Genomic DNA, 112,183 nt, shown 5'->3' with positions numbered 1-112,183 from the left:
TCCGTCGTTGTCGCTGTCCAAAGGATCGGTCAAGGGATCGTCGTCACCATCAAGGTTCGGGTCCTCGGTACTATCCAATAGGCCGTCGTTGTCGTCATCAAGATCGGTAACATCGGGCACACCGTCACCATCGGTATCGGTAGGGTCTAAGTAGTCGGGAGTACCGTCACCGTCGGTATCATCATTGGTCGGGTCTCCATCGTTATCGGCATCCTCGTTCGGGGTATCGATACCGTCGCCGTCATCGTCCAAATCACGATAGTTCACATCTTCTGTACCATCGGTATCGGGTAAATCCGTGGCCGGAACGTTAATCTCGTCGTTAACATCGAAACCGTCGTTAACATCACCACCCTCATATCCATTATCAAGTCCGTCGCCATCGGTATCCGTTCCAGTATAGGCTTGATTGGGTAATCCATCAAAATTGAAATCATTGCCTTCATTGTTGTCAGGTACAAGGTCATTGTCGCTATCTGCATCAACAAAATCAGGTTCATCGGTTCCATCCGTATTGACTACAGTCAATCCATCGTTACCGCCACCCTCATAAGCGTTGTCCAATCCATCACCATCATCATCTGCTTCGGCGGGCGGAATGTAACCCGCAGTAGTTTGAGCCTCCACATTATCGGGTATTCCGTCGTTATCAGAATCAATATCCCTAAAATCAGGTTTTGTATCGCTATCGCTATTTGTTGGTTCGATACCGGTATCTCCATAAATATTATCCAAACCATCACGATCGGGATCATTACCTGTAGGGGCTACATATCCATCAAAAGGCTGACTCTCTATATTATCAAGAATACCATCGTTATCGGTATCAATATCTCTGTAATCAGGCAGTTTATCCCCATCTGTATCAATAGGAGTCAGACCATTTTCATAGGAATCATCAATATCGTTATCATTCTTATCTCCGCTGGGTGGAATAAAGCTTTCTGAGGTCTGTGCTTCTACCTTATCCTTTATACCATCACCGTCTGAATCAAAATCACGAAAATCAGGATATGCATCACTATCGGAATTTATGGGATTGATACCAAAACCATAGGAACCTTCATAGGCATCATCTAAACCATTATTATTATCATCAATGCCTGAAGGTGGAATAAACCCAATAAAAGATTGGGCCTCAATATTATCTCTTATACCATCGATATCAGAATCTATATCTAAATAATCAGGAATGGAACCGTAGTCAGAGTTTATAGGGGTTATGCCAAAGCCGAATGAACCTTCATAAGCATCATCCAGACCGTTATTATTAGCATCATTACCTGAAGGAGCAACATATCTACTAGTTCGCTGACTTTCATAATTGTCTAAAATACCATCGTTATCGGAATCTATATCTTGATAATTAGGTATACCATCACCATCTGAATCCGTTGGATTTGTAGTATGGTCATTATCTCCATCTAAGTTCGAATCTTCGACCTTATCTAATATGCCATCATCGTCATCGTCAATATCTACATTGGCTAAAACTTCAACGTCATCATCGACCAATACATTCTTTTCCGAAAAAGCGTTATTAGCCCTTGTCCAAGGGATCACTAAGAAAACCAATGCAATAAATAAAAGGGCTCTAAACGAGAAATAAAGAACTCTTTTTTTTGGTAAAATTTGAGACGTAATAATTTCCATAAGCGATAGTAATTTTAATTTACCACACCATGGCTGTAGGAATTTTATTCAGTAAGATTGGGAGCAATCACATACAAAGCGCAATATATATTTAAAAATTCAATCATCAAATTGTAATAAACCTGAAATTGTTCATTATCCACCAAACACCTTATTATTCGTTAAAGCGTGGGAATTTTACATTGCACACCATCTAAATACGCACAAATCTTGCTAAAAGTTTATAACGTTATCTAAAAATCGAGTAAATCGGTATTTAATCGAAAATGAACTCTTCGAATGTCACCTTTCATAAATTGATATGTAAGAAAAAATCAAGCTTGTTCGTTGTGCTTCGAATGGCCAAATATGACGGTAATCCACATATTTTAGATTACTTTTGCCCAAAATTTCTTCATGAGTTTCAAAGACCAAATTCAAAGACGCCGGACTTTCGGTATAATCTCCCACCCCGATGCGGGAAAAACGACACTTACCGAGAAATTACTTTTGTTCGGAGGAGCGATACAAGAGGCGGGTGCCGTCAAGAATAATAAAATAAAAAAAACAGCCACCAGTGATTTTATGGAAATAGAGCGACAACGCGGTATTTCTGTTGCCACATCAGTTTTGGCCTTTTTATATAAGGATAAAAAAATAAATATTCTAGATACCCCGGGTCACAAAGACTTTGCTGAGGATACTTTTAGAACACTCACCGCAGTGGATAGCGTTATTGTCGTAATTGATGTCGCCAAGGGTGTAGAAGAGCAAACCGAGAAACTTGTACAAGTCTGTAGAATGCGAAATATTCCCATTATTGTTTTCATAAACAAACTCGACCGGGAAGGTAAGGATGCTTTTGACCTTTTGGATGAAGTTGAACAGAAGCTGGGGCTCGCAGTAACACCCTTGAGTTTCCCCATAGGAATGGGTTATGACTTTAAAGGCATATATAATATTTACGAAAAAAATATCAACCTATTCAGTGGAGACAATAAAAAAAATATAGAGGATACCATTGCCTTCGATGACCTGAACAATGCCGAACTAGAAAATATAATAGGTAACAAGGCTGCGGAAGAATTACGGGAAAATTTAGAACTGGTGCAGGGCGTATACCCTGCGTTTGATAAAGAAAGTTATTTAAAGGGAACCCAACAACCCGTATTTTTCGGATCGGCCCTTAACAATTTTGGGGTTAGGGAACTATTGGATTGCTTTATAGAAATTGCCCCTGCTCCCAGACCTAAAAAATCGGAAGAACGATTAGTGGTGGCCGATGAAGAAGAAATGACCGGTTTTGTTTTTAAAATACATGCGAATATGGACCCTAAGCACCGTGATCGACTGGCATTCGTCAAAATTGTATCGGGTACTTTTGAACGTAACAAACCCTATTTACATGTTCGGCAAAACAAAAAACTGAAGTTTTCGAGTCCTAATGCGTTTTTTGCCGAGAAAAAGGAAATTGTAGACATTTCGTATCCCGGGGATATTGTAGGCTTACACGATACAGGCAATTTTAAAATAGGTGACACGCTAACTGAAGGAGAAATATTACATTATAAAGGTATTCCAAGTTTTTCGCCCGAACACTTCAGATATATCAACAATGCAGACCCCATGAAGTCTAAGCAACTCTTTAAGGGAATTGATCAATTGATGGACGAAGGTGTGGCTCAATTGTTCACTCTGGAAATCAACGGAAGAAAGGTGATCGGTACTGTAGGAGCACTACAATTCGAAGTTATCCAATACCGTCTAGAACATGAATACGGTGCCAAATGTACTTATGAAAACTTTCCGGTACACAAAGCCTGTTGGGTAGAACCTGAAGACCCTAAAAATGAGGAATTCAAAGAATTCAAAAGAGTAAAGCAAAAGTTTTTGGCTAAAGATAAAAGGGGACAATTGGTATTTTTAGCAGATTCCCAGTTTTCTTTACAAATGACACAACAGAAATACCCTTCTGTAAAATTGCATTTCGTTTCTGAATTTGACTAAAAAAAAGACCTGTCAGGTTTTATAGAACCTGACAGGTCTTTTTAGCTTTTATCGGGCTACTGTTACTACTTTACTAGGCGCTTGGTGTTTTTCAAGCTTCGCCAGTAGGTCCGAAATTAATAGGTATGGGCGTTTGTTCATAATCTTTGATTACCCCATGTGCCTTTTCAAAACGATTAACATTATCGTTTAGTGCCTTGAGAAATTTCTTGGCATGCTGCGGCGTAAGCACGATTCTGCTCTTCACCTTGGCTTTTGGCGCCCCTGGCATCATACTGATAAAATCGACAACAAATTCTGAAACCGAGTGGTTGATTATAGCCAAGTTGGAATATATTCCTTCAGCTGTTTTCTCATCCAATTCGATGTTGATTTGCTTTTGTTCTTGTTTGTGATCGCTCATATTAAAAAAAATAACCCCCGACACTTTTATGAGTCGAGGGTTTTGGTTTTAAAATTTCAAGGCTTCCTTGCGGGCCATTATTTCATCATATTCCTCTTTCGAGCCTACAATGATATTCTCGTAATCTCGCATTCCGGTACCAGCGGGTATTTTGTGCCCGACGATAACGTTCTCCTTCAAGCCTTCCAATGTATCTATTTTTCCGCTTACGGCGGCCTCGTTCAACACTTTGGTAGTTTCTTGGAAAGAAGCTGCAGAAATAAATGATTTGGTCTGCAACGACGCTCGCGTTATTCCTTGAAGTATCGGAGTTGCTGTAGCTGCAATTGCATCTTTAGCCTCTACCAATGCCTTATCGGAACGCTTCAAAATAGAGTTTTCATCTCGAAGCTCTCGCGCCGTAATTATCTGACCTGCTTTAAGGTTTTCAGAATCTCCTTTTTCAACAACCACTTTCTTACCGTAGATTCCATCATTTTCTGAAATGAAGTCATCTTTATGTACCAATTGGTTCTCTAGGAAAATAGTGTCGCCTGGATCTTGAATACGTACTTTACGCATCATCTGCCTAACAACTACCTCAAAATGTTTGTCATTAATCTTAACACCCTGAAGGCGATATACTTCTTGCACTTCGTTTACCAAATATTGCTGAACTGCAGACGGACCTTTGATAGCCAAAATATCTTCAGGAGTTATTGAACCATCGGACAACGGCATACCGGCACGAACATAATCATTCTCTTGAACAAGTATTTGGTTAGAGAGTTTTACAAGATATTTCTTGATCTCACCTAATTTCGATTCGATAATAATCTCGCGATTACCTCTTTTTATCTTCCCAAAAGAAACAACACCATCAATCTCAGAAACTACTGCTGGGTTAGACGGATTTCTTGCCTCGAATAATTCGGTAACTCTTGGAAGACCACCGGTAATATCACCCGCCTTGGCAGACTTACGCGGTATCTTAACCAAAATCTTACCTTCTTCGATTTTCTCACCGTCATCGACCATAATGTGAGAACCTACAGGAAGGTTATAAGAACGCAAGACATCATTCTTACTGTTCTTAATCAATAAAGTAGGAATTAATTTCTTGTTCCTAGATTCTGAGATTACTTTCTCTTGGAAACCAGTTTGCTCATCAATCTCTACCTGATAGGTTATACCTTGCTCAATATTCTCATAGGCAATTTTTCCAGGAAATTCCGAAACGATAACACCGTTATATGGATCCCATGAACAAATAATATCGCCTTTAGCAATCTTATCGCCGTTTTTAACCGACAATTTAGATCCGTATGGAATGTTATTATTACTCAGCGTTATACCTGTTTTGCCATCGACAATCTTAATTTCAGAGGTTCTGGAAATTACAATCTCAGCATCATTACCTTCGCTATCTTTACCATTTACAGTTCTCAAGTCTTCAATCTCGGCTACACCATTGAACTTAGCCTCGAGTTTGTTATCTTCAGAGATGTTTCCGGCAATACCTCCCACGTGGAACGTACGCAATGTCAACTGTGTACCGGGCTCCCCAATAGATTGAGCAGCAACAACACCTACAGCCTCACCTCGCTGAACCATTTTATTTGTAGATAGGTTTCTACCGTAACATTTAGCGCAAATACCCTTTGGTGCTTCACAAGTCAATGCAGAACGTACTTCAACCTTTTCGACAGGAGAATTCTCGATTTTCTTGATATCCGATTCCATAATCTGTTGCCCTGCGGTCAACAAAAGTTCTTCGGTCAAAGGATTGTATACATCATGTAACGAAACCCTACCAAGAATTCGCTCGCCCAAGGTTTCTACAACCTCTTCGTTTTTCTTCAAAGGTTGAACTTCGATACCCCTAAGAGTTTCACAATCTTCGATATTAATAATAACGTCTTGGGAAACATCGACCAAACGTCGTGTAAGGTAACCAGCATCCGCAGTTTTCAAAGCGGTATCTGCAAGTCCTTTACGTGCACCGTGAGTAGAAATAAAGTATTCCAAAATCGATAAACCTTCCTTAAAGTTCGAAAGAATTGGGTTTTCAATAATTTCACCACCACCAGCGGTCGATTTTTTAGGCTTCGCCATCAAACCACGCATACCGGTAAGCTGACGAATCTGTTCTTTAGATCCCCTAGCCCCAGAATCCAACATCATATACACCGAGTTGAACCCTTGTTGATCCTCACGAATACGTTTCATGGCCAGTTCGGTCAACTGGGCATTTGTAGACGTCCATACATCAATGACCTGATTGTAACGTTCGTTGTTCGTAATAAGACCCATATTATAGTTGGCCATAATACCATCAACCTGACCATTGGCCTCGGCAATCATCTCATGCTTTTCCTGCGGAATAATAATATCACCCAAACTAAAGGATAGACCACCCTTAAAGGCAAATTCATATCCCATCGTTTTTATCTTGTCCAAGAAATCAGCGGTTGTTGGCACATCGGTAACGGCCAAAATTCCACCAATAATATCTCGCAAAGATTTTTTGTTCAAGACATCATTAATATATCCTGCAGCTTCGGGAACCTCCATATTAAATAATACTCTACCAACTGTAGTAGGTATGATTTGATTGACCAGTTCTCCTTCTTCATTGAAATCTTTTGCTCTTACCTTGATACCAGCGTTCAAGTTGACCATACCTTCATTAAAGGCAATTTCAACCTCTTCGTAAGAATAGAAAGTCAAACCTTCACCTTTAATAGGTACTTCAGGAGTAGATTTTCTTTCCTTCGTCATATAATACAGTCCCAAGACCATATCCTGCGATGGTACCGTAATAGGTGAACCGTTCGCCGGGTTCAAAATGTTATGGGAAGCCAACATTAATAATTGGCATTCAAGAATAGCCTCTGGTCCCAATGGTAAATGAACTGCCATCTGGTCACCATCAAAATCCGCATTAAATGCAGTACATACCAAGGGGTGTAACCGAATGGCTTTCCCTTCAATAAGTTTTGGCTGAAAAGCTTGGATACCCAATCTGTGCAATGTAGGGGCCCTGTTCAACATTACAGGGTGTCCTTTTAATACATTCTCAAGAATATCCCAAACAACAGGCTCTTTTTTATCTATAATCTTTTTGGCCGACTTAACTGTCTTGACAATACCTCTTTCAATCAATTTACGGATGACAAAAGGCTTGTATAGTTCGGCCGCCATATCTTTAGGAAGACCACATTCGAACAATCTCATCTCGGGTCCAACAACGATAACCGAACGTGCGGAATAATCAACACGTTTACCTAAAAGGTTTTGACGGAAACGACCTTGTTTACCTTTCAAAGAATCTGAAAGAGATTTTAATGGTCTGTTAGATTCCGTTTTAACGGCAGATGATTTTCGTGTATTATCAAACAATGAATCTACCGCTTCCTGAAGCATACGTTTCTCATTTCTAAGAATTACTTCGGGCGCTTTTATTTCAACCAATCGTTTTAAACGGTTATTTCTAATAATTACCCTTCGGTACAAATCATTAAGGTCAGAAGTAGCAAAACGACCACCATCCAAAGGCACCAATGGACGTAGTTCTGGCGGAATTACCGGCACAACTTTCATAATCATCCATTCGGGTCTGTTATCGCGATTATCTTGCGATTCCCTTAAAGCCTCAACAACTTGAAGACGCTTAAGAGCTTCCGTTTTTCTCTGTTTTGAAGTTTCCGTATTGGCCTTATGCCTCAATTCGTAAGAGAGTTCTTTAAGGTCGATACGTGCCAAAAGGTCAATCAGACATTCGGCACCCATTTTAGCAATAAACTTGTTGGGATCGGAATCTTCCAAGTATTGATTTTCCTGAGGAATCGACTCCAAAATATTCAAGTATTCTTCCTCTGTCAAGAAATCCATCTTCTGAACCTCTTCACCCTCTGGACCCTTCGCAACACCTGCCTGTATTACCACGTAACGTTCGTAGTATATAATCATATCCAATTTCTTGGATGGCAAACCTAAGAGGTATCCTATTTTGTTCGGCAAGGAACGGAAATACCAAATATGTGCTACAGGAACGACCAAGTTGATATGCCCTACCCTATCTCTACGTACTTTCTTTTCGGTTACTTCAACACCACATCGGTCGCAGACAATGCCACGGTACCGAATTCGCTTGTATTTTCCACAAGCACACTCATAATCTTTAACAGGTCCAAAAATACGCTCACAGAACAGCCCATCACGCTCAGGTTTGTGGGTTCTGTAATTAATGGTTTCGGGCTTTAAAACTTCTCCCCTTGATTCCGCCAAAATTGCTTCCGGGGAAGATAATCCAATGGAAATCTTATCAAATCTTTTTGCTGGGGTATTATCCTTTATTCTAGCCATAATATAATGGTGATACTAAATTAAATGTGTGTATTTTAATTATTCTTCCAACCTGATATCCAAACCTAATCCCTTAAGTTCGTGCATCAATACATTGAAAGATTCTGGCAAGCCAGGTTCTGGCATGGTCTCTCCCTTAACGATCGATTCGTAGGTCTTGGCCCTACCGATTACATCATCAGACTTGACCGTCAATATTTCACGTAGCGTGGCAGAAGCACCATATGCTTCCAATGCCCACACTTCCATCTCTCCGAAACGTTGACCACCAAACTGGGCTTTACCACCAAGTGGTTGTTGTGTAATCAAAGAGTATGGTCCGATTGAACGGGCGTGCATCTTATCATCTACCATATGGCCCAATTTCAACATGTAAATCACACCTACCGTAGCAGGTTGATCAAATCGCTGTCCAGTTCCACCGTCAAACAGGTAGGTATGTCCAAATCTTGGGATACCAGCTTCATCGGTATAGGCATTTATTTGGTCTAAAGTGGCGCCATCAAAAATCGGCGTACCGAATTTCTTGCCCAATTTAAGACCTGCCCAACCTAGAACGGTTTCATAAATCTGTCCGATGTTCATACGTGATGGTACACCCAACGGGTTCAATACAATATCGACCGGAGTTCCATCTTCTAAGAAAGGCATATCTTCTTGACGTACGATTCGTGAAACAATACCTTTGTTTCCGTGTCGCCCTGCCATTTTATCGCCTACTTTCAACTTACGTTTCTTAGCGACATAAACCTTTGCCAATTTCATGATCCCGGCTGGCAATTCATCACCGACAGATATCGTAAACTTATCTCTTCTCAAGTTCCCTTGAAGGTCGTTCAGTTTAATCTTATAATTATGAAGCAAATCGGCTACAGCAGTATTGGTTTCCTTATCCGTTGTCCAGCTTCCACCGATTAAATGGGCAAAATCATCAACTGAATTCAACATTTTCAAGGTATACTTTTTACCTTTCGGTAATACCTCTTCACCAAGATCGTTCAATACGCCTTGCGATGTTTTACCACTGATCAACGTAAACAACTTATCGATCAATACATCTTTCAGTTGTTCAAATTTAACTTCGTATTCCAATTCTAAATTCGAAATGGCCTCTTTATCCTCAGATCTTTTACGCTTGTCCTTAATTGAACGGGAGAACAATTTCTTGTCGATTACAACACCTCGTAAAGAAGGAGAAGCTTTTAAAGAAGCATCTTTCACATCACCGGCCTTGTCACCAAAAATAGCACGAAGCAACTTTTCTTCAGGAGTTGGGTCTGATTCACCTTTTGGTGTAATCTTACCAATCAGAATATCACCAGGTTTTACTTCAGCTCCGATACGGATCATTCCGTTTTCGTCCAAGTCTTTGGTAGCCTCTTCGGAAACGTTCGGAATATCATGCGTCAATTCTTCAGCACCCAATTTGGTATCTCTAACCTCCAACGAATATTCATCAACATGGATAGAGGTAAAGATATCTTCACGAACAACTTTTTCAGAAATCACAATAGCATCTTCAAAGTTATACCCTTTCCAAGGCATAAAGGCTACTGTTAAGTTTCTACCCAAAGCAAGTTCACCTTTCTCGGTTGCATACCCTTCACAAAGCACTTGACCTTTTTTAACCTTATCGCCCTTTTTAACAATAGGCTTAAGGTTGATATTTGTTCCTTGGTTTGTCTTTCTGAATTTCACCAACTCATATGTTTTGAAATCTTCTTCAAAACTTATTAGCCTTTCGGCTTCGGTTCTATCATATTTAATGGTAATCTTCTTAGCATCGACATATTCTATCGTACCATCACCTTCAGCATTTATCAATACCCTAGAGTCAGAAGCGACTTGACGCTCAAGGCCGGTACCCACAATCGGAGATTGTGGTCTTAACAACGGTACAGCTTGACGCATCATGTTAGATCCCATCAAAGCACGGTTCGCATCATCATGCTCCAAGAACGGAATAAGCGATGCAGATATAGATGCAATCTGATTAGGTGCAACGTCTGTATAGTTAATTTCACCTGGATCAACAACCGGGAAATCTCCTTCTTCACGCGCAATTACTTTTTCACTATCAATGGTACCATCTTCCTTCAAAGGAATGTTGGCTTGAGCGATTTTCATTCCCTCTTCTTCCTCTGCACTCAAGTAAACGAATTCTTTCGTATTTACCTTGGCATCGGTTACCTTACGATACGGAGTTTCCAAGAAGCCCATAGGGTTAACCTTAGAAAATACAGCAAGTGAAGAAATAAGTCCAATATTCGGTCCTTCAGGAGTTTCTATGGGACAAAGTCTACCGTAGTGCGTATAATGTACATCACGAACCTCGAACCCGGCTCTTTCACGTGAAAGTCCACCTGGCCCTAGTGCCGACAATCTTCTCTTGTGCGTAATCTCGGCCAATGGATTGGTTTGATCCATAAATTGAGACAACTGGTTCGTACCGAAAAACGAGTTGATCACAGAAGACAGAGTCTTCGCATTAATCAAATCGATAGGAGTAAACACCTCATTGTCACGAACGTTCATACGCTCACGAATAGTACGTGCCATACGTGCCAAACCAACACCGAACTGAGATGACAACTGCTCACCAACTGTTCTTACACGACGGTTAGAAAGGTGATCAATATCATCAATCTCTGCTTTTGAGTTGATTAGCTCGATTAGATACTTGATAATGGTTATGATATCTTCTTTGGTCAAGACTTGCTTGTCCATTCCGATATTCAAACCTAATTTTTTATTCATTCTATAACGCCCTACTTCACCGAGATTATATCGTTGATCGGAAAAGAAAAGCTTATCAATAATACCGCGCGCAGTTTCCTCATCGGGCGGCTCGGCATTACGTAATTGACGATAAATATGTTCAACGGCCTCTTTTTCAGAGTTCGTTGGATCCTTTTGTAATGTGTTATGGATAATCGCATAATCAGACTGGGCATTGTTCTCTTTATGCAATAGGATAGTCTTCACATCGGCTTCCAAAATTTCGGTAATGTGATCTTTCTCCAAAACCGTATCACGATCCAAGATAATTTCATTACGCTCGATGGAAACAACCTCACCAGTATCTTCATCCACAAAATCCTCATGCCAGGTGTTCAATACCCTAGCGGCCAATTTGCGACCTAAAACTTTTTTTAGACCGGCATTAGAAACTTTAATTTCCTCGGAAAGATCAAAGATTTCCAAAATATCCTTATCACGCTCAAAACCAATAGCCCTGAACAAGGTAGTAACCGGTAATTTTTTCTTTCTATCGATATAGGCGTACATAACCCCATTAATATCGGTAGCAAATTCTATCCAAGAACCTTTAAAAGGAATTACCCTGGCAGAATATAATTTTGTTCCGTTAGCATGGAAAGACTGGCCGAAGAAAACACCAGGTGAACGGTGCAACTGCGATACTACAACTCTTTCCGCCCCGTTGATAACGAAGGTACCGCTTGGTGTCATGTAGGGTATGGTACCTAAATAGACATCTTGTACGATAGTTTCAAAATCTTCGTGCTCTGGATCGGTACAATATAACTTTAACCTAGCTTTCAATGGCACACTGTAGGTAAGGCCACGCTCAATACATTCTTGAATCGAATACCTCGGAGGGTCTATGAAATAATCTAAAAATTCCAAAACGAACTGATTTCTCGTGTCCGTAATTGGAAAGTTTTCCATAAATGTATTGTATAATCCTTCATCTCCCCTTTCATCAGATTTTGTTTCAAGTTGAAAGAAATCTTGAAATGATTTTATCTGAATATCTAAAAAATCCGGATAGGCCGGTGTATTCTTAGCGGATGCGAAATTTATTCTCTCAGTCTGTTGTGTGAACATCTATAGGACAGTATTTTATCGTGAGTACTAATAGGGTCGTATATACCTTTATATACTATAGTGTCTATAAAAAGGCTTAGGTCTAGCCGCAAAAAGCGAAAAGACCTAAACCAAAAGTAGTATGGTTGCAGCTACTATTTAAGCTCAACTTCTGCTCCAGCTTCTTCCAATGATTTTTTGATTCCTTCAGCTTCGTCTTTAGAAACACCTTCTTTAATAGCTTTAGGTGCGCTGTCAACGATGTCTTTAGCATCTTTCAATCCAAGTCCGGTCAATTCCTTAACCAATTTAACAACTGCCAATTTTGAAGCGCCAGCGGCGGTCAAAACTACATCGAATTCTGTTTTTTCTTCAACAGCTTCACCTTCACCTGCACCTGCACCACCAGCGGCAACAGCTACAGCAGCGGCTGCGGGCTCGATACCATATTCTTCTTTCAATATATCAGCCAACTCGTTTACCTCTTTAACGGTCAAGTTAACCAACTGTTCTGCGAATTCTTTTAAATCTGCCATTTTCCTATCGTTTAATAAAATTTTAAAATATAATTGTTTTTAGTGCGTACTGATTATCTTTCGGATAATGTCTTAAGGATACCTGCGAGTTTTCCACCCCCAGATTTAAGTCCGGAAATAACATTCTTAGCAGGAGATTGCAATAATCCAATAACCTCACCAATCATTTCTTCTTTAGACTTAATGCTAACCAAAGCATCCAATTTGTCATCACCTACATAAATAGCTTCTTCGATAAAAGCACCTTTTAATAAAGGTTTCTTAGACTTTTTCCTAAAGTTTTTGATAACCTTTGCCGGTCCATTACCAGCTTCCGAGAACATCAAGGACGTGTTGCCTTTCAATACTTCGGGAAGTTCTCCAAACTCTTTTTCTGAAGCTTCCATTGCCTTTTCAAGCAAGGTATTCTTAACTACTGCTAATTTAATGTTCGCTTTGAAACACGCTCTTCGTAAAGCGGAAGTTTCTGTAGCGTTCAAACCTGATATATCCGCCAAATAAATGATAGGATTATCAGCTAGCTGCTTAGTCAGATCCTGTATAACGATTGCTTTTTCTTCTCTTGTCATAATAAAAATTTTGAACTACAGATCAACTAACGGTTTTCGGATCCAATTGAACGCTAGGGCTCATCGTACTAGACATAAATACGCTTTTTACGTAAATGCCCTTAGCCGCTGCGGGTTTTAATTTCATCAAAGTATCCAGTAGTTCGTTGGCATTATCGGCAATTTTATCAGCCGAAAAAGAAGCTTTTCCTATTGCAGCGTGAACAATACCAGTTTTATCTACCTTAAAATCTATCTTACCTGCCTTCACTTCAGAAACTGCTTTTGCAACATCCATTGTTACGGTTCCAGTCTTAGGATTAGGCATTAGACCACGAGGACCTAAAACACGACCCAAAGGACCTAATTTACCCATAACACTTGGCATGGTAATAATGACATCGACATCTGTCCAGCCACTTTTAATTTTATCCAAATACTCATCCAACCCAACATAATCAGCTCCAGCCTCAGTGGCCTCTGCTTCTTTGTCTGGTGTTACCAAGGCCAAAACCTTAACATCTTTACCGGTACCGTGTGGAAGTGTTACCACCCCCCGTACCATTTGATTTGCTTTTCTTGGATCAACACCCAAACGAACAGCAAGATCTATAGATGCATCGAATTTTGCACTGGTTATCTCTTTTATCAAAGCTGAAGCTTCATTTACAGAATAGAGTTTATCTTTCTCTATTTTGGCATGGGCTTCTTTTTGCTTCTTCGTTAACTTTGCCATTTAAATTGCTTTTAAGATTTTAAAAAGGTCTTTTACCTGCTACTTTAAGACCCATAGACCTTGCTGTACCGGCGACCATACTCATTGCTGATTCGACGGTAAAGGCATTAAGATCTACCATTTTATCTTCGGCTATAGCCTTGATTTGGTCCCAAGTAATGTTACCTGATTTTACTCTGTTAGGTTCGCCAGATCCTTTTTTAATCTTAGCTGCTTCCAAAAGCTGAACTGCCGCTGGTGGCGTCTTAACGACAAAGTCAAAAGACTTGTCTTTATAAACGGTGATAACAACTGGCAATACTTTGCCCGGTTTGTCCTGTGTACGCGCATTGAACTGCTTACAGAACTCCATGATGTTAACTCCGGCAGCACCTAAGGCGGGTCCGACCGGTGGCGATGGATTCGCTGCACCTCCCCTAACTTGTAGTTTAACTACTTTACCTATTTCTTTTGCCATTCTTTTAAATTAAATTGAAAGTGTGTTCACGGGAAGCAACACAACTCTATAAATATGTAACAATTATTTTATACTTTTTCTACTTGCATATAGCTAAGCTCCAATGGTGTTTTTCTTCCGAAAATCTTCACCATTACCTCTAGCTTGCGCTTCTCTTCATTTATCTTCTCGACCGTACCGTTGAAACCATTAAAAGGTCCGTCAATAACCTTAACTGTTTCCCCATGAATAAACGGTATTGCAACACTATCTGTGTTGACCGCCAATTCATCGACTTTACCAAGCATACGATTCACCTCGGATTTACGCAATGGCACCGGGTCACCTCCTTTGGTCTCACCTAAAAAACCAATAACATTGGTAATAGAGCGAATAATATGAATCATTTCACCCCCTAAATTCGCCTTGATCATAATATATCCAGGAAAATAAACTCTTTCTTTGTTTATTTTCTTGCCTTTACGAATCTGGACGACCTTTTCGGTAGGCACCAAGACATCTTCCAAATAATCTGAAAAACCATGCCGCTCTACCTCACTCTCAATGTAACCTTTGATTTTGTTTTCTTGGCCACTGACCGCTCGCACCACATACCATTTCTTTTCCAATACTTCTGCCATAGCGCCGAACTTAGTTTAAAACGTTATTGAAATATAACTGTATCAATTTACTGAAGACCGTATCTATTCCCCAAGTAGCCAAAGCGAACACTATCGAAAATACAGCCACAATGACCATAAGATTTGAAGATTCGGACCTTGGAGGCAAGGTGACGTTATTTCTTAGTTCTTCAACCGATTCCTTTATATATGTTAACATTTTTGTCGTTTTCTTGGATTCAAAAAAAATATCCGCAAGTGGTTTAAACCATCTATTCCGTATAACTTTTCACTGAAAAGAAAGGTTTTAAACCGCTAGGAAATCTAGAAAGCCGCGAATTTGTTTCCAATATAAATCGCTGTAAACCCCACTTCATAAGCACGGGAGGAGAGACTCGAACTCCCGACACCTGGTTTTGGAGACCAGTGCTCTACCAACTGAGCTACACCCGTTTCTATTTACATCGAAAGGTATCCGCCTACTGGCGGACACCCTTTAATGCAATATCAATATATTCTTAATCTATAATTTTGGTAACCTGACCAGCACCTACGGTTCTACCACCTTCACGGATAGCGAAACGAAGACCTACACTTAATGCAATAGGCTGAATAAGCTCTACTGTAATAGTAAGGTTATCACCGGGCATTACCATTTCAACACCTGAAGGTAGAGAAATGTTACCAGTTACGTCAGTAGTTCTAACATAGAACTGAGGACGATAGTTATTATGGAATGGTGTGTGACGACCACCTTCTTCTTTTTTAAGGACATAAACCTCAGCTTCGAATTTGGCGTGAGGCTTAACAGAACCTGGCTTACAGATTACCATACCTCTACTGATCTGTGCTTTTTCAATACCTCTCAAAAGGATACCTACGTTATCACCAGCTTCACCTCTATCCAAAATCTTACGGAACATCTCAACACCAGTAATGGTAGAATTCAATTTCTCAGCACCCATACCGATAATCTCAACAGCATCACCTGTATTTGCAACACCAGTTTCGATTCGACCAGTAGCAACTGTTCCACGACCAGTAATGGTAAATACATCTTCAACAGGCATCAAGAAATCTTTTTCGATATCTCTCTTTGGCAATTCGATCCACTCATCAACCGCATTCATCAACTCCATAACCGTATCAACCCACTTTTGCTCACCATTAAGTGCACCCAAAGCAGAACCAGCGATTACAGGTCCGTTATCACCATCATATTCATAGAAAGAAAGCAATTCGCGAACTTCCATCTCAACAAGCTCTAAAAGCTCTTCATCATCGACCATGTCGACTTTGTTCATAAAGACAACCATTCTTGGAATACCTACCTGACGACCTAAAAGGATGTGCTCACGAGTCTGTGGCATAGGACCATCAGTAGCAGCAACAACCAAAATCGCACCATCCATCTGAGCAGCACCAGTAACCATGTTCTTAACATAATCGGCGTGACCAGGACAATCTACGTGCGCATAGTGACGATTCGCAGTTTGATACTCAACATGCGATGTGTTGATCGTGATACCTCTTTCCTTTTCTTCAGGAGCGTTATCGATAGAATCGAAACTTCTCTTTTCAGAAAGTCCTGCGTTTGATAACACTTCGGTTATAGCAGCAGTCAATGTAGTTTTACCGTGATCTACGTGTCCAATAGTACCAATATTTAAGTGCGGTTTGGAACGATCAAAAGTTTCCTTTGCCATGTTTAATGAATTTTAATCTTAAGTTTATATTAGTGTGTACAAATTATATTTTCTTTGAGCCAACGATGAGATTTGAACTCATGACCTCTTCCTTACCAAGGAAACGCTCTACCCCTGAGCTACGCCGGCATATTTCGGTTTCAGGTTCAAAGTTTTCAGTTTCAAGTCAAAAACCACAAACGCCAACTCAGTCTTGGTCAGGCGACCGATAGCTATCCGGCCCTGTTTCGACAAGGGATTTGCATCCCAAATTCCCTAATGCCAGAACCAACCTTTAGACCAATTACATGACACCAAGAAAACTTTTAGAGCGGGAGACCGGGTTCGAACCGGCGACATTCAGCTTGGAAGGCTGACGCTCTACCAACTGAGCTACTCCCGCAAATTTTCAAGAAATTCCTTAAAAAGGAAATTCTAAATCCAACATATCAAAAAACTTATCTTCCAACCCCAATCAATAAAAACCGAATCCTTGAAAATTCGATATTTGAAAATTTAGGGTTTTCAAATTGTGGGGAGAGCAGGATTCGAACCTGCGAAGACGTAGTCAGCAGATTTACAGTCTGCCCTCGTTGGCCGCTTGAGTATCTCCCCGACCTATATTTTAAAGACCTTTTTGAGCCGATAGAGGGACTCGAACCCACGACCTGCTGATTACAAATCAGCTGCTCTAGCCAGCTGAGCTACATCGGCTTTTTAAGTGCTTTTTGGTATAAAAAAAGCCCGCTATTTCTAACGGACTGCAAATGTATACGTTTTTTTGTTTATTCAAAACAAAATTCGAAAAATTTTAATCATACTTGGATACGTAATTTCTCTTTTCTTTTAATCAGCTTTCTTTCTAAAGAGCTACAAGCAGAATCAATAGCCTCTTCAAAAGATTTACATTGCTTTTTTACAATAAATTTATCCCTAGGTATATTTAGCTTGATTTCAACTATCTTATTCTCCTTGGCGCTGGTTTTCTGCACCTTTAAATATACGTCTGAACTTATCACCTTGTCGTAAAATGTTTCCAATTTATCCATTCGATGCTGCACAAAGTTGATGAGCTCTACATCCGCATTGAAATTTACTGATTGAGAGTTTACTTTCATAGGTTGAAGATTTAAAAAAAATTAAAAATAAAAACCGACTCGTTATTTCTTGCTTCTTGGATGGGAAGTGGCATGTATTTTCTTAAGTTCAGCTATACTGTTATGTGTATATACCTGCGTAGATGCCAAACTTGAATGCCCCAACAACTCTTTTACCGAGTTTAAATCCGCTCCTTTATTGAGCAAGTGGGTCGCAAAAGTATGTCGTATGATGTGTGGACTCTTTTTTACTTTTGACGATACCCTACTAAAATAATTATTTATTAACCTATAAACAAGGGTTTCATATATTTTATTGCCCGATTTCAATAAAAACACATACTCTTTGTCATTGATTATTTCAAGTGAATTTCGTTCTTTGAAATATTTTGAAAATAGATTTTGCGTTGCAGCCAACAGCGGCACTATGCGCTCTTTATTTCTTTTCCCTAATACTCGAACCGTTTGATTGGCAAAATCAACGTCGGTCATTTTCATATGTATCAATTCAGCCCTTCTGATACCGGTAGTATAAAGTAAATCAATAATCAACTTATCACGCGCGCCTTCGAAGTCTTCTTCAAACGGAATTTCCAGTAGCACAGCCTCCATTTCTTGTGGGGAAAAAGGAATCTCTATTTTTTTTGAAGTCTTAAGTGCTTTGTGCTTTGCCAAAGGGTTTGCTTCTATAGCGCCGATACGTTGCAAGAATTTATAATATGCCTTTAGAGATGCTATTTTTCGGTTGATCGAACGATTGGAAAGGCGTTGATCTACCAAACTTACAATCCAGCTGCGCACCAGACCATACGCAACACTATCAATTTCTGTTATGCCATATTCTTGCGAACAAAATAGACAAAAGCTATGAATATCGCTACCGTAAGCCTGTACCGTGTGTTCGGAATAGTTTTTTTCCAAAGACAAATACGAGAGAAAAGATGGTACGCTCATAAGGTAAAGTTACTAAAGAATATTCTTCAATGATGGAAAACAAAAAAATCCCGCCAATAGGCGGGATTTTTATATCTTGATTATGATACAAGTGGATTAAATCTCCTCTTGATCTCTTAAACCCTGAATGTACTGGGCTTTTTGAATCAACTGTCTACGTTCAACGGAGGGTTTAGTAAATTGCTGACGTTTACGCAACTGTCGCATTGTACCTGTTTTATCGAACTTTCGCTTGAAGCGTTTTAAAGCTCTATCTATGTTTTCTCCTTCTTTAATTGGTATTATTAACATGGGCTACAACCTCCTTTCTTTAGTGATTAGGGCTGCAAAGTTAAAAATTAATTTACAACTCACAACCAAATGATGATAAATTAAAAATTTACTTTTATTTTGATACGCGGTACTCCTTTTTGTCAATAATAATCTTGGCAATAATTTCCCTGAGAATCTCTGATGTGCCTCCTCCAATAGGTCCCAATCGGCTGTCGCGTAATAGACGTGCCATTGGATAATCTTCAATATAACCATAGCCGCCTAAAAACTGTAGACATTCATAAACAACCTTATCTGCCATTGCAGTGGACTTTAATTTGGCTATAGAAGCCTCACGAACCACATATTCACCTTTATCCATTTTGTAAACTACGGAATAATTGTATTGCTTGCACATATCCATGTCTGCATGCAAGTCGACAAATCTGTGTCGTAATGCTTGGTACTGGTTAATTGTCTTGCCAAAGGTTTCGCGTTCTGACATATACTGCAACGCATATTCTAGGGCATATTCTGCCCTTGCATGGGCATTAACTCCCATTATTAAACGCTCCATGGCAAAGGCTTCCATTATAAAACCAAATCCTTTACCTTCACTACCCATCAAATTTACGGCTGGTACAATAACATTATCGAATGCAAGCTCTGCTGTATCCGATGCTCTCCAACCTAACTTGTTGAGTTTACTTGAAGAAACTCCTTGACTATTGAGATCCACAATAAATATACTGATCCCCTTATTTCCCGCTGATGGGTCTGTCTTTGCAGCTAAAATTATATAGTCACCATAGACCCCATTGGTTATAAAAGTTTTTGATCCATTGATGATATAGGTATCTCCTTTTTTAATAGCGGTGGTACGCATACCTGCCACGTCGCTTCCACCAAAAGGCTCCGTAACACCTAAGCATCCAATTTTTTCGCCTTTAACACTTGGTGTCAAATAGGCTTTCCTTTGGAAGTCATTACCATTTTTACTCAAGTGGGTCATCGCTAAATAGACATGCGCCCAAATGGCCGCAGCGAACCCTCCGGAATTAATTTTTTGTAGCTCTTCCAACAAAATAGCGGTATAGAAAAGATCTAGCCCCATACCTCCGTCAGTTTCGGCTGTCGCCAGACCAAAATAGCCCATCTCGCCAAATTTCTCCCAAATGAAACGTTCAATGGTGCCAGAAGCTTCCCATTTTTCAATATGGGGAACAACTTCTTTCTGTAAAAAATTTCTGAAGCTTTCCCTAAATAGATGATGTTCTTCAGTGAAGTACATACTTTGCATTGCTAATTTTTTAGAGCGCCAAATATAGCTTAATTCTATCAATCTTATCCGCAGGAAAATCAACAATATCCTTTAACTCGTCAAATGAGGTAATACTACCGTTGATTTCTCGGTAAGCTACAATTTCTTTTGCAACACTATATTTAATATACGTTAATTTCGAAATTTCTGCAATTGAAGCTTTGTTGATGTTTATTTTCTCAATCTTAGGCTTACTGAGCACCTTATACTTCTTTAAGACCTTTTCTGCTACTTCTCGATCAAGGTAATACACCTCGTATAATTGCTCGTCGATTAAAAAGCCATTTAACAACTCCCTGTATTTCACAATCCTCGCCGATAATTTTTCCCCGATACCACTTATAGATTGTAGGTCTTCGGCCGTGGCACTGTTTAAATCAAGAACATTTGATCGGACGACGTTTGTAGCGAGGTTTTCGTTATTTCTATTTGGATATAATTTAGCCTTGAACGGCTTTTTATTTTCTGTTTTAGTCCATTCGGGGAATTTAAAATAAGGAGAGATGACCGATAACAAACTATCGGATATCATCGTTACCTTTTGAAATTCTTCCGCCGAGTTCGCAAACTTATTCTGTTTACGGAAGGCATGTAGCCTATCGATTTCTTCCGCCGACATACCTAGCGTATAACCTTTGTAGTCTGTAATAAAATTGGGATTGAAGGGATAAATTCGAACAACGGAGTCGTTCGTTACAACCTCCTTTTTTAAAATATCGATTTGCGATTGGGTTGCCTCATCCACTAAAAAAAGACCTGCCGAACTATTCATCGGGCTTGATTTGACTACAAAAAAAGCAACTTGCATTACGAATATGATAAGCAACCAAAAGAAAATCCCGCTTCGTTCCTGTTTACTGAACTTGAAGTGGGATTTAAACTTTCTCATTGTATTGGGCCTATAAAAGGCATTTTTTATTCTATCTGCTTCTGCTTTCTAAAAAGCTGGTTCGCTTTTAACTTTTTCCAATAATCATCTAAATCAGCTTTCACTTCCCCTGACATAATATAAAGGCCAATGATATTAGGAAATGACATGGCCAAAATCATCATATCGGAAAAGTCGAGTACCGCACCCAAACTTACCGAGGCTCCTATTACAACGAAAATTAAGAAGAACATCTTATAAACCATTTCCGATTTTTTACTTTTTCCAAAGAGGTATGTCCATGCACGCATACCATAATATGACCAAGAAATCATTGTGGAGAAGGCAAATAAGAACACTGCCAATGCCAACACATAAGGAAACCAAGATATTTGACTTGCAAAAGCATCGGAGGTCAATTGGGCCCCTGCCATTCCTTCCACTTCGTGCATACCTGTAAAAATAAGCACCAAGGCAGTTAAAGTACAAACCACTACGGTGTCGATAAAAGGCTCGAGCAAAGCAACAAAACCTTCGGAAGGCGGGTGATTGGTTTTAGCCGTACTATGGGCAATAGCTGCGGAGCCCACACCTGCCTCGTTCGAAAATGCAGCACGTTGAAAGCCGACTATAAGCACACCTATTATACCCCCTTTAAGTGCACTGGGATTAAAGGCTCCTTCAAAAATGGCCGAAAAAGCCGGACCAATATTTTGAATATTCATAATGATAATAGCCAACGCGGCAACAATATAAATAGATGCCATAATAGGCACCACTTTACCTGTTACCTTAGCGATACTACTTATACCCCCAATGATAACGACCCCTACAAGAATCGCGGTTACGATACCAAACCAGAATCCGTTACCTACCAAAGCAGGGAATTGCCCCGACAATTGTTCAAAAGACTGATTGGCCTGAAACATGTTTCCTCCACCAAAAGAAGCACCGATGGCAAGCACGGCAAAGAATCCGGCAAGCACTTTTCCGATTCCCTTCATATTTCTTTTTTCGAGTCCGTAACGCAAGTAGTTCATCGGACCACCGAAAACCCTTCCATCAGGAAGTATATCGCGATATTTTACCCCAAGGGTACATTCTACAAATTTGGAAGACATGCCCAACAGTCCACAAACGATCATCCAAAAAGTGGCACCGGCACCACCTAAGGAAACAGCGACCGCTACACCGGCGATATTACCCAAACCAACCGTGCCAGATACCGCAGTAGCCAATGCCTGAAAATGAGTAACTTGACCAGGGGCGTTGGGGTCATCATATTTACCTTTGGCCAAATCAATAGAGTGCCGAAAACCTTTAATATTAATAAAGCCCATTCGAATGGTAAAGAAAAGGGCTCCAACAACCAACCAGATTACTATAAAAGGAATTCCTTTGGTTATAGGGTCGCCATTGGGGTGTACCATCACCACAGGTTCATCATATTTTATTTCGGCCAGATTATGAGCTCCGGCTTCGATGATATGCTCTTGGTTTTCGGAATTGTATATAACGTTTCCTTCCGCTACTAAATATTTTAGCTCTCCACTAGCCGGGGCAACAATAGTCTCATCAACACCATTATCTTTGGAGATAATTGCTAATTGTTCTCCTTTTTTAACCTTGGCCCCATTTTCTTTGAACCATTTTTTTAATACAAATTTATCTTGAACCTCGGGTGTCCACCCAGGAGTACCTACCAACTTAATATCTGCATAGGCTACAGGATCATAGATGCCGAGTGCGTCAAAGGGGTCCCAAAAAAGAACAGCGGCCAAGGCACTTACCGCCGGGGTCATCGTTCCGTTGAACACCTCGGTTATCGCTTTGGTCTTCACCTTGAATACTTTTGTTTCGGAAAGGCCATTGGCATCGATTACCGTAACCGTGTATGAAATACCCTCTACCAATCCCGTGGCCATTTTAGAGTGAAGCGACGTACTCTGATTACTCCATTTATAAGTATAGGGGGGAGTTCCTCCTTCAACTTCCAATTCGATAGCTCCGTCATTGATATTATCGGACGGGTTTATGGTTTTGCCCTTGACTACAAGTTCTTGTGCAAAAGATGCAAAGCCATATAGCATAAAAAGGAAAAAAAGGAATCTCTTCATAATAAAAATTTAGTTTTGGTATGTTTGATATCTATTAAATATGATGGACAATATCCTAAAAATAAGCATCACAATCAAATATTCTCGTTGAAAGATGTTTGCTCGATCTGGAACATTTCGTTTAATTTTTGAATCTGTTCAGGCCTCCCCAGTACAATTACCTTACTTTTTGGCTGAAGTTGTAAATCAGCCTCAGGGTTTATTATGTATTCGCCATTGGGCGCTATATATCCGATTATGGTACAACCCGTTTTTCTTCTTAAGTCAAGGTCGCGAAGCGAGTTATTCTCTGAATTAAGCAGAAAATCTTCTATGGCCACCTCTTCTAGATTCGTGGTATGTTGTCCTTCAGTCGATAATTTATTTATAAAAGTAATCAGATTGGGCATAACCACCAACGAGGCCATATGATCACCCCCAATTTTATCGGGCATAATAACCTTATCGGCCCCAGCTAATTCCAATTTTTTCTGGGAAGTTACCAAAGAAGCCCTGCTAACAATAAACAAATTGGGGTTCAACTGTCTTGCGGATAGTACCACAAATAGATTTGTAGCATCATCGGGCATGGCTACGATCAGGTACTTTGCCTTTGCTATTCCTGCCTGCACCAACATTTCGTCATCATTGGTATCACCTTCGACAAACAGCACCTCGTCTTCATATTTTTCTATAACTTCCCGATTTCTTTCGATGACAACAAAGGGCTTTTTATACGATTTTAATCGTTCGGCAGCTTGCATACCATTTCGCCCGTAACCACATACGATAACATGGTCAGATAAATTATTAATCAATTTCTTCACTTTTTTCTTCTTTAAAAGTTGCAGCGCGTTTCTACTTAAAATATATTCCGTGATTACCGATATGGCATACGCAAATATGAAAACACTGGCAATAATTAAAAATACGGTAAAAATCTTTGCCTCGGGATCTAAGGGCCGTACTTCCGAAAAGCCGACGGTTGATACGGTTATGACCGTCATATAAAAGGCTTCAAGCCAAGAAAAATCGGCAATATAACGGTAACCTAGCACTCCAATGACCAAAACCGCTACAATCAAGAGCTCTGCCAAGTAAATTTTTGATCGAAAGAATTTTATCATATTCAGAGGTCAAAAACCGATGTTCGTTTGGTATAGAGTAAATCTTTAATTTTTAACCAAAATGCCAAAAACAAGTATAGTGCAAATCCAAAGCCCAAGGTCACGAATGTAAGATAAATGAATGATGTGCGCACTACCCTTGCCCGTATTCCCATACGTTCAGCGATACGGCGACAGACTTCAAAACCGCGTTTCTGAAAATAATAAAGTAACTGGTAGAACAAATTCATCGCTTAAAATTAGCTATTTTGACTCAATAAACCAGTACCAATCGTACATTGTAGGCATTTGTTTTTTGTACAGTACTCATTATATAACTGTAAAGCACCTTGGCTTTCCAGGGCGTTTTCGACATTTACCCCCTTCGAAGCAAAATTTGAGATAATACTATTTTCTTCTTTATTAATGACGGAGGCAATGCTCGTTATTGTTTCGTCTACCACTCCATTCAAACGACGGGAATAGCAAAATTTTATAGGCAATATTGTATTGATGATTAATAAATCAATAAATTTTTTGGTCACTTTCTTTACTCCCTTACGGGATGATTTGCCAAAAGTAAAATGGGTATCCCAATAGTGGCTCGCAGAAACATCAAAGATGGTATAGATTTCCTCTAAAGTTTTGGCGGCCATGACCCTACCAAACAAATTCTGGTGCTTGTGATACAAATTTGCCAGTTGAGATAACCTGATGGTTGGAAAATTAGGCGGACGTAGTTTAAAAAATTCCGGCTTCTGTACCCGTTCTTCCTCTAAAGAAAACTTATGCCGCAAATACCGATATTCCTTTTTTAATAGTACATGGTATTCATCGGCAATGGTATTATCATCCAATAGGTGCGACATTCCATATAAAACACTCTCCAATTGCGGCAGGTCGTGCTGAAGTTTGCGTACTACCGAAAATTCAATGGCCCTGGCCAAACTCAGAAAGGCATCGCCATTAATTTTAAGACCGAAATTTTTTAAGAGTAGTACGAAAAAGACATTTTCCCAATCGTTTTTGGAATCTTCAAGTAGCCCAAAAACAAAACTAGATTTTCGTTCGAGCCGCTCAAAAAAAAGTCGTTCAAGCCAATTTTGGAGAATGAATGGCGCTATTCGCCCAATATCTTTTTCACAGTTGATAAAGCGAATATCTTTTTTATCGAACAATTCTTGATAGGCCCTTAATAGGCTTTCTGAAATATAGTCTTTGAGTTCAAGGGTAGGAATTTCTGAATTATCTTTTCGGAAAACCTCGACATCCTCTTCCCAAACTACATGTAGAATTACATTGTCATAGTTGCGGTCTTTTTCATGATTGTGTGCGTACCAATCTGAAGACTTGACATGTATTTCAACATTTCCGGCCCACAATTGTTCATTGATATTCACTTGAGCATTAAAGAAATCGGGGCCAGCAAGATGATTATGCATGCCCACGTCAACAATAACTAAAGACTCTTTATTGGAAGTGACCAAATCTTCTAGCGGAAGCTTTTTATATTTCCATATAAAATGAAGTAAGTCTTCGCGCATAGGTGTAGTTTAATTGTTTTTGATTAAAACAAATACACACATCTCCCCTAGAGCGGATGATATTTAAAGAGCAAAGACAGATAGTTAGGTTACTCGGTAACCTCTCCCTCCCAATTCATGAAACCGCCTTTCAAATTATAAGCTTTTTCAAAACCTAAGCTATTCATAATGGCACATGCCTGCCCACTTCGGGCACCAGATCGGCAATAGACATAATAAGACTTTGATTTGTCCAATTTTTCAATCTCATCTATAAAACCTTGGCCTAAATGTATGTCTATATTGGTTGCATTGGGAATATAACCTTCCTCCAACTCTTCCGGCGTTCGCACATCCAATATGAATGCGTTCTCGTCATTTTCCAGTTGTTCTTCCCACTCTTCTTGTGATAAATCTGCCATAATTCAAAAATTAAAATGTAAAAATACGGTTTTTAGCGGAAATCCTTTCCAATTAATGTTTAACAAAAATTTGGCATGGCAACATTCTCTATCATTAAAAATTGACATACATTTGTATATACAATTATTGTATTGACATGAATGTAGAGGAAGTAATAAAAACCGAAAAAAAAATTCCGTTGGAAAGCAGGACGCTCATTCATTACAGTCTTGTGGCCAATAGAATTCACGAGACGATGACCAACGCCCTTAAACCTTTCGAAGTATCGTTACAGCAATTCAATGTGCTACGTATTTTAAGAGGTCAAAAGGGCAAACCGGCCAATCTTTCTACATTAAATGAAAGAATGGTAACTAAAATGAGCAATACCACCCGATTGGTAGACAAGTTGATCCGTAAAGAATATGTGAATAGAATTACGTGCCCGAGTAACCGTCGTAAGGTTGAAATCAATATTACATCAAAGGGCCAGAAAGTGCTGGTAGAAATGGACAGTGCAATGAAAAAGGCTGAAAATGACATTTTAAAAAACCTGACCCAAGAAGACCTAAAAGTTTTGAATCAGTTATTGGATAAATTTTGAATTAGTAAAAATAAAAACATAAATTCATGAGCAGATATATTGATAATCTAAATTGGCGATACGCCACTAAAAAATTTGATAGTAGTAAAAAAATATCAGAAAAAGATTTGGAAGTTTTACTGGAAGCTACAGCTTTAAGCGCTTCGTCTTATGGGTTGCAACCCTATGAAATATTGGTCATACAAGATCCAGAGTTGAGATCTAAGTTACAACCGGAAGCTTGGGGACAATCACAGATAACTCAGGCGTCGCATTTGATTGTTCTTGCCAACAAAGAATCTTTTGGCGAAGAGTTGGTTGATGACTATTTGAAAAATGTCAGCGAAACGAGGGGTATTGCCGCCGAAGATTTAACAGGTTATGCAGATTTCATGAAATCTAAATTAATGACATTGACAGAGGAAGAGAAGACCATATGGACAGCGAGACAGGCATATATCGCACTAGGAAATCTACTCTCCGCTGCCGCGGATATGAAAATAGACACCTGCCCCATGGAAGGTTTTGATAGCGAACGGTTCAATGAGATTCTCGGTTTAAACGAGAAAGGATTAAATGCCGCTGTTTTAGTGGCCGTCGGTTATCGCTCTGAAGAAGACGAAACGCAACACTACAAAAAAGTGCGAAAATCAAAAGAGAATTTAATTACCCATATATAACAACGTAAACAAGAACAATTAAAAATGAGAATTATGAAGAAAAATGTATTGAGTTTAGTATTCGCCGTAGTAATAGGCGCTGTAGGTACAGCAGCTGATCCGATCGATGGTGAAAAGAAAGAAGTAAAAGTCAGTGAAAGTACGGTAACCTGGAAAGGGTATAAAGTTACCGGCTCACACCACGGTACAATCGACCTTAAAGAAGGTGCATTGGAGTTTGATGGTGATAAACTGGTCGGTGGTGAATTTGTGGTCGACATGAGTACTTTGGTCTCTAACGATTTAGAGGGAGAGTATAAAGGAAAGTTGGAAGGCCATTTGAAATCAGACGACTTCTTCGGTGTTGCGAACCATCCGACTTCAAAATTGGTCTTCACTAAAGTAGAGGCTGTCGGGAAAAATTCATACAAGGTAACCGGAGATTTAACCATAAAGCAGACAACAAAACCAGTTACTTTTGATGTTTCTGTCTATGGTAGCAAGGCTACGGCAACAATGAAAATTGATCGTGCCGAATATGATGTTAAATACGGTTCTGGTAGCTTTTTTGACAATTTGGGTGACAAAACCATTTACGACGAATTCGATCTTGTCGTTGATTTGGTATTCTAAACAAACCTCAATTCAAAACTAAAAACCTGCTTTTCACACTTGAAAAGCAGGTTTTGTTATTTTTAAGCGTAGTATATTGTCGGTTTTAAAAATGATTTCTATATTTGAGGCAATGAATACATGTAGAACAAATACTTGGTGGTGGAACAACTTACGACAACCTTCGTGAGCTAAGCACCATTGTAGTTAATCCATACAAGGCTTGTCATCACGACAAGCCTTACTTATTTTATGTAATTAGATATGTCATACCAACTCCATTCACATCAGAAGAAAATATTAGCCGACACCATTACGCCTGTAAGTGTGTACTTGAAAATACGAGACCGTTTTCCGAATAGTATATTATTAGAAAGTAGTGATTACCATGCCAACGACAATAGCTTTTCTTATATCTGCTGTAATCCGATTGCATCGATAAAAATTGAAAATGAAGTCGTCACACAACAGTTTCCTGACGGCACCATCAACGAGACCCCTATTGATGAGACCACAGATGTGGTCAACATTATTCATGAATTCGGACAGAATTTCGAGGTGCAGGATAACGATTTCAAGTTTATCAATAATGGCCTTTTCGGATATATGGCCTATGACGCCGTTCGCTATTATGAGGATGTCAAGATTTCAAAAAAGGAAAATTCGGTTGCGATTCCCGATGTCTACTATGCTATTTATAAAAATGTAATTGCCATCGATCATTTTAAGAACGAGGCTTATATTTTCTCTCACTGTTATCAATGCGAAGAGAATACCGCCGAAATCGAACATATACTGAGTGTTCGCAATTTTGCTTCCTATAATTTTCAGATGGAGGGCGATGTCGTCTCAAATTTGGAAGATGAAGAATTTAAAGAACATGTGCGTTTGGCAAAAAAACACTGTCAACGGGGCGATGTTTTTCAACTGGTACTGTCGCGACGGTTTTCACAAGCTTTTAAAGGTGATGAGTTTAATGTATACAGAGCCTTGAGATCCGTAAACCCCTCCCCCTATTTGTTTTACTTTGATTTTGGCGATTTTAAAATATTCGGAAGTTCTCCCGAAGCCCAGCTTATCGTAAAAGACGGAAAGGCGGAAATACACCCCATTGCCGGAACGTTCAAACGAACCGGAGACGATGAACAAGATGCCATTCTCGCCAAAGAACTCACCGAAGACGACAAAGAAAACAGCGAACATGTTATGCTGGTCGACCTTGCCCGAAACGACCTTAGCCGAAATGGCAATATGGTCAAAGTAGACAAATATAGAGAGGTACAGTTCTTTTCACACGTTATTCATCTAGTATCTAGAGTAATAGGTCAAAAAAAGGACAATATTACGACCATGAAAGTAGTGGCCGACACCTTTCCGGCTGGTACATTGAGCGGGGCGCCCAAGCACATGGCAATGCAATTGATCGAAAAATACGAAAAGACAAGTAGGGGCTATTATGGTGGGGCAATCGGGTTTATGGATTTTAACGGAAATTTCAACCATGCCATTATGATCCGAACCTTCCTCAGCAAAAATCACCAGTTGCACTATCAGGCCGGCGCTGGTTTGGTAGCCGCATCCGACCCTGAAGATGAATTACAAGAAACCTATAATAAATTGGGCGCATTGACAAAAGCACTCGAAATAGCCCAAACGATATGAAAATGCAGAAAATCTTAGTTATAGACAATTACGATAGTTTCACCTACAACCTGGTTCACTATCTTGAAGACCTTGATTGCGAAGTTGTCGTAAAGCGTAACGATCAATTGACACTTGAAGAAGTCGATGCTTTCGACAAAATTGTACTGTCGCCCGGCCCAGGGATTCCCGATGAAGCCGGACTTTTAAAAGATATTATCAAAATGTATGCCCCGACAAAACAAATTTTTGGAGTTTGTTTGGGCCAACAGGCCATTGCCGAAGTTTTTGGAGGGTCTTTGATTAATTTAGACAAGGTATATCACGGTACTGCTACTAAAATTCAAATCACAAAAGATGATGTGATTTTTAAGGGAATACCTCGAGAGATTGAAGTCGGCCGGTATCATTCATGGGTCGTAGACCCAAATCTACCCGAAGTTTTAGAGGCGACATCGTTCGATGAAAACGGACAGGTCATGTCGCTAAGGCATCGCGATTATGACGTATGTGCCGTACAGTTTCATCCAGAATCGGTGCTGACTCCAGAAGGTAAAAAAATATTAAAAAACTGGTTGAACGGATAACTACTTGTTGCTAAAATCTAAAAAAACATGAAAGAGACACTCAACAAATTGATCAACCACGATATGCTTACCAAAGCAGATGCGAAACAGGTATTGGTCAATATTGCCAAAGGTGAGTACAACACAAGCCAGATTGCGGCCTTTTTGACCGTTTACATGATGCGGAGTATAACCATTGAAGAATTGGAAGGTTTTCGTGATGCCCTCTTGGAACTTTGTTTAGCGGTAGACCTTTCCGACTATAACCCTATCGATTTATGCGGTACGGGCGGTGACGGAAAAGACACTTTCAACATCTCTACCTTGGCCTCTTTTGTGACTGCCGGAGCCGATGTAAAAGTCACCAAACATGGCAACTATGGGGTTTCCTCGAAATGTGGAAGCAGTAATGTGATGGAATTTCTAGGTATCAAATTCAGTAATAAGGCCGATTTTTTAACGAAATCGATTGAAGAAGCTGGCATTTGTGTATTGCACGCACCCTTGTTCCATCCTGCCATGAAAAATGTAGCACCCATTCGAAGGGAACTCGGGGTCAAGACCTTTTTTAATATGTTAGGACCAATGGTGAATCCGGCATTTCCAAAGAATCAGATGGTGGGGGTCTTTAATTTGGAGTTGGCCCGAATGTACGGCTACCTCTACCAAAACACCGACAAAAAATTTACGATTCTGCATGCCCTTGACGGATATGATGAAATATCATTGACGGGAAATACAAAAACTATTTCCAATAATTCCGAAGGCATGTTAAAACCTGAAGATTTTGGAGTAAGAACCGTAAAACAGAGTGAAATAGTGGGCGGGGAAAGCATCGAGGCTTCAGCCCAAATTTTCCTTGATGTCTTAAACGGCCGTGGTACTGAAGCACAGAACAATGTCGTTTGCGCCAATGCCGGTATTGCAATAGCTACAGTAAAATCGATTACACCGAAAGAAGGTTTTGAACAGGCCAAAGAATCACTCCTTAGTGGAAAAGGATTGCGAGCATTGAAAAAATTACAGGAACTAAGTAAAAATTGAAAACGTCGTTACGAGCGAAGCGAAGTAAGCTGTCTAAAATGTGACGTATGGCTTCTAGCCCGCAATGACAACTATACGAAATGAACATTCTAGATAAAATAGTTGCTGACAAACGCAAAGAGGTCGACTTAAGAAAATCGATTATACCGGTTTCACAATTGGAAAACTCCGTACTTTTTGAGCGAGAGAGTCCTTCCCTAGCTACTGCACTTCGCAAAAGTACAACGGGCATTATTGCCGAACACAAACGCAGATCACCCTCAAAATCGGTAATCAACCAAAGTTTGAACGTACAAGACGTAGCCAAAGGTTATGAAGATGCCGGAGTTTGTGGCATGTCGGTTTTGACCGATGGAAAATATTTTGGCGGGTCTTTAGATGACCTGCTCTTGGCACGGGCATCGGTACAAATGCCGCTGCTTCGTAAAGAATTTATAATTGACGAATACCAGCTTGTGGAAGCAAAAGCATACGGTGCCGATGTCATTTTGTTGATTGCGGCCATTCTGACGCGGGAAGAAATAAAAGCCCTTTCCGAAACCGCAAAAGGGTTGGGTCTCGATGTGCTTTTAGAAGTTCATAATGAAGAAGAATTACACAAATCGATTATGCCCAGTCTAGATATGCTGGGTGTAAACAATAGGAATCTAAAAACCTTCAAAGTTAGCTTAGATACTAGCAGGTCGTTGTCGGAATTGATTCCCGACGAATTTGTCAAAGTCTCCGAAAGTGGTATTAGTTCGGTTGCCGCTATTACGGCCTTAAAACCGTATGGTTATCAGGGATTTCTAATCGGAGAAAATTTTATGAAAACGGATAATCCCGGAGAAAGTGCCACGGCATTTATCAATGAGTTAAAACAATAGCGCCATTCCGAGGCACGAAGGAATGATCAACGGATTCCTTCGTTCCTCGGAATGACCAAAGAAAATCAAACGATTTGTAAATGAAAAGCGATCCTAAACATACGAGAATTCAAACTCCCTTACCTCTGGAGAGGGATGGGGTGGGGATTAAGGTCTGCGGAATGAAACTAAATACTTCGGAAGTGGCCGCACTGCAACCCGATTATTTGGGTTTTATTTTTTATAAAAAATCTTCTCGTTTTTTCGAAGGGGAAATGCCTTTGCTACCACATGGAATTAAAAAGGTAGGAGTTTTTGTTAATGCTTCCATTGAAGAAGTGGTGGAAAAGATAACCCATTACAATTTACAGGCCGTGCAATTGCATGGCAGTGAAAGTCCAGAATATTGTAGTACGCTGAAAGAAAAATACGCCTCGACTGCGCCCCGAGTGCAAATCATCAAAGTATTCTCCATCAAAAATGATTTTGATTTTGAGGAATTACAACCCTACGAAGCAGTTTGTGATTTTTATTTGTTCGATACCAAGGGCAAACTACCGGGTGGCAATGGGTATACTTTTGATTGGAGCGTCTTAAAAAACTACCCATCGATCAAACCTTATTTTTTAAGTGGCGGTATTGGTCTCGCTGAAATCGAAGCGATCAAAACCTTTATGCAACAACCGGAATCAAAATACTGCCATGTCATCGATGTAAACAGTAAGTTCGAATCGAAACCGGGGGTAAAGAAAGTGGCGCAGCTAAAAGAATTTAAAAAACGATTGGATATAAAAGTAGGATAGTGTCCTTGATGCTATTCAATTATAGGCAGTGATTAAAACCAACATTCTAAATTCAAGGGTATGAGATATTTACCAATGCTATTTTTTGTTTTAGTATCCTGTAAAGATTCACCGGATAAAAAATCTGAACCCAAAACTTTTGAAGAAATTCATAACCAAGCCATATTCGTTGATTCGCATAATGATATTCTCACCCTGACAATAGAAAAGGGTTATATTATTGATGATGATTTAAAAGGCAAAACTCATAGTGATTTAAAAAGAATGAAAGATGGTGGTTTAGATGTGCAATTTTTCTCCGTTTGGAGTGATGGCAAACAAGTAAACCCATATAATTTCGCCAATAGACAAATAGATAGTTTAGATGCCGTACTCAAAAGAAATCCAGATAAAATTGTCAAAGTTGCCAACATCGCAGCGCTTCTTACAGTCGAAAAACAGCATAAAATAGCGGCCCTCATCGGAATAGAAGGCGGGCACCAAATTGAAGATGACTTAACAAAGTTAGATGCACTCTACAATCGTGGAGCACGGTATATGACATTAACTTGGAACAATTCTACCGCTTGGGCAACCAGCGCATTCGATGAAACACAAGACAAGGATTTAGAGCAAAAAGGACTTACTGATTTCGGCAAAAAGGTAATAGAAAGAATGAACACCCTGGGAATGATGATTGATATTTCCCACGTTGGAGAACAAACCTTTTGGGATGTAATTGATAACACCACAAAACCCATTATTGCATCACATAGTTCAGTTTACAATATATGCCCTCATTTTCGAAACTTAAAAGATGAGCAAATAAAGGCGATGGCCAAAAATGGCGGCGTTATTCAGATTAATTTCAATTCTGGATTTATTGATCCAACTGTCGGGAAAAAGGAAAATGAATTTCTTGAAAAACATAAGACTGAAATAGATTCACTCAAGCAATCTGGTATGCACCCATATCTCGCTGAAGAATCGATATATTCCAAATATCATCTCGAAGCAGAAGAATTAAAAGCTCCGTTCAATCTCGTAATTGACCATATTGAATACATCATTAAATTAGTTGGAGTTGACTATGTAGGTATAGGTTCTGATTTTGATGGAATCGTTTTACCACCAAAGCAATTGGATGATGTTACGGCATACCCTTTAATCACAAAAGCATTACTGGAAAAAGGATATACCGAAGAAGATATTGACAAAATTCTAGGCGGAAATATATTGAGGGTTTTAAAAGCAAATGAGCTAAAGAAATAGCTGTGGCCAATCTTGAATATGGCAAATAGGAAAGTAAGTGACTAATTTGAAGGCTTGAATGTATTTGCTAAGTCCGATATCTCGAAAACTATTGGGATAGGATTTAGCTTTAAAAAGAAATAATTATTACCAATTAAAAAATGATAAAAAGGCTACATCAATACATACTGCTATTATTCGTACTGACCCTATTTTCGTGTAATCATGCCGAACCTGAGAAGTCACTGGATCCATCACTGATGCTATGGTACGATAAACCCGCAGCAAACTGGACCGAAGCACTACCTATCGGAAATGGCCGCTTGGGCGCCATGGTTTACGGAGGTGTTGAAAACGAGGTCATCCAATTTAACGAAGAGTCCCTTTGGACCGGGCAACCCCATGATTACGCCCATAAGGGGGCTTATGAAGTTCTCGATGAACTTCGCCAGCTACTTTGGGATGGTCAACAAATAGAAGCCCAAAACTTGGCGAATGAGCGTTTTATGTCACAACCTTTCGGCCAATTTTGCTACCAACCCTTCGGCAATATCTTATTAGATTTTCCCGATCATACAGAGGTTGACAATTATCAAAGGCGACTCGATTTAGAAGATGCGCTGTCATCGGTAGCTTATGAAATAAAGGGTGTAAAATTCAAAAGAGAGGTTTTTATCTCGGAACCAGAGCAAGCACTTGTCACCCATCTCGAGAGCTCAAAAAAGGGTGAATTAACTTTTAACATCGGTCTAGATTCACCGCATTCCGAATATGAGGTTTCCGTTGAGGGCGATGAAGTGGTTCTAAAAGGGAAAGCCAATAATTACCCCAAAGAATTGGATTTCCAAAACAAGCCCTATCCCAAAAGCAAACTGACCTTTGAGGCACGCTTGAAAGTGGTTTATGAAGGAGGCGAACTGGTAAAAGAGGGTAATGGTATCAAAGTCAGTAACGCCAACAGTGCCACCTTATATTTAGTAGCTGCTACGAGCTTTGTCGACTATCAAGATATCAGCGGAAACCCCACGGAACTATGTAAAAAGTACCTCAGCAATCTAAGCGGCAAATCATACCAAACCCTAAAGAATGATCATTCCAAAGATTTTCGAGAACTATTCAATCGGGTAGCGATCGATCTGGGAAAATCGGAGATTTCAAATCGCCCGACCAACGAACGGTTGATTTCTTTTCAAGAAGATGAAGATCCAAATTTGGTTTCCTTGCTCTATCAGTATGGCCGGTATTTGTTGATTTCGTCATCAAGAGCGGGTACACAGCCCGCCAATTTACAAGGTATCTGGAACGACCAGCTAGCGCCACCTTGGGATAGCAAGTACACCATCAACATCAATACTGAAATGAACTATTGGTTGGCCGAAATGACCAATCTTTCAGAATTATCGGAGCCCTTACGGCAGATGGTAGAAGATTTGTCGGTTACCGGAAAAAATATAGCAAAAGAACATTACAATCTTGAGGGATGGGTCGCACATCATAACACCGATATTTGGCGCGGTGCCGCCCCGATCAATAATGCAAATCACGGACTTTGGCCTACCGGTGGGGCGTGGTTAAGCCAACATTTGTGGTGGCATTATCAATATACCAATGATAAAGACTATTTAAAAAATAAAGCATATCCCATTCTAAAGGAAGCTTCCCGGTTTTTTGTCGGGTACCTGGTTCCCGATCCGAACCACCCCGATTGGCTAGTAAGCGGACCAAGTACCAGCCCTGAGAATGGCGGGTTGGTCATGGCGCCGACTATGGATCATCAAATTATAAGAAACCTTTTTTCCAATACCATTGAAGCGGCCGAAATTCTCGGAGTCGATGCGAATTTTATAAAAATAGTGAAAGAGAAACGTGCTAAAATAGCGACCAATTTAATTGGCAAACACGGGCAATTGCAAGAGTGGCTTATCGATCAAGATGATCCTGAAAACAAACACCGTCACGTTTCCCATTTGTGGGGGTTGCATCCGGGCAATGAAATTCACCCTTCAACAACGCCCGACTTGGCCGAAGCGACAAAAGTTACGTTGGCACACCGCGGAGATGGTGGCACAGGCTGGTCGAGGGCATGGAAAATAAATTTCTGGGCACGACTTTTAGATGGTGATCATTCCTTTCTATTGCTCAAGAATTTAATGGTGCCTTCAATCGAGCAAGGCGTTGAAATGAATGACAAAGGTGGACTGTATCTTAACTTGTTCGATTCACATCCGCCTTTTCAAATCGACGGAAATTTTGGTGCCACTTCCGGGGTGACCGAAATGTTGCTGCAATCGCATTTGCGGGATGAAAATGGCGATTATTTTCAAGATATTCTTCCAGCATTACCCTCGGCACTTTCCACGGGAAAGATTTCAGGAATAAAAGGTAGGGGCGCTTTTGAACTTTCCATTGAATGGAAAAATGGTGAACTGGTTATGGTGGAGGTCAAATCCCTCACAGGAAGCAAGCTGAATTTAAGATATAAAGGAAAATTGGTTTCGCAAGAAACAACCGAAGGAGAGACATTGACCTTTATTCCAGCTGATTTTAAATAGATAAAATGATACGACACAAGTTAGTTATTGTAAGTCTTTTGAGTTTGATTGCATTGGCAAGTTGTTCAACCGATAAGCAACAAAATATCCAACCGAACATCATACTTATCATGTCCGATGACATGGGCTATTCCGATATCGGATGCTATGGCGGAGTCATAAATACGCCTGTTCTCGATGGACTTGCAGAAAATGGCCTGCGTTTCACCCAATTCTACAATACGTCACGCTGTTGCCCTACAAGAGCATCACTTATAACAGGACTCTATCAACACCAGGCAGGTATAGGTCACATGATGAACGACAGGGGCAGTGACGCTTACCGTGGCGATTTGAGCAAAAATGCAGTCACCATTGCCGAAGTTTTGAAACAAGCAGGTTATGCAACCTATATGTCGGGAAAATGGCATGTTACTCCTTATAAACCTTCAGAAGCGAATCAATCGAAACACAATTGGCCTTTACAAAGAGGATTCGATAAATTCTTTGGCACTATTAACGGAGCAGGTAGTTTTTATGATCCAAATTCACTTGCCCGCGGCAATGAGTTTATCGCTCCTTCGGAAGATTTTTATTATACCGATGCGATTTCCGATAATGCCGTGAAATTTATAGAAGAACATAATACCGACAAGCCCTTCTTCATGTACCTGCCATATACCGCCGCCCACTGGCCCATGCATGCCAAGCCGGAAGACATTGCAAAATACAAAGGCAAATTCGATGAGGGCTGGGGTGCACTACGTCAAACGAAATATGAACAGATGGTTGCCATGGGACTGATTAAACCGGAATGGAAATTATCGGAAAAAGACGGCATTCCCGATTGGGAAGATGCCGAACGGAAAAGTTGGTACAGTTCACTAATGGAGGTGTATGCGGCCATGGTCGATTGCATGGATCAAGGCATAGGAAAAGTAATGACCTCGCTAGACAAGAAAGGAATAAAAGAAAAGACACTCATTTTCTTTTTACAGGATAATGGCGGATGTGCCGAAGAATACGGTTTTGTCGATACGATTGCCCCCCATTATAACGATATAAACCCCGACGAGAAAAAACCTATGGAGAAGGGTGAGTTTCAAACCGATATGGTACCGAGATACACGCGTGACGGAAGGCCTGTACTTGTTGGCAAAGGCTTAACGCCCGGAACCGACGACACGTATCTCGGTTACGGAAAACCTTGGGCAAATGCCAGCAATACCCCATTTAGGACGTATAAACACTGGGTGCATGAGGGCGGCATAGCAACTCCATTAATAGTGCACTGGCCTTCGGGGATATCGGCAAAAAACGAATTCCGACACCAACCGGGGCATTTAATAGATATTATGGCAACTTGTATCGATGTTGCCGGTGGTGATTACCCTAAGACATTCAACGGCAATACCATTACCCCGTTGGAGGGAATTAGCCTTACACCTGCATTTGAGAATCAAGACCTAGAAGACAGGGCCATTTTCTGGGAACACGAAGGCAACAAGGCAGTACGACTCGGAAAATATAAGCTCGTCTCGAAATGGAAAAAAGATTCGGAATACAATTGGGAATTGTACGATCTTGAATCGGACAGAAGTGAAATCAACGACCTCATCCAGAAAATGCCTGAGAAAGCAACAGAACTTGAGACTTTATGGAAAGGTTGGGCGAAAAAAGCAGGCGTTTTAACTTGGAGCGAAAAACAACCAATAGGGTAACCGTTGCGAGTTAGTAGAAAATTAAAACTATAAATCAAACAGATTTCCGGGTGCACGGAAATAAAAATAATATAATGACATATCAAGCAGACGAAAAAGGATATTACGGAGAATTCGGCGGAGCGTTCATTCCGGAAATGCTATACCCGAATACCGAAGAATTAAGACAGAATTACATTCGTATCATGAACGAACCCTCGTTCAAAAAGGAGTTTGACCAACTATTAAAGGATTATGTAGGCCGACCTACACCCTTATACTTTGCGAATCGACTTTCTGAAAAATACAATACCAAAATTTACCTGAAACGCGAAGACCTTTGCCATACGGGTGCGCACAAGGTCAACAATACTATCGGGCAAATATTAATGGCCAAAAAGCTGGGTAAAACCCGCATCATTGCAGAAACCGGCGCGGGACAACATGGCGTGGCCACAGCCACGGTATGTGCACTTATGGGTATTCAATGTGTGGTATACATGGGCGAAATCGATATTGCCCGTCAATCACCGAATGTGGCACGCATGAAAATGTTGGGTGCTGAAGTACGGCCCGCTCTTTCCGGTAGCCGTACCTTAAAAGATGCTACGAACGAAGCCATTCGTGACTGGATCAACAACCCCGTCGATACACATTATATTATAGGTTCCGTAGTGGGTCCACACCCCTACCCTGATATGGTGGCACGGTTTCAGTCGGTCATTTCCGCCGAAATAAAAACGCAGCTACAAGAAAAGGAAGGTCGTGAAAACCCGGATTACGTGGTGGCCTGTGTTGGTGGCGGCAGTAATGCTGCTGGGGCCTATTATCATTATCTCGACCAACCCGAGGTGGGCATCATCGCCGTAGAGGCCGCTGGAAAAGGCATCGATTCGGGGGAGAGTGCCGCAACTTCGGCACTCGGAAAAGTTGGTATAATTCACGGAAGCAAGACGTTGTTGATGCAAACCCCTGATGGACAAATTACCGAGCCGTACTCTATTTCCGCAGGATTGGATTACCCCGGTGTGGGCCCCATGCATGCACATTTGTTCAAATCGGGGCGCGGTGAGTTTATTTCCATCACTGATGACGACGCTATGCAAGCCGGACTCTTACTATCAAAATTGGAGGGTATCATTCCCGCGATAGAATCATCGCATGCCTTTGCGATTTTAGAATACCGCAAATTCAAACCCGAAGATGTGGTGGTCATCAACTTATCAGGTCGTGGCGACAAAGATCTTAACACCTATATTGACTATTTTAATTTATAACCCTAGACTTGACAAGACCTAAAACGTGATGGTTATGTTCTATGTGACAATTGGTACCGGACTTCTTTTTATAGGTATTGGCTATCTCATTACAGAGAAAAACGCCAAATACCTACTCTCGGGGTATAACACCATGTCGAAAGATGAGAAGGAAAAAGTAGAACTAAAACCATATCTGCATTATTTTAGGAAATTCCATATTTTTTTGGGTCTATCGTTTATGGCCATTGGCCTTTTCTTAAACTATATAAGCCCAAATATTGGAGGAATTTTCTTGGGCGTCTACCCAATTCTAGCTTATGGTTATTTTATGTGGACCAGCCGCGGTTATTTTGAAAAGGTCAAATCAAATAAAAGTCAACTCAAAGTAGGCATCATCATAATTGCGGCAAGTTTAGTATTTGTTGCTGCTATATTTTATCTGGGCTATCAAGAAGACAAAATTCTTCTTGAAAAAGACCAGATTACGCTTGAGGGTTTTTATGGGGAAGAAATCGACCCTTCGCAAATACAGTCCGTGGAACTGGTTGAACGATTACCGGAAATAAAAAAACGAACCAATGGATTTTCTTCCGGCTCGGTCCACAAAGGATATTTTAAACAAGAAGGTGGAAAAAGCGTTAAGTTGATACTCAATGGCGAAGCCAAACCCTATGTATTGATTACTAAGAAAAATGGAGAACGTATTTATTATTCTTCCAGAAGTACGCCGAACCAAAAAATTTATGACCAATTGAAAAATTCATTTCCTGAAGTGGAATAATGAGCATCCTCCCTTTGGAGAAATAAAACTAAAAGAAAGAGATTCTCGCCTTTGCGGGAACAAAATTTACAAATAATGAATAGAATCAATCAAAAGATACAAGAGGATAAAAAAATATTGTCCATCTATTTTACGGCAGGTTACCCTGCATTGAACGATACCGCAAAAATCATTCAAGACCTCGAAAAAAACGGAGTTGACCTTATTGAAATTGGCCTTCCCTTTAGTGACCCTTTGGCAGATGGACCAACCATACAAAGGAGTTCAACAGAAGCGCTAAAAAATGGTATGACAACTGAAATTCTTTTTGACCAATTGAAAGATATTCGTCAATCGGTGTCTATACCCTTAATTATCATGGGTTATTTTAATCCCATGCTTCAATATGGTGTAGAAACGTTCTGTAAAAAATGTAAAGAAATCGGTATTGATGGCTTGATTATCCCTGATTTGCCTGTCGATGTCTACCACGAAGAATATCAAGCCATTTTTGAAAAATACGGCTTGATCAATGTTTTCTTAATAACACCACAGACCTCGGAGGAGCGTATTCGGTTCATCGATAGTGTTTCCAAAGGATTTATTTATATGGTCAGTTCGGCCAGTGTTACCGGAGCCAAATCAGGTTTCGGACAAGAACAGCAAGACTACTTTGAACGTATTGCCTCATTATCGCTGGCAAATCAGCAAATTGTAGGTTTTGGTATTAGCAACTCGGAAACGTTTCAAGCGGCTACCAAGTCGGCAAAAGGTGCTATAATCGGGTCGGCCTTTATCAAACATCTGACCGAGCATGGGGTGGATTCAATTGCCAACTTTATTAAAAAAATTAGATAGTGAAAGATTTAGTCAATAATTGGAAAATCGTCATTCTACTCTGTTTGACATTGGGCCTTGCTCCATTTTTCCCAGAACCTCATATTTGGGGCAAAATTAAATGGATTAGGGGTGGAGCTGTCGGCATGCAGTTCAAAGATTGGTTCGACGTCATTTTTCACGGGTTGCCTTTTTTACTTTTGATACGGTTGGTCGTTTTGAAATTAATGAATATCAAACCTTCTTAACACTTGCTAACAAAGCTTTACCAGTGCTTTAACGGCCATTTGGAGCCGAGACCCTTATATTATCTATGAACCTTTAAAACAAAGAATTATGGGAATGATAGATGATAAAAGAAAATTCAAGCGCAAAGTTGAACAAAGCAACCCGACGAACCCAACAGGGAACACCAATGTGGATACCAACAAATTTGATATCGACAAGAAAACCATCAAAGGTCAGCAAAACAAAAAGTAGAATTAACAACAATAACACATTTAAGACCCCGAAGTAGAATCTACTTCGGGGTCTTTTTTTGATGGCTTCCTAAATTGCAGCACGATACATAAAACATTTTGTACTTCTAAATTTCCTAAATTGTAACTTGGAATAAAGTGCCTTCAATAGTATTCACAACAGATTTTTACCAATGAAACAGCCATACCACTTCAAGTTTTTTCCCTTTCTCGGGGTACTCATTTTAATTTTGGCATCCTGCGGTCATCAAGCCAAAAAAAAGACGGTTACGAACACTTCGGGAATATTACAGATCAAACAAGACACGACTGCTGGAACATTATCAGTCTTTCGACAAGGAGATGACAAGGTACTGGCAACCCAAAATGCACGACCTGATTTCCGTCCTTTTCTGCATCCCATTATGGCGCCCGATGGTACCGGTCCGCTCACCGAATATAGCCCTGGTCATCATAAACATCAAACCGGGCTTTATTGGGGATTCACCCGCGTGAATGGTAAAGGTGCCCCAACCGATACCATCAAAAAATATTTTTATAAAAAGGATGACATGCCCGAAATGCAAAAGAAAATAGGGCGTGACTTCTTTCACCATCCCGATGGTAATCACTGGAAAAGGGTGTCTTTTGATATTTTACAAAAAGAAGGTTCCGAAGTCTCTTGGCAAACGGTTTACAATATGTTGGATACAGATGGTACCGCCATGTTACAAGAAACCCAAATATGGACAATGACTGAAAAGGAAGGTAAGACCATATTAAATCTTGAATGGCAGGGAAAAGCCGTTAAAGACATTACCATTGGCGAATTCGATTACGGAGGACTGTTCTTGCGTATGCCATGGAAAGAAGGCATAAAAGGAGAAGCTGTTAATGCAGCACGACAGCGCAATGAAAAAGCGGAAGGGCAACGTGCCATGTGGATGGATGTCGGCATGCAACTGGAAGGACATGAAGATATAGCACATATGACCATTTACGACCACCCCCAGAATGCTGGCTTTCCCCAACCATGGCGCGTAGATGGCCAATTGGGCGTAGGGCCAGTTCGCGTGCGCATGGGTGATTGGCATATTAAAAAAGGGGAGACCGAAATCATAAAGCATCGCATCGTAGCCTATACCGGGGAACATGATGATTTGGCACTCACAGCGCTTTATAACGATTTTATAGGAAGCAATTCGATGTACTCCACTGCCTCTTTATGGAATATCGCCCAAGAGGAAGGTAGAAATGCCAAGTTTTTAAAGCCGGAAGAGGCTGCTGCAGAAATGACCATGCTAGCGGGATTTGAAGCCAACGCTTGGGCCGGAGAACCCATGATTACACAACCCATCGCATTTTGTTGGGACGACAGGGGCCGTTTATGGGTAGCCGAAAATCGCGATTACGAATCACGGGTCGATGGTTTCTCAAATTCAGGTGACAGCAGGATTATTATTTTAGAAGATACCAATAACGACGGCACAGCGGATAGCCGAAAAGTATTTCTCGAAGGTATTCCGTTTCCTTCAGCAATTGCAGTGGGTTTTGACGGCCTCTTTTTGGGTGCACCCCCAAATTTGCTCTTCGTACCCGATAAGAACAGGGACGACGTTGCTGACGCTAGGGATATTGAAGTACTCTTGACCGGTTGGGGAATACGCGACCGACATGAAACGATAAACAGTCTTCATTGGGGGCCCGATGGTTGGCTCTACGGGCTAGAGGGCTTCGCCACACCTTCCAAGATTCGAAAACCCAAAGGGAAGGGGAAAATCTATAAGCATAAGGAAGCCTTTCCCGAAAATCTTTTGGAAGCCGATGGGGTCGATATTAACGGTGGAGTTTGGCGTTACCACCCCACCAAAAAGAGATTTGAGGCCGTAGCACATGGGTTCAGCAATCCTTGGGGTATCGATTACGATAGTAAGGGACAATTATTTATCAGTGCCTGCGTCATTCCCCATTTATTTCATGTGATCCCAGGGGGCATCTATCATCGGCAGGGCGGACAACATTTCAACCCTTATGTGTATAGCGACATTCAGACCATCGTCGATCATCGGCACCGCTCGGCGCACGGAGGGGCACGTATCTACCAATCGGATGCATTCCCTGAAATTCATCAAGACCGCCTCTTTATGGCAAATATTCACGAGCATGCGGTACTTAGCGACATTTTAGAACCTCAGGGCTCAGGCTTCGTCGCACATCACGGAGACGATTTTTTATTGGCCAACAATGCGCAATGGATCGGATTCAGCATGGAAATAGGTCCATCTGGAGATATATATGTTTTAGATTGGCATGATGCGGATATCTGTGGAAAAGAAGTGCTCAACAAAGAGACCGGCAGGATCTTTCGCATAAGTCCTAAAAATTCATTGGCGGAAGACTGGGAGGGAAGATATGAAGATTTAAGGAAGCTAAACGACGAACAATTAGTACGGTTACAGACAAGCAAAAGTGATTGGCATGCCCGGCGAGCTAGGGTAATTTTACAGTATCGGGCCACGAAAGGAGCGCTGGATGAAATGGCCTTGGTACAGTTGAAGAAGTTGTTCAATACAGGTGAAAATCCGGACCATAGATTGCGCGCCATGTGGACCCTTCATAATACCCAAAGTTTTAGTTCGGAAGCATTGGAAAAAGCCCTTACGGATTCCGATGAATATGTTCGGGCTTGGGCGATTCAAATGCGCTGCGAAGATAAAGATGCATCTACTGAGTCTTTGGAAACCTTGATAAAAATGAGTGCCACGGATCCATCGGCAGTAGTGCGCCTCTATTTAGCGGCGGCCTTGCAACGAATCGATGAAGGCGCGAAATGGAAAATTGTACAACAATTGATTTCCAAGAATACCGATAGTGAAGATCATAATATTCCAAAAATGATCTGGTATGGTATGGAGGACTTGGTAACAAAAGAGCCAGCCAAGGCACTTGACCTGTTGGTTTCTTGCCAACTTCCCCAAATTGCAGAATTTATTAGCCGACGGCTGGTAGATGCCGACCAATTAGATTTGGTGGTAGGTGCCACAACGAAATACCTCGGCCAATCACAATCAATATTAAAAGGTATACTTTCTGGGCTTGAAGGTCGTTCGGATATTATCGCACCCAAAAATTGGGGAACAGTCTATGCTAAGTTGAAAACCAAAGAAGAAAGTGCTCCGCTTGCCTTAAAAGTGGCACAGCTTTTTGGGGATACCGAAGCGGCTAAGCAATTTTTAGCCACGCTGAACGATACAGATTCACCAATACAATCGCGAATCGATGCCCTCCAAGGCTTGGCTTCGAAGCAACGAAAAGAGCTTGTAGCCATCTTACCTTTCTTGTTAAACGAACCAGAACTGAGACTACAAGTTATCAGAGCCATGGCTGCCTTTGACCATGAACCCTTTGGCCGCCTTTTGATCGACCAATTTGAAAAATTTAATACCAAGGAACAGGGCGAAGCTCTTCAGACCTTGGCATCTCGGGGAACTTATGGGCGATTGCTCACCCAGGCGATTAAAGATGAGGCCATTCAAAAGAATGCTGTACCGGCCTATGTAGCCCGTCAATTGCGTCGTGTCGTTGGCAACGGTTTTGTTGAAGTATGGGGACCGATAGACCAACTATCCAATGATAAGTCGTTGGCCTATCGGCGCTACGAAAAATTACTGACCCAAGACGTATTGGCCTCCCCAGATCTGAATAATGGAAAGGCGATGTTCGAACGCACTTGTAGCGCCTGCCATAAACTTTTCGATAATGGGGCCTCTATAGGACCCGATCTTACCGGCTCCAACAGAACTGATATCGACTATTTGCTAAATAATTTAATAGAACCCAGCAGTGATATTCAAGATGACTATAGAATGGTCGTTATCACCAGCCGGGACGGGCGCACCTTTAGTGGCAATATCATTGCTGAAAACGAACGACAGCTAACCCTGCGCGTTATTGGCCAAGATCAATTGGTACTCAACAAGTCGGATATTCAATCGCAGGAGGTTTCAGCCGTATCTATGATGCCCGAAGGCTTGTTAGAAACCATGTCTGACAAGGAAATCATTGATTTACTGGCCTATTTACAAAAAAGCGAACCATCGGAATTGTAGGGATAGATAAAAATATCGAATGCATTACTTCGCTATCGTTTATAAAAAAAAGATCAACGATTATTAAACCCATTCTTTGGTATTAATAATCGTTGACCGAAATAGTAAAAGGTTTAGCCTTTTTGCTAAGCTGAATTTCTACTTGCGTTAATATTGCCGTACAACGACCTGGTAACGATTTTTTCGTATTCTTTTTTATAAGTAGTCTTCTGCCCTATTTTCTGTAAGGCATATTGTTGTATTGCCAATAACGGGAGTACGATACTTTCACGAATTTTAATGGATTCTCGAGAAACAGCTTCATTTTCCATTAATACTTTGCTTCCGGAAATTAAAAGCAACATCTCTTTTGAAAGCATATATTCTTCATGTAGAATGTTCCAGAACGCACCGTATTCCTTATCCTGTTGCATATAACTTGTCAATTCAAAATAGCATTTTGATAATGACATCATACTATTGAGCATCAAAGCCTTGAAAAAGGGCACCTCTTTGTACAGTTTTTTAAGTTCACGAATTCTGCCCGCATCCTTAAATGTTTTTATAGCCGTACCAATACCGAAGTATCCGGGAACGTTTTGTTTTAACTGGCTCCATGAGCCTACAAAAGATATGGCCCTAAGGTCGGTAAGTTCCAATTTCTTTTTATTTCCACGTTTACCTGGTCGACTACCGATATTCGCTTTTTGGTAATATTTCAGGGTGCTCCTGTTTTCGAGATAGGAAATAAACTTTTCATGATTTTTCAGCGCATCGTATTTCTCAAAACTTAAATCGGAAAGTTCTTCGATAAGTTTGCGATCTTGTTTGGAGATAACGTTCTCCTTCCCAAAGAGATTATTCGAAAGTCCAGCCGTCAATAATTGCTCACTGTTGTGAATGAATTGCTCTTTCGTACCGTAGGTACTGGTAATAGTCTGCCCCTGTATCGTTAGTTGTATCTCATTATTGGAAATATTCTTGGTCTGTGCCGCGTAAAAACGATGTGTTTTTCCACCACCACGAGCCGGTGGACCACCACGGCCATCGAAGAAAATCGCCTTGATACCATTTTTGTCACTAACTTTCGATAAGGTTTCCTTAGTTTTAAGAATAGACCAATTGGCTTTGAGATAGCCACCATCTTTGGTACCGTCAGAAAAGCCGAGCATAATGGTCTGGTTATTATTCCGGCTTTCAAGATGTTGCCTATATTCCGGTAAATCAAACAGGGTCTGCATGGTCTCTTCTGCCGCTTCCATACCCTTCATTGTTTCAAAAAGTGGAACGATGTCAAAAGAAATTTCTTTACCGGCCCAACCACACCATCTAAATAGTCCATAAACAAAAAGTATGGCAAAGATATCTTCAGAATTGCTAATGATATAACGGTTGCAGCCTTCTTCACCATTGGTTTCTTGAATACGCTTAAGTTGCGAAATGTTCTTTATCGTATCTTTTACAATATCTTCTTCATAATCCTTGGGATCCAATTCGATATTTTTATGAATAAGAATATCCATCAATTCCTTTTCAGAAAGCTCTTCTATAGCCTCGGTTATGTAGTCATTCTTCTTTAAGACAGCTTCGACCACCTTTTTGTGCATACTATTATCTTGTCTTATATCTAAAGTGGCGAAATGCGTTTTAAATATTTTCACCTTGTCGATAAAATAATCCAACTCTTTTAGATACAGGCTATGATATTTTTCCATAAGTAGGGTTCTAATCTCTAAAAGCGGTTCAATAATGGAATTAAAAGTGACCGTTTTCTTAGTGTCGAACATTGCCGTATACAAATTCCCACGCAGCTTTTTAAGCGGTTCTTGAACATCTTTAAATGTTAGTTTTCTCTGAAGCTGTTTTAGGTCATTGTAGTAACATTTCATCAAGTTTACGCGGAGTTCATCGGCCACATCTTTAGTAATGTCAGCAGTCACGAACGGGTTACCATCACGATCACCCCCAGGCCAAAAACCAAGTTTGACGATATTGTAATTTTCAAAATTTTCCTTGTGAATATTTTCCTTGATATAGGCATACAGATCGCCGACCGCATCATAATATACATGGCGTAAAATATAAATGATATTTTTGGCCTCATCTAAAGGTGTCGGCTTTTTAGCATTGATTAGCGAAGTCAGCCCCAATTGCTGAAGTGTGATATCGATATCATCAATTCGGTCTTCAAGAATAAGCGATCTCAAATCGGATATGATATCTAAAACAGCAGGGGTATAGAATTGAGTGGGATGGGCAGTAAGTACGATACGTGCGCTGAAAGTAGAAAGTTTTTTAGAAACCTTGTCCCAACTTTTATTCTTGTCTACCAATTCAAAATAATCTTTTATCGATAACGACCTTCTATGTTGTTGCAATTTGGGAAAAGCAGCATCTTCGACACTATCGTACAATACTACTTGGCGCTCGACATACTGAATTATTCGAAACATGAAATCGATACGTTCTTCCTCAGATTCGATATTGGCATAATTCTGAAAAAAAGCTTCCAAAATCTCTTGCGGATTCTGACCCGAACGAAACCCCTGTTTGCATTGGTCCAACAGCAAGGGAATCAACATTCCGACATTTTCGATATTCCGATACGGAAGATTTAAAAACAAACTGTTGTAAACATTGAACTTATTGTTAACCGATTTCTTAAACTCGCTTAATCTTTCTAACTGCTGCATATAATATTATAAGACGGATTGAAAAACATACGTTCGAACGTACATCAACTAACCTTCGATTGAATGTTTAAATATCGGTATAAATACCCTGTTGCTCGAAGATTTTTAACGCAAATAACAAATTTATCTTGCTACATGACAAAAACAACACGATACACAACAAAAATTTCAATTTACTCTATTGAAATTATACTTTTAACTTGTTAAATAAAACGAAGTAATTTTTTCATTTTCATATAGTGTTCTCGTGAAGGAGCCTTATCATAAAAGATAAGGCTCTTTTTAGTTTGGCCTGTTTTTCACAATAAATCAATTGAACTAAACTAATTTATGGGCTTTCGCTTAATTCAAAAGAGAGTTTGTTGTTCTTTTGAAACGTACTAAAAGAAATCTTGATACTGTAAGACTCTGAAATCTAAAGTATTAAACTCAGGATTCTTGATTTTCATTTGTTTATACATTTCTAGACTACCTACTGCCCTATTGGCCGCCCCCGATGGAGCGGTCAGGGAAACGGTTTTGACTATTCGGGCAGGTTTTATCTTTGATATCTCATCATTACCTGAAGGAAGCATAAACTCATGAATTCGCGGAACTACATCTGAAACAACCTCAAGCCTTAATCCAGATTCTTTTAAATGTTTCCTAAAGAAATATTCTGGACCATTTTTACTATTCCCACCTGTAAACAAAAGTGTATCGACATTGGGGTAATCTTGTAGAAAACCCAATATATTGCGCAATTTGATATTTTGCATTCCCAAATCGGAAGCATCTATTTTATCCCTTTGCGCACTGGAAACAATATCACAAATACCGATTTTACGCTGCATTAAGAATGCCTTTCGCTGCGCTACAGCAAAGTCTGAAGCCTCATACTTTAAATTTAAATCAAAAATTTTATCCAAAATAGGCCATAACTGACCATCGCGGCTTCCGTAACAAAAATCAACATCACCGTCTTTTAAGTCTCCTGTAGTAAAACGTGGCGGGGGCAAGGTGCCTACAATCAGCTTCGTGGCAGATTCAAAAAGGAAAGGGGCATACGGATGGGTATGTAAAAACATTTTTTTCGTTACGAATTAAAGCGCCAATTATTGCAATTTTACCTGCGACTCAGCCCCGACCCTTATTTCAAAAAGCACAGCATTCATTTAACCTTTCGATGGTTTGTCACACAAACAAAAAAAGAATTCTGTATTATTTGAGCACCAACACCAAATCGTCGCTATTGACCAACGATCCACCATTTAATTGAATTCTGTCGACCACACCTTCTTCCGTTGCCGTTACCGAAGTCTCCATTTTCATGGCCTCGATGACGAATAATGGTTGATTTCGCTTTACCTCTTCTCCTTTTTTCACCAATACGTTGGATAGCAAGCCTTGTAAGGGCGCACCAATCTGTTTTGGATCCGACGCATCGGCCTTGACATTTTCTACTTTGTCCACCTTAACCGCAGTGTCTTTTACGATTACATTACGCAACTGCCCATTCACCTTGAAAAAGATGCTAACGTTGCCAGCCTCATCGGGCTCACCCCTCAGCATTAATGAAATCAAAACATTCTTGCCCCGATCTAATTCTACCATAATTTCCTCTCCTATTTCCATACCATAGAAGAAATTTTTAGTCGGTATGTTCATCACATTGCCATACTTCACATGATTGTTGTAGGCATCGGTAAACACTTTCGGATAGAGTTTATAAGACAAAAAGTCGGTCATCTCTAGTTCTCGGCCCATACCTTTATTGAACTTTCGTTTAAATGCCTTGAATTCCTTATCGAAATCGATGGGTTCCATTTGGGCATTTGGCCTGCTGGTATATGGTTTTTCATCTTTAAGAATAATCTTCTGCAATTTCTTTGGAAAACCTCCAACAGGTTGCCCTAAATCACCTCTAAAAAAGCTCTTGACAGATTCTGGAAAAGAAATATCGTCACCTTTCTCCTCAACATCCTTTACACTGAGATTGTTGCTGATCATATATTGCGCCATGTCACCGACGACCTTTGAACTCGGGGTCACTTTTACAATATCACCGAACAACTTATTTACCTCACCGTACATTTTGGTTACCTCAGGGAATTTATCCTCCAAGCCCAAGGCAATGGCCTGACCCTTCAAATTGGAATATTGGCCACCCGGTATTTCATGATTATACACTTCGCCAGTACCCGATTTGAGTCCGGACTCGAAAGTATAATAGTAGTTACGAACCGTTTCCCAATAGTTTGAATATTCGGCTAGCTTTTGGGTATTGATCGGATTTTCTCTTTCATGAAACCGCAACATTTCTACTACGGAATTAAAGTTGGGCTGCGAAGTGAGCCCAGACAGGCCTCCCAAAGCGACATCGATGACATCGACACCCGCCTCTACCGCTTTTAAATACGTAGCAGATTGAATTGAAGATGTATCGTGGGTATGCAAATGAATAGGAATGTTGATTTCCGATTTCAGTGCTGTAATCAACTCATAAGCTGCATTGGGCTTCAAAAGCCCGGCCATATCCTTTACCCCTAAAATATGGGCTCCGGCATTCTCGATATCCTTGGCAAGTTGCAGGTAGTACTTGAGATTGTATTTGGTTTTCGAGGCATCTAAGATATCTCCCGTGTAACATATGGAACCTTCGGCCAAGCCACCTGTTTTTGTACGTACATATTCGATACATGGCGCTATGGATTCCATCCAATTCAATGAATCGAATATTCGAAAAACATCGACCCCGGTTTCCCAGGCCTGTTCCACAAATTTTTCGATAAGATTATCAGGATACGCGGTATACCCTACCCCATTTGAACCACGAATCAACATTTGCAACAGTACATTGGGCATAGCCCTGCGTAGCAATGCCAAACGCTCCCAAGGGTTTTCCTGTAAAAACCGTAGACAAACATCAAAGGTAGCGCCGCCCCAGACCTCCATACTGAAAATTTCAGGATGGTTCTTGGCATAGCCTTCCGCCACCTTCATCATATCGGCCGTACGCATTCGTGTTGCCAAAAGGCTTTGGTGCGCATCGCGCATCGTAGTATCGGTATATTGTATTTTGTTCTCATTTTTAAGCCACTGCGAAAATCCTTCCGGACCTAGTTCAGTAAGCAAATCTTTAGTTCCTTTTGGATACTCTTCCGTCTTCGGAAAAGTAGGGACTAAAGGTTTTGAAAAAACGTGGTTCCGGTCGTATTTCTTTACATCGGGATTTCCATTTACAATGGTCTCCCCCAAATATTGCACTAATTTATTGGCACGGTTGCGTGGCTCGGTAATTTTGAAAAGATCTGGTTCGTTCTTTATAAAGTTCACCGTTACTTTTCCTTCCCTAAAGGTCGGATGCTTCAAGATATTATCTAAAAAGGCCATATTGGTGTTCACACCCCGTATGCGGAACTCCGCCAAAGCCCGGCGCATTTTCCGGCAAGACCCGTCCAAAGTTCGACTGATTGCCGAAACCTTTACCAGCATCGAATCAAAAAATGGCGAAATACTTACCCCTTGATAGATACTACCGGCATCTAATCTAATTCCCAGACCCGAAGCACTTCTATAGGTCGTAACTACCCCGTAATCTGGTTTAAAATCGTTCCCCGGATCTTCCGTAGTGATTCGGCATTGCAGGGCATAACCCGTAACATGAATCGCATCTTGATCTTGTATTTTTATTTGTTGATCGGATAGCTTATATCCCCCGGCAATAAAAATCTGTGCTTTTACCAAATCGATATTGGTAATCATCTCGGTAACAGTATGCTCTACCTGAATTCGAGGGTTAACCTCGATAAAATAGATACTGCCGTCATCATCGACCAAAAACTCTACCGTACCTATGTTATTATAATTAACGGCCTTACAGATATCAATAGCGTACTTATACAGACTGTCTTTTGTCTCTTGCGGAAGCCCTACCGATGGCGCAAACTCAATTACCTTTTGATAGCGTCGTTGTACCGAGCAATCGCGTTCATATAAGTGAACAATGTTGCCATGGTTATCGGCAACAATCTGTATTTCGATATGTTTAGGGTTCTCAACGAATTTTTCAAGGAATACCGTATCGTCGCCAAACGCATTCAATGATTCACGACGTGCCTCAGGAAAAGATTTTCGCAATTCGTCTTTGGTACGAATTACCCGCATCCCACGACCTCCACCGCCTGAAGCAGCCTTTAACATTATAGGATAACCGATTTTTTCGGCTTCGGACAAGGCGATATCAATAGTGTCAAGGTCTTTATCGCTACTGAGAATAATCGGTACCTTATTGGCAACCGCTACTTGCTTAGCCGTAATCTTATCCCCTAGTGCTTTTAATACGGAAACCTTCGGGCCGATAAAAATTATGCCGTTATCAGCGCATTTTTGGGCAAAAGTTGCATTTTCGGAAAGAAACCCGTAACCGGGATGAATCGCATCAACATCATTGTCTTTGGCCACTTTAATGATAGTGTCCATATCCAAATACGGACGCAATGGCTCAGTATCTTCACCAATCTGATATGATTCGTCGGCCTTGTAGCGATGCAATGAATAGCGATCTTCATAGGTGTAGACACCCACCGTTTTTATACCTATTTCGACACATGCCCTAAAGATACGAATGGCAATTTCTCCCCTATTCGCTACTAAAACCTTTTTAATTTCCATAAAGTTCTTCTAATTAATGAACTACCGCGCCGATAACAGGCCAGTGTGCAATGTCACAAAACTACTGTTTTTGACCAAGTATAACAATACGAGAACTTTATAAAGTTGAGAGAATTTGTTACAATACAGCAGAAAAATAACGGTACAAAAATATTGAAGCCGCTAATTTGATTATTACAATAAAAATTGCTACATTTTGAATAACTAATAAAGCAATTTCACATTGGGAAAAGGAGATAAAAAATCGAGAAGGGGTAAAATAGCGAATAAGTCGTATGGTGCCAGAAGACCGGGAAAAATTAAGAAAAGACCAACTGTCGAGGAAAAAATAAGTATTGCAAAGAAGAAATAGAGAATTAATCCTCTAAAATGCGGAATTTCAGTCCCGCTTCACTCGAAACGGTATCTATTTGAAAGGTATATAACCGTAGCATTACCGAATCGATCTCAAAATTACCGACGGCTTCTTCAAACTCTAAAGAATCGGCTTTCACACGGAGAAATTCAGGTAAATCGCTACTATCATACTTTTGATAGGGAGTTGCCTCTTTTTGAGCTACCTCGCCGTATTCTATCTCATCAATAAAAATTTCACTTAAGTCGATAGCGCTGTTATTGCGCACCCTTATTTGGGTTCCGGAAAGATTGTCATCATAATCGGTACAACCGACAACTACGATACAACTAATAAAGGCAAGCACTAAAAACTTTTTCATAGCAATTTTTAGATAGCAATTCATCTATCTAATAAACGCTGTCTTTTGCATTATATTTTATCGAACGAAAACTGGTTGGTTTTCTTTTAAGGTATGTGCTTGACTAAACCCATATCCATCAGCATTGAAACCTCTAATATCGTCCAGCGTTTTTGCATTGGAATCAAGTATATATCGCACCATGGATCCCCTGGCTTTTTTAGCAAAAAAACTAATAACTTTTAGTTTGTCATTTTTCCAATCCTTAAATATAGGCGTAATCACGGGCACTTTGAGTTGTTTTTCATCGACCGCACCAAAATATTCATTACTCGCCAGGTTCACGAAGAGTTCACCATCTTGCAATTCTGCGTTCAGATGCGCCGTAAGTTCTTTTTTCCAAAATTCGTAAAGGTTCTTTTTTCGCCCAATTTTTAATTGGGTACCCATTTCCAAACGGTAGGGCTGTATAAGATCAAGCGGCTTTAGTACACCGTACAATCCAGATAATATGCGCAGGGTATCTTGTAGCTGACCCAGTTTTTCTTTAGAAATAGTATAAGCGTCAAGACCTTGATAGACATCACCATTAAAGGCATAGACAGCGGGCCGTGCATTGTCGGGCGTAAATGGCACAGAAAAATTTTGATTGCGCTCCCAATTCAATTCAGCAAGGTTATCGGAGATACCCATCAATTTAGACAATGCCTTGGGCTTTTTCTTCTCAAGAATTTTGTTCAACTTTTCAGCTTGGTCCAAAAAAGCGGGTTCGGTATATTTGGCAGTAGGCAATTTGCTCTCAAAATCAAGCGATTTTGCTGGGGATATTACAATCTTCATCTTCTAAATTTTGCTTAAAAATAGGAAAGAATTTTAAGTTGAACCCTAGAACCAAAAAGAGATTCGCAATGCCCTTATCGAAAAAATTTATAGAATGGCTGCACCCCTATTTTTTGAACACAAAAATTGAAGCTGAACAGAGTTTAAGTATCTGTGCTAGTTATATTACTTGATGTTCATCGGCTGGTAAGCCATTAACTCGAACGTTTTATTGTTAACGGAAGCAATAACATCGCTATCTGTCTCTATCGTTATAATTTTATCGTTTTCAAGTTGCGCCACAAATCCACATTCCTTTTTTAAAACCAATTCCGACGTTCCATCTTGATCTATATCTAACGATTGACCATAGCCACCAGCCGTTTTTTTCCCAACGTATAGTGTTCCTTCAACTTCTCCCAACAGCGATGAAAACCCATTTTCAGTCAACAGAAAACTCTTTTTAACTTCAACTGCATTAGGAGCGTCCATTGATTTTGGATATACAAAGACTATCGTTTGTTCGTCATTTGATCGGAATTTTACGGGTAACAAAGAACCGTAAGTACTCTCTATGGCATCTCCATCTTGACTAACATCCATACTTTTGTTCAGTCCGATAAAATTTTGTGTATCGCCACTTTGAGTATATCCAGTGCTGGCAATTTCGCTGTTTATTTGAGTTTGTAAAGGTCGCCCATCATTAGTCAATAAAGGTACGGTCAAACCAAACGGCGTATTTTGGGTGGTAGAGAGATAGGTCATTACTCCATCGGGTGTGACGACAAACCTTTGTTCAAATTGAGGCCCTCCGCGGCCTGTAATGCTTGCATATGTAATTTTAAATTTCACCAATAAAGGGTGTACAAATTCAGTTGTCACCGTACCTTGATAGTGCGTTGCCATATCGGCAATTCGAACCCATTTGCCGTCTTGCTCCCATGTGGGGCCAAATGTCAAACCTGTTTGTGGAAATATCGCATCGGCCGGATTACCAAGACCCTTACTATTGAGAACAGGGTCATCCGAAACATTAATTCTTTTTCCATCTGAAGGACCGAGGCGATCGTCCCATCCCATTTTTGAAAAACGTACTCCTCCCAAAGGTGTCCAAAACTCATCATATTTAGGCACGGAAGCCCCACGTAGATTTATAAAGACCTGCATTCCCCCCGCATTGGCAGTAAAAGTTGAAAATCGATTTCCCGTCTGTATGGCGTAGCCCCCGATTTCAGTTGGTGCAGGTACTTCTTTGATTTCGGAGTCATGGGTCAAAAAAGCCTCGGCAAGGTGAAACATCATGGCCCCACTATAATTGCCCCATTGGCTTGCGGGCTGATAACCCGTTCGTTTTTTTAAATCAAAATGGTTTTTGGCGATTGAATATGATCCACTCCAAGGCGAATTAAAACGTTTCCACCGACCAATACTTTGGAATGCCAGTAAGGCCGATCTTCGGTACTGTCCGGCTAGTTCTGTCTGATTTAATCTTAGGGCATCTTCGGCCAGCACTTCAAAAATAAGTTGATAGAGAATGTCATTGAATACGTGATTATCGGTTCTTCCGTTAGGTGGGCATTGGCCTGCCGGACTCATTAATAGCATCGATGTCGCCCCTCCCCTGCGAACAATCTTCTTTAGATGCTCAGCAGAAGGGCCATCATACGCCAATGCCATGGAAGTTAAATTGCCCCGCCCGACGGCTTCAACAGCCAATGATTGGGGGTCACTGCTCCAATCTTCGTATAAATTCCATTTGGTAACTCCGATACGCTGGTACTGCCCATAATTCTTCCAATTATCCTCTATAAAACCCACGGTCTTCTGCTTGTCAATAAAACCATGTTTAGCGCGTACCCACTCCCCTTTCATTGCATAGGTCCGCCAGTTGTTCAAATGGCTGCTCATGCCATCCCAAATACTATCTAATGGTGTAGCTATCATTTCTACCCATTGCTGGTATTTCTTTTTTGGGATATGGTCTTTATACAGCTCCATAGCTTCGGCCAGGGCCGCAATATAAAATTCTCCATGTCGATCTGGGATGCTATCATTGCCATTGAAAAAGTCGGTTAAGGCCTTTTCCATGGCAAGAACCCCCGATGACAACATTTCAGGAGCATAACCGGAATCTACAAGCGCTGCTACAGCAAACGCATAATAGGGTGTGGAATATTGGTGTTCACGATGCAAAAAGGGATCAATAATAGCACCACTCCCTTCCTGAAACCGATAGGCCACATCGACCATTCCCTTTACTGCCTCCAAATAAGCTTCTTTGGGAGTTTCTAACGGTTTCCAATCAGGAGAGGTCAAATGATATTTTATTTCAGGAAGACTTTCCGGTAAGTCTTGGGCCCAAGTAACGTTGCACCAAAAAATAATTAAAATACCACCCCTGAATACCCAAAAAATAAATTTCGCCATTGACTTGACAGCTTTAGAATTGATTTCAATTATTATATCCCTACTGCAACAAAAATATCGATTTCTGCACTCGTCGGGTCTTTTGATTTTTCGCCATAAACTTCAAAATCGGCTGAATATATTCGATGCAAAGGTGAATTCCATATTTCGGTCCAAGTATTATAAACCGCTCCTTTTGTGAAATCACCCTTGGAAACAAATCTCATATAGGCTCCGCCACCGAAACTTTCACCGACCATACCATCGGGAACAACATTCAAAGTGCTCACCCTACAACCCAAAATCGTGTCATAAATCCCTTGGTGATCGCTTTCGTAGTGTGTATAGATTGACAAGATACTATTATCAATTTTATTGGGGATTTTTTCTGAGATTTTCTCCGCTATAAAATGCCCCCAAAGCTTTGCGATATCTTGAGTCTTCTGAACCCGTTCATTGGAGGTTGTCATCGAAATTCCGATAACCTTGAACGGTTCGATATTAATTTTTTCCATAATCTATATTTTTAAAACTGACCTAAAAATACGAGGGCAATATGACAACAGTATGTCAACCTATAATATTCAATCTTGAAGTATTATAAGTTTACACCATGAAACCATTTCATATAAAATATGGAAATTGTTTTTTAAGGCACAAACAGTGGCAGTAAAAGATGCTACCATTTTACGTGTTTAGCAAGTAGAAAGGTTGATAAGAATAAAAATTACTTAAGGAATTTACTTACGAATGACTTAATCTTTTTTGGTAGTCAATTACTCTTTGTGCTTGGCATAATGACGCCATTTATCAATACAGTCTACCATATCTTTTGGGATTTCAGAATCGAAACGCATAGCCTTCCCCGATACGGGATGAACAAAGCCCAATGTCTTGGCATGCAGGGCCTGTCGTGGCAAGACCTTAAAGGCATTATCGACAAATTGCTTGTATTTGGTAAAGCTAGTTCCCTTTAGGATTCTATCACCTCCATAGCGCTCATCATTAAAAAGGGTATGGCCAATGTGCTTCATATGTACCCTTATTTGATGTGTTCTACCTGTTTCAAGTTTACAGGAAACCATCGTAATATAGCCCAAACGCTCCAACACCTTATAGTGGGTCACCGCTTCTTTTCCCTGTTCCCCATCTTCGAAAACGTACATTTGTAATCGATTCTTAGGATTGCGGCCAATATGCCCTTCTACCGTTCCCTCTTCTTCCTCCATATTACCCCATACCAGCGCCACATATTCACGTTCCGAAGTCTTATCAAAAAATTGTTTGGCCAAATGTGTCATTGCCGCCTCAGTTTTAGCGACTACTAGAAGACCAGAAGTATCTTTATCTATACGATGAACAAGTCCTGGGCGTTCATTGCTATTCACGGGTAAGTTGTCGAAGTGATAAATCAAGGCATTAATCAACGTACCCGAATAATTACCATGGCCCGGATGCACTACCATACCAGCAGGTTTGTTCACCACCAAAAGAACATCATCTTCATAGACAATATTCAAGGGAATATTTTCAGGGACCAGTAAATTCTCATGTGGTGGGTGCTCAAAAAGCACTTTTACCTCATCTCCCGCCTTTACCTTATAATTCTGTTTTACTATGGTATCGTTTACCCAAATATGGCCGTTTTTCGCAGCTTGCTGAATTTTGTTACGTGTAGCATTTTCGATAAAGTTCATCAGAAACTTATCCACACGAAGTGGGTCTTGTCCTTTTGAAGCTACAAATCTATGATGCTCGAACAGCTCATCTTCCCTTAGTTCAGGGTCTTCTTGTGGCCCCATAACTTAGTTTGATTCTGCATTGATACGTGCCTGCTCAGTAATATTTCCGTTTCCACAGACAAGCTCGATCTTCGAAGTTTTTGGTAATTTATCACCGGGTTTGATCTGTTTCCCTTTATATTTTATGAAGTATACCATATCTTTTCCTAATTCATCCCTATACGATACCTTTTCAACATCTAGGCCCACGGCCCTTAGCATTGAGGCCGCATTACGTTGTGTAACCTGAATAATCTGGGGAACGGTTACCTTTTTATAACCGGAAGGATTGACCGTAAAGTAAATCATTCTATTCTCCTTGACCTTTTCACCAGCTTTAGGGTTTTGCTCAATTATCGAAAATCGAGGATAATCAGGATTATAGTTTGCCGAATCGAGTACCTCATAACGTAAATTACTTTCTTCAACAGACTTTCGCATATCCATTACCGACATTTTTGAAAAATCGGGCACCTCGACGAACTCGCCATGATTGGTTGTATTATTCAACCAACGTAGTACTAAAAAAACTAAAACTATCAATACCAACAAGGCTAGGCCGAGTTGTATCAAAAAAGTCTTGCTCCTTAAAAAGTTTAAAAATTTTCTCATTGATTACTTTTGACCTGACAAATATAACAAACCGATTGCTTTTTTCTGTACTTTGGGCCTCCCATAATATTTATGTAGGCTACATAATATAACGACCGTATGAAAACTAATATTGCCATTATCATGGGTGGACATTCAAGTGAATACCTAATTTCGCTAAAAAGTGGAAATGTGGTGTACAACTACCTTGATAAAAAAAAGTTCAACCTATATAGAATACATATTTTTAAGGAGAAATGGGTTTATGTAGATGAAAATAACGAAGAACATAACGTAAATAGACATGATTTTTCGATAAAAATGGATAGTAAAACCATTTTATTTGACTGTGTTTTCAATGCCATTCATGGTTCGCCAGGCGAAGATGGTCTGCTACAGGCTTATTTTCAATTGCTAGGTATACCTCAGACTTCCTGTGATTATTACCAAGCCGCACTGACCTTTAACAAGCGTGATCTTTTAAGCGTTTTAAAACCTTATGGCATTAAATCGGCATCATCATATTTCCTTAACCTCGGCGATGAAATAGATGTGGATGCCATTGTTGAAAAAGTAGGGCTTCCCTGTTTTGTTAAGGCCAATAAAGCGGGAAGTAGTTTCGGCATCTCAAAAGTCTACGAGAAGGGTAAGTTGGAAGAGGGAATTGAAAAGGCATTTAAAGAAGATGAAGAGATATTGATCGAAAGCTTTCTCGACGGGGTTGAAGTGTCCGTTGGTGTCATTACATATAAAGGGGAGACCAAAGTTCTTCCCATTACCGAAATTGTTTCAGAAAATGACTTTTTTGATTATGAGGCCAAATATGAAGGAAAATCACAAGAAATCACGCCAGCAAGGATAACACCTCTTCAAGAACGAAGAGTAACGGAAACTGCCGCTCGAATATATAATATCTTAAAAATGAAGGGCTTTTCTAGAAGTGAATTCATTTTTATAGACGACGAGCCCTACATGCTCGAAGTAAATACGACACCAGGCCTGACGATAGAAAGCATATTGCCACAACAAGCACATGTGGCCGGTATTAGTCTTTCAGAATTGTTTGAAAGCGCCATCGAAGAAGCTTTAGCCTAAATTAGGTAACTTAGACCAACAAAAAAAATCACTATGCGCCGTGCCGTTTTTCCAGGTTCTTTCGACCCTATTACTTTAGGTCATTTTGACATAATACAACGAGGCATCACCCTCTTTGATGAGCTCATTATTGCTATAGGTATCAATGCCGATAAGAAATATATGTTCACCTTAGAAGAACGAATGGGTTTTATTGAAAAGGCGTTTGAAGGAGAACCTAAAATAACGGTCAAAACCTACAAAGGACTTACCATCGATTTTTGTAGGCAAACAAATTCCAATTTTATTCTTAGAGGACTACGCAACCCTGGTGATTTCGAATTTGAAAAAGCTATAGCTCATACCAATCGAAAGTTATCGGAAATAGAAACCGTTTTTCTTTTAACTTCGTCAGGGAAATCTTACATAAGTTCTTCCATTGTGCGTGATGTTATACGCAACGGAGGCGATTACACCGAATTGGTACCCGATTCTGTTAAAGTTTAGTAATAAAAGAACCCGATTCAAAATATATCTATAACATTCGGTATTCGATAGTTAGGGTCAAGATTATTTTGTTTTTCAAAATTTGTCCACGCACTTTTCATCCCTTAAGACAAAGAAAATAATAGGAGATAGCATTTTTATTAAGGTTAATATTCCTTACAAATTTATCAATATTCTTTTATAAATGTCCAATATACACAATTCACAACGTGTAGGGCTTGATTCACAACAAACCTTCAGCTTTGTTAAAAAATCATTTTATATTCGTAGGAAATTACATCTTTAATGTTAAAGGGATCTCAAATATCGACTATTAGCTACCTTATAAAACAGTTGCCGAAAGCAACTGTCTTTGTAAATATGAGGTCAGAGATTGTCTATGTTTCTGATAAATGGTTGGAAGAGTTTAATTTTTCAGACCAAATTTTATCTGGAAAAAAAATATTCACACTTCTGAGCAGAACAAGCAAAGAGGGTAGACAAGCGTTGAAGGCCTGCCTTCAAGGTGAGAAGCAGAAATCTATAATTGAACGTAGCCTTTTTCTAGCCTCTGAGAAACAATACGAGTGGACTTACTCAACTTGGTATGATGATGATGAAAATATTATTGGGGCCATTATTCAATCAGAAGACATTACGCATTTAAAACAAACTGAACTTCAACTTGAAAAACGAGAGCTACTTCTCGATGAAATTTCAGAGAATGGAAATATCGGCTGTTGGGAATATGACGCCGTTCAAGACAAAATTAATTGGTGCGAACGTACGAGGGCCATACATGAGGCCGCCCCTGACTTTGAGCCCAACATTGAAAATGGAATAAATTTTTATAAAATAGGATATAGTAGAAATACGATATCAATGGCAGTTGATAGGGCCATGAGAGACGGCACCCCATGGAAAGAAAAATTACAGATAACAACAGCAAAAGGTAACGATAAGTGGGTAATCGCTGCAGGGAGGCCCTTGTTCAACAATAACAAGTTCATTGGCCTTATCGGCACGTTTCAAAATATTAATGAACATGTCGTTTCTGAGATTAAGACAAAAGAAAGCCAACAATTATTAAGGACCTTGATAGACAACCTTCCTTTGAATGTTTTTATGAAGGATATTCAATCTAGAAAAGTTTTGGTCAACAAACACGAACTTAAATTCTGCGGTGTAGAACATGAGAAAGATATTATAGGGAAAGATGACTTCGACTTTATGGATGAAAATTCGGCCCTACGCAGCCAAGAAGAAGATCGTTATGTAATGACCACCTTAAAACCTATTCTTGACCAAGAGAAAGTAGTGACCCGAAAGGATGGCAAATCTATTACTTTTCTTACTTCAAAAATTCCGTTAATGAACGACGTTGATGAAGTTATAGGAATTATTGGTTTTAGCCTCGATATCTCCAATATAAAACAAAAGGAGGAAGAACTAAAAAACCTGATCAATGTAACCTCGCTTCAGAACAAAAAGTTAATAAATTTTGCCCATATCGTTTCCCATAACCTAAGGTCTCATACCGCCAACTTTTCAATGCTCTTAGACTTTTTGGTCGAAGAAAATGATGAAAGCGAAAAGGAGACGATTATCGGAATGCTCACACATGCTTCCGACAATTTATTGGAAACATTGGAAAATCTAAATGAAGTGGTTGCCATAAGTAGCAATGTCAATCTTGAAAAGGAACCGGTAAATATCAATAATAAGCTCACTGCTATCGAGCAGAACTTATCTGTATTCCTTAAAAATTACGATGCCAAAATTATCAATTCCATTTCTGACGATGTGTCAATTCAAGCTATTCCGGCATATATTGAAAGCATATTCATGAACTTTATAACCAATGCAGTAAAGTATAGTTCACCTGAAAGAAAGCCCATCATAAAATTATCTTCAACAAGTAAAAATGGCTACACAATCGTAAGTATCGAAGACAATGGTTTAGGAATCGATTTGAAGAAGTACGGCAGTAAACTTTTTGGAATGTATAAAACCTTTCATACTAATAAAGATGCTAAAGGTATGGGTCTTTACATTGCCAAGAATCAAATCGAAGCAATGGGAGGAAAAGTTATGGTCTGTAGTGAAGTCGGAAAAGGAACTATTTTTAATATCTATTTTAATGAAAAAAATTAATCTCATCTGTATTATAGATGACGACCCAATAACAGTTTTTGGAATAAAAAAAATGTTAAAATCGGTTTCAGATTGTGATTCTATCGATACGTATAGCAACGGAAAACTAGCCCTGGACGGTATAAAAAATAAATTGGAAACAACTCAACAGGTTCCAGAGGTTATTTTCTTGGATATCAATATGCCCATTATAGATGGTTGGCAATTTTTAGACGAATTCATTACCCTACCAGCATCCAACAGGGCCAGAATAAATATTATAACATCATCAATCGACCCGGCAGACCGGGCCAAATGGGAATATTACAAACTTAAAACCACCCATAACATTACCTTCAATTACAAACCTCTTCAAAAACAAGATCTCTTCGAAATAACCAAAATTGCTTAAGTTCTGAAGATCATTTTTCTTAGTTTTACGATAGAAAAAGGGAGTAACAAAAAAATAGAAGCGACTAAAGCTTAATAAAGCCTAAGGGATGAAGACCTTTTTAGGCTTACTATTTTTATGCCGCTCTACGGTTCAGTCTATCAAAAATGAAAATAAGGATATTCGCATTTACCATATTCATTTTATCGATAATTTCATGCGAAAGCAAGAAAACCCACACAACAGCTGGTTTCCCAACTCCTTTTGAGCAATCTGACAGTACAGAAACCACAACTTATCTTCAAGCTATCGATTTCTATATAAAATTGGCCAAAGAATTCTCTGCCATTAACATTCAAACTATAGGAGAAACAGACAGCGGCTATCCACTACACATGGTAACCTATAATCCCGATGGCAATTTCAATTTTCAAAAATTGAAAAAAAATAAAACCATTGTTTTTATTAATAACGGCATACATCCTGGAGAAAGCGATGGCATAGATGCCACCATGCTACTATATCGAGATTTCGCCCTTGGAAAACTCAATCCGCCCAAAAACACCACCATTGTCACCATTCCTATTTACAATGTAGGAGGAGCCCTAAACAGGAACAGCACGAGCCGTGTCAACCAAAATGGCCCAAAATCTTATGGCTTTAGGGGCAATGCGACAAATTATGACCTCAATAGGGACTTCATAAAAAACGACACAAAAAACAGTCGCACATTTACGGAAATTTTTCACATGGTAGATCCTGATGTTTTTATTGATAATCATGTGAGCAACGGCGCCGACTATCAGTATACCTTGACCCATCTTTTTACGCAACATAATAAATTGGGTGGTGAGTTGGGAGCCTATATACATAAAGAAATGATGCCCGCCCTTGAAAACACACTGCAAAAAGACGGTTGGCCGATTACCCCTTATGTCAATGTGTTCAATAAAGTTCCAGAAGGGGGCTTCTCACAATTTATTGACCATCCTCGATATTCCACCGGTTATGCCGCACTTTGGAACACTTTTGGCATGATGGTCGAGACCCATATGTTGAAACCCTATAATAAAAGAGTGCGCGGGACTTACGCGCTTCTAAACAAAATAATCGACATAGCAGAGAAAGACGGTACCAGAATAAAGGCTTTACGAACCAAGGCAAAAACAAGACATAAGAATTGGACATATTATCCAACCAAATGGGGTATAGATTCTTCAAAAACGACCATTCTAAATTTTAAAGGTTTCGAAGCTGACACGATAATTAGTAAGGTAACCGGCTTGAACAGATTAAAATATAATCGTAAAAGGCCTTTTACAAAACCAGTACCCTATCAAAATTATTTTAAGCCCTTAGATTCGGTAAAAATTCCAAAGGCATATATTATCAAGAAAGGTTGGGAGCAGGTAATTTCACGACTACAGTTAAATCATATCAAATATTCGGTCATCAAGCAAGATACTTCACTAATGGTTGAATCGTACAAAATTCTCGATTACAAAACCTCTCAACATCCTTATGAAGGCCATTATTTACATGACAATACCAAAGTCGTTGGTAGTTTAAAGAAAATTACATTTTCAAAAGGTGCTATTGTAGTTCCAACTGACCAAAGTGGTATACGCTATTTACTGGAAACTATGGAGCCGGCAACCAAGGACTCTTTTTTCAATTGGAATTTTTTTGATGCAATTTTACAGCAAAAGGAAGGTTTTTCCCCTTATGTGTTTGAAGATTTGGCCGCCGAAATCTTGGAAAACAATTCCTTCTTAAAAGACTCCTTCGAAGAAAAAAAAGCCTTGGAGCCTGCCTTCAATAATGATTGGTTCGCCCAATTAAACTGGATATACCTTCATTCTAAATATTACGAACCGGCCCACTTACAGTATCCGGTCTATAGAATTTTGAAATAACACAATGATATCACTCTCCAAACAATGTCTTAATATTTGTATATGAATTCTCAAGGGCTTTTTTGATTTTTTTAGGCCCTTTCCATTTCACTTTTTCGATTCCTTCACTTTTTTGCCCCTTTAATTTACCATCGTAGGAAGTCTTCATGGCATACCAATGCACCTGTTTCAGTTTGTATTTACCATTTCTTTTAAAGATATGGTACGTGGTACTCAGAAAATTTTCGATTTTTAATCCCTTCACACCCGTCTCTTCCTCGACCTCTCGCACGGCACACTCTTCAATGGTTTCACCTTTGTCAAGTTTACCCTTCGGAAGATCCCATTTATCATTTCTATAAATAAAAAGAACTTTCCCCTCTTTGTTAGTGACCACACCACCTGCGGCAACCTCAATAGGAATTTTTTTGCTAAATTTCTTAAGAATTTCCTCGTGGTTCGGGTGGTAAATATAAGCTTCGGTCAGCTTGTTCTTCGCCAGAGCATCAATAGCTTCTTTCATAGCATCTCCATTTAGCGGGAAGTATTTGCTATTTGCTATTTCTGATAATTCATTTGTTAAAATGAGGGGTGATTCTTTAACAAAAACTTTATACATTTGCGTAATGATTTTAGACAAAAACAGCGCCGAAAAAACAGCAGAGCTTCTGTTGCAAATTAATGCAATTAAGTTGAAACCCGAAAATCCTTTTACTTGGGCTTCAGGTTGGAAATCTCCTATCTATTGTGACAACCGAATAATACTTTCCTATCCGGCCATTCGCAACTATGTACGTGGAGAGTTGGCAAAGCAGGTTGAAGCGTTGTATGGCAAACCAGATATAATCGCAGGTGTGGCCACTGGTGCTATTGGCATAGGAATGTTGGTAGCCGATTATTTGGGACTTCCTTTTATCTATGTACGACCCGAGGCCAAATCACATGGAAGGCAAAATCAAATCGAAGGACAATTAGAAGCAAATCAAACCGTAGTCGTCATTGAAGATTTAATAAGCACCGGAAAAAGTAGCTTAAACGCTGTGGATGCCCTTAATGAGGCCGGAGCAAAAATCAAGGGCATGTTGGCCATATTTACGTATGGCTTTGACGTGGCTTCAGAGAATTTTGAAAAAAAAGAGATCGAACTACATACGCTGAGTGATTATAACCACCTCGTACAGCAGGCCTGTTCGACCGGCTATATCAAGAATGATCAACTGAATACATTATTAGAGTGGAGAAAAAATCCTTCACAATGGCACCCATAATATTATGTTTATAGAAACCCAAAAAAAAGTAATTGCCAAAAGCGACAAAGAGGTCTTTGATTTTCTTACAAATCTAGAAAACTTTGAAAAGTTGATGCCCAAGACTATCGATAAGTTCGAAGTCTTAAACAAAGATCGATTTCTATTCGCCTTAAAAGGAATGCCTGAAATCGTACTTGAGCGTAAGAAAGAAACCCCTAATAGTCAATTGATTCTTGGTGCAGCAAGTGAAAAACTACCTTTCACCCTGACCGCTGATATCAAAACCTTAAGCGAAAATTCATGTGAGGTTGCCCTAAGTTTCGATGGACAATTCAATGCCATGATGGCCATGATGATAAAAAACCCTATTACAAATTTCATGGGCACATTATCTGAAAATCTTGAAAATGTATAATTAGTTCTGAAGTTTTACTAATCAGTATAAAAGTTTAACCTCTTTTAAATTGAATTCTTTTAGAACATCGTCTTCGAGAGTCACCAAGAGTTTTCCCATTTCCGAAACCCCTGTTATAAAACCCATAAAGTAATCTCCTGCTCCATTTTGAAAAGTAGATGGCTTATTTTTTCGAAATAGCACATTTTCATACGCCGTCCATAACGTATTGTTACCCCCTTTTTCCAAGGAAATAAAAATCTTTTCGAGATTCGTTAAAACCATGTTCAATAATTCATCCAAATCAAAACTTCGCCCTAACAACAATTTTATAGAAGTTGCGTTAGGAAGGTTAGTAAAGTTGGTTTGATTAACATTCAGTCCGATACCGATTACCGATGCCTGAATTTGATTTCCTGCAAGTGTGTTTTCAATAAGAATACCACAAACTTTGGAGCTACCTGACAGAATGTCGTTCGGCCATTTTATACTTAAATCGGGAATGTGGATGGCTTTTAAAGTATTAAAAACAGCTAAAGAAACACAAATGTTTAATAGAAATTGATGGTCTACGGCGAAACCATTCATTTTTTTTAAAATGCTAAAAGTTAGGTTTTTACCAGCTTCAGAAGTCCAATTAGTACCAATTTGCCCCCTTCCATTGGTTTGTTCGGAAGCAACTACGACGGTAAAATCATCGAGGGTTTGGCCGACCAACATTTTTTTTAAGTGGGCATTGGTCGAGTCCGTGGCATTAAGTTTGATTATTTGCATCGTAGCCCAGAAGTGTGAATCTTTAATCAATTGTCAAAAACTAGGGTAAAAGAACAAAAAAATAATAACTTTGTACAAACTAAAATTATTGAATGCAAAAAAGGAAAGCTAGTGCAGACGAGTTAATTGCATTAATTTTACAAGGAATAGAGGAAGTAAAAGGAATCGACATTAATTTACTTGACCTTAGGGAAATAGAGAATACCGTTTGTGACTACTTTATCATTTGTAATGGTACCTCCAACACGCATGTAAATGCTATAGTTTCATCTATCCAAAAAACAGTTAGCAAAGCTATCAAGGACAAACCTTGGCATATCGAAGGAGAAGATAATGCCGAATGGATTCTTATGGACTATGTCAACGTGGTAGTTCACGTCTTTCAGAAACATATTAGGGAATTCTATGACATAGAAGGTCTTTGGGGCGATGCTAAGGTCATCGAAGTGGAAAATAGCATTAATCAGTAAAAAAAAATAATGGCAAAAGATAACAATACAAATCCTAAAAAACCCAAGTTCAGTTCGTGGTGGATCTACGGACTTATTCTGGTTTTAGTAATCGCTTTTCAACTTTTTGGCAGCGGTAATCTATCCAACACAAAAAAAACGACTACCTCCGAGCTTCAAGAGTACTTGAGAAATGGTGATATCAGTAAAATATTGATTATCACCAATACGCGGCAGGCCAAGGTTTTTCTAACAGACGAGGCACTTCAAAAAGGTGTACATAAAGATGTTTCAGAAAAGCCGTTCCTCCCATCTTCAGGTATAGTTCCTCAATATATTTTGGATTATGGAGATCTCCAGAATTTTGAAAATGAAATCAAGAAAATAAAGCAAGAAAATAATCTAGACACCATTGTCGATTACGATACGGAATCTAATTATTTGGGCGACTTTTTATTGGGTATCCTTCCTTTTATCTTGATTATAGGTATCTGGATCTATTTGATGCGTCGCATGTCTGGCGGCGGTGGCGGTGGTGCTGGTGGACAAATTTTCAATATTGGCAAATCAAAAGCGAAACTTTTTGATGAGAAGACCGATACCCGTACTTCTTTTAAAGATGTTGCAGGCCTTGAAGGAGCCAAAGAAGAAGTTGAGGAAATTGTAGACTTTTTAAGAAACCCTGATAAATATACCTCTTTAGGAGGTAAAATTCCCAAAGGAGCCCTTTTGGTAGGGCCTCCAGGAACGGGAAAAACCTTATTAGCCAAAGCGGTTGCCGGTGAAGCCAAGGTTCCCTTTTTCTCTTTATCAGGTTCTGATTTTGTAGAAATGTTCGTAGGGGTCGGAGCCTCTAGAGTGCGTGATCTTTTTAAACAAGCGAAAGACAAGTCGCCTGCCATCATATTCATTGACGAAATTGATGCCATCGGAAGGGCCAGGGGCAAAAATAATTTTACAGGCTCTAATGATGAGCGTGAAAATACATTGAACCAATTGCTGACCGAAATGGACGGATTTGGCACCAACACCAATGTTATTGTCTTGGCAGCTACCAACCGTGCCGATGTACTTGACAAAGCCCTAATGCGCGCTGGTAGGTTTGACAGACAAATTTATGTCGACCTTCCTGATATTCGCGAGCGTAAAGAGATTTTTGAAGTCCATTTACGCCCCATTAAGACGGCTGAGACTTTAGACCTTGACTTTTTGGCAAGACAAACGCCTGGGTTCTCCGGTGCAGATATTGCCAACGTTTGTAATGAAGCTGCGTTAATTGCTGCTCGTAAAGAGAAAAAAGCAGTAACTAAGCAAGATTTCTTAGATGCCGTAGATAGAATTGTAGGCGGTTTAGAGAAAAAGAATAAGATCATTACGCCAGGGGAGAAAAAAACGATTGCGTATCACGAGGCCGGGCACGCCACCGTAAGTTGGATGCTCGAACACGCATCACCGCTCGTAAAAGTTACTATCGTGCCAAGGGGGCAATCATTGGGTGCCGCATGGTATCTACCTGAAGAAAGGCTGATTGTTCGCCCGGCACAAATGAAAGATGAAATGTGCGCTACACTTGGTGGTAGGGCCGCGGAAAAGGTTATTTTCAACCAAATCTCCACAGGTGCACTTAGTGATTTGGAGAAAGTTACCAAACAAGCTAGGGCCATGGTCACCGTATATGGTCTTAACGATAAAATCGGAAATCTTACCTATTATGATTCATCGGGCCAGACCGATTATGGCTTCTCTAAACCTTATAGTGAAGATACTGCCCAAAAAATAGATCGGGAAATTTCTATTCTTATCGAGGATCAATATAAAAGGGCAATTGAAGTACTTGAAGAAAACAAGGACAAATTAACTATACTTGCCGAGCGTTTGCTTGAAAAAGAGGTTATTTTCAAAGAGGACTTGGAGAAAATTTTCGGAAAGAGACCTTTTGACAAAGTGTTTGATAAAAAAGGTCAAGAAAAACTCTCAAATGACGAAGACACAAACGATTTGCCTCTTGAGGAAGAAACCGAAGAAAATAAATAACAGTATTTATCGTTGTTCTTTAACAAAGAACGTATTAATTTAGCGGGTTTATTAATTATTCAAATGGGGCTATTTGACAAGTTGTTTGGCGGTGGCAAGAAAAAGGTTTCCAGAGAAACTTCGGAAACTCGTGGGGTACACATGCCTGATTTGGATTTGCCCGTAGATGAAAAATTTACCATCCATTTTAGAAAAAATGGTGGTAAGTTTATTTATTGCGATTCTTTTGCCGAAGTATCGCAGGCCTTAAAAAACATCGTAAAAGAAAATGATTGGCAAGACTATCCTTTCTTTGTAATGGATCCAAAGCTCGAGAACAAATTTTCCAAGGAAAACCTGAGCTTTGTTAATTCGGCAAAAAACAGCGAGGTATTTTTTACTACATGTGAGCATTTGATTGCCCAAAATGGCTCTATTTTAGTGTGCTCCAATCAACTTCATGAAAAAAAATTATACGAACTGCCTGATAACATTATCGTTTTTTCTACCACTAGCCAATTAGTTGAATCTATTGGCGAAGGGTTAAAAATCATTAAGAGGAAATACGGTCATAATATACCTGCCAATATAACCACGCTCAAACATTTTCAGGCGACCAATGAGAATTCAGATGACTTTCTAACCTACGGAAGCAGCTCTAAGAATCTATATCTTTTATTATTGGAAGATCTATAGCATGAGGGAAATTTTAAGGCGATCGCTCACAGGTGCAGTGTATATTTTTTTACTTTTATCCGCTGTCTTTCTTAGTTCCGATGCCTTTGATTTTCTGTTCATGGTCTTTGGCCTTGCCTGTCTCTACGAATATAAACGGTTAGTAGGTCTAAAAGGATACCACATATTCATTGCCTATCTGGCGTTATGGTGGGCCTTCATCTATTTTGTACACGACATGTTCGTGGTCTACGTGTTATTGTTTGTTACTATAGCCGTAAATTTTGCGCTCTTATTTTATCTATTTTCAAAAAAAGAAAAATTATTTAATACCTTTCAAAAGTTTATGATCGGGCTCTTCTATATAGGAGGAGGATGCATCTTTTTGACAATGATTCCATATACCAACGATGACTTTGTAAAATTTCTGATTATGGGTATCTTTATTCTCATCTGGATTAATGATACATTTGCATATTTGGTAGGCAGAGCTTTTGGAAAAAGAAAACTTTTCCCCCGTGTTTCTCCAAAAAAAACCTGGGAGGGTGCTATTGGAGGTTTAGTTTTCACATTGGCTGCAGCCTATTTCATGGCCAAATATGAGCCAATCGTTAACCAAGCCCAATGGGTCTCGTTGGCTGCCATAATTGTAGTGGCAGGTAGTCTAGGGGATTTGGTGGAATCGAAATTTAAAAGGGACGCAGGCGTAAAAGACAGTGGAGCCATCATGCCAGGCCATGGAGGAATGCTGGATCGTTTAGACAGTTTAATATTTGCAGCGCCTTTTGCCTATTTAACACTTAACATCATTGCCAATGTTTCATAAAGAAGGCCAAAAAATAATATTGCTTACTTTTTTTCTGGTCACTACCACAGTTTTATTAGCACAATTTTATATTGAAATTCCTTGGTTACGCTGGGCACTTCAAATAACGGCCTTGGTGGTACTGATTTTAATTCTTCAGTTCTTTAGAAACCCAAAAAGAAATCCGATCAAGAACTTCGACGAAATTCTGGCTCCCGTCGATGGTAAAGTAGTTGTTATAGAAGAAGTCGAGGAAACTGAATACTTCCACGATAGACGTAAACAGGTATCTATTTTCATGTCACCTGTAAATGTACATGTCACACGGTATCCTGCTAGTGGAAAGATAAAATACTCTAAATATCATCCAGGAAAATATTTGGTTGCCTGGCATCCTAAATCAAGTACTGACAATGAACGTACGACTGTAGTAATGCGAACGCCTAAATTTGGAGACATTTTGTACCGTCAAGTAGCGGGAGCAATGGCAAGACGTATTGTAAACTATGCCGAAGAAGGTGAAAACGTTCAACAGGGTGAAGATGCCGGATTTATTAAATTTGGTTCTAGGGTAGACTTATTCTTACCTTTAGACTGTGCGATAACTGTACGATTAAACCAAAAAGTGATTGGCGCCAAGACCTGCATAGCCGCCGCGATCGAGAGAAAAGATCATGAAGACTAAAAAGATAAATACTGATTTTTTAGAGGCTGTTGAATTTGTAAACAACTATACAAACCCTTTGCCTGCAGATCTTTTACTGAAACTCTACGCTTATTATAAAATAGCCAACAAGAACTTCAATAACCCTGGAAGCAAAACACCGCTTATAAACGCCTTCAAGGCCAATGCCTTGTTTCAGGCCAAAAATATAAGCCGGGAAGAGGCGATGGAGCAATATACGATGTTGGTGAATAAAGAAATCAGAAAATAGTTTGACCTACTGAGCCTCGAATTACATTATAAGCGCTTTTTTCAGCAACTCCAAGTCCTACTCATTCTACTCGTAAAGATCATCTAGATCTGCCTTAGAGAGCTCATAGAAGAAGGCTCCGATCTTCTCGGTTACGTCCTTAAAGAATCGCTCGCCTTTTTCCTTGGTAGATTTATGCGGATTACCAACGCCAGTATCCTCACTTATTTTCGACCATTTGCGTTCGGCCCAGACCCATCCTTCAGAAAAAGATTTTATTTTATACTTCTTATCCTTTCCATCTCCCCATTTTTCCCTCGGCAATACCAATTCAGGTTTTAAATAAAGTAACATACTTGTTTCCATTTCATCTGCGTGATCACCCTTTTCATCAAAGTACTTTGTTTTATCCAAAGCATCGGGCCACATCGAGAAGCTAATGAACATTTTCGGAAACTTCAATCCCAATTCACGTACCAAAGGTTTAAAGTTATTACCACCATGGCTGTTGAAAATCAACAATTTATAAACTCCTTGTCGATTTAAAACCTCAACAACATCTGTGAGAATCGCCAATTGCGTACTCGGATTCAAATTCATATCGAGATAAATATCGGGCTGACCCGTATTTACTCCAAAAGGTATGGTAGGAAGCACAACAACCTTTCCCCCTTTATCCCATGCAATTCTGGCCGATTCTGCCGCAAGATGGTCGGCCTCGATAATATCGGTGCCATAAGGCAAATGATAGTTGTGCGCTTCTGTAGCTCCCCATGGGAGAATTGCCAAATCGAATTTTGCGTCTTTTAAGGCTTCCCAATTAGTCTCGGCAAGTATGTATGGTCTCATATTTTAGGTTTAGTTATACAAACTTAAGAAGTCGATTCGTAAATGCGTGCTTCTTCATTAATATTCTATTAGTTGAGGAATTGAAATTCTAGATCTTATCAAACGGCACATTCAGCTACATCAAGTTATCAAGGAAGAATTGATGGTGTCTTTTTCCAAATAGGTAAAGTATACCCCTCCGAATATCGTAATCAAAAAATAAATAACCACGAGCATACTCCCCCATGACAAAAAAGTATTGACCCCGAACCAATCTCCAGTAAGCAAAACAAATAAGATTCCCATGATACTGCGCCCCAACTCAATCCAAATAGCATACGGTCTACGGTCCATCAGACTGGTATACCCGTAGATTCCTATAAAAACAAAAGCGGCAAAAAGTAAGAGTCCGTCAAAACCGATAGCCGTAAAATTAAAAAACATAAAGAGCAGAAAAAAGGTTGCCGCCAACATTTGAAATATAGCATATGCCTTGAACATATACGAAGACGGCGTATTATAACGCTCAAAATCATATACATCGGTTATTATTGTCACGGGATACTTCTCTTTGACATCCGCTGGCCTCCACCCTGTCGGCATAAACCAAATTCTAATTTTATCATAATAACGCTTCGTTCGCCAAGCATCTTGAATCAACCTCCAAAGGTGCTGAAAATTAATATGAATAGGGTTCCAAGTTGCTGCAGGTTTCAACACTCCATACTGCGGAGGCACCTCTTCAAGTTCTTCTTGAAAGGTACCGAACCAACGATCCCAAACACATAGAATCTGACCTAAATTCTTATCGATATACTCAGGGTTAATGGCATGATGCACACGATGCTGTGATGGGGTTACAATGATATATTCCAACCATCCCATTTTACCTATATGTTGGGTGTGGTACCAGAACTGTGCAAATAAATGAATCGGTGCCAACACGGCAATTACTTCATTAGGCACACCAACTACCGCAGCAGGAATCAGCAAAAGAGGGAAATAACCAATCAAATTAGAAATTGACTGTCGCAATGCACAGGCTAAATTAAACTCTTCACTACTATGATGAATTACATGTTGATTCCAAAAAAAATTGATTTTATGACTTAACCGATGGTTCCAATAGCCCGCAAAATCAATTACAATAAAGGCAACCAACCAGACGCCCCAAGTTGCTTTTATACTTGTCACGGCCATATACTCAAGAAGAATGGGGTAAGAAACCAAAATTAACCCTAAGCCCAATGAATCCTTAATGATGTTGGTCAGGCCCGAGCTAATGCTCGAAACAGAATCCATGACTTTATGCTTTTGATTCTTCACAAAATGCCCGTAGGCAATTTCAACAACGAGCAGTAACATAAAAAAAGGAATGGCATATAAAAGCGCATTTGCGTACGTATCCATCTAGATATTTATCATTTTCAGTTACAACGAAAATCTTAATTATTCTATTTGAATGGCCCGACCATTATATGCGCTCGAAATGTACCGGGATCCATCAACCAAGGCATTCCCTTTTCATGGGGTTTGGCAGGCAAGCCAGTAGACTCATTTGTTGCAAAAGGGGTATAAATAACGTAACGGTATTGACCATCACCCAATTCGCCCGTTTTCTTGTCATAAGCTTCATCGCTACCGTAATAAACGTACATCATACTTGGCACGATTGGCATTTGCCATTTGCCGGCAGCTACTTCAGCGCCCTGAATTTCGCGTTTTTCTTTGGTGTTCTTACCCTCAGCCGTAAGTTCTCTACCTCTTTTCATAAAAGGCTCAAGTTCTTTAGAATAACACGCAACACTTATGCCTTCTTTGGCCGGGTCATCACCAATACAAACGAGGTTATTCGTGCCTTCTCGCAAGACGACCATTTCACCAGAGGCGTTATAGCCATATACCATCGCACCCTGTTTATCACTGTCTGGAGCAGGCAAAACCGCAGTTTTTATCTGAATATCAGTGGGCAAGATTTCAAGTTTTCCCTCTTGGGCTAGAATTGGCAAAAAGAACAAAATAAAGATTGCAACTATTATATTTTTCATCACTTTTAGGTTTTTACTAAAGATAACTATTTTACGAATAATTTTTAAATAACATTACCTCTGAAACTTTTTAAGATTTCCGAAATAAAAAATGCCTTTGTATCGCCCGAAATAAGTTAAGTTCCCAAAAATTTAAAGAAAAATAAGCCATAACCCTACTGTTTCCTTACTGAGCATTGCCTAATGTAAATTTATAATTGTCATACTAGCCCTAATTTTAAATGGTTCAAAAAAAATATTAATTTGACCCTTTAAATTATTTACTTTGCGGTCTATAATCACAAACCATCTTTTTTAACATCTACCATAGCCAATCAAATGAGATTATCGCTTCAAGCAAAAATTAACTATCTAGCGTTATCTCTCTTTGTTCTCACCGCACTTTTTAGCGTGGGTCATCACCAATCGGATGAACATTATCAAGTACTTGAATTTGCCCAATATAAACTAGGACACATCAGTGCAGATGAATTGCCTTGGGAGTTTAATGAAAAAATAAGACCATCGTTGCAGCCTTGGATAACGGTGATGCTAGTAAAGGGTCTCAATGCAATCGGTATCACAGACCCTTTTCGTCTGACCACTTTTTTAAGGTTGCTAAGTGGCATATTGATGTGGCTGATTATTAAAAATTTCAATAAACTACTTAATGACACCTATTTTCCAGACTCGAGATGGGCGCTAATTTTTAGTGGTTGCGCTTTCTTTTTATGGTATGTACCATACATAAGTGTCCGATTTTCCTCAGAAAATTATTCAACTATCTGCTTTTTATTAGGCCTGTATTTCTTAATAAAAAATAAACATCGATTCTGGTATCTTGCTCTGATAGGGGCATGTTTCGGGTTTTCAATATTATTCCGGTATCAATTGGGAGTTGCCATTGCTGGTGTGTTTGCCTGGCTGTTGTTTGTAGAGAAAAAGAGAATTCAAGAGATTATGGCAATAGCAGGTGCCATGGTACTCGTTCTTATTTTTGGTACCTATCTTGACTACTTATTTTATGGTGAATTTGTCATAGCCCCCCTAAACTACCTGAATGTCAATTTAATCGAAGGGAAAGCGGCAGAATTCGGCGTTAAATCGTTCTGGTATTATCTATTACTCTTTCTACTGGTCGTTGCTCCTCCCTTAAGCCTTATACTGCCCCTTTTCTTTTTTCTTGGAATTAAGAAATTGAAACACAATGTCATTATTTGGAGCATTGTACCTTTCGTGCTTATCCATTTTTTGATCGGCCACAAAGAATTCAGGTTCTTATACCCGATGAGTTACCTTTTTATTTTTATCACGGTTTATGGTAGCTCTTTATTTCTTAAAGGAAGGAACATAAAAAATTACCAGCGTACCTTGATTAAAATAGCCGTGGTTCTCAATATGATTTTTCTCGTACTTATGATATTTCGACCCGCAAAGGGAACTGTCTTGTTCTACAAGTATTTATATGAAAATAGGGAGGCTGGAAACAACATGGTACTCACGACCAAGAAAGATTTCTATAACCTTATGGGAGACTTAAAAACCACCTTCTACACGCCTAAGGATATGCGCTCGTATACTGTAGAATCTTCTGATGACCTAGAAGGATTTTTAAATACGAAGAACATCTCATCATGTTATTATGTACATTCAGGCTATGCCTTTGAAGGTTCTGTACCCGGTTATTCCTTTGAGAAAGTTTACGCTGTGTATCCAGATTTTATTGGCGAACTCGATTTTGTGAATACCAAAAAAATCAGAACGAAATGTATCTACCTCGTTTCGCGCGACAAAAAGTAAATTTAGTTTTAAAGTTTTGACTCGATTGCCTTTTCGTGTACTTTGTTACCATCGAAGTCGTAGTGCGTGAAAGTAATTATTGGTATCTAATTTTATCGTTGTACGGAAACAGAGATTAAGCCACCCTTCACCCTTAAAAATTGATGTTTGGGACAGTATGTTATCGAGATTCCAACCTTGCGCATGTTCATCGCTAATCGCCCCTGAAATAAACTCCATAAGGCCCGTATTAGTATCTTTTAAAACATACTGCCAGTAAAGATCTCCATTGATTAGAAACGTATTTTTTTGATTCAACAAGAAGTTTCGCAACCAAATACCTTCCGTTTGACCTGGGAAATATATTTTGGAAAATTTATAAAGTTGCCAAATAGAAAAAGTGCCTCATCTTGAAATATGTAGAATTCTGAAATTGACTCCATCAAAATAAGGCTTAAGATACGGCTATCGTCGCATTATTTGGCAGAACGTGATTTTGTTTCAGTAGTTAGTCTGAGCGCGGCTACGCCAACAGAAAGACCTTGAATAAACAAATTCATTCCACTTAAATATGCTGTAAATATAAAACCAGGTGAAAGACATATCCTTAAAAACTAGATTTAAAGAGGTTTTCGTCCAGAAATAATATTATAAAGCACTACGATTACCGCTATTACTATTAAAATATGCAGCAGATTACTGGTACCAATGCCCGGTACGACATTCAACATGCCCAAAAGCCAGACTACTATACATATAACCGCCACAAGCCAGAGAAGACCTCTCATAATATTTGATTTAAAGTTTATCAATACTACTTATAAAAATACACAGCGATTAACGCTATACATTTAAAAATGACCGCGATTGCATAAAAAAGGAATCTAGCTCAGCCTGCTTGTGTAAAATCTGAAAGGATATATGATAATTATTTTTATTTTCCAGTAAGTCAGAAAAAGTTTAAATAGAAAACAAAATTTCCTTTTTACAATAATTATTTATTGTTTATCAATAAATAATTATTATTTTGCGATATATAATAAATAACCTAAGCATGAATGCAACTAGCAAACCAAAGAGCATCACCTTCATTAATTTTCTAGCCAATCTTTTTAGAATAGGTTTTTTTCTCCTAGCTTTTTCATTATTCATTTGGGTCATATATAACATTTTTATCTTTTTCACCGATAGCCCTACCATCCACATGGATTTTCCGGTGATGTTTTCGCTTACCGAACAGGGATTGTGGAATAATCCCGACACTAGCGAATTATCTAAATTCTATATGCAGTCTATGGGAATGATAAGGGCTGAAAACCTTCCAAAAGGCTTTCTAGCGTTATATAGTATAATTACCCTGTTCGCAAACCTCTGTATACTTTTATCAATGCGACAGGTTCTTCTTATTTTGGAATCGGCCAAAACTGGTGCTTTCTTAATTGTTGAAAATGCTATTCGTTTGCGGTGGATCGCTCTATTAGGGATTGCCATTTTTTTATTGGAAAGAACAGGGCTCCTGATTTCCGCTTACTTTTTTAGTGATAAATTGCAGGTTTCAGGGTTGGAATTTACAAGTGTCAACTTTTTTTCCTTTTTCTATTTTGAAACAATATTCTACGCCTTATTCCTTTTAGTCATAGCGGAAGCGTTCCGTATAGGTGCAGAATTAAAAAAAGAAGCCGACCTAACCATATAGAAGAACACAGATGCCAATTATTGTAAACCTCGATGTCATGCTCGCAAAACGGAAAATGTCGCTGACCGAACTTTCGGAAAAAGTGGGCATAACCTTGTCGAACCTTTCCATTCTAAAAAGTGGAAAGGCCAAGGCCATTCGTTTTAGTACCTTAGAGGCAATTTGCCAAGCTCTCGAATGCCAGCCCGCCGATATTCTTGAATATCAATCCGATACATAAATGTCATGCCATGTTGGGATAACATGATTATCCAATTGAACGCCTCTCAAACCTTTTGACGAACCCTAAGACAAGCTTGCCAAACTCTTCTCCAATGTTTCTATTTTAGCTTCAGCATCCGCTTGCTTTTTACGCTCAACGGCAATCACATTTTCGGGAGCATTATTGACAAAACGTTCGTTACTCAGTTTCTTTTGTACGGAAATTAAAAAACCTTTGGTGTACTTAAGCTCCTCCTCGATTTTCTTGATTTCGGCTTCCACATCTACGGCTCCGCTGATAGGAACGAAGTATTCGTTACTTTTTACCCTAAAAGTCAAGGCCCCGTCAACAGCAGCATCGACATATGAAATATCGGACACATTGGTAAGTTTCTTAATGATAACATCCCAATCTTGAGTTGCTTTTTCTCCGTTCAGCACAGCCAGTTCCAACGACTCTTTCATCGGAATGTTTTTCTCTTTTCGAATCGTCCGTATGCCAGCGATTACATCCGCGGCAAAATCAAATTGAGCGATTAAATCAAGATCAACTTTTTCAACTGCTGGCCATTGCGCCACGATTAAAGCTTCTTCGGGCGTTCGTTCGGCAATATGCTGCCAAACCTCTTCTGTTAAAAATGGCATAAAAGGATGCAACAATTTTAGGTTCTCCTCAAAAATCTGAATAACCGCGTCGAAGGTTGTTTTATCAATGGGTTGCTGGTAAGCGGGTTTGATAATTTCTAAAAGCCATGAACTATAATCATCCCACACAAGCTTGTAGATAGACATCAAGGCATCAGAAATTCTGTATTTACTAAAATGATCCTCGATTTCAACCAGTGTCTGATTGAATTTCGCAGTATACCATTCAATTCCTAGTTTGGAAGCCTCTGGTTGTGGAAGGTCTTGCACTTCCCATCCTTTCAACAATCGGAAACCGTTCCATATTTTATTGGCAAAGTTCTTACCTTGTTGGCACAGGTCTTCATCGAACATGAGGTCATTACCTGCAGCCGAACTTAATAAAAGTCCGACACGAACACCGTCGGCACCATAATTCTCAATTAGCTTCAAGGCATCGGGCGAATTACCCAACGATTTCGACATTTTTCTGCGCTGCTTATCACGTACGATTCCTGTGAAATAAACATTTTTAAAAGGCCGTTCATCTCGATATTCGTACCCTGCAATAATCATACGGGCCACCCAAAAGAAAATAATGTCAGGTGCTGTGACCAAATCACTCGTAGGGTAATAATAATTGATCTCTTCATTATCTGGCTCCAGTATACCATTGAAAACGCTCATAGGCCATAACCATGAAGAAAACCAAGTATCTACAACATCTTCGTCTTGTCTTAAATCGGCAATCGTCAGTGTATCGTTTTTAGACTTCTCTTTGGCTAAACGCAAAGCATCCTCTATACTTTCGGCAACTACGTAGTCATCTTGCCCATCACCAAAGTAGTACGCAGGAATCTGTTGTCCCCACCATAATTGGCGTGAAATATTCCAATCCCGAATGTTCTCCATCCAGTGTCTATAGGTGTTTTCGAATTTTTTAGGGAAGAATTTTATTTCCTCTGTTTCTAAAACGGACCTTAAGGCCGGCTTTACCAAATCTTCCATTTTCAAAAACCACTGATCTGAAAGACGGGGCTCGATTACCGCCTTTGTGCGCTCTGAAGTGCCCACTTTATTGGTGTATGACTCTTTCTTTACTAAAAAGCCTTTTTCCTCCAATTCTTTGGAAATTTCTTTCCGAACAACAAATCTGTCTTTTCCTTCGTAATGCAGACCGAAACTATTTAAAGATGCGTCAGCATTAAAAATATCAATAGTCTCTAAATTATGCTTTTCTCCCAAAGCTTTATCATTGACATCGTGAGCAGGCGTAACCTTTAAACATCCGGTACCAAACTCAATATCGACATAATCATCTTCGATAATGGGTATTATTCGATTGCAAATAGGCACAACGACCTTTTTTCCTTTCAAATGCGTATAGCGCTCATCGTTCGGATTAATACAGACTGCAGTATCACCCAAAATAGTTTCAGGCCTTGTAGTCGCGATAGTAACTGTTTCATCAGACCCCTCAATTTTATAACTCAAGTAATAAAGTAGGCCCTGCTTTTCTTCATAGATTACCTCTTCGTCAGACAGGGTAGTCTGTGCTTGGGGATCCCAATTGACCATTCTATACCCTCTGTATATCAAACCTTTATTGAACAAATCAATAAACACTTTGATAACAGATGCTGACATGGTGTCATCCATGGTGAAAGCGGTACGTTTCCAGTCGCATGAACAGCCCAACTTTTTCAGTTGCTCCAGAATTACACCGCCATATTCGTCGGTCCAGTCCCACGCATGTTTTAAAAATTCATCTCTGGAAATATCGGTCTTTTGAATATTCTTTTCTTTGAGTCTGGCCACTACCTTGGCTTCGGTGGCAATGGAAGCATGATCCGTACCGGGGACCCAACAAGCATTCTTTCCCATGAGCCGTGCCCTGCGCGTCAGTACGTCCTGCAAGGTATTATTCAACATATGCCCCATATGTAAAACTCCTGTCACGTTTGGTGGTGGAATTACGATAGTATAAGGCTCTCGATCATCGGGAACAGAATGAAAATAATTATGCTGCATCCAGTAGTCATACCAACGGTTTTCTACGTTTTGAGGATCATATTTTGAAGGTACTTCCATTATTTCGGTACGGTTTTTGGTAAATCTTAACTTCGGTTATTAAATTGGCCGAAAAGATATGTTAAAAGTTATTAAATTATGAGGTATTGACCCTAATTTAAATACGAAACAAAAATAAGTAACGTTAATAGATAACAAAAGAATTTTGGGGGTTCATCTGAAAAGATTTACTTTTGAAATTACCCTAAATTAAAAACTATGAAAAAAATAGTACTTGTATTATTTATTGGAATGTTAGGTATAAGCCTTACCGCACAGGATACGGCAGCAAAAATTGAATTCAAATCAGAGACCGTAGACTACGGTGAAATCACCAAGGGAAGTGACGGTATTCGTGTGTTTGAATTTAAAAATACAGGAAATGCACCTTTAATTGTGAGCAAAGTAAGTTCTAGCTGTGGTTGTACTATTCCTAAGAAACCCGAAGACCCTATTTTACCAGGTAAAACGGGAGAGATTCAGGTTAAATACGATACGAACAGAGTTGGCCCGATCAGAAAGGCCATTACGGTTATTTCGAATGCCGATACACCTACAAAGGTTTTAAAAATCAAAGGAGAAGTAAAAGCCTCTGGAGGAACAAAATAGAATGACATCATTTTAAAAAAAGCCCCGATGAATCGGGGCTTTTTTAGTTTAAATAAGTACCAGTTAGTTGCCATTCCAGTCACTTGAACATATGCTTCAGCACAAAAGAAAAAAGTAGGTTGTTTTGACGTCTGGCGATACGCACCTTAATTTTTTTTCCGTCCTTTTCATTCAACATTTGCATAACTTCCTGAAGCTTATAGCGATGTATACTTTTACCATTCACTGATAGAATAATATCACCTGCTTTTAACCCCGCCTCGTCTGCAGGGCTACCGGCCCTAATACCCGAAACGATTATTTCAGGAACCAAACTGATACGCGTTCTATTTTCGAATAATATCTGAACATCACCAAATGATTTTCCTTCTTTTTGGACCACTCCACGTGAATCGGCAATACTTTCGGAAATATACCTCACCCCGTTGTGCTGCAAATCTATGCCACTCATATTATATTGAAAAGGAGTGTTGAAATTCTTATTCTTCCGCAGTACTATTTTATTGTTCGGGTAATCGAAAACGATGTTGAACCTCTTCAGCATCTCCCCCCCAATGCTACCGTTTCTATCACCAAGATTTTTGATATTGTTGAAGGATTCCTTACTCGGGAACGCCGCTTTTGCATCCTTTAGGATAAAGCCACCTATACTAAGTCTATTCACCATTGTTCGCTTACCGAACACTTGACCGCTCAATCCTATTCCTAAAAAATCATCGTAATTTTTATCCGGTATTCCCAAGTCCTCATCCTCAAAAAGCCAAATGGCGTCGCTACTTCCGGTATCCAATAACAGTTTTACGGGAACTTGACCCCTCTCGTTCAAATATACGGTACCATTTATATACGCTTTTTTCTTGAATACCGTCAAAGCAAGAGATTCCTCTTGCCTACCTTTTCTATGACGATAAAACCGCGGATCATGAAACTTGATAATCTTTTTTACATAATTAATATCTACAATAAAATCCTTGAACAAGTCATACCCTATAATTCCGTGTATGGGAATACCTAAGGATGGGGAAAAATTTAGACCACGATCCATAACCACATACAAAGGTTGACTTCGGTTCACCACACTTTTAAGTTCGAACACATTACCGTTTGAACTTAATGCGTCAATCGGTTCCCCTTGACCGAGCCCTTTGATGCGTATTTCGGAGACGTTATTAATTTGAACGGAATCTTGATCGGAAAGATTAAAAAGAATGGGGCTGCTCACCCCAGAATCTAAAATAAACGAAAGTTCGGTACCGTTCACTGAAACTGGTATGATTATGAGATTATTGACCAGTTGAAACCTGACCTTCTCATATCGTTGACCCATGGGCATACTATACCCTTGTGCCGAACCAACAAAGGGAATACACAATACCAAAAAAAGGTAATATGTCAAAAAATTCTTCAACACTTTCGTTATTAACAACTTAAGTCTATTAAATTTACAGAATATTCAGGCAAAGCACTTGTTATTTAACATAAGATCTAAAAACTGGAAACTTTTAAGTTGAATTATATTAGGCTATCGCCCGCCAATCTCAAATAAACCCATGCAATATTGCTTTGTCCGTTTTGATTTCCCATTTTTGTTGAAAATAAGCTGTGTATGCCAACTATTTCAAATAAAGGGCAGTCGATGCCCTCATCCCCTATCAGAAAACTGGTTCCTTTTGCCGAACATGCAAAGAAAAATGGAGCCAAAGTCATACATCTCAATATTGGACAACCCGACATAAAGACGCCCAAGGTCGCCTTGGATGCCGTCAAAAACAATACATTAGAGATTTTAGAATACAGTAGAACGGAAGGTTCTGACGCGTATAGGGAAAAGCTCGCCAAATATTACGCTAAAAATGACATTTTAGTCGATGCCCAAGACATTATAATAACCACGGGTGGTTCAGAAGCATTGGCATTCGCCATGGGCACTATTGCCGACATGGGCGATGAAATAATTATACCAGAACCTTTTTATGCAAATTATAATGGGTTTGCCATAGCTGCAGGTGTTCGCGTGGTTCCTGTAGAATCACGAATTGAAGATAATTTTGCATTACCTCCGATAGAAGAGTTCGAAAAACTTATAACGCCATCAACTCGGGCCATACTCATTTGTAATCCGGGAAACCCAACAGGGTATCTTTACTCGCAAGAAGAAATCAAGAAATTGGCGGTCATCGCAAAAAAACACGATTTGTTCTTAATTGCAGATGAAGTATACCGTGAATTTACCTATGAGGGAAAAGAACACTACTCTATACTACAAGAACCTGGATTGGAGAATCACGCCATAATGGTCGATTCGGTTTCGAAAAGATATAGCATGTGCGGGGCTCGCATTGGTTGTTTGGTTACAAAAAACAAGGAAGTGATTGCCACATCCATGAAATTTGCTCAGGCGCGATTATCTCCACCTACCTATGCCCAAATTGCAAGTGAGGCCGCTTTAGAAACTCCCCAGTCTTATTTTGACGAGGTAAAAGAAGAATATGTCTCCCGAAGAGATTTTTTAGTAGCGGAACTAAGCAAAATCGAAGGGGTAAAAGTCGCCAAACCACAAGGTGCTTTTTACTGTATCGCCGAGCTACCCGTGAATGACACCGATGATTTTTCCCAATGGTTATTGGAAGATTACCGATTGAACGGGGAAACAGTTATGCTGGCCCCGGCAGCGGGGTTCTACTCCACCCCAGGACTAGGAAAAAACCAAGTGCGTTTGGCTTATGTTTTAGAAAAGGAAAGCTTGAAACGGGCCGTTGCGATACTAAAGGAAGCCTTAAAGAGTTATATAGGTTGATGAGAATTAACAAAAATGTATCGCTTAAACCTTATAATACCTTCGGCATTGAAGCCAAGGCCAATTTCTTCTGTGAAATCAATTCGACCGAAGATCTGAAACAGGCACTGCGACTGAAAGAATACCCTGAAAAATTCGTTTTGAGCGGAGGTAGCAACATGCTTATCACCAAAGATATCGAAGCTTTGGTGTTGCATATAAACCTCAAGGGCATTGAAATAGTTGCCGAGAATCAAGATTATGTCGTCATAAAGATAATGGCCGGTGAAAATTGGCATCAAATGGTGTTATGGACTTTAGCACGAAACTATGGCGGCTTGGAAAATATGTCGCTCATCCCCGGAAACACGGGAACAGCTCCCATTCAGAACATAGGTGCGTATGGCGTAGAACTCAAAGACACCTTTGTAGGCTGTGAAGCCATGAATATTTCAAATCAAAATATTGAAAAATTCAGCAAAGAAGATTGCAATTTTGGCTATCGTGATTCATACTTTAAAAACGAAGGCAAAGGTAAATACATTATAACCTCGGTAAACTTACAGCTTACCAAAAGAGACCATATAAAGAGCACCTCTTACGGAGCGATCGAAACGGAGTTACAAGACAGAGGAATTGGCGAACCAACCATTCAAGATATCTCTAGGGCAGTTATCGCCATTAGGCAACAGAAGCTTCCTGATCCTAACGAAATAGGGAACAGTGGAAGTTTTTTCAAAAATCCGATGGTTTCCCGCTCGGCATTCGATACCTTTATCTCCGACCACCCCAACGCCCCATTTTATAAAATTTCCGATGACGCCTATAAAATTCCCGCTGGTTGGCTTATCGAACAGTGCGGTTATAAAGGCAAACGCTACGGTGATGCAGGGGTTCACAAAAATCAAGCTCTAGTATTGGTTAATTACGGTAACGCCACAGGTCAAGAAATTCTGGCTTTGGCGAATAACATTATAAATAGTGTCTCTGATAAATTTGGCATTCACATAACACCTGAAGTCAATATCATTAGGTAGTATGTCACAAAACCCAATTTATTGAACAAAAAATAACCCCCTAAGAAGTTTCTTAAGGGGCTATACCAAACCAAACTAACCAAAACTAAATGCACAATTACCAGTTGCACATTTATCTATTAAAATTTTTAGAATTCGAGACCTATAACAATCAATTTTATAAATTAGCGTTTAGGGGATATACGGTTTAAAAAGGAAATTAGACGCTTTTGCTTCCAGTTTTTGTAAGCCAGACACTATATGAGCACACTTCTTGAAAAGCACATTGTAGAATTACTCAAAGAGCGAAATGAAAAGGCCATTTCCCTTTTGTACGAAAACTATAGCGATACGCTATACGGGGTCGCCTACAAAGTAGTGCGAAATGAAGAACTTGCTCAAGATGTACTACAGGAAAGTTTTATTAAAATCTGGAAAAAATCGGACTCTTATGATGCTTCCAAGGCCAAACTTTTTACTTGGCTTTTTCGCATTACACGAAATACGGCAATCGATAAATTAAGAAGTGTCAACACAAAAAGTGATAAGGAAATCCAAATGGATGTTTCTGACGTATATAATTTAGGCGTTGAAGGCATTCGGCCGGAATTCATGGATGTTCAAGAAAATCTTGAAAAAATAGAGTCGAAGTATCAAATTGTACTCGAAGCACTTTTTTTTCAAGGAATGACCCAGCAAGAAGCCAGTGACGAGCTCGACATACCGTTAGGAACTATTAAATCACGATTAAAAATCGGTTTAAGGGAACTTAGAAAAATTTACGGTCCGACGATGATTTTAGCGCTCCTACTAAATCTTATGTAATGAAAGATAAAATAAAAGACTTTTTAGATTCTGATTTGCTTGAAAAGTACCTTTTGGACGACACGACTTCTGCGGAAGCCTTTCAAGTGGAACGATATATCGCCATGTATCCCGAAGTAAGGGAAACCTACGAAGAACTTCAAGAAAACTTGGAAGTGTACGCAAAATTGCACGCCCTTGCCCCACCAGAGGGGTTAAAAGAAACCATTCTTAAAAGAATCAAGTCACAGCGCCATAACAGTGGCCGAAAAAGATTCATTAAATACGCGATAGCGGCCAGTTTTACAGCATTCTTGTTTGCAGGGGCTTCCTACTTTTTCTGGAACCAAAATCAAAGCCTGCAAGAAGAGAATGTCATGGTGAACAATAAGATTAAAAGTTTAGAGGAGGATATGAGGGAGCAGCTGATGGATGTTAGAAATCAGTTCATTGTACTCAATAATCCACAGACCAAGAGAATTACCGTAAAAGGAAACAAAAAAGCTAAAGAACTAAAGGCGGTAACCTATGTAAATCCGGTTAAAAAACTTTCGTACATCAACGTTAGCAAATTACCGAACTTACCTAAAGACCAATGTTATCAGATGTGGGCAGAAGTCAATGGCGAAATGGTTAATCTTGGTATCATAAAAGAAGCCGGCAGTCAAGAAAAATTATTGGCACTACCCTATTCGAAAAATGCAATGGGCTATATCACTATTGAACCCGTAGGTGGCAATAGTACGCCCACTGTACAAAATATCGTGGCCAATATACCGTACTAAATCATCTCAAACAACAAATATTCTAAAGCCCTGATGTTATTATCAGGGCTTTATTTTTATTATCTTTGTACAAAATTTCCTTATGAAGTTGATATTATTGACAATTGGTCTTCTTGCTTTATCATTCGCAGGCATTGCAATAAAAATATGGGCTAAAAAAGATGGTAAATTTGCTGGTACATGTGCTAGCCAGAGTCCATTTTTAAACAAAGATGGTGAAGCTTGTGGCATGTGTGGCAAACTCCCAAGCGAACAAGATTGCATGAAGGACACCACATCAAAAATTGGATAACACCAAAAGCATGTCTTGACCTAAATCATTAACCCCATTTCTTTTGGATACAACCGAGAATCTTCAAGCTACTATTAACCAGGCCAAATCGGGGAGTCAAATTGCTTTCAGTAAACTATTGGATACTTTTTGGAATGTAGTATACGGGTTTCAACTGAAGCGAACCGAAAATGAAAATGATGCTGAAGATATTACTATTCAGACATTTTCAAAAGCATTTGATAAGCTTGATACCTTTGACACCTCTTATGAATTCAAAACGTGGTTGATTGCCATCTCGAAAAACGTGCATGTCGATTTGATTCGAAAGAGAAAACGGAACGTACTAGAATCAGGTGGAAGCAACGAGGCTATTAAAAAAGTGCTCGATGACGCACCATCTGTAGAAGACAGATTGATCATCGAACAAAATCTAGCCACGCTTCTTCAGCACATTAAAAATCTGAAACCACATTATCAAAAAGTCATTAACCTTAGATACTTTAACGAGTTAAGCTATGCTGCCATTGCACAAGAGCTGAACGAGCCGATAAACAACGTTAAAGTAAAGTTACTGAGAGCAAAAAAACTACTGGCGGAATCTATAAAAAAATAATGGGCTTACTGCTGAAATTCATTGTTCGTATATTTGTTCCAGCTATTTTATATAAAACATAATATGAGCATTGATACATTAGATCACGTTCAACCTCCGAAAGGAAAACCCAAATGGTTACGCGTAAAGCTTCCGACGGGTAAAAAATACACCCAACTCAGAGGGTTGGTAGAAAAATACGACTTGCATACCATCTGCACTTCGGGTAGTTGTCCCAATATGGGTGAATGCTGGGGAGAAGGTACCGCAACCTTTATGATACTAGGGAATGTCTGCACCCGTTCGTGCGGTTTCTGCGGCGTTCAAACCGGGAGACCTGACACCGTCGACTGGGCAGAGCCAGAGAAAGTTGCCCGCTCCATTAAAATCATGGGTATTTCCCATGCGGTAATTACCTCGGTCGACCGTGATGATCTAAAAGATATGGGGTCGATTATTTGGGCCGAAACGGTCAAGGCTATACGCCGCATGAACCCCGATACTACTTTAGAAACTTTAATTCCCGATTTTCAAGGTATCGAAAGACATCTTGACCGCATCATAGCAGTGGCTCCCGAAGTAGTTTCCCATAACATGGAAACGGTAAGACGTTTGACACGGGAAGTTCGTATACAAGCGAAATACGATAGGAGCTTAGGAGTTCTGAAATACCTACGGGACAACGGCATAAACCGCACAAAATCTGGCATTATGCTAGGCTTGGGTGAGCTTGAGGAAGAGGTTATCACGACCATGGAAGATTTAAGAAAGGCTAATGTGGATGTTGTTACCATCGGTCAATACCTACAGCCATCTAAGAAGCACTTGCCCGTGAAAGAATTTATTCTTCCCGAACAGTTCAAAAAATATGAAACTATAGGCCTTGAAATGGGTTTTAGGCATGTTGAAAGCGGTGCTCTGGTTCGGTCTTCGTACAAAGCCCATAAACATATCCACTAGGTATTTTTGTTAATTACTTCGGATTTATTTGCCGGGGTATCAAACAATATATCCATAATCAATTCGTCGCACCAATAGCAATGAGTTAAAATTTAGAATCTCCATTCCCCAATTCTTGCTCCAATGAAAAGAACAAATATAGGCATCAACGGCTTTGGAAGAATAGGAAGAACCCTCTTTAGACTTTTAGAAGACCAACCCCATTTAAAGGTTGTGGCCATCAACGATTTGGCGGACGCCAAGACATTATCACATTTATTGAAATACGATAGTATCCACGGAACCTTACAAAAAAATATCGGGCACACCGAAAATACTATAACCGTTGATAACACTTCTATTGCCCTGACCAATCAAAAAGCGCCTGAAAAAATAAAATGGTCAGACCATGACGTCGATATTGTAATCGAATGTACGGGAAAATTCAAAACTCAGGCTGACTTGCGGCACCATATAGAAAATGGGGCAAAGAAGGTGATTCTGTGCGTACCTCCCGCCGATGACAGTATAAAAATGATAGTTTATGGCATCAACGAAACTACGCTGACAAAAGACGATCATATTATTTCAAACGCCTCTTGTACCACCAACAATGCTGCACCTATGATCAAGGTGATCGATGATCTTTGCGGAATAGAACAAGCCTACATTACGACCATACATTCTTATACTTCCGACCAAAGCCTCCACGACCAACCTCACCACGATTTACGAAGGGCCAGGGCGGCATCTCTGTCCATCGTACCTACGACAACGGGGGCGGCCAAAGCGCTTACCAAGATATTCCCGCATCTCTCAGATGTTATAGGAGGATGTGGCATTCGCGTACCCGTACCCAATGGATCACTGACCGACATTACCTTTAACGTTAAACGCGAAACCAGTATTCAAGAAATAAATGATACATTTGATAAGGTTTCTCAAGGCGAGCTGAAGGGCATCCTTTTTTATACCGAAGACCCCATAGTATCTATCGACGTAAACAATACTTGTTACTCTTGTACGTTTGATTCTCTGATGACCTCTGTGATAGGCAGAATGGTCAAAATTATAGGATGGTACGATAATGAAATGGGATACAGCAGCAGAATTGTAGATCTCGTTAACTTAATAATCAAAAACAAATACGTTTGAGATTCTTTTTTCGACATATGAAATTGGTTTATACTGTCTTGATATTGGTATTTTCTACCATAACTCAAGACGTGCTGGCACAAGATACGTTGCCGGTGCAAGATAGTATTGTACAAACCAAGGTCGAATATTATTTTAATGAAGCAAGAACACTCAAAAACCAGAATAAGGTCGATTTGGCCCTGGAGGCCCTGAACAAGGCCGCGGAAGAAGCTGAAAAAACAGAGGATATTAAGTCCCTTATCGATTGTTATCACAAATTTGCCATTTTATACCTAAAATTAAATAAAGAGGAAACAACCCTACTTTATTGGGATCGGGCACAAGTGCTACTAAGCGAAGTCGAATATCCGTACGGAGATGCAGTTCATAAATATATTGAGGGCATTCTACTATTTAAAAACGGCAAGAACTTTCAAGCCATTTTTATGCTCAATGAAGCGAAACAATTGAATAATGATCGGAACTTTTTCAATAATCTTCTATTGGCCGAGGCAAATATCTATTTGAATCTCGAAAAGTATGACAATGCTTCCAAAAATTTTAATTCGCTGATTATCAATACCGATCTTTATGAAAAAGAATATTTAGCTACTAGGGCCAATCTTGGAATGTCGGAGTTGAATTATCTAACCGGTAAATACAAAGAAAGTGTAGCGAATGCAGAAGAAGCCTTAAAGCTTGCCCAGGCAAACAATTTCTCCAAGGAAATCTTAGAAGCTAACGAACAGTTAAGCAAATTATATGAAATTTTAGGCCGCTACTCCTTATCGCTTGGCAATACTAGAAATCTACTCGAGATAAAAGATTCGCTTTTTACCATTGAAAAAGTCAAAACCGAAGCCAAAACGGCAGAGAAGATTCAGTTCGAATTTATGAACGACGAGATCAAGCGGCAAGACCAAAAAATAGAGGAGCTTACAGCGTCACAGAACCGATCGGAAATTACGGCCATATTAACCTCGGCATTTTTGACCATCATCTCATTATTAGCGGTATCACTGTATAGAAACAACCAAATTAAGCTCAAAACAAATGACTTGCTACAGACCAAGAACAATGAGCTTCAATCGGCAAGGGATGCTGCCGTTAGTGCCATGGAAGCCAAAACCAACTTTCTTTCGACTGTAAGCCATGAACTCCGGACCCCCTTATACGCAGTAACAGGACTCACACATCTGTTGTTGGAAGAAAACCCGAGCGAGAACCAAAAAGAGCACTTGAAAGCATTAAAATTCTCTGGCGATTATCTTTTGAATTTTATCAATGACATTCTACACATAAATAAGATCGATGCGAACAAGCTTGAGCCTTTAAATATCGATTTCAATCTAAGAAAAGTACTGAACGAAGTTATTGACTCTTTAAAACAAAGTGCCAAAGAAAATAACTCCACAATTATTCTCGATTACGACAAGGATATTCCATCCCACTTAATGAGCGACCCCCTGAAATTATCTCAGGTATTTATGAATTTGGTGGGTAATGCCTTAAAATTTACTAAAAATGGCGAGGTCAAGGTAAAAGCCCGATTATTAAACAAAGTAGAGGATGATGTTACCCTTTATTTTGAGGTGTCAGATAATGGCATTGGCATTTCAAAAGACCAACAACAAAGTATTTTTGAAGGATTTGAACAAGGTTCGATTCAAATTAATAGGGAATATGGTGGTACCGGTCTCGGCCTTACCATTGTAAAAAGTCTGTTGGGATTGTTCGATAGCCAAATACAATTGGAAAGCGAACTTGGGAAAGGAAGCACCTTTTTCTTTGAACTTAAGGTAAAATCAAAAGATGGTATTTTTGATGATGTTCCCTTTGAGTCGACAGAGGCCGAATACAACTTTAGCGGCTTGCATTTGTTGATTGTTGAAGACAATAAAATCAATCAGGTCATCACTAAAAAAATGTTGTCGAAAAAAGACATTACCAGTGATATTGCCAGCAACGGAACCGATGCCATCGAGCTTACCAAGAAAAATAAATACGATGCGATTTTGATGGACATACATATGCCCGGAATAAGTGGTGAGGAAGCAACCATCGAAATCAGAAAGTTCGATACTCAAACACCCATAATAGCCCTTACGGCAATCTCTTTAGACGACAGTCTAGAAAGTTTCTATGCTGCCGGTTGTAATGATGTTGTAACGAAACCTTTTAAGCCCGAAGTGTTTTATCATAAAATAGGGGAAAACATTTTCGGCAAAAAAATCAACAATCTTTCTTCATAAGTTCTTCCAACAAAGCTTTTAAAGTGCTCCGGCCATCGTCAAAAAACATATGGGCCACTTGAATATAAAATAAATTTTCTACGCGGTTATTCAGTCGCATAAAATCCTTTTCGGTTGTAAGCACGACTTCCTTAGAATTCAAAGCAACAAGTTCTTTTGGCGTAAAAAAATGGTGATCGGCATAAGCCAAGTGTTCAAAAACCATTTTCTCTTTTTCTAAAAAAGATACCAATGGGGCAGGGTTGGCAATACCCGTTACCAATGTTATCTTCCGATTGTTTAACCCATGCAAAGAAACGTCTGCTTTAGAGCCCTTAAGGTTAGTGTCATAAACCAAATAACTGAATAAGACCCTTTGGCCTTCCATAGGGTTCAATTGGTCTGTAACGGCCTTCCTTTCATCAACAGACATTTCCGGGGGGCATTTGGTTACAACAATGACATCTGCTCTCTTGGCGGCTTTTTTGCTGTCACGCAGGTTTCCGGTAGGTAAATACCAATCTTCGGTATAGATAGTATCGTATGCCGTGAGCAAAATTGAAAAATCGGGTTTTACCTTGCGATGCTGAAAAGCATCGTCTAGCAGAATAAGATCTGGTTTTATTTTGTCCTCCAAAATAGAAATTCCGTTTCTTCTGTCGGCATCGACCGCCACCGTAATCTCCGGAAATTTGGTGTAAATCTGATAAGGCTCATCTCCCAAGTCTTCCACGGTAGATTTTGGCGAAGCCAAACCGAAACCCTTTGATTTTCGTCGATAGCCCCTACTTAACACCGCAATTTTATGTGTATCTTTCAAAGCAGAAATCAACAATTCTACCATGGGTGTTTTTCCGGTACCACCAACACTTAAGTTTCCAATACAGATAGTAGGGGTATCAAAAGTTTTCGATGACCATATTCCGACATCGTACAAATAATTGCGAACGTACACGACCAATGCATAAATCAATGAGATGGGAAACGCTATTTTTCTTAACAGTTGCACGGCAACGAAAATATAATATTTTATCTTTGTCGACCCTATAAAAGTTTCAAATGATTATTAAGGAGGTTACCCGAATACTGGAAGAATTGGCCCCCTTGGCCAATGCAGAGGACTTTGACAACGTGGGTTTGCTCGTTGGCAATGCAGATACTAAAGTTTCGGGCATACTGGTAACTCTAGACACGTTGGAATCGGTGGTCGATGAGGCAATAGCGAACGACTGCAATCTCATCGTAAGTTTTCATCCTATTATTTTTAGCGGATTAAAAAAACTAACGGGAGCATCCTACGTTGAACGAATAGTTATAAAGGCGATACGTCACAATATTGCAATTTATAGCATGCATACCGCCTTGGACAATTGTGCACAAGGTGTAAATGCAAAAATTTGCGAGGTTTTGGGCCTGGCAGATTGCAAAATCCTTATTCCTCAAAAAGGAAGCATTAAAAAGCTGACCACGTACGTACCCATTGGAGATGCACAAAAACTTAAAAATGCCTTATTTGAAGCTGGGGCAGGGAACATTGGCAATTACAGCCATTGTAGTTTTATTGTGGAAGGAACAGGAAGCTATCGTGCCGGTCAAGATGCCAACCCTACTAAGGGGAAAATTGGCGAAACACATCACGAAGAAGAGGTACAAATCAATATCACCTACACAAAATCTGTGGAGCCAACGGTTCTTCAAGCACTTTTTCAAAACCACCCCTATGAAGAGGTCGCCTATGAAATCGTTACACTAGAAAATACCGATCAAAATATTGGCATGGGTATGATCGGTGAACTACACCTACCCTTAGATCCGTTGGAATTTCTCGAATCTGTGAAAGAAAAGATGGGTGCACTGGGTATACGCCATTCTCAATTACTGGGTAAAAAGGTAAAAAAAATAGCCGTTCTAGGAGGCAGTGGCGCGTTTGCCATTTCGGCGGCTAAAGCAGCAGGAGCGGACGTTTTCATAACATCCGATATTAAATATCATCAATTCTATCAGGCCGAAAATAAAATGATAATTGCCGATATCGGGCATTATGAGACAGAGCAGTTTACAAAAAACCTTTTAGTTGACTATCTTACGAAAAAAATTCCTAATTTTGCAATCCGTTTATCGGAAAGTAAAACCAATCCAGTCAAGTATTTATAAGTAACATATGGCAAAAAAAGTAGAAGCAACGGTAGAAGACAAATTAAGGGCACTGTACGATTTGCAATTGATAGATTCCCGTGTCGACGAAATCCGAAATGTGCGGGGCGAGCTTCCGTTGGAAGTTGAAGATCTTGAAGATGATGTTTTAGGCCTTAAGACAAGGATGGATAAATTAAAGACCGATGTTGAAACCATCAATTTCGAAATTGGCGCAAAAAAGAATCTAATCGAAGAGGCCAAGGCCTTGATCAAGAAATATACCGAACAACAAAAGAATGTTCGTAACAGTCGAGAATTCAATTCTATCAGTAAAGAATTGGAGTTTCAAGAACTAGAGATTCAATTGGCCGACAAGAACATAAAAGAGTTCAAGGCTAAAATTGAGCAAAAGAAAGAAATTATTTCCGAGACCAAAGAGCGTCTTTCTGAAAGAGAGGGACATCTCAAGCACAAGAAAAGTGAATTGAACGCTATTTTGGAAGAAACAGAAAAAGAGGAAAAGGCGTTATTAGACCAGTCACACAAGTTTCAAGAGCAAATCGAGGAGCGATTGGTAAAGGCTTATGCCCGTATCCGTAGCAATGTCAAGAATGGTTTAGCGGTAGTTCCGATTGAAAGAGGTGCTTCCGGTGGTTCGTTCTTCACTATTCCGCCCCAAGTTCAGGTTGAAATCGCATCACGTAAAAAAATCATCACCGATGAACACAGTGGACGGATATTAGTTGACCCCGTTCTGGCCGAAGAAGAGCAAGAAAAAATGGCTAAGATGTTTGCCAAACTATAGTTAAACCTAGTACAGAAAAGTAAAGCCACCTAAACGGGTGGCTTTTTTTTGTTATATTATAGAGTAACTCTGTTATAACCAAAAATGAAATTATCCAAATACATTTTAATACTTTTCTGTACCTATGGCTTTTCACTAAATGCACAAGGATTGAACGGGTACAAATGGAAAAAAAGAGTATTGCTCTTTTTTGATCGATCAAATGAAACACAAGCATTGATTTCACAATTGAATCGATTCACCAGCTTAAAGGCGAAATGCAGCGAGCGAGATCTAACACTACTTATTCTAACAAATAGGGCCGTGTTTTTTGATGATGCAACCGAAGTTAATGAGCTCGATACTAATATCATCCGTACCGAACTCGATATTCCCGAAAATTTTAAGGGCGTGGTTTTAGTCGGTAAGGATGGCGGTAAAAAATTCCAGGAAAAGTTTGAAGTGAACCCCCAGACTATCTTTGATTTAATTGACAGCATGCCGATGCGACGAGCAGAAATGCGAAATAAATAGGACTAAAGCAAACTCAAAATACGCTCCTCAACCTCAACGCTATCCCATTTTTCTTCAATATTGGGCATTTTCATCACCTGTTGCATAATTTCTTCCTGAGCGTCACCTTCCGCCAAGGCCTCGGCATAAGAACGGTCGGAAAACGTGACACGTGAATAAGCCGGTATCCATTTATCTGGATGCCTTTGAGCAAAGCTCTTCTCAATTTTCTTCTGCAATAAAAATTTAGGATCAGCAGTTTTACTACTCATTTCAACAAAGTTCCGATAACTTAATTCAGCAATGGCATCGGCATTGGGTTTGCGTTGCTCTTGGTAGCATTGAAAAATAGTCGCCCAATCATCATCATATTTTTCCATCAAGAGATCCAACTCATAAATATCTTCAAAACCCGCATTCATGCCCTGACCATAAAAGGGAACTACGGCATGGGCCGAATCGCCCACAAGAGCTACTTTGTCCCAGTACGTCCACGGATAGCACTTCATCGTCACCATGGCACTGGTAGGGTTCGTGAAGAAATCTTCAGTCAGATTATCGATATCATGCATCACATTGGGAAAATAAGTACTGAAAAACGCCTTGGCTTCCTCTGTTGTGGTAATTTTCTCAAAAGACACCTCCCCTTCGAAGGGCATGAACAAAGTACAGGTAAAACTACCGTCTAAATTGGGCATGGCAATAAACATAAACTTCCCCCTAGGCCAAATGTGAAATGAATTCTTGTCCAATTTATGGGAACCATCCTCATTCGGGGTGATGGTCAGTTCTTTATAACCCACATCGATAAAGTCTTGCGAATAATCGAAGCGGCTTCTTCTTTGCATCTTGTGGCGCACTCGTGAAAAGGCTCCATCACAGCCAAAGATAATATCGTATTTATATTCTTTCCACTTTCCCTTTTCTGTATTTCCCGTAAATAACTTAGCTTCCGGAAGATCGACATCCCAAACTTTTTCCTCGAATTTGAATTGGACACCGGCATCCTCTGCCAAATCGATCATCGTGCGGTTCAAAACACCTCGCGGAATCGACCATATCGCCTCTCCGGCCTTACCGTACTTCTGAAAATACAGGGGCTTGCCAATAACATGCATGGCCCTTTTATCTAACGGAATCGCTATCTCTTTCACTTTTTCCTCAATACCGATTGCCGCCAAAGTTTTCCAACCCCGATTGCTCATGGCCAGATTTATGGATCTACCTGAAAACTCAATATTACGAATATCGGGTCTTCGATCGAAGACCGTTATGATGTGCCCCTTTCTTCTTAAGAATATTGCCAGTAACGAACCCACTAGTCCAGAACCAACTATTGCGATTTTTTTTGGCGTTTTTGTCATATGCTGTAAAACGGAATTCTAAAGACTGCCGTACCTTGGTTTGGGGCAGAAAGAGGGTTACTCGGTAAAAATAGTAAAATTGTTAATGTTATTTTAACAAAAGCAAAAAGTCCGTGTGTATTTTTAAATCGTATATCTAATATCCCGCTTAGGCGTCCATATATATCAAAAGTCCTTCACACATGATGTGCGAAGGACTTTTCTTTTTCAACTTCATATAAAATTGGCTGAAAGTTTTTGGTATATGGTGCTCTTTTTAGGCACTCACCAACTTATATACTCATTCTAAACGACTATTCTAAAATACCGTCTACAATACCGTATGCTACAGATTCTTCCGCACCCATCCAATAATCGCGATTAAAATCTTTCATTACCTTTTCAAAAGGTTGACCGCAATTCTCCGCTAATATTTTGGCACCTAGTTCTTTGGTCTTGATGATTTCTTTTGCCTGAATTTCGATGTTTGAAGCTTGTCCGCTGGCACCACCACTAGGTTGATGAATCATGACCCTTGCGTTGGGTTGAATAAACCGTCGACCTTTTTTTCCTACGGATAACAGAATCGAACCCATAGAAGCCGCGAGACCGGAACAAACGGTAGAAACCGGACTTTTTATTTGTTTTATCGTATCATAGATGGCAAAACCAGAGGTTACATACCCTCCAGGGCTATTGATAATCAACTGTATTTCTTTGTTGTTTTGCAAATCAAGGTACAATAAACGATCGATGACATGTTTGGCCGAATCATCGTCTACCTGGCCCCATAAAAACACCTTTCGCTCGTCCAACAACTTCTCTTGAATCGCTTCCTGTACTTTTCCTTTTTTAGAACTCATTGTTTATTTTTTTTCCATCTCAAAACTAATCATTTTCTGGCAAAATACTATTCGAATAAATGCACGGATTTTAAAAATGGAATACTGAATTCGGTTATCTTTGAATAAAACCGACAAAATGAAGAAGTTTCTATTCTTAGCTATACTAATCATAGGCAGTGCCTCGAGCTTCGTAAGCCTTGATAAAGTTATTAAAACACCCCAAAAACCTACAATTTTAGAAAAAGTGGCCAATGCCAATGGTTTTCAAAATTGGAAGAACGTCAAGGAACTTAAATTCACTTTTAATGTAGACCGTGACACGTCACATTTTGAACGCACTTGGATCTGGAAGCCAAAAACCAATGACATCACCTCAATAGCCCAAGGAAAAACATTGAACTACAACTGGTCGAATATGGACAGTACCGCCTACAAGGCCAATGCAGGTTTCATCAATGACAAATACTGGCTGTTGACCCCATTTCAATTGATATGGGACAGTAAGAACATCACCTATGAGCATATTTCAAAAGCAGATGCTCCGATGAGCAAACAGCATATGCAAAAATTGACGATTACCTATGGTAACAAAGGCGGCTATACTCCTGGTGATGCCTACGATTTCTATTTTGGCGATGATTTTATCATCAAAGAATGGGTCTATCGCAAATCGAATCAAGCAGAACCTTCAATGATAACCACTTGGGAAGACTACGTGGACAAGGGTGGATTAAAAATTGCCCAGACCCATAAAAAAGGAGACGGTAGTTTTAAACTATATTTTACGGATATTGAGGTGAAAACAAATTAACTTTTTTGTCTACCCAAAAAATAGGTGGCCATTAAAATAACGATGGCACAGCCCAAAAGAACTACAAAACTCAGTTTTAAGGATGAGGAATCGGCCAAAAAACCTAAAATAGGCGGTGCCGCCAAAAACCCGGCATAGCCAGTACCGGCAATAAAAGATACTCCCTGTGAAGAATCGATGCCCTTTACCGTACCCCCAATTCTAAAAAGTTCAGGAATAATCACCGAAAAGCCAAGACCTACCAGGCCAAAGCCGAGAATGGCAAAATATGTACTTCCTGAAAGTACGCTGACGTAACCTAAAACTGCAATGGCCGCACCCAAGGCCACTATTTTAATAGATCCGATTTTTTTACTGATACCATCACCAAGAAACCGACCTAAGGTCATGGTTATCGAAAATGCTAAAAACCCAGTGCCCCAAAGTGCCTCGGGGGCCAAACTGATTTCCTTTAAATAGAGCCCGCTCCAATCAACAATAGCCCCTTCTCCTCCCATAACCACAAATGATACAATTCCTATAACCAATAAGGGTTTGAACAGTTTTATGCTAAAAGGTTCTTTTTCGACCGGTGCCGCGATAATGTGTATGTAGTTCTTGCGCAATATTAAATTTACGATCAGCACTATAAAAACAACAATACCCATATGAAGTATCGGGCTACCGAGAAATACGATTAAAAAGCTCCCCAATCCCGCCAAGACACCTCCCAAACTAAAAAAACCATGGGCTGCAGACATAAAATTCTGCTTGTCTTCCTTTTCCAATTCGGTGACAAGGGTATTCATTGAAATGTCGGTGAATCCATTTGCTGCACCCAACATAAAAAGTGCTACCATTAGGGTGTAATAGCTTGGCGCTATCAGCGGTAAAAGTGCCGCAAGGCTGCTTAAAATCACGCCGTACCAAGTGGCTTTACCTACCCCGATTTTATTGATAATCTTTGCTGCGACGGGAAACACTGTAAATACTCCCAATGACAGAAAAAAAATGGCAATCCCCAATTGTGATTTATCGATTTCAAGCCGTTCTTTGACAATCGGGATATAAATAGCCCATGTACCGAACCAAATGTTCAAACTGGCAAATACCCATGCAGGAGCCAAATAACGAGGGTTCGATAAGATCAGTTGAAGTGATTTCATTTAAAATGGAAAAAATATAAGTTGACACTTAATTGTGGTAACGTTAAACCGAACCGATTTCTAAAATACCTTGTTTCAAAATCTGTCCGAATCGGAACATATCTTCATAAGAGCAGTAAAAAGGTGCCGGGGCCAATCGAATCACATTAGGTTCGCGCCAGTCGATAATCACACCTTCTTTCATCAGGTAATCGAAAAGGGCTTTACCGCCACCGTGCAAAAGTACCGACAATTGACAACCCCTTTCCGACGGCGTGATAATTTCAAAAGTCGTATCGACTTCTGCATCGATTTCATGTAGAATAAATTCCAGATAGGCTACGATACGTATTCTTTTCTCGATCAGGGCTTCCATACCTACTTCTTCGAACAACTGCAAAGCCGCCAGATAAGGTGCCAAAGACAAAACAGGCGGATTGCTCACTTGCCAAGCATCGGCATTGGCCATGGGTTCGAATTCCGGTTTCATCAAAAAACGGGTTTCTTTTTTCGTTCCCCACCAACCTTCAAACCGTGGAATATCCTTTTTGTTCAAATGGCGTTCATGAACAAATATACCGGAGGCGTTGCCCGGACCACTGTTCATATATTTATAACTGCACCATGCGGCAAAATCAACATCCCAATCGTGCAATTTCAGTTCAATATTTCCGGCGGCATGGGCAAGATCCCATCCTACAAAAGCACCGACCGATCTACCTTCTTTCGTAATTTTTTCCATATCGAAGACTTGACCACTATAATAGTTGACCCCTCCGATCAAAACCAGCGCCAATGCATCGCCGACTTCCTCAATTTTATCAACGATATCTTCGGTACGCCAAAAGTGCTCGCCCTCCCGTTTTTTAACCTCTACTATGGCAACATCAGGATCTAGACCATGAAATCGCACTTGGCTTTGCAGCATATACTGATCGGAAGGAAAAGCCTTCTCTTCACATATAATCTTAAATCGCTTTGCGGTCGGTCGATAAAAGGAGGTCATCAAAAAATGTAGATTGACCGTCAATGTATTCATTACCGTAACTTCATCGATATGGGCACCGACCACTTTTGCCAAAGGGCCAGCCAATCGCTCATGATAATCCCACCAAGGTTTATCGGAATGAAAATGTCCCTCTACCGCCAAATCGGCCCAATCGGTCAGAATTTCATCTACATATTGGCGGGCGATTTTGGGCTGCAGCCCTAGCGAGTTACCAGTAAAATAAATGACATCTTTACCTTCTATTTTTGGAAAATGGAATGCGTCCCGATATTTTCTAAGTTTGTCTTCTGCATCAAGTTGTCGCGCAAAGGCCAAGGTATTCTCAAATTGCATGGCGTAGTTTTTCTCAAAAATACAACATCGCCAAAGATTTAAATACGGCACATTTTAAAAACCACTTAGATCTAAGGGTAATTCTTTATTTTTGAAAAAAATTCTATAATGCATTTCCTCTCCCCATCCATAGAAGATTATATCAGGGACCATTCTGAAGAAGAACCACAACTTCTGCGCGAGTTGACCCGCGAAACACATTTAAAAGTAATACAACCCCGCATGATTACGGGCCATTATCAGGGAAGGGTATTGAGTATGCTCGCAAAAATCATCAACCCCAAATACATTTTGGAAATCGGTACATATACCGGTTACTCTGCACTCTGTTTGGCCGAGGGACTTCAACCAGCTGGGGAACTGCATACCATCGACATCAACGAAGAACTCAACGACATGCAACGCCGCTATTTTGACAGCAGTGGTCTTGGCAAACAGATAATTCAACATACTGGCAACGCATTGGATATCATACCTCATCTGGAAACGGTATTCGACCTCGTTTTTATCGACGCAGAGAAAACCGACTACCCCAATTACTATGAGGCAGTTCTAAAAAAAACAAGACCGGGCAGTGTTATTCTGTCTGACAATGTACTGTGGTCGGGTAAAGTTGTCGAACCTTTGAATTCAAAAGATCGCGCCACCAAAACTTTATTGGAATACAACAAAAACCTTCAAGAAGACCCAAGGGTAGAAACTGTATTATTACCCATTAGGGATGGCTTAACCCTAAGTAGGGTGCGATAAGCCGTACATAAAGACCATAGAAAAGAAAAGCGGAAAGCACTCCGACACTAGCCCCGACCAAAATATCTACCGGGTAATGCACCCCGACATAAATGCGGCTCGAAGCAAATAGCAAAGGCCATATATAAAAGGCCCAGCTCCACGTAAAACGCTTTCTTAAAAATAGAACCATTAAAGTAGTAATGGAAAAAGAGCTAGCCGCGTGGCCCGAGAAAAAACTATAGCTGGTCGGACTCTTTAGAATACGGATCAAGGTATTTATTTCTTCGTTGTTATTGGGTCGTAAACGGGCCACATAGCCTTTAGTAACGTCCGTAGCGAACGTAATAAAAAAGACAAGGGCTACCACGGTCAAGGTTACATAAATCGCTTCCTTTTTAGGGTATTTGAGAAAAATAATGACAAAAAAGAAAACAAAAAGAGGAATCCAAGAAGAGATATTGGTTACAGTCGACCAAAAAAGGTCATAGTCTTCAATCCCGAGGTTGTTCAAATAAATAAAGGCATCCCGGTCCCATTGAAGAATTTTCTCTAGCATAGGATATTAACCGCGCTTTATCGTACCACTGACGTCATCAACTTTCTTCTTCACCTGATCGACACCAGCTTTGAAATCTTTACCGATACTCGATGTAATATTATCTTTAACATCATCGATATCTTTTTTGATATCCTTTACGAAACTAGTATCGATACCTTGCTTATCGGCACTCTTCTGAATTTCTTGTTTAATATCTTCGGTAGCGTCTTTCAGTTGTCGCATACCTTTCCCCAATCCCTTGGCAATACCAGGAATTTTATCGGCCCCGAATACCATGACCACTATGAACATGATAAAGAATATTTCGGCCCCACTAATGAATAAAACGTGCATCAAATACATAGACACAAATATAAACAAGTTTACATAAGTAGACCCGTCAAGTTGTTAAAACATGACAGGTCTAAATACCTAGCAAAAGATTAAGAACTATTTTCCTTTGATATTGCCCTTGAATTTATCAAAATCGGATTTCTCCTCTTTCTTGGGCCAAGAATTATTAGTGGTATCGATATCGGCAGTTTCAGCCTTGGGATCCACTACAATACCTGTTAATTCGTTTTGCGATGACAAGACCACTTTGACCTCGGCATCATTTTTTCTCCATATTTCAGGAGGATATGTTATGTTTTTACGTGAACCGTCGGCATAGGAATATTCTACGATCAATGGCATCGGAATACCGCCCGGCTTTTCAAATGTAACTTCGTAAAAATATTTAGGCTCCTTTACTTTCGCCCGCTCATCGGCCGTCATATTATCCATCATAAACTCTTTCAATGGCTGCGAGGTTTCGGTGGGCGATTTCCCTTTCATATTAGGGTCAAAATCTTCACTCTCTTCATCGATCAAATAAACCAGCGGCAATAGGTCTTTCTCCGTTAAATTACGGGCGGCCATATACTCTCGCATTTGTTTGTTCGGTTTATCGGACACATAGTATTTCTTAAGCCCTTTGACACCGATATCGACATAATCGGTCGTGTAGAACCAACCTCTCCAATACCAGTCAAGATCTACGGCAGAGGCATCTTCCATGGTGCGGAAAAAATCCTCGGGCGTCGGGTGCTTGAACATCCAGCGATGTGAATAGGTTTTAAAAGCATGGTCGAAAAGCTCCCTTCCCATTACCGTTTCCCGTAAGATATTCAAAGCTGTTGCCGGTTTGCCATAGGCATTCGGACCCAATTGGTAAACGTTTTCAGGGTTTGACATAATCGGTGCAATCGTAGATTGGTCACCACTCATATAGGGAACAATTTTTGAAGGATCTCCCCTTCGCGAAGGGTATTTATCATTGGGCGCGATAGCTTCGGGATATTTCTCCCCAAATTCTTGCTCGGCCATATACTGCATAAACGTATCAAGACCTTCATCCATCCAACCCCATTGACGTTCATCGGAATTCACGATCATCGGGAAGAAATTATGCCCAACTTCGTGAATAATCACACTGATCATACCATACTTCACTTGATCGGAATACGTACCATCTTCATTCGGTCTTCCGTAGTTCCAACAGATCATAGGATATTCCATACCTTGATTCTTCGCATGTACCGAAATCGCTTTCGGATAAGGATAATCAAAAGTGTGCGACGAGTACGACTTTAAAGTGTGTGCAACGGCCTTCGTAGAATATTCTTCCCATAATGGGTTTCCTTCTTTCGGATATAACGATACCGCCATCACATCTTTATTACCGACCTTTACGGCCTGCATATCCCAAATAAACTTTCGGGAAGTAGCAAAACCATAATCACGTACATTCTCTGCTTTGAATTTCCACGTTTTTTTCTTTTCGGAAAAACTTTTTTCCGCAGCTTCGGCCTCTGCCTGGGTTACGATAAGTACTGGCTTATCATATGATTTTTTCGCCATTTCATAGCGTCTCATCATTTCTTTTGAAAAGACATCCTTTCTATTTTGAAGGGTTCCCGTAGCATCTAAAATATGATCCGCTGGCACGGTAATATTGACTTCATAATCGCCAAAAGGAAGTGCAAACTCGCCACTGCCCCAAAATTGATGGTTCTGCCATCCTTCCACATCACTATAGACCGCCATTCTTGGAAAGAACTGCGCTATAACATAGGCGCGATTACCATCTTTAGGAAAAGACTCATATCCCGATCTGGCCCGATTAACAGTGTGTTCCGGTATATTGTACCACCACTTCAAAGAAAATGACAGCTTCTCTTTACTCTTCAAAGGCTCTGGAATATCGATACGCATCATGGTCTGGTTGATGGTATAGGGTAAAGCTTTGCCCGAATTATCTTTTACATATTCAATAACAAAACCACCGTCGAAAGGTTCTGTAAAATATTTTTTTGCAAAATTCCCGAGTTGTTCGGCCATGGGTACTGCATCGCCGTCACGTAAAGGGGACTTTGAGTCTTTCGCCCGTACGTTTTGATCTAACTGCAACCATAAAAACTCCAGGTCATCAGGCGAGTTGTTGGTATAGGTTATGGTACCTTCCCCATAAATTTTTGCATTTTTATCGTCAAGCTCGATATCCATTTTATAATCGGCCTGCTGTTGGTAATAATTGGGGCCTGGGGCACCCGATGCGGAACGATAGGTATTTGGAGTAGAAAATTCTTCGTACAGTTGTTTAAATTTGTTCTGATTGTAATGACCGGGTTCCCGCTCCGGGGCCTTTTCATTCTGGGCGGTTACAACGGCCGCAAATAAGAATAATAGCGAAGCTATACAGTATTTGACTTGATACATATGCAATAGTTAGTTTTTAATCGCGGAAAATTAAAGTTTTTTAAGGAATTTGTTAATAATTGTTACAAGTTTAACATTCCTTTATTATTCGCTTTGATGAGTACAAAGCTTGTTTTCTTCCCTTTTATTTTAAAATGCACCAGATTTTTCTGTTCATCGAAAAGATCCATCAAAACTTCATTGGTAAGTTCAATTGTCTTGATGTTCGGAAAATCGATATTCGTGATTTCGAGGTAGCAAATCATAATATCATCTTCATATTCCTTGCCCAGAAAATCAAACGCTTTGGCTTCGCCATTTATCGATACTACGAACTTCGTTCTTAAATATTTTTCAATATATTCATCGGTCAGTTTCGATTCGTTATCGGAGTTTAGCTTGGCATCGAACCCATAGCGCTCTTGTAATAAATCTTTAAAATCATCAATAAATATGCGGGTGGTTATTTGTAGGGCATCGTCAGTTTCAGAATACCCGATATTGGTAACGCTGATATAAAATTTGTGGGCAACGTTAAAGGCTATTAGCGGAAGTACCAGCAACAATATGCCTTTCTTCAAGAAGTTCTTTAATCCTTTTTTCATTATTCAAAAATAAGCAATCCTTGTACCAAAAAGAATCTTTTCCTACAGGGGCCATTGGAATTATTTGATTATCAAATAATTGGACTTTATTTACCATATTAACAGTCTACCCCTTTTTTTGCTTTGGTTTCGCGCATCAAACTGGGTACCTAAATCATAACACTTTAATACTCAGTACAAATTCCCAATCCAGAGCGGCTCCCCGCTTTTTGAAAAAGAGGGGAATGAATTGCGGACAAGCCGTTTTTGGCGCTGACCGCAAGAAAGGGGAGTTAGATTTCAAACAATTCCAAAAAACCTAACCCTCCGCCCTGACTCAAACGTCAGGACACCTCCCTTTGCAAAAGGGAGGAGCTTCTTAATATTCCAATTACTTGCAAAATGTCAAATCCACAGCGGCTCCCCGCTTTTGAAAAAGAGGGGAATGAATTGCGGGCAAGCCGTTTTTGGCGCAGACCGCAAGAAAGGGGAGTTAGATTTAAAATAATTCCAAAAACTTAACCCTCCGCCCTGACCCAAACGTCAGGACACCTCCCTTTGCAAAAGGGAGGAGCTTCTTTCTATTCAAATTTCTTGCAAAATATCAAATCCGGAGCGGCTCCCCGCTTTTGAAAAAGAGGGGAATGAATTGCGGGCAAGCCGCTTTTGGCGCAGACCGCAAGAAAGGGGAGTTAGATTTCAAACAATTCCAAAAAACCTAACCCTCCGCCCTGACCCAAACGTCAGGACACCTCCCTTTGCAAATGGGAGGAGCTTCTTACTATTCCAATTACTTGTAAAATATCAAATCCAGAGCGGCTCCCCACTTTTGTAAAAGAGGGGAATGAATTGCGGGCAAGCCGCTTTAGGCGCAGACCGCAAGAAAGGGGAGTTAGAACTAAAAAATAATTCCAAAAACCTAACCCTCCGCCCTGACCCAAACGTCAGGACACCTCCCTTTGCAAAAGGGAGGAGCTTCTTACTATTCCAATTACTTGCAAAATGTCAAATCCAGAGCGGCTCCCCGCTTTTGAAAAAGAGGGGAATGAATTGCGGGCAAGCCGCTTTTGGCGCAGACCGCAAGAAAGGGGAGTTAGATTTCAAACAATTCCAAAAAACCTAACCCTCCGCCCTGACCAAAATGTCAGGACACCTCCCTTTGCAAAAGGGAGGAGCTTCTTATTATTCAAAATTGTGATAAAATGAACAAGGTGAAAAGGGGAATGAATTGCGGGCAAGCCACTTTTGGCGCAGACCGCAAGAAAGGGGAGTTAGAAAATCATTCCAGCTCATTATTCTCGCGGTAAATCGCACTCTTCTTCCCCATGTATTCCAAAATCTTGATCTGGTCACGGGAATCAACAATCCGCTGAAAAACAGTGTCCACTTCACAGAAATACATAAAATCGGAAATTTTGGCCTCGGGTATTTTAAGTTCCGCAGTAAAAAGTGAATCGGAATAAAATTCCCGCACACGTTGGGTGCGTTCATACTTTTGGTCGCGTTTTACACGGGTTTTTAACATTTTCGTTCGCCCTGAAATACCATTGATAATCGGAAACAACGGAATAATTCCCCCTCCGGTGGTCGCTTCGTGCAGTTTTCGTTCCGATTGCGAAATCACTCTTACACCGGCATTGGGCAGATCTAAAGTGGAGCCTGACACGATAGGCCCAGGTTCCATTCTTTTTAGGTCGGCCGCCATATCTCCCGTAAGATTATAGGGCATAACAATAACCTCGTCTAATTCGGTCATCGCCTCTTCCAAAGGCACTTGTAGAAATTTGGAATTGAGAATTTCGGAGGTTACCACAATACTTCTCCGCTTATACTGCACCGCGGAGAAAACCAGCGTGTCGCTTAGGTGGGCCGTTATGGAGAAGAAACCGTTAATATCGGTGATCGCCGCTTTTTTAGAAGTCGTATTCAGCACGTGGGTGGCCGCCACATCACCATCTTTACTATAAACGCGACCTTCCAATTGGTTTGTGAAAAGCGTCTGCGCTTCCACTTTCGGGGCAAAAACTACAAAAACTACAAAAAGCACCTTGGTGCCTAGTTGAAAAGCTATCGATCGCTTCCGTATGCTTTTGATATCATGCAAATTGGGTACTTTTTTATTGCGATAACCGTACTATTCCGTATGCATCCGCAGCACTACATATCACGACCCTGTCAACCCCCCGGGCGATACTAGTTCTTTTCCTTCAACTGCTCGCGGTAAAGCTTGCTCTGGGTCACCAAAAAATCGATCAATTCGAATTCGTTTTCTTTGGTCAACAGCGTGCGCGCCGGCATTTGATGATCACAGTAGAATAGAAACGAATTGATTTGGTCTTGCGGCAGCTTTAGGTCGACAACAAAAAATTCATCATCATATACCTGTCGCAGTACCTCGCTCATTTTTAATTTAGGCTTGGTGTCTTCTTCGCCCTTATTAGACTTCATCAGCGCCTTAAAAATATTCACGAAGTTTATACCATCTTTCATACCCCTTTCGGCTTGTGAAAGGGCAATATTCTCGACTTCCGTAGAACGATCGATCTCGTATTCGAATTCTTTCAACTCTTCGTTTTTTACCTGTAAAAAGCGTTCTTGCTGTTCTGGGGTCACCACCACTTCGTCAAGTTCGGTCACTTTTTCATTGACCTCGACTACCAAACGGTTCTTTTTCAGAATCTCCTCGGTAATACGAACCACTTGCAAACTGTAGTTCAAGGCCGTAAAAGCAAGCTCATCGCCCACTTTTACATTGATGGCAAATTGCCCCTTTTCGTTGGTTATCGTGGCATTTTCGGTATTGATATTGATTACGTTCTCGTTGGGTACGCTCACATCGCGATAGAGTACCGTACCGCGAAGTAACCGCCGCTCATCATCTTGGGCATTAACGGTAACAATAGCAAAAAAAGCAAAGGTGATCAGTAATAATTTTTTCATCGGGGTCTCTTTTGAGGTGCTATCTTTATTTTGTCGGAAAAACTGTAAAAAATTACGGCCCCATTCCTCTATTTCAATACACCGCTGGTCAGTTATTTTAACGTTTGTATGCCAATTTACGGGAATTCTTCCGTTCTAAATCACAAAGTCCATGGCATCATGATTAGCATCCTTTTCTAGTGCATAAAGAAAATACAACTTGTTCTTTAAAAAAAGCGGAGGCCAATAAACTTTTGTTAATTTGTTAAAAAGGAGGCCCCTCCGCAACTCCCTACTACACCACAAAAATCTTGAAAAACACACAAAAATACACCCCGAAATGGGTGTAGGGAAAGATCGTGACCCCTCCCCCGTCATTTCAGCGGAGATTATCGGCACTTTAACCCCCGTTTTGGTATTTTAACTTATAAAATTAGGGAAGTGCATAGATAGTTTTATTTTTGTTTAGTACATTTTTTTGCCTGTTTTAAAAACCAGCAACCGCCTTGCAACGGCTATTTTAGTACGGCCGAAGACGATTCGCAGCAAAACGGGACAAGAAAATTTACGCCACGAGAACACAATGCCCAGACCCGACTCGGCATCAAATGAACAATTTAGACACAGCACGAAAACCTATTGTATGAGAACATTAGTATTGCCCCTGCTCTTTGTACTCTTTGTTTCCCAGCCTTTGATGGCCCAGATCAAGATCGGTGACAATCCACAAAACCTCGATCCCGCTTCGGTATTGGAACTTGAAAGTACCGAGCGCGTTTTGGTCATTACCCGCATCGATTCGCTGCAGATGAACGCGATCGTACCCCAACGTGGGGCCTTGGTGTACAACACCGATGCCAATTGCGTACATTATTTTGATGGTACCGCATGGCGTAGTCTTTGTGAAACTAGCGAAAATGGGATCACGGCCGAGCCTATTGTCAACGAGACCGCTACGATCGTTATCACCCCCAATGAGGGAAATTTTAATGTAGAAGTAGCGCCCAGCAGCATTTCTACCGAACACATTGCCGACGGAAGCGTCAACGGTGTCGATATACAGAACAGTTCTATTGGCTCGGGTAAATTGGCCAATACCTCGGTAACACGGAATAAACTTTCGGAAAATGCCGTGGGGCCGGATCAACTCGCCACTACTGAAATCGACCTCGCCCTTTTTGAAAACGGTACGGGCTTTATTCGTGACGACGAGGTGGTCAGTGGGGCCGCGGGCAATGTAATTACAAATAACGGGGGTGCATATTATGATGACAGTACATTGCAAGCAGCTATTGCGAATAATACCGCGACCATAGCGGCCGATGGGGACACGAATCCGGCCAACGAATTACAGATTTTAGAGATTACGGGAGATCAGCTTACCATTTCGGGAAGAAATACCATCACGCTGCCGACCGCAGATGGCTCCGATACGAATATCAATGCCGGCGCCAATATTGTCATAGGCGGAAATGGTACAACCGGCAACCCTTATGTCATTAGTGCCGATGACGAAGTCGATGGCAGTATTACCAACGAAATTCAAACCTTAAGTTCTCCTGATTTATCGGTAACCATTACCCCAACCGGACCAGACGGTACCGATTATTTACTTACTGTACCCCCAACATCTGGGGCAGATGGCTCTGAAACGATTATTGATGCCACTTTGTCAACGATAACCGTAACGGGTTCGGGTACTACTATTGACCCTTATATTCTTAGCGGTGGTGGTGGTGGAACCACAGAACTGGCCGATCAGGCAACGATTATGGGCGATGGACAGGTCGGTACTGAATTTCAAGTGGCCAATGAAGGCATTACCACAACGCAGATTGCCGATGGTACGATTACCACCGATGATATTTTAAACGAAACTATCTTGGAAACCGATTTGGCAAATGCATCGGTAAGCCCCATAAAAGTACAGCCTTCGGCAACCTTTGTAACCGACCAAATGTTAATTACAGATACTGCCGGTGCGGTAGCATGGGCTCCTGTTCCTACGGGAGGTGGTACACCGGATGCCGCCGATGTCAATTTTGCATCCTATATATCGCTTACTTCTCCCGATGTTCAAGGGGCCGTGCAACAACTAAAAGATGAGGTAGACGGTATTGTTGTATCTGGAGGAGGAAACCCGACTGACGAACTTCAAGATTTGCAATTAGCAACCACCATTCTATCCCTTACAAACCCAGCGACTACAGGAAACGAAATAGATTTTGACCTCATCTTTGCGACGGATGCCGAATTATTGGCGGCAACTGACGGTTCTGAGACCCTTATAGATGCAACAAATTCCACTGTGGGAGTTGCCGGAACTGGAACAACATTAGACCCTTACGTGCTAACCAGTATTGATACTTCCGATGGATCGGAAACAATTATTGACGCCACCAATTCAACTGTTGGGGTTACCGGCACGGGAACAACTTTAGATCCGTACATTTTGACCGCAACGGCGGCAGACGGATCGGA

General features: G+C 40.0%; 100 protein-coding genes, 5 tRNA genes and 1 pseudogene. 51 read left to right on the top strand and 55 right to left on the bottom strand.

Annotation, left to right across the window (positions count from 1 at the left end):
• Positions 1 to 1,653: pseudogene (locus BLS33_RS22180) on the bottom strand (gliding motility-associated C-terminal domain-containing protein); the annotation flags it as partial.
• 396 nt (positions 1,654 to 2,049) lie between these two features.
• Here BLS33_RS22180 and BLS33_RS22175 point away from each other — a divergent pair.
• Positions 2,050 to 3,639 (top strand): peptide chain release factor 3, encoded by a 1,590-nt coding sequence (locus tag BLS33_RS22175; protein ID WP_089895090.1) that lies wholly within the window; start codon positions 2,050 to 2,052, stop codon positions 3,637 to 3,639.
• Positions 3,640 to 3,730: 91 nt separating this feature from the next.
• Here the strand turns inward: BLS33_RS22175 and BLS33_RS22170 are convergent, their stop codons facing one another.
• The 25 genes from BLS33_RS22170 to BLS33_RS22050 form a co-directional block, all read right to left on the bottom strand.
• The gene (locus BLS33_RS22170; RefSeq protein ID WP_089895088.1) at positions 3,731 to 4,042 is read right to left on the bottom strand and encodes a DUF3467 domain-containing protein; all 312 of its coding nucleotides are present in this window, start codon (positions 4,040 to 4,042) and stop codon (positions 3,731 to 3,733) included.
• 48 nt (positions 4,043 to 4,090) lie between these two features.
• Positions 4,091 to 8,389 (bottom strand): DNA-directed RNA polymerase subunit beta', encoded by a 4,299-nt coding sequence (rpoC, locus tag BLS33_RS22165; RefSeq protein ID WP_089895086.1) that lies wholly within the window; start codon positions 8,387 to 8,389, stop codon positions 4,091 to 4,093.
• A gap of 39 nt (positions 8,390 to 8,428) precedes the next feature.
• A complete protein-coding gene (gene rpoB / locus BLS33_RS22160; protein WP_089895084.1) occupies positions 8,429 to 12,238 on the bottom strand; it encodes a DNA-directed RNA polymerase subunit beta in 3,810 nt (1,269 codons plus the stop codon).
• Positions 12,239 to 12,372: 134 nt separating this feature from the next.
• Complete coding sequence (gene rplL, locus BLS33_RS22155) at positions 12,373 to 12,774, bottom strand: 50S ribosomal protein L7/L12 (RefSeq protein WP_394330909.1); 402 nt, start codon at positions 12,772 to 12,774, stop codon at positions 12,373 to 12,375.
• A gap of 32 nt (positions 12,775 to 12,806) precedes the next feature.
• Entirely contained in the window at positions 12,807 to 13,322 is a 516-nt protein-coding gene (rplJ, locus tag BLS33_RS22150; RefSeq protein ID WP_089895078.1) for a 50S ribosomal protein L10, read from the bottom strand.
• A gap of 22 nt (positions 13,323 to 13,344) precedes the next feature.
• Positions 13,345 to 14,037 (bottom strand): 50S ribosomal protein L1, encoded by a 693-nt coding sequence (gene rplA, locus BLS33_RS22145; RefSeq protein ID WP_089895077.1) that lies wholly within the window; start codon positions 14,035 to 14,037, stop codon positions 13,345 to 13,347.
• Positions 14,038 to 14,056: 19 nt separating this feature from the next.
• Complete coding sequence (gene rplK / locus BLS33_RS22140) at positions 14,057 to 14,494, bottom strand: 50S ribosomal protein L11 (RefSeq protein WP_089895074.1); 438 nt, start codon at positions 14,492 to 14,494, stop codon at positions 14,057 to 14,059.
• 68 nt (positions 14,495 to 14,562) lie between these two features.
• Entirely contained in the window at positions 14,563 to 15,114 is a 552-nt protein-coding gene (gene nusG, locus BLS33_RS22135) for a transcription termination/antitermination protein NusG (RefSeq protein ID WP_089895072.1), read from the bottom strand.
• Positions 15,115 to 15,124: 10 nt separating this feature from the next.
• Entirely contained in the window at positions 15,125 to 15,313 is a 189-nt protein-coding gene (secE, locus tag BLS33_RS22130) for a preprotein translocase subunit SecE (protein ID WP_089895070.1), read from the bottom strand.
• Positions 15,314 to 15,473: 160 nt separating this feature from the next.
• A tRNA-Trp gene (locus BLS33_RS22125) sits at positions 15,474 to 15,546 on the bottom strand.
• A gap of 65 nt (positions 15,547 to 15,611) precedes the next feature.
• On the bottom strand, positions 15,612 to 16,799 hold the full coding sequence (tuf, locus tag BLS33_RS22120; protein ID WP_089895068.1) for an elongation factor Tu: 1,188 nt from the start codon (positions 16,797 to 16,799) through the stop codon (positions 15,612 to 15,614).
• 57 nt (positions 16,800 to 16,856) lie between these two features.
• Positions 16,857 to 16,928 (bottom strand) — tRNA-Thr (locus tag BLS33_RS22115).
• A 180-nt stretch (positions 16,929 to 17,108) separates the two neighbouring features.
• Positions 17,109 to 17,181, bottom strand: a tRNA-Gly gene (locus BLS33_RS22110).
• Between the two features lie 130 nt (positions 17,182 to 17,311).
• A tRNA-Tyr gene (locus BLS33_RS22105) sits at positions 17,312 to 17,393 on the bottom strand.
• A gap of 25 nt (positions 17,394 to 17,418) precedes the next feature.
• Positions 17,419 to 17,492 (bottom strand) — tRNA-Thr (locus BLS33_RS22100).
• A 101-nt stretch (positions 17,493 to 17,593) separates the two neighbouring features.
• The gene (gene hpf, locus BLS33_RS22095; RefSeq protein WP_089895065.1) at positions 17,594 to 17,896 is read right to left on the bottom strand and encodes a ribosome hibernation-promoting factor, HPF/YfiA family; all 303 of its coding nucleotides are present in this window, start codon (positions 17,894 to 17,896) and stop codon (positions 17,594 to 17,596) included.
• 42 nt (positions 17,897 to 17,938) lie between these two features.
• On the bottom strand, positions 17,939 to 18,829 hold the full coding sequence (locus tag BLS33_RS22090; RefSeq protein ID WP_089895064.1) for a tyrosine-type recombinase/integrase: 891 nt from the start codon (positions 18,827 to 18,829) through the stop codon (positions 17,939 to 17,941).
• A gap of 96 nt (positions 18,830 to 18,925) precedes the next feature.
• Positions 18,926 to 19,120 (bottom strand): 30S ribosomal protein S21, encoded by a 195-nt coding sequence (gene rpsU / locus BLS33_RS22085; RefSeq protein ID WP_089895062.1) that lies wholly within the window; start codon positions 19,118 to 19,120, stop codon positions 18,926 to 18,928.
• Between the two features lie 94 nt (positions 19,121 to 19,214).
• Complete coding sequence (locus BLS33_RS22080; protein ID WP_089895060.1) at positions 19,215 to 20,381, bottom strand: acyl-CoA dehydrogenase family protein; 1,167 nt, start codon at positions 20,379 to 20,381, stop codon at positions 19,215 to 19,217.
• Positions 20,382 to 20,391: 10 nt separating this feature from the next.
• A complete protein-coding gene (locus BLS33_RS22075) occupies positions 20,392 to 21,174 on the bottom strand; it encodes a ComEA family DNA-binding protein (protein WP_245731602.1) in 783 nt (260 codons plus the stop codon).
• Positions 21,175 to 21,317: 143 nt separating this feature from the next.
• Positions 21,318 to 23,387 (bottom strand): amino acid carrier protein, encoded by a 2,070-nt coding sequence (locus tag BLS33_RS22070; protein WP_089895056.1) that lies wholly within the window; start codon positions 23,385 to 23,387, stop codon positions 21,318 to 21,320.
• 74 nt (positions 23,388 to 23,461) lie between these two features.
• Positions 23,462 to 24,493, bottom strand: coding sequence for a potassium channel family protein (locus BLS33_RS22065; RefSeq protein WP_089895054.1), 1,032 nt, complete (start codon positions 24,491 to 24,493; stop codon positions 23,462 to 23,464).
• Positions 24,494 to 24,495: 2 nt separating this feature from the next.
• A complete protein-coding gene (locus BLS33_RS22060; protein WP_089895051.1) occupies positions 24,496 to 24,723 on the bottom strand; it encodes a PspC domain-containing protein in 228 nt (75 codons plus the stop codon).
• A gap of 9 nt (positions 24,724 to 24,732) precedes the next feature.
• Positions 24,733 to 26,016, bottom strand: coding sequence for a DUF2851 family protein (locus BLS33_RS22055; protein ID WP_089895049.1), 1,284 nt, complete (start codon positions 26,014 to 26,016; stop codon positions 24,733 to 24,735).
• Positions 26,017 to 26,105: 89 nt separating this feature from the next.
• A complete protein-coding gene (locus tag BLS33_RS22050) occupies positions 26,106 to 26,417 on the bottom strand; it encodes a rhodanese-like domain-containing protein (RefSeq protein WP_089895047.1) in 312 nt (103 codons plus the stop codon).
• Between the two features lie 137 nt (positions 26,418 to 26,554).
• Between BLS33_RS22050 and BLS33_RS22045 the strand changes: the two genes are divergently transcribed.
• The 17 genes from BLS33_RS22045 to BLS33_RS21970 all read left to right on the top strand — a co-directional run bounded on the left by BLS33_RS22045 (position 26,555) and on the right by BLS33_RS21970 (position 46,034).
• Positions 26,555 to 27,001, top strand: a complete 447-nt coding sequence (locus BLS33_RS22045) for a MarR family winged helix-turn-helix transcriptional regulator (RefSeq protein ID WP_089895045.1) — start codon at positions 26,555 to 26,557, stop codon at positions 26,999 to 27,001.
• A gap of 26 nt (positions 27,002 to 27,027) precedes the next feature.
• Positions 27,028 to 27,660 (top strand): NAD(P)H-dependent oxidoreductase, encoded by a 633-nt coding sequence (locus tag BLS33_RS22040; RefSeq protein ID WP_089895043.1) that lies wholly within the window; start codon positions 27,028 to 27,030, stop codon positions 27,658 to 27,660.
• 33 nt (positions 27,661 to 27,693) lie between these two features.
• Positions 27,694 to 28,272, top strand: coding sequence for a YceI family protein (locus tag BLS33_RS22035; RefSeq protein WP_089895041.1), 579 nt, complete (start codon positions 27,694 to 27,696; stop codon positions 28,270 to 28,272).
• A gap of 243 nt (positions 28,273 to 28,515) precedes the next feature.
• Positions 28,516 to 29,913, top strand: a complete 1,398-nt coding sequence (locus tag BLS33_RS22030) for an anthranilate synthase component I family protein (protein ID WP_089895039.1) — start codon at positions 28,516 to 28,518, stop codon at positions 29,911 to 29,913.
• 2 nt (positions 29,914 to 29,915) lie between these two features.
• On the top strand, positions 29,916 to 30,479 hold the full coding sequence (locus tag BLS33_RS22025; protein ID WP_089895106.1) for an anthranilate synthase component II: 564 nt from the start codon (positions 29,916 to 29,918) through the stop codon (positions 30,477 to 30,479).
• Between the two features lie 27 nt (positions 30,480 to 30,506).
• Entirely contained in the window at positions 30,507 to 31,502 is a 996-nt protein-coding gene (gene trpD / locus BLS33_RS22020) for an anthranilate phosphoribosyltransferase (RefSeq protein ID WP_089895037.1), read from the top strand.
• A gap of 80 nt (positions 31,503 to 31,582) precedes the next feature.
• Positions 31,583 to 32,368 (top strand): indole-3-glycerol phosphate synthase TrpC, encoded by a 786-nt coding sequence (trpC, locus tag BLS33_RS22015; RefSeq protein WP_089895035.1) that lies wholly within the window; start codon positions 31,583 to 31,585, stop codon positions 32,366 to 32,368.
• Positions 32,369 to 32,448: 80 nt separating this feature from the next.
• Complete coding sequence (locus BLS33_RS22010) at positions 32,449 to 33,150, top strand: phosphoribosylanthranilate isomerase (protein ID WP_245731600.1); 702 nt, start codon at positions 32,449 to 32,451, stop codon at positions 33,148 to 33,150.
• A 60-nt stretch (positions 33,151 to 33,210) separates the two neighbouring features.
• A complete protein-coding gene (locus tag BLS33_RS22005; protein WP_089895034.1) occupies positions 33,211 to 34,401 on the top strand; it encodes a dipeptidase in 1,191 nt (396 codons plus the stop codon).
• A gap of 140 nt (positions 34,402 to 34,541) precedes the next feature.
• A complete protein-coding gene (locus tag BLS33_RS22000; RefSeq protein WP_218129626.1) occupies positions 34,542 to 36,932 on the top strand; it encodes a glycoside hydrolase family 95 protein in 2,391 nt (796 codons plus the stop codon).
• A 5-nt stretch (positions 36,933 to 36,937) separates the two neighbouring features.
• Positions 36,938 to 38,632: an arylsulfatase gene (locus BLS33_RS21995; RefSeq protein ID WP_089895032.1), complete on the top strand. Its 1,695-nt coding sequence runs from the start codon at positions 36,938 to 36,940 to the stop codon at positions 38,630 to 38,632.
• A 74-nt stretch (positions 38,633 to 38,706) separates the two neighbouring features.
• Entirely contained in the window at positions 38,707 to 39,888 is a 1,182-nt protein-coding gene (gene trpB / locus BLS33_RS21990) for a tryptophan synthase subunit beta (protein WP_089895030.1), read from the top strand.
• A 34-nt stretch (positions 39,889 to 39,922) separates the two neighbouring features.
• Complete coding sequence (locus tag BLS33_RS21985) at positions 39,923 to 40,651, top strand: DUF3784 domain-containing protein (protein WP_176801483.1); 729 nt, start codon at positions 39,923 to 39,925, stop codon at positions 40,649 to 40,651.
• Between the two features lie 75 nt (positions 40,652 to 40,726).
• Positions 40,727 to 41,488 carry a tryptophan synthase subunit alpha gene (gene trpA, locus BLS33_RS21980; protein WP_089895026.1) on the top strand — a complete coding sequence of 254 codons (762 nt, stop codon included), beginning with the start codon at positions 40,727 to 40,729 and terminating at the stop codon, positions 41,486 to 41,488.
• Positions 41,488 to 41,715: a hypothetical protein gene (locus BLS33_RS21975; protein ID WP_089895024.1), complete on the top strand. Its 228-nt coding sequence runs from the start codon at positions 41,488 to 41,490 to the stop codon at positions 41,713 to 41,715. Before trpA ends, BLS33_RS21975 begins: the two co-directional genes overlap by 1 nt.
• 88 nt (positions 41,716 to 41,803) lie before the next feature.
• The gene (locus BLS33_RS24980) at positions 41,804 to 41,947 is read left to right on the top strand and encodes a hypothetical protein (protein WP_176801482.1); all 144 of its coding nucleotides are present in this window, start codon (positions 41,804 to 41,806) and stop codon (positions 41,945 to 41,947) included.
• Between the two features lie 172 nt (positions 41,948 to 42,119).
• Positions 42,120 to 46,034: a PVC-type heme-binding CxxCH protein gene (locus BLS33_RS21970; protein WP_089895022.1), complete on the top strand. Its 3,915-nt coding sequence runs from the start codon at positions 42,120 to 42,122 to the stop codon at positions 46,032 to 46,034.
• A 125-nt stretch (positions 46,035 to 46,159) separates the two neighbouring features.
• On the opposite strand, the gene BLS33_RS21965 is transcribed toward BLS33_RS21970, so the two are convergent.
• The 3 genes from BLS33_RS21965 to BLS33_RS21955 all read right to left on the bottom strand — a co-directional run bounded on the left by BLS33_RS21965 (position 46,160) and on the right by BLS33_RS21955 (position 53,359).
• The gene (locus BLS33_RS21965) at positions 46,160 to 48,706 is read right to left on the bottom strand and encodes a phosphoenolpyruvate carboxylase (protein ID WP_089895020.1); all 2,547 of its coding nucleotides are present in this window, start codon (positions 48,704 to 48,706) and stop codon (positions 46,160 to 46,162) included.
• 380 nt (positions 48,707 to 49,086) lie between these two features.
• On the bottom strand, positions 49,087 to 49,773 hold the full coding sequence (locus BLS33_RS21960) for a uracil-DNA glycosylase family protein (protein ID WP_089895018.1): 687 nt from the start codon (positions 49,771 to 49,773) through the stop codon (positions 49,087 to 49,089).
• A 133-nt stretch (positions 49,774 to 49,906) separates the two neighbouring features.
• Positions 49,907 to 53,359 carry a pyruvate carboxylase gene (locus BLS33_RS21955; RefSeq protein WP_089895016.1) on the bottom strand — a complete coding sequence of 1,151 codons (3,453 nt, stop codon included), beginning with the start codon at positions 53,357 to 53,359 and terminating at the stop codon, positions 49,907 to 49,909.
• Between the two features lie 223 nt (positions 53,360 to 53,582).
• On the opposite strand from BLS33_RS21955, the gene BLS33_RS21950 reads away from it, so the two are divergent.
• A complete protein-coding gene (locus tag BLS33_RS21950) occupies positions 53,583 to 53,711 on the top strand; it encodes a 30S ribosomal protein THX (RefSeq protein ID WP_089895014.1) in 129 nt (42 codons plus the stop codon).
• Positions 53,712 to 53,715: 4 nt separating this feature from the next.
• Here the strand turns inward: BLS33_RS21950 and BLS33_RS21945 are convergent, their stop codons facing one another.
• The 6 genes from BLS33_RS21945 to BLS33_RS21920 all read right to left on the bottom strand — a co-directional run bounded on the left by BLS33_RS21945 (position 53,716) and on the right by BLS33_RS21920 (position 59,672).
• Positions 53,716 to 54,075, bottom strand: a complete 360-nt coding sequence (locus tag BLS33_RS21945; protein WP_143017671.1) for a hypothetical protein — start codon at positions 54,073 to 54,075, stop codon at positions 53,716 to 53,718.
• A gap of 57 nt (positions 54,076 to 54,132) precedes the next feature.
• Complete coding sequence (gene yaaA / locus BLS33_RS21940; RefSeq protein ID WP_089895009.1) at positions 54,133 to 54,894, bottom strand: peroxide stress protein YaaA; 762 nt, start codon at positions 54,892 to 54,894, stop codon at positions 54,133 to 54,135.
• A 165-nt stretch (positions 54,895 to 55,059) separates the two neighbouring features.
• Entirely contained in the window at positions 55,060 to 57,300 is a 2,241-nt protein-coding gene (locus BLS33_RS21935) for a hypothetical protein (protein ID WP_089895007.1), read from the bottom strand.
• Positions 57,301 to 57,332: 32 nt separating this feature from the next.
• On the bottom strand, positions 57,333 to 57,794 hold the full coding sequence (locus tag BLS33_RS21930; RefSeq protein ID WP_089895005.1) for a GyrI-like domain-containing protein: 462 nt from the start codon (positions 57,792 to 57,794) through the stop codon (positions 57,333 to 57,335).
• 261 nt (positions 57,795 to 58,055) lie between these two features.
• Positions 58,056 to 59,081, bottom strand: coding sequence for an RluA family pseudouridine synthase (locus BLS33_RS21925; protein WP_089895003.1), 1,026 nt, complete (start codon positions 59,079 to 59,081; stop codon positions 58,056 to 58,058).
• A gap of 3 nt (positions 59,082 to 59,084) precedes the next feature.
• Positions 59,085 to 59,672: a PASTA domain-containing protein gene (locus BLS33_RS21920; protein ID WP_089895000.1), complete on the bottom strand. Its 588-nt coding sequence runs from the start codon at positions 59,670 to 59,672 to the stop codon at positions 59,085 to 59,087.
• A gap of 99 nt (positions 59,673 to 59,771) precedes the next feature.
• Here BLS33_RS21920 and BLS33_RS21915 point away from each other — a divergent pair, with 99 nt between their 5' ends.
• The 5 genes from BLS33_RS21915 to BLS33_RS21895 all read left to right on the top strand — a co-directional run bounded on the left by BLS33_RS21915 (position 59,772) and on the right by BLS33_RS21895 (position 65,651).
• Complete coding sequence (locus BLS33_RS21915; RefSeq protein WP_089894998.1) at positions 59,772 to 60,746, top strand: D-alanine--D-alanine ligase; 975 nt, start codon at positions 59,772 to 59,774, stop codon at positions 60,744 to 60,746.
• Positions 60,747 to 60,779: 33 nt separating this feature from the next.
• Positions 60,780 to 61,232 carry a pantetheine-phosphate adenylyltransferase gene (gene coaD, locus BLS33_RS21910; protein WP_089894996.1) on the top strand — a complete coding sequence of 151 codons (453 nt, stop codon included), beginning with the start codon at positions 60,780 to 60,782 and terminating at the stop codon, positions 61,230 to 61,232.
• Between the two features lie 285 nt (positions 61,233 to 61,517).
• Entirely contained in the window at positions 61,518 to 63,365 is a 1,848-nt protein-coding gene (locus BLS33_RS21905; protein WP_089894994.1) for a PAS domain-containing sensor histidine kinase, read from the top strand.
• The gene (locus BLS33_RS21900; protein ID WP_089894992.1) at positions 63,352 to 63,756 is read left to right on the top strand and encodes a response regulator; all 405 of its coding nucleotides are present in this window, start codon (positions 63,352 to 63,354) and stop codon (positions 63,754 to 63,756) included. The genes BLS33_RS21905 and BLS33_RS21900 overlap by 14 nt, the downstream gene beginning before the upstream one ends.
• A 146-nt stretch (positions 63,757 to 63,902) precedes the next feature.
• Positions 63,903 to 65,651 carry a M14 family metallopeptidase gene (locus BLS33_RS21895; RefSeq protein ID WP_089894990.1) on the top strand — a complete coding sequence of 583 codons (1,749 nt, stop codon included), beginning with the start codon at positions 63,903 to 63,905 and terminating at the stop codon, positions 65,649 to 65,651.
• A gap of 10 nt (positions 65,652 to 65,661) precedes the next feature.
• Here BLS33_RS21895 and BLS33_RS21890 read toward each other — a convergent pair whose 3' ends face one another.
• The gene (locus tag BLS33_RS21890) at positions 65,662 to 66,249 is read right to left on the bottom strand and encodes an NUDIX hydrolase (protein WP_089895099.1); all 588 of its coding nucleotides are present in this window, start codon (positions 66,247 to 66,249) and stop codon (positions 65,662 to 65,664) included.
• Between the two features lie 7 nt (positions 66,250 to 66,256).
• Here BLS33_RS21890 and pyrE point away from each other — a divergent pair, with 7 nt between their 5' ends.
• A complete protein-coding gene (gene pyrE, locus BLS33_RS21885; RefSeq protein ID WP_089894989.1) occupies positions 66,257 to 66,898 on the top strand; it encodes an orotate phosphoribosyltransferase in 642 nt (213 codons plus the stop codon).
• Positions 66,899 to 66,902: 4 nt separating this feature from the next.
• Positions 66,903 to 67,295 (top strand): orotate phosphoribosyltransferase, encoded by a 393-nt coding sequence (locus tag BLS33_RS21880; RefSeq protein WP_089894987.1) that lies wholly within the window; start codon positions 66,903 to 66,905, stop codon positions 67,293 to 67,295.
• Between the two features lie 21 nt (positions 67,296 to 67,316).
• Here the strand turns inward: BLS33_RS21880 and BLS33_RS21875 are convergent, their stop codons facing one another.
• On the bottom strand, positions 67,317 to 68,048 hold the full coding sequence (locus BLS33_RS21875) for a biotin--[acetyl-CoA-carboxylase] ligase (RefSeq protein WP_089894985.1): 732 nt from the start codon (positions 68,046 to 68,048) through the stop codon (positions 67,317 to 67,319).
• A gap of 92 nt (positions 68,049 to 68,140) precedes the next feature.
• On the opposite strand from BLS33_RS21875, the gene rsfS reads away from it, so the two are divergent.
• The 6 genes from rsfS to BLS33_RS21845 all read left to right on the top strand — a co-directional run bounded on the left by rsfS (position 68,141) and on the right by BLS33_RS21845 (position 72,925).
• Positions 68,141 to 68,518, top strand: a complete 378-nt coding sequence (gene rsfS / locus BLS33_RS21870; RefSeq protein WP_089894983.1) for a ribosome silencing factor — start codon at positions 68,141 to 68,143, stop codon at positions 68,516 to 68,518.
• 9 nt (positions 68,519 to 68,527) lie between these two features.
• Positions 68,528 to 70,531, top strand: a complete 2,004-nt coding sequence (gene ftsH / locus BLS33_RS21865; RefSeq protein ID WP_089894981.1) for an ATP-dependent zinc metalloprotease FtsH — start codon at positions 68,528 to 68,530, stop codon at positions 70,529 to 70,531.
• 63 nt (positions 70,532 to 70,594) lie between these two features.
• Positions 70,595 to 71,206, top strand: a complete 612-nt coding sequence (locus tag BLS33_RS21860) for an LUD domain-containing protein (protein WP_089894978.1) — start codon at positions 70,595 to 70,597, stop codon at positions 71,204 to 71,206.
• A 1-nt stretch (position 71,207) separates the two neighbouring features.
• Positions 71,208 to 72,011, top strand: coding sequence for a phosphatidate cytidylyltransferase (locus BLS33_RS21855; RefSeq protein WP_089894976.1), 804 nt, complete (start codon positions 71,208 to 71,210; stop codon positions 72,009 to 72,011).
• Positions 72,001 to 72,675 (top strand): phosphatidylserine decarboxylase family protein, encoded by a 675-nt coding sequence (locus tag BLS33_RS21850; RefSeq protein ID WP_089894974.1) that lies wholly within the window; start codon positions 72,001 to 72,003, stop codon positions 72,673 to 72,675. Before BLS33_RS21855 ends, BLS33_RS21850 begins: the two co-directional genes overlap by 11 nt.
• Complete coding sequence (locus tag BLS33_RS21845; RefSeq protein WP_089894972.1) at positions 72,665 to 72,925, top strand: acyl-CoA-binding protein; 261 nt, start codon at positions 72,665 to 72,667, stop codon at positions 72,923 to 72,925. Before BLS33_RS21850 ends, BLS33_RS21845 begins: the two co-directional genes overlap by 11 nt.
• Before the next feature lie 66 nt (positions 72,926 to 72,991).
• Here the strand turns inward: BLS33_RS21845 and BLS33_RS21840 are convergent, their stop codons facing one another.
• The 3 genes from BLS33_RS21840 to BLS33_RS21830 form a co-directional block, all read right to left on the bottom strand.
• The gene (locus BLS33_RS21840) at positions 72,992 to 73,753 is read right to left on the bottom strand and encodes a creatininase family protein (RefSeq protein WP_089894970.1); all 762 of its coding nucleotides are present in this window, start codon (positions 73,751 to 73,753) and stop codon (positions 72,992 to 72,994) included.
• A gap of 120 nt (positions 73,754 to 73,873) precedes the next feature.
• On the bottom strand, positions 73,874 to 75,142 hold the full coding sequence (locus BLS33_RS21835) for a sterol desaturase family protein (RefSeq protein WP_089894968.1): 1,269 nt from the start codon (positions 75,140 to 75,142) through the stop codon (positions 73,874 to 73,876).
• A 44-nt stretch (positions 75,143 to 75,186) separates the two neighbouring features.
• Positions 75,187 to 75,780, bottom strand: a complete 594-nt coding sequence (locus BLS33_RS21830; protein ID WP_089894966.1) for a hypothetical protein — start codon at positions 75,778 to 75,780, stop codon at positions 75,187 to 75,189.
• Between the two features lie 318 nt (positions 75,781 to 76,098).
• Here BLS33_RS21830 and BLS33_RS21825 point away from each other — a divergent pair, with 318 nt between their 5' ends.
• Entirely contained in the window at positions 76,099 to 77,559 is a 1,461-nt protein-coding gene (locus tag BLS33_RS21825; RefSeq protein ID WP_089894964.1) for a glycosyltransferase family protein, read from the top strand.
• A 45-nt stretch (positions 77,560 to 77,604) separates the two neighbouring features.
• On the opposite strand, the gene BLS33_RS21820 is transcribed toward BLS33_RS21825, so the two are convergent.
• Both BLS33_RS21820 and BLS33_RS24695 read right to left on the bottom strand, forming a co-directional pair.
• Complete coding sequence (locus tag BLS33_RS21820) at positions 77,605 to 77,859, bottom strand: hypothetical protein (RefSeq protein WP_143017670.1); 255 nt, start codon at positions 77,857 to 77,859, stop codon at positions 77,605 to 77,607.
• A gap of 299 nt (positions 77,860 to 78,158) precedes the next feature.
• Positions 78,159 to 78,326: a lmo0937 family membrane protein gene (locus BLS33_RS24695; RefSeq protein ID WP_143017669.1), complete on the bottom strand. Its 168-nt coding sequence runs from the start codon at positions 78,324 to 78,326 to the stop codon at positions 78,159 to 78,161.
• 266 nt (positions 78,327 to 78,592) lie between these two features.
• Here BLS33_RS24695 and BLS33_RS21815 point away from each other — a divergent pair, with 266 nt between their 5' ends.
• Together BLS33_RS21815 and BLS33_RS21810 are read left to right on the top strand one after the other, a co-directional pair.
• Complete coding sequence (locus BLS33_RS21815; protein ID WP_089894960.1) at positions 78,593 to 79,234, top strand: DUF2975 domain-containing protein; 642 nt, start codon at positions 78,593 to 78,595, stop codon at positions 79,232 to 79,234.
• A 10-nt stretch (positions 79,235 to 79,244) separates the two neighbouring features.
• Entirely contained in the window at positions 79,245 to 79,454 is a 210-nt protein-coding gene (locus BLS33_RS21810; RefSeq protein WP_089894958.1) for a helix-turn-helix domain-containing protein, read from the top strand.
• A 65-nt stretch (positions 79,455 to 79,519) separates the two neighbouring features.
• Here BLS33_RS21810 and BLS33_RS21805 read toward each other — a convergent pair whose 3' ends face one another.
• A complete protein-coding gene (locus tag BLS33_RS21805; protein WP_089894957.1) occupies positions 79,520 to 82,150 on the bottom strand; it encodes a valine--tRNA ligase in 2,631 nt (876 codons plus the stop codon).
• 198 nt (positions 82,151 to 82,348) lie between these two features.
• Here BLS33_RS21805 and BLS33_RS21800 point away from each other — a divergent pair, with 198 nt between their 5' ends.
• Entirely contained in the window at positions 82,349 to 82,738 is a 390-nt protein-coding gene (locus tag BLS33_RS21800) for a DUF1573 domain-containing protein (RefSeq protein ID WP_089894955.1), read from the top strand.
• Positions 82,739 to 82,817: 79 nt separating this feature from the next.
• Here the strand turns inward: BLS33_RS21800 and BLS33_RS21795 are convergent, their stop codons facing one another.
• Entirely contained in the window at positions 82,818 to 84,149 is a 1,332-nt protein-coding gene (locus BLS33_RS21795) for an aspartyl protease family protein (RefSeq protein ID WP_317039876.1), read from the bottom strand.
• A 195-nt stretch (positions 84,150 to 84,344) separates the two neighbouring features.
• On the opposite strand from BLS33_RS21795, the gene BLS33_RS21790 reads away from it, so the two are divergent.
• From BLS33_RS21790 to BLS33_RS21750, 9 genes are all read left to right on the top strand, one after another.
• Positions 84,345 to 85,535: a pyridoxal phosphate-dependent aminotransferase gene (locus BLS33_RS21790; RefSeq protein WP_089894953.1), complete on the top strand. Its 1,191-nt coding sequence runs from the start codon at positions 84,345 to 84,347 to the stop codon at positions 85,533 to 85,535.
• The gene (gene murB / locus BLS33_RS21785) at positions 85,535 to 86,551 is read left to right on the top strand and encodes a UDP-N-acetylmuramate dehydrogenase (protein WP_089894950.1); all 1,017 of its coding nucleotides are present in this window, start codon (positions 85,535 to 85,537) and stop codon (positions 86,549 to 86,551) included. Before BLS33_RS21790 ends, murB begins: the two co-directional genes overlap by 1 nt.
• Positions 86,552 to 86,791: 240 nt before the next feature.
• The gene (locus BLS33_RS21780) at positions 86,792 to 87,355 is read left to right on the top strand and encodes an RNA polymerase sigma factor (RefSeq protein WP_089894948.1); all 564 of its coding nucleotides are present in this window, start codon (positions 86,792 to 86,794) and stop codon (positions 87,353 to 87,355) included.
• Positions 87,355 to 88,119, top strand: coding sequence for an anti-sigma factor (locus BLS33_RS21775; RefSeq protein ID WP_089894947.1), 765 nt, complete (start codon positions 87,355 to 87,357; stop codon positions 88,117 to 88,119). The genes BLS33_RS21780 and BLS33_RS21775 overlap by 1 nt, the downstream gene beginning before the upstream one ends.
• 82 nt (positions 88,120 to 88,201) lie before the next feature.
• Positions 88,202 to 88,411, top strand: coding sequence for a membrane or secreted protein (locus BLS33_RS21770; protein WP_089894945.1), 210 nt, complete (start codon positions 88,202 to 88,204; stop codon positions 88,409 to 88,411).
• A gap of 43 nt (positions 88,412 to 88,454) precedes the next feature.
• On the top strand, positions 88,455 to 89,006 hold the full coding sequence (locus BLS33_RS21765; protein WP_089894943.1) for an RNA polymerase sigma factor: 552 nt from the start codon (positions 88,455 to 88,457) through the stop codon (positions 89,004 to 89,006).
• Between the two features lie 63 nt (positions 89,007 to 89,069).
• On the top strand, positions 89,070 to 89,945 hold the full coding sequence (lipA, locus tag BLS33_RS21760) for a lipoyl synthase (protein ID WP_089894941.1): 876 nt from the start codon (positions 89,070 to 89,072) through the stop codon (positions 89,943 to 89,945).
• 123 nt (positions 89,946 to 90,068) lie between these two features.
• Entirely contained in the window at positions 90,069 to 91,079 is a 1,011-nt protein-coding gene (gene gap / locus BLS33_RS21755) for a type I glyceraldehyde-3-phosphate dehydrogenase (protein WP_089894939.1), read from the top strand.
• Positions 91,076 to 93,313, top strand: coding sequence for a tetratricopeptide repeat-containing hybrid sensor histidine kinase/response regulator (locus BLS33_RS21750; RefSeq protein ID WP_245731594.1), 2,238 nt, complete (start codon positions 91,076 to 91,078; stop codon positions 93,311 to 93,313). Before gap ends, BLS33_RS21750 begins: the two co-directional genes overlap by 4 nt.
• Here the strand turns inward: BLS33_RS21750 and lpxK are convergent.
• Positions 93,294 to 94,301, bottom strand: coding sequence for a tetraacyldisaccharide 4'-kinase (gene lpxK / locus BLS33_RS21745; RefSeq protein ID WP_089894934.1), 1,008 nt, complete (start codon positions 94,299 to 94,301; stop codon positions 93,294 to 93,296). The two genes, BLS33_RS21750 and lpxK, sit on opposite strands and share 20 nt — an antisense overlap.
• Positions 94,302 to 94,351: 50 nt before the next feature.
• Here lpxK and BLS33_RS21740 point away from each other — a divergent pair, with 50 nt between their 5' ends.
• The 3 genes from BLS33_RS21740 to BLS33_RS21730 all read left to right on the top strand — a co-directional run bounded on the left by BLS33_RS21740 (position 94,352) and on the right by BLS33_RS21730 (position 96,746).
• On the top strand, positions 94,352 to 95,446 hold the full coding sequence (locus tag BLS33_RS21740; RefSeq protein WP_089894931.1) for a Nif3-like dinuclear metal center hexameric protein: 1,095 nt from the start codon (positions 94,352 to 94,354) through the stop codon (positions 95,444 to 95,446).
• A 7-nt stretch (positions 95,447 to 95,453) separates the two neighbouring features.
• On the top strand, positions 95,454 to 96,233 hold the full coding sequence (locus tag BLS33_RS21735) for a zinc ribbon domain-containing protein (protein ID WP_089894929.1): 780 nt from the start codon (positions 95,454 to 95,456) through the stop codon (positions 96,231 to 96,233).
• Positions 96,234 to 96,317: 84 nt separating this feature from the next.
• Entirely contained in the window at positions 96,318 to 96,746 is a 429-nt protein-coding gene (locus BLS33_RS21730; RefSeq protein ID WP_089894927.1) for a DUF4174 domain-containing protein, read from the top strand.
• Positions 96,747 to 96,748: 2 nt separating this feature from the next.
• On the opposite strand, the gene BLS33_RS21725 is transcribed toward BLS33_RS21730, so the two are convergent.
• Positions 96,749 to 98,089, bottom strand: coding sequence for an FAD-dependent oxidoreductase (locus BLS33_RS21725; protein WP_089894925.1), 1,341 nt, complete (start codon positions 98,087 to 98,089; stop codon positions 96,749 to 96,751).
• Positions 98,090 to 98,382: 293 nt separating this feature from the next.
• Positions 98,383 to 98,931 (bottom strand): ClpP family protease, encoded by a 549-nt coding sequence (locus BLS33_RS21720; RefSeq protein ID WP_089894923.1) that lies wholly within the window; start codon positions 98,929 to 98,931, stop codon positions 98,383 to 98,385.
• 118 nt (positions 98,932 to 99,049) lie between these two features.
• Here BLS33_RS21720 and BLS33_RS21715 point away from each other — a divergent pair, with 118 nt between their 5' ends.
• Entirely contained in the window at positions 99,050 to 99,724 is a 675-nt protein-coding gene (locus BLS33_RS21715) for a hypothetical protein (RefSeq protein ID WP_089895095.1), read from the top strand.
• On the opposite strand, the gene BLS33_RS21710 is transcribed toward BLS33_RS21715, so the two are convergent.
• The gene (locus BLS33_RS21710) at positions 99,721 to 100,869 is read right to left on the bottom strand and encodes an MFS transporter (RefSeq protein ID WP_089894921.1); all 1,149 of its coding nucleotides are present in this window, start codon (positions 100,867 to 100,869) and stop codon (positions 99,721 to 99,723) included. The two genes, BLS33_RS21715 and BLS33_RS21710, sit on opposite strands and share 4 nt — an antisense overlap.
• A gap of 43 nt (positions 100,870 to 100,912) precedes the next feature.
• Positions 100,913 to 102,190, bottom strand: a complete 1,278-nt coding sequence (gene kynU, locus BLS33_RS21705) for a kynureninase (protein ID WP_089894919.1) — start codon at positions 102,188 to 102,190, stop codon at positions 100,913 to 100,915.
• 108 nt (positions 102,191 to 102,298) lie between these two features.
• Between kynU and BLS33_RS21700 the strand changes: the two genes are divergently transcribed.
• On the top strand, positions 102,299 to 102,940 hold the full coding sequence (locus BLS33_RS21700; protein ID WP_089894917.1) for an O-methyltransferase: 642 nt from the start codon (positions 102,299 to 102,301) through the stop codon (positions 102,938 to 102,940).
• Here BLS33_RS21700 and BLS33_RS21695 read toward each other — a convergent pair.
• From BLS33_RS21695 to BLS33_RS21665, 6 genes are all read right to left on the bottom strand, one after another.
• Complete coding sequence (locus BLS33_RS21695; RefSeq protein WP_089894915.1) at positions 102,906 to 103,478, bottom strand: phosphatase PAP2 family protein; 573 nt, start codon at positions 103,476 to 103,478, stop codon at positions 102,906 to 102,908. The genes BLS33_RS21700 and BLS33_RS21695 overlap by 35 nt on opposite strands.
• A 6-nt stretch (positions 103,479 to 103,484) precedes the next feature.
• A complete protein-coding gene (locus BLS33_RS21690; protein ID WP_089895093.1) occupies positions 103,485 to 103,814 on the bottom strand; it encodes a Sec-independent protein translocase subunit TatA/TatB in 330 nt (109 codons plus the stop codon).
• A gap of 96 nt (positions 103,815 to 103,910) precedes the next feature.
• Complete coding sequence (locus BLS33_RS21685; RefSeq protein ID WP_089894913.1) at positions 103,911 to 106,220, bottom strand: M1 family metallopeptidase; 2,310 nt, start codon at positions 106,218 to 106,220, stop codon at positions 103,911 to 103,913.
• Between the two features lie 62 nt (positions 106,221 to 106,282).
• Complete coding sequence (locus BLS33_RS21680) at positions 106,283 to 106,804, bottom strand: DUF6702 family protein (RefSeq protein WP_089894911.1); 522 nt, start codon at positions 106,802 to 106,804, stop codon at positions 106,283 to 106,285.
• A gap of 1,258 nt (positions 106,805 to 108,062) precedes the next feature.
• The gene (locus BLS33_RS21670; RefSeq protein ID WP_245731591.1) at positions 108,063 to 108,887 is read right to left on the bottom strand and encodes a carboxypeptidase-like regulatory domain-containing protein; all 825 of its coding nucleotides are present in this window, start codon (positions 108,885 to 108,887) and stop codon (positions 108,063 to 108,065) included.
• An 89-nt stretch (positions 108,888 to 108,976) separates the two neighbouring features.
• Positions 108,977 to 109,723, bottom strand: a complete 747-nt coding sequence (locus BLS33_RS21665; protein ID WP_089894905.1) for a hypothetical protein — start codon at positions 109,721 to 109,723, stop codon at positions 108,977 to 108,979.
• Positions 109,724 to 110,345: 622 nt separating this feature from the next.
• On the opposite strand from BLS33_RS21665, the gene BLS33_RS21660 reads away from it, so the two are divergent.
• Positions 110,346 to 112,183 (top strand): hypothetical protein (locus BLS33_RS21660; RefSeq protein WP_143017668.1); only part of this gene is annotated, 1,838 nt, incomplete at its 3' end.

Origin of the sequence: Kriegella aquimaris, assembly GCF_900103215.1 — a bacterium.
In the GTDB taxonomy this organism is placed as follows: Bacteria; Bacteroidota; Bacteroidia; order Flavobacteriales; family Flavobacteriaceae; genus Kriegella; species Kriegella aquimaris.
This window is presented reverse-complemented; position numbering and strand designations above follow the sequence as displayed.

Bases quoted from the DNA above. Each gene is read 5' to 3' on its own strand.
- BLS33_RS22175 (WP_089895090.1), top strand. From the start codon at position 2,050: ATGAGTTTCAAAGACCAAATTCAAAGACGCCGGACTTTCGGTATAATC.
- BLS33_RS22170 (WP_089895088.1), bottom strand. From the start codon at position 4,042: ATGAGCGATCACAAACAAGAACAAAAGCAAATCAACATCGAATTGGAT.
- rpoC (WP_089895086.1), bottom strand. From the start codon at position 8,389: ATGGCTAGAATAAAGGATAATACCCCAGCAAAAAGATTTGATAAGATT.
- rpoB (WP_089895084.1), bottom strand. From the start codon at position 12,238: ATGTTCACACAACAGACTGAGAGAATAAATTTCGCATCCGCTAAGAAT.
- rplJ (WP_089895078.1), bottom strand. From the start codon at position 13,322: ATGACAAGAGAAGAAAAAGCAATCGTTATACAGGATCTGACTAAGCAG.
- rplA (WP_089895077.1), bottom strand. From the start codon at position 14,037: ATGGCAAAGTTAACGAAGAAGCAAAAAGAAGCCCATGCCAAAATAGAG.
- rplK (WP_089895074.1), bottom strand. From the start codon at position 14,494: ATGGCAAAAGAAATAGGTAAAGTAGTTAAACTACAAGTTAGGGGAGGT.
- nusG (WP_089895072.1), bottom strand. From the start codon at position 15,114: ATGGCAGAAGTATTGGAAAAGAAATGGTATGTGGTGCGAGCGGTCAGT.
- secE (WP_089895070.1), bottom strand. From the start codon at position 15,313: ATGTTAACATATATAAAGGAATCGGTTGAAGAACTAAGAAATAACGTC.
- tuf (WP_089895068.1), bottom strand. From the start codon at position 16,799: ATGGCAAAGGAAACTTTTGATCGTTCCAAACCGCACTTAAATATTGGT.
- hpf (WP_089895065.1), bottom strand. From the start codon at position 17,896: ATGAAAGTAAACTCTCAATCAGTAAATTTCAATGCGGATGTAGAGCTC.
- BLS33_RS22090 (WP_089895064.1), bottom strand. From the start codon at position 18,829: ATGAGCGTACCATCTTTTCTCTCGTATTTGTCTTTGGAAAAAAACTAT.
- rpsU (WP_089895062.1), bottom strand. From the start codon at position 19,120: ATGTTAATAATACCAATTAAAGAAGGAGAAAACATAGATAGAGCTTTA.
- BLS33_RS22080 (WP_089895060.1), bottom strand. From the start codon at position 20,381: ATGCAAAGTATGTACTTCACTGAAGAACATCATCTATTTAGGGAAAGC.
- BLS33_RS22075 (WP_245731602.1), bottom strand. From the start codon at position 21,174: ATGAATAGTTCGGCAGGTCTTTTTTTAGTGGATGAGGCAACCCAATCG.
- BLS33_RS22070 (WP_089895056.1), bottom strand. From the start codon at position 23,387: ATGAAGAGATTCCTTTTTTTCCTTTTTATGCTATATGGCTTTGCATCT.
- BLS33_RS22065 (WP_089895054.1), bottom strand. From the start codon at position 24,493: ATGATAAAATTCTTTCGATCAAAAATTTACTTGGCAGAGCTCTTGATT.
- BLS33_RS22060 (WP_089895051.1), bottom strand. From the start codon at position 24,723: ATGAATTTGTTCTACCAGTTACTTTATTATTTTCAGAAACGCGGTTTT.
- BLS33_RS22055 (WP_089895049.1), bottom strand. From the start codon at position 26,016: ATGCGCGAAGACTTACTTCATTTTATATGGAAATATAAAAAGCTTCCG.
- BLS33_RS22050 (WP_089895047.1), bottom strand. From the start codon at position 26,417: ATGGCAGATTTATCACAAGAAGAGTGGGAAGAACAACTGGAAAATGAC.
- BLS33_RS22045 (WP_089895045.1), top strand. From the start codon at position 26,555: ATGAATGTAGAGGAAGTAATAAAAACCGAAAAAAAAATTCCGTTGGAA.
- BLS33_RS22040 (WP_089895043.1), top strand. From the start codon at position 27,028: ATGAGCAGATATATTGATAATCTAAATTGGCGATACGCCACTAAAAAA.
- BLS33_RS22035 (WP_089895041.1), top strand. From the start codon at position 27,694: ATGAAGAAAAATGTATTGAGTTTAGTATTCGCCGTAGTAATAGGCGCT.
- BLS33_RS22030 (WP_089895039.1), top strand. From the start codon at position 28,516: ATGTCATACCAACTCCATTCACATCAGAAGAAAATATTAGCCGACACC.
- BLS33_RS22025 (WP_089895106.1), top strand. From the start codon at position 29,916: ATGCAGAAAATCTTAGTTATAGACAATTACGATAGTTTCACCTACAAC.
- trpD (WP_089895037.1), top strand. From the start codon at position 30,507: ATGAAAGAGACACTCAACAAATTGATCAACCACGATATGCTTACCAAA.
- trpC (WP_089895035.1), top strand. From the start codon at position 31,583: ATGAACATTCTAGATAAAATAGTTGCTGACAAACGCAAAGAGGTCGAC.
- BLS33_RS22010 (WP_245731600.1), top strand. From the start codon at position 32,449: ATGAAAAGCGATCCTAAACATACGAGAATTCAAACTCCCTTACCTCTG.
- BLS33_RS22005 (WP_089895034.1), top strand. From the start codon at position 33,211: ATGAGATATTTACCAATGCTATTTTTTGTTTTAGTATCCTGTAAAGAT.
- BLS33_RS22000 (WP_218129626.1), top strand. From the start codon at position 34,542: ATGATAAAAAGGCTACATCAATACATACTGCTATTATTCGTACTGACC.
- BLS33_RS21995 (WP_089895032.1), top strand. From the start codon at position 36,938: ATGATACGACACAAGTTAGTTATTGTAAGTCTTTTGAGTTTGATTGCA.
- trpB (WP_089895030.1), top strand. From the start codon at position 38,707: ATGACATATCAAGCAGACGAAAAAGGATATTACGGAGAATTCGGCGGA.
- BLS33_RS21985 (WP_176801483.1), top strand. From the start codon at position 39,923: ATGTTCTATGTGACAATTGGTACCGGACTTCTTTTTATAGGTATTGGC.
- trpA (WP_089895026.1), top strand. From the start codon at position 40,727: ATGAATAGAATCAATCAAAAGATACAAGAGGATAAAAAAATATTGTCC.
- BLS33_RS24980 (WP_176801482.1), top strand. From the start codon at position 41,804: ATGGGAATGATAGATGATAAAAGAAAATTCAAGCGCAAAGTTGAACAA.
- BLS33_RS21970 (WP_089895022.1), top strand. From the start codon at position 42,120: ATGAAACAGCCATACCACTTCAAGTTTTTTCCCTTTCTCGGGGTACTC.
- BLS33_RS21965 (WP_089895020.1), bottom strand. From the start codon at position 48,706: ATGCAGCAGTTAGAAAGATTAAGCGAGTTTAAGAAATCGGTTAACAAT.
- BLS33_RS21960 (WP_089895018.1), bottom strand. From the start codon at position 49,773: ATGTTTTTACATACCCATCCGTATGCCCCTTTCCTTTTTGAATCTGCC.
- BLS33_RS21955 (WP_089895016.1), bottom strand. From the start codon at position 53,359: ATGGAAATTAAAAAGGTTTTAGTAGCGAATAGGGGAGAAATTGCCATT.
- BLS33_RS21945 (WP_143017671.1), bottom strand. From the start codon at position 54,075: ATGAAAAAGTTTTTAGTGCTTGCCTTTATTAGTTGTATCGTAGTTGTC.
- yaaA (WP_089895009.1), bottom strand. From the start codon at position 54,894: ATGAAGATTGTAATATCCCCAGCAAAATCGCTTGATTTTGAGAGCAAA.
- BLS33_RS21935 (WP_089895007.1), bottom strand. From the start codon at position 57,300: ATGGCGAAATTTATTTTTTGGGTATTCAGGGGTGGTATTTTAATTATT.
- BLS33_RS21930 (WP_089895005.1), bottom strand. From the start codon at position 57,794: ATGGAAAAAATTAATATCGAACCGTTCAAGGTTATCGGAATTTCGATG.
- BLS33_RS21925 (WP_089895003.1), bottom strand. From the start codon at position 59,081: ATGGGGCCACAAGAAGACCCTGAACTAAGGGAAGATGAGCTGTTCGAG.
- BLS33_RS21920 (WP_089895000.1), bottom strand. From the start codon at position 59,672: ATGAGAAAATTTTTAAACTTTTTAAGGAGCAAGACTTTTTTGATACAA.
- BLS33_RS21915 (WP_089894998.1), top strand. From the start codon at position 59,772: ATGAAAACTAATATTGCCATTATCATGGGTGGACATTCAAGTGAATAC.
- coaD (WP_089894996.1), top strand. From the start codon at position 60,780: ATGCGCCGTGCCGTTTTTCCAGGTTCTTTCGACCCTATTACTTTAGGT.
- BLS33_RS21905 (WP_089894994.1), top strand. From the start codon at position 61,518: ATGTTAAAGGGATCTCAAATATCGACTATTAGCTACCTTATAAAACAG.
- BLS33_RS21900 (WP_089894992.1), top strand. From the start codon at position 63,352: ATGAAAAAAATTAATCTCATCTGTATTATAGATGACGACCCAATAACA.
- BLS33_RS21895 (WP_089894990.1), top strand. From the start codon at position 63,903: ATGAAAATAAGGATATTCGCATTTACCATATTCATTTTATCGATAATT.
- BLS33_RS21890 (WP_089895099.1), bottom strand. From the start codon at position 66,249: ATGTATAAAGTTTTTGTTAAAGAATCACCCCTCATTTTAACAAATGAA.
- pyrE (WP_089894989.1), top strand. From the start codon at position 66,257: ATGATTTTAGACAAAAACAGCGCCGAAAAAACAGCAGAGCTTCTGTTG.
- BLS33_RS21880 (WP_089894987.1), top strand. From the start codon at position 66,903: ATGTTTATAGAAACCCAAAAAAAAGTAATTGCCAAAAGCGACAAAGAG.
- BLS33_RS21875 (WP_089894985.1), bottom strand. From the start codon at position 68,048: ATGCAAATAATCAAACTTAATGCCACGGACTCGACCAATGCCCACTTA.
- rsfS (WP_089894983.1), top strand. From the start codon at position 68,141: ATGCAAAAAAGGAAAGCTAGTGCAGACGAGTTAATTGCATTAATTTTA.
- ftsH (WP_089894981.1), top strand. From the start codon at position 68,528: ATGGCAAAAGATAACAATACAAATCCTAAAAAACCCAAGTTCAGTTCG.
- BLS33_RS21860 (WP_089894978.1), top strand. From the start codon at position 70,595: ATGGGGCTATTTGACAAGTTGTTTGGCGGTGGCAAGAAAAAGGTTTCC.
- BLS33_RS21855 (WP_089894976.1), top strand. From the start codon at position 71,208: ATGAGGGAAATTTTAAGGCGATCGCTCACAGGTGCAGTGTATATTTTT.
- BLS33_RS21850 (WP_089894974.1), top strand. From the start codon at position 72,001: ATGTTTCATAAAGAAGGCCAAAAAATAATATTGCTTACTTTTTTTCTG.
- BLS33_RS21845 (WP_089894972.1), top strand. From the start codon at position 72,665: ATGAAGACTAAAAAGATAAATACTGATTTTTTAGAGGCTGTTGAATTT.
- BLS33_RS21840 (WP_089894970.1), bottom strand. From the start codon at position 73,753: ATGAGACCATACATACTTGCCGAGACTAATTGGGAAGCCTTAAAAGAC.
- BLS33_RS21835 (WP_089894968.1), bottom strand. From the start codon at position 75,142: ATGGATACGTACGCAAATGCGCTTTTATATGCCATTCCTTTTTTTATG.
- BLS33_RS21830 (WP_089894966.1), bottom strand. From the start codon at position 75,780: ATGAAAAATATAATAGTTGCAATCTTTATTTTGTTCTTTTTGCCAATT.
- BLS33_RS21825 (WP_089894964.1), top strand. From the start codon at position 76,099: ATGAGATTATCGCTTCAAGCAAAAATTAACTATCTAGCGTTATCTCTC.
- BLS33_RS24695 (WP_143017669.1), bottom strand. From the start codon at position 78,326: ATGAGAGGTCTTCTCTGGCTTGTGGCGGTTATATGTATAGTAGTCTGG.
- BLS33_RS21815 (WP_089894960.1), top strand. From the start codon at position 78,593: ATGAATGCAACTAGCAAACCAAAGAGCATCACCTTCATTAATTTTCTA.
- BLS33_RS21810 (WP_089894958.1), top strand. From the start codon at position 79,245: ATGCCAATTATTGTAAACCTCGATGTCATGCTCGCAAAACGGAAAATG.
- BLS33_RS21805 (WP_089894957.1), bottom strand. From the start codon at position 82,150: ATGGAAGTACCTTCAAAATATGATCCTCAAAACGTAGAAAACCGTTGG.
- BLS33_RS21800 (WP_089894955.1), top strand. From the start codon at position 82,349: ATGAAAAAAATAGTACTTGTATTATTTATTGGAATGTTAGGTATAAGC.
- BLS33_RS21790 (WP_089894953.1), top strand. From the start codon at position 84,345: ATGCCAACTATTTCAAATAAAGGGCAGTCGATGCCCTCATCCCCTATC.
- murB (WP_089894950.1), top strand. From the start codon at position 85,535: ATGAGAATTAACAAAAATGTATCGCTTAAACCTTATAATACCTTCGGC.
- BLS33_RS21780 (WP_089894948.1), top strand. From the start codon at position 86,792: ATGAGCACACTTCTTGAAAAGCACATTGTAGAATTACTCAAAGAGCGA.
- BLS33_RS21775 (WP_089894947.1), top strand. From the start codon at position 87,355: ATGAAAGATAAAATAAAAGACTTTTTAGATTCTGATTTGCTTGAAAAG.
- BLS33_RS21770 (WP_089894945.1), top strand. From the start codon at position 88,202: ATGAAGTTGATATTATTGACAATTGGTCTTCTTGCTTTATCATTCGCA.
- lipA (WP_089894941.1), top strand. From the start codon at position 89,070: ATGAGCATTGATACATTAGATCACGTTCAACCTCCGAAAGGAAAACCC.
- gap (WP_089894939.1), top strand. From the start codon at position 90,069: ATGAAAAGAACAAATATAGGCATCAACGGCTTTGGAAGAATAGGAAGA.
- BLS33_RS21740 (WP_089894931.1), top strand. From the start codon at position 94,352: ATGATTATTAAGGAGGTTACCCGAATACTGGAAGAATTGGCCCCCTTG.
- BLS33_RS21735 (WP_089894929.1), top strand. From the start codon at position 95,454: ATGGCAAAAAAAGTAGAAGCAACGGTAGAAGACAAATTAAGGGCACTG.
- BLS33_RS21730 (WP_089894927.1), top strand. From the start codon at position 96,318: ATGAAATTATCCAAATACATTTTAATACTTTTCTGTACCTATGGCTTT.
- BLS33_RS21725 (WP_089894925.1), bottom strand. From the start codon at position 98,089: ATGACAAAAACGCCAAAAAAAATCGCAATAGTTGGTTCTGGACTAGTG.
- BLS33_RS21720 (WP_089894923.1), bottom strand. From the start codon at position 98,931: ATGAGTTCTAAAAAAGGAAAAGTACAGGAAGCGATTCAAGAGAAGTTG.
- BLS33_RS21715 (WP_089895095.1), top strand. From the start codon at position 99,050: ATGAAGAAGTTTCTATTCTTAGCTATACTAATCATAGGCAGTGCCTCG.
- BLS33_RS21710 (WP_089894921.1), bottom strand. From the start codon at position 100,869: ATGAAATCACTTCAACTGATCTTATCGAACCCTCGTTATTTGGCTCCT.
- kynU (WP_089894919.1), bottom strand. From the start codon at position 102,190: ATGCAATTTGAGAATACCTTGGCCTTTGCGCGACAACTTGATGCAGAA.
- BLS33_RS21700 (WP_089894917.1), top strand. From the start codon at position 102,299: ATGCATTTCCTCTCCCCATCCATAGAAGATTATATCAGGGACCATTCT.
- BLS33_RS21695 (WP_089894915.1), bottom strand. From the start codon at position 103,478: ATGCTAGAGAAAATTCTTCAATGGGACCGGGATGCCTTTATTTATTTG.
- BLS33_RS21690 (WP_089895093.1), bottom strand. From the start codon at position 103,814: ATGCACGTTTTATTCATTAGTGGGGCCGAAATATTCTTTATCATGTTC.
- BLS33_RS21685 (WP_089894913.1), bottom strand. From the start codon at position 106,220: ATGTATCAAGTCAAATACTGTATAGCTTCGCTATTATTCTTATTTGCG.
- BLS33_RS21680 (WP_089894911.1), bottom strand. From the start codon at position 106,804: ATGAAAAAAGGATTAAAGAACTTCTTGAAGAAAGGCATATTGTTGCTG.
- BLS33_RS21665 (WP_089894905.1), bottom strand. From the start codon at position 109,723: ATGAAAAAATTATTACTGATCACCTTTGCTTTTTTTGCTATTGTTACC.